The 114,791-nt window shown below is 59.4% G+C and carries 103 protein-coding genes, 12 tRNA genes and 1 pseudogene (2 of these 116 cut by a window edge); 55 read left to right on the top strand and 61 right to left on the bottom strand.

The features are described 5' to 3' along the window. The 3 genes from mazG to rlmD all read right to left on the bottom strand — a co-directional run. Positions 1-651 carry the 5' portion of a nucleoside triphosphate pyrophosphohydrolase gene (gene mazG, locus I6L47_RS10080; protein ID WP_216949254.1) on the bottom strand. It extends 147 nt beyond the left edge of the window, so only the first 651 of its 798 coding nucleotides appear in the window; the start codon lies at positions 649-651; its stop codon lies off the left edge, out of view. A gap of 73 nt (positions 652-724) precedes the next feature. Continuing rightward, entirely contained in the window at positions 725-2,938 is a 2,214-nt protein-coding gene (relA, locus tag I6L47_RS10085; RefSeq protein WP_005335588.1) for a GTP diphosphokinase, read from the bottom strand. A gap of 311 nt (positions 2,939-3,249) precedes the next feature. Then, entirely contained in the window at positions 3,250-4,572 is a 1,323-nt protein-coding gene (rlmD, locus tag I6L47_RS10090) for a 23S rRNA (uracil(1939)-C(5))-methyltransferase RlmD (RefSeq protein ID WP_216949255.1), read from the bottom strand. A gap of 153 nt (positions 4,573-4,725) precedes the next feature. Here rlmD and barA point away from each other — a divergent pair, with 153 nt between their 5' ends. The 7 genes from barA to galE all read left to right on the top strand — a co-directional run bounded on the left by barA (position 4,726) and on the right by galE (position 13,715). After that, positions 4,726-7,443: a two-component sensor histidine kinase BarA gene (barA, locus tag I6L47_RS10095; RefSeq protein WP_042052370.1), complete on the top strand. Its 2,718-nt coding sequence runs from the start codon at positions 4,726-4,728 to the stop codon at positions 7,441-7,443. Positions 7,444-7,532: 89 nt separating this feature from the next. Continuing rightward, the gene (locus tag I6L47_RS10100; protein ID WP_005335594.1) at positions 7,533-8,012 is read left to right on the top strand and encodes a DUF1456 family protein; all 480 of its coding nucleotides are present in this window, start codon (positions 7,533-7,535) and stop codon (positions 8,010-8,012) included. Positions 8,013-8,046: 34 nt separating this feature from the next. Continuing rightward, complete coding sequence (locus I6L47_RS10105) at positions 8,047-8,934, top strand: N-acetylmuramoyl-L-alanine amidase (RefSeq protein WP_216949256.1); 888 nt, start codon at positions 8,047-8,049, stop codon at positions 8,932-8,934. Positions 8,935-9,089: 155 nt separating this feature from the next. Beyond that, positions 9,090-9,557, top strand: coding sequence for a Dps family protein (locus tag I6L47_RS10110; RefSeq protein WP_021229540.1), 468 nt, complete (start codon positions 9,090-9,092; stop codon positions 9,555-9,557). Positions 9,558-9,846: 289 nt separating this feature from the next. Further along, a complete protein-coding gene (gene hcp, locus I6L47_RS10115; protein WP_216949340.1) occupies positions 9,847-11,496 on the top strand; it encodes a hydroxylamine reductase in 1,650 nt (549 codons plus the stop codon). Between the two features lie 121 nt (positions 11,497-11,617). Beyond that, entirely contained in the window at positions 11,618-12,607 is a 990-nt protein-coding gene (locus I6L47_RS10120; protein WP_216949257.1) for a hybrid-cluster NAD(P)-dependent oxidoreductase, read from the top strand. Between the two features lie 94 nt (positions 12,608-12,701). Beyond that, positions 12,702-13,715: a UDP-glucose 4-epimerase GalE gene (gene galE / locus I6L47_RS10125; protein ID WP_100652867.1), complete on the top strand. Its 1,014-nt coding sequence runs from the start codon at positions 12,702-12,704 to the stop codon at positions 13,713-13,715. A 69-nt stretch (positions 13,716-13,784) separates the two neighbouring features. Here the strand turns inward: galE and I6L47_RS10130 are convergent, their stop codons facing one another. Beyond that, entirely contained in the window at positions 13,785-14,486 is a 702-nt protein-coding gene (locus tag I6L47_RS10130) for a phosphatase PAP2 family protein (protein WP_216949258.1), read from the bottom strand. Positions 14,487-14,744: 258 nt separating this feature from the next. On the opposite strand from I6L47_RS10130, the gene mpl reads away from it, so the two are divergent. Both mpl and I6L47_RS10140 read left to right on the top strand, forming a co-directional pair. Continuing rightward, positions 14,745-16,115, top strand: a complete 1,371-nt coding sequence (mpl, locus tag I6L47_RS10135; protein ID WP_216949259.1) for a UDP-N-acetylmuramate:L-alanyl-gamma-D-glutamyl-meso-diaminopimelate ligase — start codon at positions 14,745-14,747, stop codon at positions 16,113-16,115. Continuing rightward, complete coding sequence (locus I6L47_RS10140; protein WP_216949260.1) at positions 16,112-16,723, top strand: flavin prenyltransferase UbiX; 612 nt, start codon at positions 16,112-16,114, stop codon at positions 16,721-16,723. Before mpl ends, I6L47_RS10140 begins: the two co-directional genes overlap by 4 nt. A 72-nt stretch (positions 16,724-16,795) precedes the next feature. Here I6L47_RS10140 and I6L47_RS10145 read toward each other — a convergent pair whose 3' ends face one another. Beyond that, positions 16,796-17,410 carry a TetR/AcrR family transcriptional regulator gene (locus tag I6L47_RS10145; RefSeq protein WP_042079938.1) on the bottom strand — a complete coding sequence of 205 codons (615 nt, stop codon included), beginning with the start codon at positions 17,408-17,410 and terminating at the stop codon, positions 16,796-16,798. Between the two features lie 201 nt (positions 17,411-17,611). On the opposite strand from I6L47_RS10145, the gene hpt reads away from it, so the two are divergent. The 3 genes from hpt to I6L47_RS10160 all read left to right on the top strand — a co-directional run bounded on the left by hpt (position 17,612) and on the right by I6L47_RS10160 (position 19,941). After that, complete coding sequence (hpt, locus tag I6L47_RS10150) at positions 17,612-18,142, top strand: hypoxanthine phosphoribosyltransferase (protein ID WP_005335618.1); 531 nt, start codon at positions 17,612-17,614, stop codon at positions 18,140-18,142. A 111-nt stretch (positions 18,143-18,253) separates the two neighbouring features. Then, entirely contained in the window at positions 18,254-19,171 is a 918-nt protein-coding gene (locus I6L47_RS10155; RefSeq protein WP_005354634.1) for an ABC transporter ATP-binding protein, read from the top strand. Continuing rightward, on the top strand, positions 19,168-19,941 hold the full coding sequence (locus I6L47_RS10160) for an ABC transporter permease (RefSeq protein ID WP_019445351.1): 774 nt from the start codon (positions 19,168-19,170) through the stop codon (positions 19,939-19,941). The genes I6L47_RS10155 and I6L47_RS10160 overlap by 4 nt, the downstream gene beginning before the upstream one ends. Positions 19,942-20,000: 59 nt before the next feature. On the opposite strand, the gene I6L47_RS10165 is transcribed toward I6L47_RS10160, so the two are convergent. Beyond that, positions 20,001-22,103 carry a hypothetical protein gene (locus I6L47_RS10165; protein ID WP_216949261.1) on the bottom strand — a complete coding sequence of 701 codons (2,103 nt, stop codon included), beginning with the start codon at positions 22,101-22,103 and terminating at the stop codon, positions 20,001-20,003. 245 nt (positions 22,104-22,348) lie between these two features. Here I6L47_RS10165 and I6L47_RS10170 point away from each other — a divergent pair, with 245 nt between their 5' ends. The 3 genes from I6L47_RS10170 to I6L47_RS10180 all read left to right on the top strand — a co-directional run bounded on the left by I6L47_RS10170 (position 22,349) and on the right by I6L47_RS10180 (position 23,827). After that, the gene (locus I6L47_RS10170; protein WP_088868509.1) at positions 22,349-22,756 is read left to right on the top strand and encodes a hypothetical protein; all 408 of its coding nucleotides are present in this window, start codon (positions 22,349-22,351) and stop codon (positions 22,754-22,756) included. Between the two features lie 119 nt (positions 22,757-22,875). After that, entirely contained in the window at positions 22,876-23,295 is a 420-nt protein-coding gene (locus I6L47_RS10175; protein ID WP_216949262.1) for a MauE/DoxX family redox-associated membrane protein, read from the top strand. Between the two features lie 4 nt (positions 23,296-23,299). Next, on the top strand, positions 23,300-23,827 hold the full coding sequence (locus I6L47_RS10180; RefSeq protein WP_101315599.1) for a rhodanese-like domain-containing protein: 528 nt from the start codon (positions 23,300-23,302) through the stop codon (positions 23,825-23,827). 83 nt (positions 23,828-23,910) lie between these two features. On the opposite strand, the gene I6L47_RS10185 is transcribed toward I6L47_RS10180, so the two are convergent. The 10 genes from I6L47_RS10185 to thpR form a co-directional block, all read right to left on the bottom strand. Beyond that, on the bottom strand, positions 23,911-25,275 hold the full coding sequence (locus I6L47_RS10185) for a cation:dicarboxylase symporter family transporter (protein WP_367949205.1): 1,365 nt from the start codon (positions 25,273-25,275) through the stop codon (positions 23,911-23,913). Between the two features lie 151 nt (positions 25,276-25,426). Further along, positions 25,427-25,777, bottom strand: a complete 351-nt coding sequence (locus I6L47_RS10190; RefSeq protein WP_005354654.1) for a putative quinol monooxygenase — start codon at positions 25,775-25,777, stop codon at positions 25,427-25,429. Positions 25,778-25,801: 24 nt separating this feature from the next. Then, on the bottom strand, positions 25,802-26,659 hold the full coding sequence (gene panC, locus I6L47_RS10195; RefSeq protein WP_005335639.1) for a pantoate--beta-alanine ligase: 858 nt from the start codon (positions 26,657-26,659) through the stop codon (positions 25,802-25,804). 201 nt (positions 26,660-26,860) lie between these two features. Then, a complete protein-coding gene (gene panB, locus I6L47_RS10200; RefSeq protein ID WP_005335640.1) occupies positions 26,861-27,655 on the bottom strand; it encodes a 3-methyl-2-oxobutanoate hydroxymethyltransferase in 795 nt (264 codons plus the stop codon). Continuing rightward, entirely contained in the window at positions 27,652-28,161 is a 510-nt protein-coding gene (gene folK / locus I6L47_RS10205; RefSeq protein ID WP_005354659.1) for a 2-amino-4-hydroxy-6-hydroxymethyldihydropteridine diphosphokinase, read from the bottom strand. The genes panB and folK overlap by 4 nt, the downstream gene beginning before the upstream one ends. A gap of 11 nt (positions 28,162-28,172) precedes the next feature. Next, positions 28,173-29,639, bottom strand: coding sequence for a polynucleotide adenylyltransferase PcnB (gene pcnB, locus I6L47_RS10210; RefSeq protein ID WP_005335642.1), 1,467 nt, complete (start codon positions 29,637-29,639; stop codon positions 28,173-28,175). 168 nt (positions 29,640-29,807) lie between these two features. Further along, positions 29,808-30,716, bottom strand: a complete 909-nt coding sequence (gene gluQRS / locus I6L47_RS10215) for a tRNA glutamyl-Q(34) synthetase GluQRS (RefSeq protein WP_216949264.1) — start codon at positions 30,714-30,716, stop codon at positions 29,808-29,810. 111 nt (positions 30,717-30,827) lie between these two features. Continuing rightward, the gene (gene dksA, locus I6L47_RS10220) at positions 30,828-31,277 is read right to left on the bottom strand and encodes an RNA polymerase-binding protein DksA (protein ID WP_005335644.1); all 450 of its coding nucleotides are present in this window, start codon (positions 31,275-31,277) and stop codon (positions 30,828-30,830) included. 119 nt (positions 31,278-31,396) lie between these two features. Further along, positions 31,397-32,140: a DNA/RNA nuclease SfsA gene (gene sfsA / locus I6L47_RS10225; RefSeq protein ID WP_216949265.1), complete on the bottom strand. Its 744-nt coding sequence runs from the start codon at positions 32,138-32,140 to the stop codon at positions 31,397-31,399. Continuing rightward, the gene (thpR, locus tag I6L47_RS10230) at positions 32,137-32,679 is read right to left on the bottom strand and encodes an RNA 2',3'-cyclic phosphodiesterase (protein ID WP_139436865.1); all 543 of its coding nucleotides are present in this window, start codon (positions 32,677-32,679) and stop codon (positions 32,137-32,139) included. The genes sfsA and thpR overlap by 4 nt, the downstream gene beginning before the upstream one ends. Positions 32,680-32,856: 177 nt before the next feature. On the opposite strand from thpR, the gene hrpB reads away from it, so the two are divergent. The 3 genes from hrpB to I6L47_RS10245 all read left to right on the top strand — a co-directional run bounded on the left by hrpB (position 32,857) and on the right by I6L47_RS10245 (position 38,156). Continuing rightward, positions 32,857-35,304, top strand: coding sequence for an ATP-dependent helicase HrpB (gene hrpB / locus I6L47_RS10235; RefSeq protein ID WP_216949266.1), 2,448 nt, complete (start codon positions 32,857-32,859; stop codon positions 35,302-35,304). A gap of 73 nt (positions 35,305-35,377) precedes the next feature. Beyond that, the gene (mrcB, locus tag I6L47_RS10240; protein ID WP_042052390.1) at positions 35,378-37,696 is read left to right on the top strand and encodes a penicillin-binding protein 1B; all 2,319 of its coding nucleotides are present in this window, start codon (positions 35,378-35,380) and stop codon (positions 37,694-37,696) included. A 58-nt stretch (positions 37,697-37,754) separates the two neighbouring features. Then, positions 37,755-38,156, top strand: a complete 402-nt coding sequence (locus I6L47_RS10245; protein ID WP_139410338.1) for a VOC family protein — start codon at positions 37,755-37,757, stop codon at positions 38,154-38,156. Positions 38,157-38,234: 78 nt separating this feature from the next. Here the strand turns inward: I6L47_RS10245 and I6L47_RS10250 are convergent. Beyond that, a pseudogene (locus tag I6L47_RS10250) lies at positions 38,235-38,554 on the bottom strand (SMR family transporter). Then, on the bottom strand, positions 38,551-38,937 hold the full coding sequence (locus I6L47_RS10255) for a multidrug efflux SMR transporter (protein WP_005335660.1): 387 nt from the start codon (positions 38,935-38,937) through the stop codon (positions 38,551-38,553). Before I6L47_RS10255 ends, I6L47_RS10250 begins: the two are co-directional and overlap by 4 nt. A gap of 158 nt (positions 38,938-39,095) precedes the next feature. Here I6L47_RS10255 and I6L47_RS10260 point away from each other — a divergent pair, with 158 nt between their 5' ends. From I6L47_RS10260 to ppa, 3 genes are all read left to right on the top strand, one after another. Then, on the top strand, positions 39,096-39,977 hold the full coding sequence (locus I6L47_RS10260; protein ID WP_216949267.1) for a LysR family transcriptional regulator: 882 nt from the start codon (positions 39,096-39,098) through the stop codon (positions 39,975-39,977). A 109-nt stretch (positions 39,978-40,086) separates the two neighbouring features. Next, positions 40,087-41,667, top strand: coding sequence for a DUF3369 domain-containing protein (locus I6L47_RS10265; protein WP_201939161.1), 1,581 nt, complete (start codon positions 40,087-40,089; stop codon positions 41,665-41,667). A gap of 216 nt (positions 41,668-41,883) precedes the next feature. Next, the gene (gene ppa, locus I6L47_RS10270) at positions 41,884-42,414 is read left to right on the top strand and encodes an inorganic diphosphatase (RefSeq protein WP_005335667.1); all 531 of its coding nucleotides are present in this window, start codon (positions 41,884-41,886) and stop codon (positions 42,412-42,414) included. A 29-nt stretch (positions 42,415-42,443) separates the two neighbouring features. Here ppa and I6L47_RS10275 read toward each other — a convergent pair whose 3' ends face one another. Then, complete coding sequence (locus tag I6L47_RS10275) at positions 42,444-42,791, bottom strand: hypothetical protein (protein ID WP_110303535.1); 348 nt, start codon at positions 42,789-42,791, stop codon at positions 42,444-42,446. Between the two features lie 139 nt (positions 42,792-42,930). On the opposite strand from I6L47_RS10275, the gene I6L47_RS10280 reads away from it, so the two are divergent. The 10 genes from I6L47_RS10280 (at position 42,931) to I6L47_RS10325 (ending at position 53,189) form a co-directional block, all read left to right on the top strand. After that, positions 42,931-43,821, top strand: coding sequence for a hypothetical protein (locus tag I6L47_RS10280; protein WP_216949268.1), 891 nt, complete (start codon positions 42,931-42,933; stop codon positions 43,819-43,821). Between the two features lie 220 nt (positions 43,822-44,041). Beyond that, positions 44,042-44,584 (top strand): YtfJ family protein, encoded by a 543-nt coding sequence (locus I6L47_RS10285; protein WP_005343253.1) that lies wholly within the window; start codon positions 44,042-44,044, stop codon positions 44,582-44,584. A gap of 44 nt (positions 44,585-44,628) precedes the next feature. After that, a complete protein-coding gene (locus I6L47_RS10290) occupies positions 44,629-44,928 on the top strand; it encodes a DUF2607 family protein (RefSeq protein WP_199427620.1) in 300 nt (99 codons plus the stop codon). Positions 44,929-44,960: 32 nt separating this feature from the next. Further along, complete coding sequence (locus I6L47_RS10295) at positions 44,961-45,575, top strand: DUF2796 domain-containing protein (RefSeq protein WP_216949269.1); 615 nt, start codon at positions 44,961-44,963, stop codon at positions 45,573-45,575. Positions 45,576-45,579: 4 nt separating this feature from the next. Further along, a complete protein-coding gene (locus I6L47_RS10300) occupies positions 45,580-46,269 on the top strand; it encodes an ABC transporter ATP-binding protein (RefSeq protein WP_139436908.1) in 690 nt (229 codons plus the stop codon). Between the two features lie 76 nt (positions 46,270-46,345). Beyond that, positions 46,346-47,593 carry an ABC transporter permease gene (locus I6L47_RS10305; protein ID WP_216949270.1) on the top strand — a complete coding sequence of 416 codons (1,248 nt, stop codon included), beginning with the start codon at positions 46,346-46,348 and terminating at the stop codon, positions 47,591-47,593. Positions 47,594-47,625: 32 nt separating this feature from the next. Next, positions 47,626-48,099: a DUF3299 domain-containing protein gene (locus tag I6L47_RS10310; protein ID WP_026034852.1), complete on the top strand. Its 474-nt coding sequence runs from the start codon at positions 47,626-47,628 to the stop codon at positions 48,097-48,099. 104 nt (positions 48,100-48,203) lie between these two features. After that, positions 48,204-49,064 (top strand): TIGR03899 family protein, encoded by an 861-nt coding sequence (locus I6L47_RS10315; RefSeq protein ID WP_139410343.1) that lies wholly within the window; start codon positions 48,204-48,206, stop codon positions 49,062-49,064. 276 nt (positions 49,065-49,340) lie between these two features. Continuing rightward, positions 49,341-50,978, top strand: a complete 1,638-nt coding sequence (locus I6L47_RS10320) for a PAS domain-containing methyl-accepting chemotaxis protein (protein ID WP_216949271.1) — start codon at positions 49,341-49,343, stop codon at positions 50,976-50,978. 486 nt (positions 50,979-51,464) lie between these two features. After that, the gene (locus tag I6L47_RS10325; RefSeq protein ID WP_216949272.1) at positions 51,465-53,189 is read left to right on the top strand and encodes a hypothetical protein; all 1,725 of its coding nucleotides are present in this window, start codon (positions 51,465-51,467) and stop codon (positions 53,187-53,189) included. Positions 53,190-53,370: 181 nt separating this feature from the next. Here I6L47_RS10325 and cysC read toward each other — a convergent pair whose 3' ends face one another. The 5 genes from cysC to cysG form a co-directional block, all read right to left on the bottom strand. After that, positions 53,371-53,961 carry an adenylyl-sulfate kinase gene (gene cysC, locus I6L47_RS10330; protein ID WP_216949273.1) on the bottom strand — a complete coding sequence of 197 codons (591 nt, stop codon included), beginning with the start codon at positions 53,959-53,961 and terminating at the stop codon, positions 53,371-53,373. A 120-nt stretch (positions 53,962-54,081) separates the two neighbouring features. Next, positions 54,082-55,806: an SLC13 family permease gene (locus I6L47_RS10335; RefSeq protein WP_005362933.1), complete on the bottom strand. Its 1,725-nt coding sequence runs from the start codon at positions 55,804-55,806 to the stop codon at positions 54,082-54,084. A gap of 4 nt (positions 55,807-55,810) precedes the next feature. Next, positions 55,811-57,238, bottom strand: coding sequence for a sulfate adenylyltransferase subunit CysN (gene cysN / locus I6L47_RS10340; RefSeq protein ID WP_216949274.1), 1,428 nt, complete (start codon positions 57,236-57,238; stop codon positions 55,811-55,813). 12 nt (positions 57,239-57,250) lie between these two features. Continuing rightward, positions 57,251-58,219, bottom strand: a complete 969-nt coding sequence (cysD, locus tag I6L47_RS10345; protein ID WP_216949275.1) for a sulfate adenylyltransferase subunit CysD — start codon at positions 58,217-58,219, stop codon at positions 57,251-57,253. A 96-nt stretch (positions 58,220-58,315) separates the two neighbouring features. Continuing rightward, positions 58,316-59,752 carry a siroheme synthase CysG gene (gene cysG / locus I6L47_RS10350; protein WP_216949276.1) on the bottom strand — a complete coding sequence of 479 codons (1,437 nt, stop codon included), beginning with the start codon at positions 59,750-59,752 and terminating at the stop codon, positions 58,316-58,318. Between the two features lie 197 nt (positions 59,753-59,949). Here cysG and I6L47_RS10355 point away from each other — a divergent pair, with 197 nt between their 5' ends. Together I6L47_RS10355 and I6L47_RS10360 are read left to right on the top strand one after the other, a co-directional pair. Further along, entirely contained in the window at positions 59,950-60,873 is a 924-nt protein-coding gene (locus I6L47_RS10355) for an SPFH domain-containing protein (protein ID WP_005335703.1), read from the top strand. Then, entirely contained in the window at positions 60,870-61,325 is a 456-nt protein-coding gene (locus I6L47_RS10360) for an NfeD family protein (RefSeq protein WP_005335704.1), read from the top strand. The genes I6L47_RS10355 and I6L47_RS10360 overlap by 4 nt, the downstream gene beginning before the upstream one ends. A 69-nt stretch (positions 61,326-61,394) precedes the next feature. On the opposite strand, the gene I6L47_RS10365 is transcribed toward I6L47_RS10360, so the two are convergent. After that, the gene (locus tag I6L47_RS10365) at positions 61,395-63,500 is read right to left on the bottom strand and encodes a methyl-accepting chemotaxis protein (RefSeq protein WP_216949277.1); all 2,106 of its coding nucleotides are present in this window, start codon (positions 63,498-63,500) and stop codon (positions 61,395-61,397) included. 140 nt (positions 63,501-63,640) lie between these two features. Here I6L47_RS10365 and nadA point away from each other — a divergent pair, with 140 nt between their 5' ends. Further along, the gene (gene nadA, locus I6L47_RS10370; protein WP_216949278.1) at positions 63,641-64,714 is read left to right on the top strand and encodes a quinolinate synthase NadA; all 1,074 of its coding nucleotides are present in this window, start codon (positions 63,641-63,643) and stop codon (positions 64,712-64,714) included. Between the two features lie 70 nt (positions 64,715-64,784). On the opposite strand, the gene I6L47_RS10375 is transcribed toward nadA, so the two are convergent. Together I6L47_RS10375 and gap are read right to left on the bottom strand one after the other, a co-directional pair. Continuing rightward, the gene (locus I6L47_RS10375) at positions 64,785-65,651 is read right to left on the bottom strand and encodes a D-hexose-6-phosphate mutarotase (protein ID WP_216949279.1); all 867 of its coding nucleotides are present in this window, start codon (positions 65,649-65,651) and stop codon (positions 64,785-64,787) included. A gap of 86 nt (positions 65,652-65,737) precedes the next feature. Further along, entirely contained in the window at positions 65,738-66,733 is a 996-nt protein-coding gene (gap, locus tag I6L47_RS10380; RefSeq protein ID WP_005335708.1) for a type I glyceraldehyde-3-phosphate dehydrogenase, read from the bottom strand. Between the two features lie 347 nt (positions 66,734-67,080). Between gap and malQ the strand changes: the two genes are divergently transcribed. From malQ to msrB, 4 genes are all read left to right on the top strand, one after another. Next, a complete protein-coding gene (malQ, locus tag I6L47_RS10385) occupies positions 67,081-69,270 on the top strand; it encodes a 4-alpha-glucanotransferase (protein ID WP_139495622.1) in 2,190 nt (729 codons plus the stop codon). A gap of 82 nt (positions 69,271-69,352) precedes the next feature. After that, positions 69,353-71,530 (top strand): 1,4-alpha-glucan branching protein GlgB, encoded by a 2,178-nt coding sequence (gene glgB / locus I6L47_RS10390; protein WP_216949280.1) that lies wholly within the window; start codon positions 69,353-69,355, stop codon positions 71,528-71,530. Continuing rightward, positions 71,530-73,686: a glycogen debranching protein GlgX gene (glgX, locus tag I6L47_RS10395; RefSeq protein ID WP_042052416.1), complete on the top strand. Its 2,157-nt coding sequence runs from the start codon at positions 71,530-71,532 to the stop codon at positions 73,684-73,686. The genes glgB and glgX overlap by 1 nt, the downstream gene beginning before the upstream one ends. Positions 73,687-73,754: 68 nt before the next feature. Then, entirely contained in the window at positions 73,755-74,141 is a 387-nt protein-coding gene (msrB, locus tag I6L47_RS10400; RefSeq protein ID WP_216949281.1) for a peptide-methionine (R)-S-oxide reductase MsrB, read from the top strand. A gap of 74 nt (positions 74,142-74,215) precedes the next feature. Here msrB and chrA read toward each other — a convergent pair whose 3' ends face one another. Further along, complete coding sequence (chrA, locus tag I6L47_RS10405; protein ID WP_216949341.1) at positions 74,216-75,367, bottom strand: chromate efflux transporter; 1,152 nt, start codon at positions 75,365-75,367, stop codon at positions 74,216-74,218. A gap of 82 nt (positions 75,368-75,449) precedes the next feature. Further along, a complete protein-coding gene (locus I6L47_RS10410; RefSeq protein WP_216949282.1) occupies positions 75,450-75,896 on the bottom strand; it encodes an NUDIX hydrolase in 447 nt (148 codons plus the stop codon). A 205-nt stretch (positions 75,897-76,101) separates the two neighbouring features. Between I6L47_RS10410 and I6L47_RS10415 the strand changes: the two genes are divergently transcribed. Both I6L47_RS10415 and I6L47_RS10420 read left to right on the top strand, forming a co-directional pair. Further along, positions 76,102-76,329 (top strand): hypothetical protein, encoded by a 228-nt coding sequence (locus I6L47_RS10415; RefSeq protein WP_005335715.1) that lies wholly within the window; start codon positions 76,102-76,104, stop codon positions 76,327-76,329. A gap of 145 nt (positions 76,330-76,474) precedes the next feature. After that, entirely contained in the window at positions 76,475-76,792 is a 318-nt protein-coding gene (locus I6L47_RS10420) for a hypothetical protein (RefSeq protein ID WP_206877554.1), read from the top strand. A 131-nt stretch (positions 76,793-76,923) separates the two neighbouring features. On the opposite strand, the gene I6L47_RS10425 is transcribed toward I6L47_RS10420, so the two are convergent. Together I6L47_RS10425 and I6L47_RS10430 are read right to left on the bottom strand one after the other, a co-directional pair. Then, positions 76,924-77,400, bottom strand: a complete 477-nt coding sequence (locus tag I6L47_RS10425; protein WP_005304871.1) for an Lrp/AsnC family transcriptional regulator — start codon at positions 77,398-77,400, stop codon at positions 76,924-76,926. A 311-nt stretch (positions 77,401-77,711) separates the two neighbouring features. Then, positions 77,712-78,335 (bottom strand): metalloregulator ArsR/SmtB family transcription factor, encoded by a 624-nt coding sequence (locus tag I6L47_RS10430; RefSeq protein WP_216949283.1) that lies wholly within the window; start codon positions 78,333-78,335, stop codon positions 77,712-77,714. 106 nt (positions 78,336-78,441) lie between these two features. On the opposite strand from I6L47_RS10430, the gene I6L47_RS10435 reads away from it, so the two are divergent. Both I6L47_RS10435 and I6L47_RS10440 read left to right on the top strand, forming a co-directional pair. Next, positions 78,442-79,671: an MFS transporter gene (locus I6L47_RS10435; RefSeq protein ID WP_149152194.1), complete on the top strand. Its 1,230-nt coding sequence runs from the start codon at positions 78,442-78,444 to the stop codon at positions 79,669-79,671. 110 nt (positions 79,672-79,781) lie between these two features. Further along, positions 79,782-80,600, top strand: coding sequence for a Cof-type HAD-IIB family hydrolase (locus I6L47_RS10440; RefSeq protein WP_005362969.1), 819 nt, complete (start codon positions 79,782-79,784; stop codon positions 80,598-80,600). 51 nt (positions 80,601-80,651) lie between these two features. Here I6L47_RS10440 and I6L47_RS10445 read toward each other — a convergent pair whose 3' ends face one another. Further along, positions 80,652-81,215 (bottom strand): DUF2799 domain-containing protein, encoded by a 564-nt coding sequence (locus I6L47_RS10445; RefSeq protein WP_005362971.1) that lies wholly within the window; start codon positions 81,213-81,215, stop codon positions 80,652-80,654. A 207-nt stretch (positions 81,216-81,422) separates the two neighbouring features. On the opposite strand from I6L47_RS10445, the gene I6L47_RS10450 reads away from it, so the two are divergent. Both I6L47_RS10450 and I6L47_RS10455 read left to right on the top strand, forming a co-directional pair. Beyond that, a complete protein-coding gene (locus I6L47_RS10450) occupies positions 81,423-82,262 on the top strand; it encodes an isopenicillin N synthase family oxygenase (protein WP_040068235.1) in 840 nt (279 codons plus the stop codon). Positions 82,263-82,473: 211 nt separating this feature from the next. Then, on the top strand, positions 82,474-83,787 hold the full coding sequence (locus I6L47_RS10455) for a sodium-dependent transporter (RefSeq protein WP_216949284.1): 1,314 nt from the start codon (positions 82,474-82,476) through the stop codon (positions 83,785-83,787). A gap of 3 nt (positions 83,788-83,790) precedes the next feature. Here the strand turns inward: I6L47_RS10455 and I6L47_RS10460 are convergent, their stop codons facing one another. Beyond that, the gene (locus I6L47_RS10460; protein WP_216949285.1) at positions 83,791-84,510 is read right to left on the bottom strand and encodes an ABC transporter substrate-binding protein; all 720 of its coding nucleotides are present in this window, start codon (positions 84,508-84,510) and stop codon (positions 83,791-83,793) included. A gap of 431 nt (positions 84,511-84,941) precedes the next feature. Here I6L47_RS10460 and I6L47_RS10465 point away from each other — a divergent pair, with 431 nt between their 5' ends. Next, positions 84,942-86,255: a sodium-dependent transporter gene (locus I6L47_RS10465; RefSeq protein WP_216949286.1), complete on the top strand. Its 1,314-nt coding sequence runs from the start codon at positions 84,942-84,944 to the stop codon at positions 86,253-86,255. 305 nt (positions 86,256-86,560) lie between these two features. Here the strand turns inward: I6L47_RS10465 and I6L47_RS10470 are convergent. The 25 genes from I6L47_RS10470 to ruvA form a co-directional block, all read right to left on the bottom strand. Further along, a tRNA-Val gene (locus I6L47_RS10470) sits at positions 86,561-86,636 on the bottom strand. Positions 86,637-86,652: 16 nt separating this feature from the next. Continuing rightward, positions 86,653-86,728, bottom strand: a tRNA-Lys gene (locus I6L47_RS10475). 35 nt (positions 86,729-86,763) lie between these two features. After that, positions 86,764-86,839: transfer RNA gene (locus I6L47_RS10480), tRNA-Val, on the bottom strand. Positions 86,840-86,855: 16 nt separating this feature from the next. Beyond that, positions 86,856-86,931, bottom strand: a tRNA-Lys gene (locus I6L47_RS10485). 35 nt (positions 86,932-86,966) lie between these two features. Continuing rightward, positions 86,967-87,042 (bottom strand) — tRNA-Val (locus I6L47_RS10490). Between the two features lie 16 nt (positions 87,043-87,058). After that, positions 87,059-87,134 (bottom strand) — tRNA-Lys (locus I6L47_RS10495). A gap of 36 nt (positions 87,135-87,170) precedes the next feature. After that, positions 87,171-87,246: transfer RNA gene (locus tag I6L47_RS10500), tRNA-Val, on the bottom strand. 17 nt (positions 87,247-87,263) lie between these two features. After that, a tRNA-Lys gene (locus I6L47_RS10505) sits at positions 87,264-87,339 on the bottom strand. A 24-nt stretch (positions 87,340-87,363) separates the two neighbouring features. Further along, a tRNA-Val gene (locus I6L47_RS10510) sits at positions 87,364-87,439 on the bottom strand. A 17-nt stretch (positions 87,440-87,456) separates the two neighbouring features. Next, positions 87,457-87,532 (bottom strand) — tRNA-Lys (locus tag I6L47_RS10515). A 24-nt stretch (positions 87,533-87,556) separates the two neighbouring features. Further along, a tRNA-Val gene (locus I6L47_RS10520) sits at positions 87,557-87,632 on the bottom strand. A 31-nt stretch (positions 87,633-87,663) separates the two neighbouring features. Further along, a tRNA-Lys gene (locus I6L47_RS10525) sits at positions 87,664-87,739 on the bottom strand. Between the two features lie 174 nt (positions 87,740-87,913). Further along, positions 87,914-88,714 (bottom strand): tol-pal system protein YbgF, encoded by an 801-nt coding sequence (ybgF, locus tag I6L47_RS10530; protein WP_201990065.1) that lies wholly within the window; start codon positions 88,712-88,714, stop codon positions 87,914-87,916. Positions 88,715-88,872: 158 nt separating this feature from the next. Further along, the gene (gene pal, locus I6L47_RS10535; protein WP_005304908.1) at positions 88,873-89,397 is read right to left on the bottom strand and encodes a peptidoglycan-associated lipoprotein Pal; all 525 of its coding nucleotides are present in this window, start codon (positions 89,395-89,397) and stop codon (positions 88,873-88,875) included. A 49-nt stretch (positions 89,398-89,446) separates the two neighbouring features. Beyond that, the gene (gene tolB, locus I6L47_RS10540; RefSeq protein WP_005335728.1) at positions 89,447-90,772 is read right to left on the bottom strand and encodes a Tol-Pal system beta propeller repeat protein TolB; all 1,326 of its coding nucleotides are present in this window, start codon (positions 90,770-90,772) and stop codon (positions 89,447-89,449) included. Positions 90,773-90,867: 95 nt separating this feature from the next. Continuing rightward, positions 90,868-92,001: a cell envelope integrity protein TolA gene (gene tolA, locus I6L47_RS10545; protein WP_013723471.1), complete on the bottom strand. Its 1,134-nt coding sequence runs from the start codon at positions 91,999-92,001 to the stop codon at positions 90,868-90,870. A 5-nt stretch (positions 92,002-92,006) separates the two neighbouring features. Beyond that, complete coding sequence (tolR, locus tag I6L47_RS10550) at positions 92,007-92,453, bottom strand: protein TolR (protein ID WP_005354757.1); 447 nt, start codon at positions 92,451-92,453, stop codon at positions 92,007-92,009. Continuing rightward, a complete protein-coding gene (gene tolQ / locus I6L47_RS10555; protein ID WP_005335735.1) occupies positions 92,453-93,142 on the bottom strand; it encodes a protein TolQ in 690 nt (229 codons plus the stop codon). The genes tolR and tolQ overlap by 1 nt, the downstream gene beginning before the upstream one ends. Further along, on the bottom strand, positions 93,132-93,539 hold the full coding sequence (ybgC, locus tag I6L47_RS10560; RefSeq protein ID WP_005335737.1) for a tol-pal system-associated acyl-CoA thioesterase: 408 nt from the start codon (positions 93,537-93,539) through the stop codon (positions 93,132-93,134). The genes tolQ and ybgC overlap by 11 nt, the downstream gene beginning before the upstream one ends. Positions 93,540-93,644: 105 nt before the next feature. Continuing rightward, positions 93,645-93,956, bottom strand: a complete 312-nt coding sequence (locus I6L47_RS10565) for a cyd operon YbgE family protein (RefSeq protein ID WP_041202810.1) — start codon at positions 93,954-93,956, stop codon at positions 93,645-93,647. Next, positions 93,943-94,059, bottom strand: a complete 117-nt coding sequence (gene cydX, locus I6L47_RS10570; protein WP_005304933.1) for a cytochrome bd-I oxidase subunit CydX — start codon at positions 94,057-94,059, stop codon at positions 93,943-93,945. Before cydX ends, I6L47_RS10565 begins: the two co-directional genes overlap by 14 nt. A gap of 14 nt (positions 94,060-94,073) precedes the next feature. Then, complete coding sequence (gene cydB / locus I6L47_RS10575) at positions 94,074-95,210, bottom strand: cytochrome d ubiquinol oxidase subunit II (RefSeq protein ID WP_005362985.1); 1,137 nt, start codon at positions 95,208-95,210, stop codon at positions 94,074-94,076. 11 nt (positions 95,211-95,221) lie between these two features. Beyond that, positions 95,222-96,778 (bottom strand): cytochrome ubiquinol oxidase subunit I, encoded by a 1,557-nt coding sequence (locus I6L47_RS10580; protein WP_005335743.1) that lies wholly within the window; start codon positions 96,776-96,778, stop codon positions 95,222-95,224. Between the two features lie 934 nt (positions 96,779-97,712). Next, positions 97,713-98,723, bottom strand: a complete 1,011-nt coding sequence (gene ruvB / locus I6L47_RS10585) for a Holliday junction branch migration DNA helicase RuvB (RefSeq protein WP_005335744.1) — start codon at positions 98,721-98,723, stop codon at positions 97,713-97,715. 8 nt (positions 98,724-98,731) lie between these two features. Beyond that, the gene (gene ruvA, locus I6L47_RS10590) at positions 98,732-99,346 is read right to left on the bottom strand and encodes a Holliday junction branch migration protein RuvA (protein WP_005335746.1); all 615 of its coding nucleotides are present in this window, start codon (positions 99,344-99,346) and stop codon (positions 98,732-98,734) included. Positions 99,347-99,606: 260 nt separating this feature from the next. On the opposite strand from ruvA, the gene I6L47_RS10595 reads away from it, so the two are divergent. After that, on the top strand, positions 99,607-101,616 hold the full coding sequence (locus I6L47_RS10595) for a methyl-accepting chemotaxis protein (protein WP_216947381.1): 2,010 nt from the start codon (positions 99,607-99,609) through the stop codon (positions 101,614-101,616). A gap of 81 nt (positions 101,617-101,697) precedes the next feature. Here the strand turns inward: I6L47_RS10595 and lysE are convergent, their stop codons facing one another. Both lysE and I6L47_RS10605 read right to left on the bottom strand, forming a co-directional pair. Beyond that, on the bottom strand, positions 101,698-102,306 hold the full coding sequence (gene lysE, locus I6L47_RS10600) for an L-lysine exporter (RefSeq protein ID WP_041235221.1): 609 nt from the start codon (positions 102,304-102,306) through the stop codon (positions 101,698-101,700). 207 nt (positions 102,307-102,513) lie between these two features. Next, positions 102,514-103,296 carry a LuxR family transcriptional regulator gene (locus tag I6L47_RS10605; protein ID WP_005335753.1) on the bottom strand — a complete coding sequence of 261 codons (783 nt, stop codon included), beginning with the start codon at positions 103,294-103,296 and terminating at the stop codon, positions 102,514-102,516. A gap of 62 nt (positions 103,297-103,358) precedes the next feature. Here I6L47_RS10605 and I6L47_RS10610 point away from each other — a divergent pair, with 62 nt between their 5' ends. The 6 genes from I6L47_RS10610 to I6L47_RS10635 all read left to right on the top strand — a co-directional run bounded on the left by I6L47_RS10610 (position 103,359) and on the right by I6L47_RS10635 (position 110,905). After that, positions 103,359-104,009: an acyl-homoserine-lactone synthase gene (locus I6L47_RS10610; protein WP_103250903.1), complete on the top strand. Its 651-nt coding sequence runs from the start codon at positions 103,359-103,361 to the stop codon at positions 104,007-104,009. Between the two features lie 201 nt (positions 104,010-104,210). Then, a complete protein-coding gene (locus tag I6L47_RS10615; RefSeq protein ID WP_216947382.1) occupies positions 104,211-105,110 on the top strand; it encodes a LysR family transcriptional regulator ArgP in 900 nt (299 codons plus the stop codon). Between the two features lie 99 nt (positions 105,111-105,209). Further along, positions 105,210-107,246: an exoribonuclease II gene (locus tag I6L47_RS10620; RefSeq protein ID WP_139735567.1), complete on the top strand. Its 2,037-nt coding sequence runs from the start codon at positions 105,210-105,212 to the stop codon at positions 107,244-107,246. 253 nt (positions 107,247-107,499) lie between these two features. Beyond that, on the top strand, positions 107,500-109,140 hold the full coding sequence (locus tag I6L47_RS10625) for a sensor domain-containing diguanylate cyclase (RefSeq protein WP_120415410.1): 1,641 nt from the start codon (positions 107,500-107,502) through the stop codon (positions 109,138-109,140). Between the two features lie 4 nt (positions 109,141-109,144). Further along, positions 109,145-110,248, top strand: coding sequence for an EAL and HDOD domain-containing protein (locus I6L47_RS10630; RefSeq protein ID WP_216947383.1), 1,104 nt, complete (start codon positions 109,145-109,147; stop codon positions 110,246-110,248). Positions 110,249-110,314: 66 nt separating this feature from the next. Further along, complete coding sequence (locus I6L47_RS10635; protein WP_216947384.1) at positions 110,315-110,905, top strand: HAD family phosphatase; 591 nt, start codon at positions 110,315-110,317, stop codon at positions 110,903-110,905. Between the two features lie 132 nt (positions 110,906-111,037). Here I6L47_RS10635 and hfq read toward each other — a convergent pair whose 3' ends face one another. Further along, positions 111,038-111,397 carry an RNA chaperone Hfq gene (gene hfq / locus I6L47_RS10640; protein WP_005335772.1) on the bottom strand — a complete coding sequence of 120 codons (360 nt, stop codon included), beginning with the start codon at positions 111,395-111,397 and terminating at the stop codon, positions 111,038-111,040. 176 nt (positions 111,398-111,573) lie between these two features. On the opposite strand from hfq, the gene I6L47_RS10645 reads away from it, so the two are divergent. The 3 genes in view from I6L47_RS10645 to I6L47_RS10655 are tightly spaced (each overlapping or abutting the next) and all read left to right on the top strand, a layout consistent with a single transcriptional unit that may run on beyond the window. Further along, positions 111,574-112,845 (top strand): paraquat-inducible protein A, encoded by a 1,272-nt coding sequence (locus tag I6L47_RS10645; RefSeq protein ID WP_013723466.1) that lies wholly within the window; start codon positions 111,574-111,576, stop codon positions 112,843-112,845. Further along, on the top strand, positions 112,838-114,487 hold the full coding sequence (gene pqiB, locus I6L47_RS10650) for an intermembrane transport protein PqiB (protein WP_005335774.1): 1,650 nt from the start codon (positions 112,838-112,840) through the stop codon (positions 114,485-114,487). The genes I6L47_RS10645 and pqiB overlap by 8 nt, the downstream gene beginning before the upstream one ends. Continuing rightward, a protein-coding gene (locus I6L47_RS10655) for a membrane integrity-associated transporter subunit PqiC (RefSeq protein WP_216947385.1) crosses the window boundary here: on the top strand, positions 114,484-114,791 show its 5' portion. 259 nt of this gene lie beyond the right edge of the window; 308 of the gene's 567 nt are visible here — the first part of the coding sequence; it begins with the start codon at positions 114,484-114,486; its stop codon lies beyond the right edge, outside the window. The genes pqiB and I6L47_RS10655 overlap by 4 nt, the downstream gene beginning before the upstream one ends.

Consider the following 114,791-nt stretch of genomic DNA (forward strand, 5'->3'; position numbering starts at 1 on the left):
CTGCTCCGGATCCTTGCCCAGATGACGCACCAGATTGACGGTGGCAAACAGCAGATCGCCTAGCTCGTCGCTCACCCGCGCCTCGTCCACATCGGCCATCAATGCCTCTTCCATCACCTCGTCGATCTCTTCGTGGATCTTGTCCACCACAGGCCCCAACGTCTTCCAGTCAAAACCGACAGTGGCGCAGCGTTTCTGAATTTTGGCGGCGCGGGTCAGGGCAGGCAGCGCCTGCGGGATATCGTCCAGCACGCTCTCTTTGTCGAGGGCAACGCGCTCTTTGGCTTTTTCCGCCTCCCAGTTCGCTTTTACCGCCTGCTCGTTGGAGAGATCTGCATCGGAAAAAACGTGGGGATGACGGCGAATGAGCTTTTCACTCACCGTATCCACGATATCGGCGAAGTCGAACAAGCCCCGCTCTTTACCCAGCTGGGCGTAAAACACCACCTGAAACAGCAGGTCACCCAACTCCCCTTTCAGCCCCTGCCAATCTTCGGTCTCGATGGCATCGGCCACTTCGTAGGCCTCCTCCAGGGTGTGCGGCACTATGGTCTGGAAGTCCTGTTTCAGATCCCAGGGACAGCCGTTTTGCGGATCGCGCAGACGAGCCATGATGTCGAGCAGTTGGGGCAGATCGTAACGTTGGGACATGGGATATTCGCTTTCGATTCGTTCAAAAAGGGTCATAAATACAGACCGGCCACTGGGGCCGGTCGGTTCGATATCAAAGCCGCTTGGCGCTGATCACGTCGTTAAGCTGACTGAGCTTGGCCAACGCCCGGTTGAAGGCGTTGATGTTGTAAATCTCCAGCTCCATGTCGATCTCGGCGGTCTGCTCGCGCACGTTGGAGCGCGAGCGCACCCCCATCACATTGATCTTCTCGTTGGCCAGCACGGTAGTGATATCGCGCAGCAGGCCGGAGCGATCGTTGGAGATGATCCGGATGGTGAGGCCATAGCCGCCGGAGTAGTTCTCCCCCCACACCGCATCGATCAGCCGCTCCGGGTTGCGCCGTGACAGCTCCTTGAGCTGCTCGCAATCTTCCCGGTGGATGGATACGCCGCGCCCCATGGTGATGAAGCCCTGAATGGAGTCCCCCGGAATGGGCTGGCAGCAGCGGGCAATATGGGTCATCAGATTGCCGACCCCTTCCACCACGATGTGGTCTTTGGGCTTGTGGCGCATCGGCGCATTGGCCTTCTGCTCCAGCTTCTCCAGCAAGCGGCGATCTTCCTCTTCCGCCGTCGGCTTGTTGTAGCAGGTGTCGAGATAGTTGAGCACCTGGTTGATGCGGATGTCGCCGCTGCCGATACCGGCCAGCAGATCGTCGGTGCTCTCCAGATTGAAGCGGCGCAGCATGTTGCCCTTGTCGATCTTGGACATGCTGAGGTTGTGGCGATCCAGCTCCTTCTCGAACAGCTCGCGACCGGCCACGATATTCTTGTCCCGATCCAGTTTTCTGAACCAGGTCGCCACCTTGGCCCGCGCCCGGCTGGAGCGCAGAAAGCCGGCGTTGGGGTTCATCCAGTCGCGGCTCGGGTTCGGCTCTTTCTGGGTGATCACCTCCACCTGATCGCCGGTCTGCAGCGCATAGGTAAACGGCACGATGCGGCCATCAATCTTGGCGCCGATGCAGCGGTGGCCGATCATGCTGTGGACGTGATAGGCAAAATCGAGCGGGGTGGCGCCAGCCGGCAGGTCGATGACATCCCCTTTCGGGGTGAAGACGTAGACTCTGTCCTCGAACACCTGACTGCGCAGATCTTCGAGCAGGGACCCGCTCTCGGAGAGATCTTCCTGCCAGGCGAGCAGCTTGCGCAACCACTCGATCTTGTCTTCGAAGGTGTTGGCCTTGCCGCCAGCCTGTGCCCCTTCCTTGTAGCGCCAGTGCGCCGCGACGCCGAGCTCGGCATCCTGATGCATCTGGTCGGTACGGATCTGGATCTCGACCGTCTTCCCCTCAGGCCCCACCACTACGGTGTGAATTGACTGGTAGCCGTTGGGTTTGGGGTTGGCGACATAGTCGTCAAACTCGCGAGGAATGTGGTGGAACTGGGTATGGACGATACCGAGCGCCGCATAGCAATCCTGCAGCCGCTTGGTCACTACCCGCACCGCGCGCACGTCGAACAGCTCGTTGAACTCGAGGTGCTTCTTCTGCATCTTGCGCCAGATGCTGTAGATATGTTTCGGCCGACCGTACACCTCGGCGTCAACTCCCGCCTCTTTCAACCCATTACGCAGGGATTGCACAAACTCGCGGATATAGCGCTCGCGGTCGAGCCGCTTCTCGTCGAGCTGCTTGGCGATCTGTTTGTAGGTATCCGGGTGCAGGTAACGGAAGGCGAGATCTTCCAGCTCCCACTTGAGCTGGCCGATGCCCAGACGGTTGGCGAGCGGCGCATAGATGTTGGTGATCTCCTGGGCCATCAGCACCCGGGTCTCTTCATCTGCCGTCTTCGCTTCCCGCAGGCAGGCGATCCGCTCCGCCAGCTTGATCACCACGGCGCGCACATCCTCGACCATGGCGAGCAACATGCGACGCACGTTGTCGACCTGCTCCGGCGAGGTTTCGCTGCGATGGAGGGTTTGCAGGGAGCGGATGGCCTCCATCTCCAGCACCCCTTCCACCAGCTTGGCGATCTTGGAGCCAAAGTCCTCGTCCATCCGCTCCTGGCTGATGAGACCGGCTTCGACGAAGGGGTAGATGATGGCGGCTTTGAGGGTACCGATATCCATGCTGAGCATCTGCAGGATGCCCACCATTTCGATGCCGCGTACCAGCAGCTTGCTGGTCAGCGCCTCGTCACCGAGCGTCAGACAATACTGGTAGACGGTTCGCAGCTGATCCTTTTCACTGTCACTCAAGGAGAGCGAGCTGACCCACTCTTCCAGGGTGAAGTTGTCTTTCAAATGAATATCGCGAACCGCAACCATGGTATCAATCCTTTAAATTATCGGGCCGAAAGCTGTCACTTTCTCCCCTCATGAGATTGCCTCAAATGGGGATATCCAGCGCACTTTTCAAGGCATATTGTCCAGAAAGACAATAGAGCGCACCAACAGGCCCTGCCGAACGACGAGGGTCTAGATTACCCCAATCACACCAGCTCAAACAGCCGCAGACATGCCAGATTACACATCCGCATCGCCGTACCGATGAGCAGGATTACTTCATATACACACCTGCTCAAAGAGTAACGAACATGCCGGATGACCTATCCGGCATCGCCGAACTGATGAGTCATTTACTCCCGTTCAAACAGCGCCATGGACTCCAGATGACCGGTGTGAGGGAACATGTCGAGCATGCCGAGGCGCACCAGACGGTAACCCCCTTTCACCAGTACCTGACTGTCCCGCGCCAGGGTGACCGGGTTACAGGAGACGTAGACCACCCGCTTGGGTGAAAGTTTCACGACGTGTCCCATCACTTCCAGCGCGCCGGGGCGAGCCGGATCCAGCAGCACCAGATCAAACCCTTCCCGCGCCCAGGACATGCCGACTATGTCATCGCTCAAGTCGGCCTTGTAGAAACGGGCATTGGTGATGCCGTTGCGACGGGCATTCTCTTCGGCCCGCTGCACCATGGCCAGTTCACCTTCCACACCCACCACTTCGCGAGCCTGACGGGCCAGCGGCAGGGTGAAGTTGCCGATGCCACAGAAGAGATCGAGCACCTTGTCATCCTTGCTCGCCCCGAGCCATGTCAGCGCCTGCTCAACCATGCTCTGGTTGATGGGGCCGTTGACCTGAATGAAATCACCGGGAGCAAATGCAAGAGACAGGCCATCCAGCGAGTAGGATGGGGAAAATTGTTGCTGCAGCGCTTCGATGCGATCATCCGCCGCCTGCAGATAGAGGTCGATCCCCTGCGCTTTTGCAAACTCAACCAGCAGGGCGCGGTCCGCCTCATTGGGACGGCCGGTGTGACGCAGCAGCATCATGATCCCCTGCTCGGCCTGGATAAGCTCGGCATGACCCAGCTCGCGCTGGCTCTTGAGGCGATTGAGGCACTCACGCAGCGGGGCAATCAGCGCAGAGAGCGGCTCGGCCAGTACCGGGCACCCTTCGATTTCCACCAGATCGTTGCTGTTGCGACGGCGGAAACCGACCCGGGTGCAGCGACCGTTCTTGTCAAATTTGATGGCCAAACGACAGACCCGGCGGTAGGCACGATCTTCACCGGTCAGTACCGGCTCCAGCACCGGCGCCTTGATGTTGCCCAACCGCTCGAACAGGCTGACCAGTCCGGCCGCCTTGGCGGCTTGCTGATCGGTAACCGACATGTGCTGGGCACTGCAACCGCCGCACTCGCGATAGTGGCTGCAGAAGGGGGCGATACGATTGGCCGCCGGGGTCACCACCTGTTGCAAGGCGGCGTGACCGTACTGCTTTTTCTCTTCGGTGATGCGTGCCTTGACGGTCTCGCCGGGCAGTGCCCCTTCGACGAAGATCGCCTTGCCCTGATGGCGACCGATACCGACGCAGTGGTGATCGAGGGTGTCTATCGTAAATTCAATGCGTTGGAGCTGGGTGGACTTCTTTTGGGGCTTGAAAAACTGGGCCATAAAACTTGGTGCCTATAGGTGGCTATGTCATGATTGTGGAATCTGCTGCCGGGTATTGTCCCACAAGAATAATAGTATGACCAAATACGGCCACAGAGCCCGTGTATTGCCATCAACCCTATCGCCAACCCTGTTCACTGGTGGCCTGTTCGTATGACCAAATATGGCCTGAGAGCACGCGTTCTCGCCTTCACCATCCTGCCGACCCTGATCATCGGTGGCCTGATGGCCGGTTACTTCACCTTCCACCGCTACCAGCAGCTGGAAAACAACCTCATTGATCAGGGGATCAACATTATCGAACCGCTGGCGATCGCCAGTGAATACGGGATGACCCAGCACAGCCGAGAATCCCTCAAGCGGCTGATTGGCCTGACCCATCGCAAGAACTCCCCCTTCATCAAGTCCATCGCGGTTTTCACCCAGGACAACCAGCTGTTCGTCACCTCGAACTACCACCGGGATTTCACCCGGCTCAGGCTGCCCGATGGCGAACCCATTCCGGATCTGACCAGCGTGACGTTTCAGGGGGACGACATTATTTTGCGCACCCCGATCCAGGCTGAAACCAGTCTGGATGGCTTCCCGCTGCCCAGCGATGTGGAGCCGCCGATGATCGGCTACATCTCGATGCAGATGGCGACCGATCGGGCCATGCTGCTACAGTACCGCGACACATTCTTTGCGGTGATCATGGTGCTCATCGGGGTGGCCTTCAGCACCCTGTTTGGCTTCCGGCTGGTCAAGAGCGTGACCCAGCCCATCACCAACATGGTGCAGGCAGTGCACAAGATCAGGGAGGGGCGGCTCGATACCCGGGTCAGCGGCCAGCTCACCGGCGAGCTGGATATGCTGAAAAACGGCATCAACGCCATGGCCAAGGCGCTCTCCGAATATCACGAAGAGATGCAGCAGAATATCGATCAGGCTACCTCTGACCTGCGCGAAACCCTGGAGCAGATCGAGATCCAGAACGTCGAGCTCGACATGGCCAAGAAACGGGCGCAGGAGGCGGCGCGGGTCAAGTCGGAGTTTCTGGCCAACATGTCCCACGAATTGCGTACCCCGCTCAACGGGGTCATCGGTTTTACCCGCCAGCTACTGAAAACCAGCCTGACTCCGAGCCAGACCGACTATATGCAGACCATCGAGAAGTCGGCGCGCAACCTGCTTGGCATCATCAACGACATCCTCGACTTCTCGAAGCTGGAAGCGGGCAAGCTGCAGCTGGAGCATATCCCCTTCAGCCTGCGCGATACCCTCAATGAGACCATGCACCTGCTCGGCCCCAGCGCCCACGACAAGCAGCTGGAGCTCTCCCTGCGGGTGGATGCCGATGTGCCGGACTACCTCACCGGCGACCCCATGCGTCTGCAACAGGTGCTGACCAACCTCACCGGCAACGCCATCAAGTTCACCGAACAGGGCAACGTGGATGTCCATATCGAGCAGACCGGCAGTGGCAACCACAAGGTGAGGCTCAACGTCCAGATCCGCGATACCGGCATCGGTATCTCCCAGGAGCAGCAACATCAGCTGTTCCAGGCCTTCAATCAGGCCGACTCCTCCATCTCCCGCCGCTATGGCGGCACGGGCCTGGGCCTCGTCATCACCCAGAAGCTGGTGCAGCAGATGGGCGGCCAGATCCGCTTCGAATCGGAGCTCGGCAAGGGCTCCATCTTCTCCTTCAGTCTGGATGTGGAGGTCTCCCCCCTGCCCCAGACCGATCAACTACCGCTGGATCGGATCCGTGGCAAACGGCTCTGGCTGCTGGAACCGGATCCCTTCGCGCAAGCCTCTCTGCTCGCCCTGCTGGCGGAGTGGCACCTCGACGTGCACCCACTGACCAGCGATGATCCCTGGCCCGAGATGAGCGAGCAGGAGATGGTGATCATCGGCAGCAGCACCCTGCATACGCCGCAGCAAGTGCTCGGCCGCCTCGACAGACTGAACGGCCAGCAGCAGAACACCATAGTGCTGCTCAGCAGCCACGAGCCGGCGCTCTATGAAGCTATGCTGGCCCATGGCGCCCAGCACTGTCTCTCCAAACCGGTCAACCACCGCAAGCTGCTGCACGCTCTGCTCTCGCCGGAATCGAGCCGCCAGAAGCTGCCAGCCCAGCCTGCGCCGCGCCAGTTGCAGCCAATCAAGGTGCTGGCAGTGGACGACAACGCCGCCAACCTCAAACTGATCGCCGCCATGCTCAAGGAGATGGTGAGTCAGGTGGTGGTGTGCAAAAACGGTAAGGAGGCGGTCAAACAGGCACAGAGCCAACCGTTCGATATCATCTTCATGGATATCCAGATGCCGATCATGGATGGCATCAGTGCCACCCAGGCGATCCGCAACCAGTCCCTCAACACCACCACCCCGATCGTGGCGGTGACCGCCCACGCCATCCCCGGAGAACGGGAGCGGCTGATCCGGCAGGGGATGGACGACTATCTGGCCAAACCCATCGACGAAAGCATGCTGGCCCAGCTCATCACCGACTTTGCCCATCGCCGCCACCAGAATAATGGTGCCCAACAGATCGACTGGGCACTGGCGGTGCGGCAAGCGGCGGGGAAAGAGCATCTCGCCAGAGAGATGCTGACCATGCTGCTGGCCAGTTTCGACGAAGTGGAACCAGTGCTGGATAGCGCGCTGGCTGGCGAAATTGAAGATAGCGAGGTGCTGGCCCAGCTCCATCGCCTCAACGGTGGCTGTGCCTATTCCGGGGTGCCTGGGCTGCAACGGCTGCTCTCCCAGCTGGAGCAACAGCTGCGTGACGGCGTGCCGGTGAGCGAGCTGGAACCCGAGCTGCTGGAGCTGCAAGATGCGCTGGAACTGGTGCGCCAGGAGGCGCCCCGCTATCTCGGCAAGGCTTGATGAGCTTGACCTGAACTGTATCGGCCCCCGCTTTTTCTGACGCGAGGGCCGCCAGATGGTAAAGTTGCGCCGTTTACACAGGAGTCAGCATGACCAACAACGATATTCTGCGCCGTCTGCGCTACGCCCTCACCATCAGCAACGACCAGATGGTCGAGATGTTTGCCAAGGGCAACCTGACGGTCACTCACGCCCAGCTGCACAGCTGGTTGATGAAAGAGGCAGCGGAAGGTGAAGAGCAAGAAGCAGGCTATGTCGCCTGTCCCGACTCGGCCCTGAGCCAGTTCCTCGACGGTTTCATCATCGCCCGCCGCGGCGTGCGGGAAGATGCACCGGCCCAGGTGATCCCGAACCGGATCAACAACAACATGATCCTGCGCAAGCTGCGCATCGGTCTCAACTTCAAGGAAGAGGACATGCTCGGTACCCTCAAGCTCGCCGACTTCAACCTCTCCAAGTCCGAGCTCAGTGCCCTGTTCCGCTCCAAGGATCACAAGCACTATCAGGATTGCGGGGATCAGATCCTGCGCAACTTCCTGATCGGTCTCACGGCCAAATACCGCGGCTAACCAGCCGCGCGACTGACCAGACAGGGCCTTCGACATGTGCCAGCGACTCACTCCTCCCACGCTCAGCAGCCTGGCTGTGGCAGGGGGATGGCGCTGGCGCTGTCTTCTTCCCCTCTTCTTTCTGCCACTGGTTCTGCTGCTGGGTGGTTGTACTCCGTCCGAGTACCAGCTCTCGACCCGCTATCAGAGCGCCAACCAGAACGAGCGGATCGCCTTTCTGATCCTCCACTACACCGATGAAGATGATGCCAATTCCCTGCGCCTCTTGACCGAGCCGGAGCACAAGGTGAGCGCCCACTACCTGATCCCCCGCGACAGCCACGAAACACCGCTCACCGTCTATCAGCTGGTGCCGGACAACGCGCGCGCCTGGCATGCAGGGCGCAGCCGCTGGCACCAATATGCCGGGCTCAATGCCAGCTCCCTTGGCATCGAGATCGTCAACCTCGGCTATCCAGCAGAAGATGAGCCGCTGGCCCCCGATGCCCGCCGCTGGCAACCCTATACCCCGCAGCAGATTGCCGCCGTCGGCGCCCTCAGCCGGGAGCTGGCCGCCCGCTACCAGATTCCACCGACCCAGGTGCTGGGCCACAGCGATGTCGCTCCCGAGCGCAAGCAGGATCCCGGCCCTCACTTCCCCTGGCGCCAGCTCTATCTGACGTACGGAGTCGGCGCCTGGCCAGATGAAGGTCGGGTGGCCGAGTTACTGGCCAGCCCCTTGCCCGATTGGGATGCGGCCATGTGGCAACAGCAACTGGCCCGCTATGGCTATGGCCTGCCCCAGACTGGCCAGTGGGATGAGCAGAGCCGCGCCGTCATGGGCGCCTTTCAGCTCCACTTTCGCGCCAGCAGGGTCGATAGCAAACCGGACCGCGAGTGTCAGGCCATCCTGATGGCGCTGCTCGAAAAATACTTCCCCTAATACTCATCCATTGCCCCTGTTGCTGCGTACTGTTTGATAGCCTTTAGCTATCAAACAGTTAGGCACAAGCAATTGTCCCTGCATTTTGCAAGGCGTTACTCTGACTGCGTTCCGAAAGAGAATTTCAAACCGATTTCCAAATCTGGAGGTGAATGATGAAAAGCCCGATTGGTCTTGATACTGCTCAATCACAAGCCCTGGCAGCCGAGTTGAACAAATTGCTGGCCAGCTACCAGATCCTCTACATGAACGTGCGCGGCTTCCACTGGAATATCCGTGGCAACCAGTTCTTCGAACTGCACCTGAAATTTGAAGAGATTTACAACGACCTGCTGTTGAAAGTCGATGCACTGGCCGAGCGGATCCTGACTCTGGATGGCGTGCCAATGCACAGCTTCAGCGACTATCTGAAAGTCTCTGCCATCCCGGAGCAAAAAGGGCTGCACGATGGCCGCGCCTGTGTCGAATCCCTGCTGGAGAGCTTCCGCGAACTGCTGGTCGCCCAGCGCCGTATTCTGGGCCAGGCCGCCGAAGCCGGTGATGAGGGCACTGCCTCCATCCTCTCCGACTATGTGCAGCAGCAGGAAAAACTGGTCTGGATGCTGCGCGCTTATCTGGCCTGATAGTGAACCAAGCCGACTACAGCGTACGTATGCTGGGTTGAGTAAGTTCCGGGCCGAAAGCTCCTGACCAGACCACGGCCCAATCCGTCTGATTGTTATGTTCTGTTGCAAACCTGAGTTGTCTCTCCTTTTATCCACCCGCTTGCCGCCCTGTTTGGGCGGCTTTTTTTGTTTTTGATCTGCATCAAGGGAATCTTAATTGGCAAATTGAATGCCTATTAAGTTTTCCGCGAGAGGAATAGAATCGCCACAAAACAGACAACTGAAATGTCCAATTAGGAGAGGCATGATGTTTTGTGTGCAATGTGAACAGACAATTCGTACCCCGGCTGGCAACGGCTGTGCCTACGCACAAGGTATGTGCGGCAAGACGGCTGAAACCTCGGATCTGCAGGATGTGCTGATCTACACCCTGCAGGGGCTCAGCGCCTGGGCGCTGGCCGCCCGCGAGCAGGGCATCATGGATCGCGAGATCGATGCCTTCGTGCCCAAGGCCTTCTTCGCCACCCTCACCAACGTCAACTTCGACTCGAATCGCATCGTGGCCTACGTCAATCAGGCCCTCGCCTATCGCCAGCAGTTGGCCGATCGTCTGACCGCTATGGCGGTGCAGGTGAACGATTTGCCACAGTCCGCTTACTTCGAACCCGGTGCCGAACTGCTGGAACAACTTGCCCATGCCGCACCAGCCGCACCCAATCGGGGCAAGAGCGAAGTGAACGAAGACATCATGGGGCTGCGTCTGCTCTGTCTTTACGGCCTCAAGGGCGCCGCCGCCTATATGGAGCACGCCCGGGTGCTGGATCAGCAGAGTGACGAGGTGGCCGCCGAATTCCACCGCATCATGAGCTGGCTCAGCACAGATCCGAGCGAAATGGGTCGGCTGTTCAGCTGTGCCATGGAGATCGGTCAGCTCAACTTCAAAATCATGGAGATGCTGGATCTCGGTGAAACCAGTGCTTTCGGCCACCCGGAACCGACCCGGGTCAGGGTCACGCCGATCCCCGGCAAGTGCATTCTGGTCTCCGGCCACGACATGATGGATCTCAAGCTCATTCTGGAGCAGACCAAGGGGACCGGTATCCATGTCTACACCCATGGTGAGATGCTGCCTGCGCTAGCCTACCCCTTCTTCAAGCAGTACCCCCATCTGGTGGGCAACTACGGATCCGCCTGGCAGAACCAGCAGAAGGAGTTTGCCAACTTCCCGGGCGCGGTGGTGATGACCTCCAACTGCATCATCGACCCGAACGTGGGCAACTACTCGGACCGCATCTTCACCCGCTCCATCGTCGGCTGGCCGGGCGTCACCCATCTTGAGGGGGATGATTTCTCCGCCGTGATCGCCAAGGCCCAAGCGCTGGAAGGCTTCAAACACACCGAACTCGAACACTTCATCACCATCGGCTTTGCCCGCAACGCTCTGATGCAGGCAGCACCCGCGGTGATCGAGAAGGTCAAGGCCGGGGAGATCAGCCACTTCTTCCTGGTGGGTGGCTGTGACGGCGACAAGGCCGAGCGCGCCTACTTCACCGAGTTTGCCAAGGCGGCACCGCGCGACAGCCTGCTGCTCACCCTGGGCTGCGGCAAATACAAGTTCAACAAGCTCGACTTTGGCGACATCGGCGGCATTCCGCGTCTGCTGGACGTGGGTCAGTGCAACGATGCCTACTCCGCCATCCAGTTGGCGCTGGCACTCTCCGAGGCGTTCGAGTGCGGGGTCAACGATCTGCCGCTGACGCTGGTGCTCTCCTGGTTCGAGCAAAAAGCCATCGTCATTCTGCTCACCCTGCTCTCCCTCGGGGTGAAAGACATTCGTACCGGCCCGACCGCCCCCGCCTTCCTCACCCCGGCCCTGCTCAAGGTGCTGGAAGAGCAGTTCGGTCTGAAAGGGACCACCACGGCCGAGGCTGACCTGGCCGAGATCCTGGCGGCCTGATCGGCACTTCATGTTGTAAGCGTTTGGCGAGCCGCCCGGCTCGCCTTTTTTCTGGACCCGGCTTTTTCACCAGACGTTTTTCAAACCGTTTCAAACCTTATCAAACCCAAGGAGCCTTGTGATGACCTCTCTCACGCTCACCTGCATTGGCCGCCAACAGAACACCCACGACGTCGTGAGCTGGCAGCTGGCGCCGCTTTCTGGCAGCCTCCCTCCCGTGCTGGCTGGCCAGTGCATCACCCTGCATACCGAGATCAACGGCCAGCCGGAGTGCCGCGCCTATACCCTCTCCTCCAGCCCGCAGGATGCATGCTGGCAGGTCACCATCAAGGATGTGGGACGGGTCTCCCGCCATCTGCACCAGACCCTGCAAGTGGGCGACGAGATCCGGGTGGATGGGCCGTTCGGCGATTTCAACCTGACCAACCTCCCTTGCAAACGGCCACTGCTCTTGAGCGCTGGTTCCGGCATTACCCCCATGTGGGCCATGTTGCGGGACGAGCTCGCCAAACGGCCGGATGCCGATATCCGCTTTATCCATAGCGCCCGCTCGCCAGCAGATGTGATCTTCGCAAATGACTTGGCTGCACTGGCTGAGGCCCATGCCGGTGTACGCCATGCCCTGATTCTGGAGGATGCCCCTGCAGATCACCCCTGGATTGGCCGACTCACCCCCGCCATGCTGGCCGAACTGGCCCCGGATCTGCGCGAACGCCACGTCTATCTCTGTGGCCCGGCACCCTATATGACGGCGGTCAGGACCATGCTGACGGAGCTGGGATTGCCGCCGGAGCAGCTACATCAGGAGTCCTTCGGTCTTCCCCCCGCAGAGCCCACCAAGACCACCAGCGACCACTTCTGGCTGACCCTGAAAAAGAGCGGCAATAAGGTGAAAATCCTGCCGGGTCAGACCCTGTTGGCGGCACTGGAAGCGGCGGGCGAAACCATAATGGCTGCTTGCCGCGCCGGGGTATGTGGCAGCTGTCGTTGCACCACCACAGGTGACATCGAGCGCCAGAGCGTGATGACCTTGAGTGCGCAGGATCTGGAGAGCGGCGTTGCTCTGGCCTGCTCCTGCACCGCAAAAGGGGATATAAGTCTCGATTATTGAGATACGTAAAGGGCTTCATTGGTATCTCAACCTTTTCCCGAGCGGGCAGGACGGGTAGACTCTGCCCCAGTTTCACCAGAACACGGGATAAAAAATGACAATACTGGTCACAGGGGGCGCCGGCTATATCGGCTCCCACACCCTGGTTGAGCTGCTCGGCGCGGGGCAGCAGGTCGTGGTACTCGACAACCTCTCCAACTCCTCACCGGAGTCACTCAAGCGGGTCGAGCAGATCACCGGCAAGCCGGTCACCTTCATCGAAGGGGATGTGCTGGACAGAGCCTGCCTGCAGCAGCTGTTCGCCAACCACCAGATCGAATCGGTCATCCACTTCGCCGGTCTCAAGGCGGTCGGGGAGTCGAGCCAGATCCCGCTCACCTACTACCAGAACAACATCAGCGGCACTCTGGTGCTGTGCGAAGAGATGGCCAGGGCCGGGGTTTTCCGCCTGGTATTCAGCTCCTCGGCCACCGTCTATGGCGATCCCGCCTCGGTGCCGCTGCGGGAAGATTTCCCCACCAGCGCAACCAACCCCTATGGTCGCTCCAAGCTGATGGTGGAGGAGATCCTCCGTGATCTCGCCAAATCCGATCCCCGCTGGGCCATCGTACTGCTGCGTTACTTCAACCCGGTCGGCGCCCACGAGAGCGGCCTGATTGGTGAAGATCCCAACGGTATCCCCAACAACCTGCTGCCCTATATCAGTCAGGTCGGCGTGGGCAAGCTCAAGGAGCTGGGGGTATTTGGCAACGACTACCCGACCCCGGATGGAACCGGCGTACGTGACTACATCCATGTGGTGGATCTCGCCATCGGCCACCTGAAAGCACTGGCGCGCATCAAGAGCGACACCGGCGTCTTCACCTACAACCTGGGCACAGGTCAGGGCTACTCGGTACTGGAGATGGTCAAGGCGTTTGAAGCGGCCAGCGGCCGACCCATTCCCTACCAGATCAAACCCCGTCGCCCGGGCGACATCGCCGAGTGCTGGGCAGAGCCGACGCTGGCCCGTGCCGAGCTGGGCTGGCAGGCAGAGCGCGGTCTGGAGCAGATGATGGTCGATACCTGGCGCTGGCAAAGCAACAACCCAAACGGCTATCAAGGCTGATCTCTCGCGGGTGGATAACAAAACGCCCCGACATTTTCATGTCGGGGCGTTTTATTTTGCGACGTTCAATCAGTGGGTCTGACTGCGCAGCAGTGGCAATCTGGCCAATCGGGGGGCAATGCGGTCTATCAGCCGATCCGCCAGCGGAGTCAGCAGCAACCAGGGCAGACAGAGGGTCGCCAGCCCCAGCGCGCCGACATAGACATCGGTAAACCAGTGGGCGCCAGCCAGAATGCGCGGTGCGGAAAAGATCGGCACCATCAGCAATGCGGTGACTCCCGCCCAGCGCGGCAGATAACGCAAGGCGTAGCCGGCGAAGATCATCAGAAACAGGGCGTGATCGCCGGGGAAACTATCGCCAGAAGAGTCCTTGGTCGGAATGCCGCTGATCTGGGTGACCCGCAGCGCATCGGCCACCATCAGGGTCGGGCTGGGTCGCTCTACCGGCAATCTGTGACCAAGCTGGTTGATCACCAGTGCACTCAGCAGCATCACTATACCCATCGCCACCAGTTGGCGACGACCCGCCAGATCCCGTGCAAAGAAACAGCTGGCCAGGATCTGCCCCATGCAGGCCAGCACCGCCAGATCGAACAGCCGGTTATTGGTGATGGCCACCAGATCGGCCCACAACGGCGACTGCCCGAGCCAGCCGTTGACGGTATGAAAAATCGTGAGGTCCCACTGATCCCAGGGACCATGAGCGGGCAACGCAGCCCAACTGATGGCCACCAGACCACCGACCAGATAGCAAAGCAGGAACTTGCCCATGGGGAGTCTCCTTTGGAAAAGGGCAATATCGTAAAACTGTAGCGTGCGTCACAAAACCGAAGAATTGTAAGAAAGTGCGACACAATATCAAGCCTCAAATAAAACCCACCAGCCCATTCCAATCTCGCATATCCCAACAGCGCCAAGATTTCTGCCTCCGGTGCTGCATCTGTGGGCCTCTCACCATGAGTGCGGCTTGTGCCACCACCGCAACACCCCCTAGAATGCGCACTTCCCTTTACTGCGAAAGGAAGCGGTATGCATATTCACATTCTCGGGATCTGCGGCACCTTTATGGGTGGTCTGGCGGTGTTGGCAAAACAGCTTGGTTACCGGGTAACCGGTTCGGATGCCAATGTCTATCCCCCCATGAGTACCCAGCTCGAGCAACAGGGCATCGAACTGACCGAAGGCTATGACCCCTCCCAACTCGCTCCGGCGCCGGATCTGGTGGTGATTGGCAACGCCATGAGCCGCGGCAACCCCTGTGTTGAATATGTGCTGGACCGCAATCTACCCTACATCTCCGGCCCCCAGTGGCTGCTGGAGCACGTGCTGCAGGATCGCTGGGTACTGGCCGTCGCCGGCACCCATGGCAAGACCACCACCGCCAGCATGCTGGCCTGGGTGCTGGAGTACGCCAAGCTGGAGCCCGGATTCCTGATCGGCGGCGTGCCGGGCAACTTCCCGGTTTCCGCCCGTCTCGGCTCTGCTCCCTTCTTTGTCATCGAAGCGGACGAGTATGACTGCGCCTTCTTCGACAAACGCTCCAAGTTCGTCCACTACCACCCGCGCACCCTGGTGATGAACAACCTGGAGTTCGACCACGCGGACATCTTCCCGGATCTCGCCGCCATCCAGCGCCAGTTCCACCACCTGATGCGCACCGTGCCGAGCAACGGCCGGGTGCTATTCCCGCAAGCCGATGACAACCTCACCGCCGTGCGCAAGATGGGCTGCTGGAGCGAAGTGGAGCAGGTGGGTCAGAACGACGCCAAGTGGAAGGCGGTCAAGCTGGCCGATGACGGCTCCGCCTTCGAGGTGTGGCTGGATGGCGAGAAACAGGGCGAAGTGCACTGGGAGTGCATCGGCGAACACAACGTCAACAACGGCCTGATGGCCATTGCCGCCGCCCGTCATGCCGGTGTCATGGTGGAGCATGGCATCGCGGCGCTCTGCCAGTTCAAGTCCCCCAAGCGGCGGATGGAGCTCAAGGGCGAGGTGGCGGGCATCAGCGTCTATGACGACTTCGCCCACCACCCCACCGCCATCGAGACCACCCTCGGCGGCCTGCGCGCCAAGGTGGGTAAGGCCCGTATTCTGGCGGTACTGGAGCCACGCTCCAACACCATGAAGCTGGGGGTGCACAAGGAGGAGCTGGCAGGTTGCTTCGATGGCGCCGACGAGGTGTTCTTCTTCCAACCCCCCAACATCGGCTGGGATCTCGGCGAGGTGACGGCCCATATGACCCGACCCGCCAAGGTATTCAACGATCTGGAGACCCTGATCAACCGGCTGGTGGCCGAGAGCCGCGATGGCGACCATATTCTGATCATGAGCAACGGCGGCTTCGGTGGCATTCATGACAAGCTGATCGCCCGCCTCAAGGATTACCACGGCGAACTATGAACAAAGCGATCACCCTGGCGCTGACCGGCGCCTCCGGCGCACCCTACGCCCTGCGCCTGCTCCAGTGTCTGGTGCAGGCGGACTATCGGGTCTACCTGCTCGCCTCCTCGGCGGCTCGTGTGGTACTCAAGACAGAGCAGCAGCAGGATTGGCCCGGCTCCCCGAAAGAGCTCTCAGCCTATCTTTGTCGCCAATATGGCGCCAAAGAGGGTCAGATAGTCGCCTGTGGCAAGGAAGAGTGGTTCTCGCCGGTGGCCTCCGGCTCGGCAGCGCCCAAGCAGATGGTAGTCTGCCCCTGCTCCATGGGCACCGTCTCGGCCATTGCCAACGGCACCTCTGACAACCTGCTGGAACGGGCGGCGGATGTGGTGATCAAGGAGCGCGGCCAGCTGATCCTGGTGCCCCGCGAAACCCCCTTCTCGGCGATCCATCTGGAGAACATGCTGAAACTGACACGGCTCGGGGTGACCATCATGCCCGCTGCCCCCGGTTTCTATCATGAGCCGAAAAGCATCGAGGATCTGGTGGACTTTATGGTCGCCCGCATCCTCGATCATCTGGGTGTCGAGCATGAGTTGACCCACCGCTGGGGCTATGGCCACCACTGAGCTGACCACCACATTCGGCCATAAAAAAACGGCGCCACTCAATGAGTGACGCCGTTTTTTCGTTAAGCCGTGTTAGCGAGCCTGAATTGGCGCCGTCACGTACTTGAACAGGAAATCAGTCACCTCTTGGCGCGCCGGGCGCTGAGGTTGATTGATCATCTGCATCATCACATAGCCAAAACCGGTCAAAGAGCGGGCCAGATCCTGTGCTGACAGCACGCTGGTGATCTCCCCTGCATCCATGGCGGTTTGCAGCTCGCTGGCGATCAGCTCAAGGCAGTGATCGAGCAGCCGGGTATAGCGGGGCCATACCTCTTCCCGAACCGATGAGCTCCACTCCAGCCAGATACCGGCATAATCCGGTTGATCGTAGGCGGCATCGACAGAGAGGCGTACATGACGCTGGATCTTGTCGAAAATGGAGCCCTGGTCACCGTATGCCTGCGACAGCATTTGGTTCACAAAGCGTTCGATCTCGGCCAGCACCTCATCTACCAACTCCTCGCGGGTGTTGAAATAGTTGAAGACGGTAGCCACAGAGACCTTGGCCTGTTCGGCTATCTCGGCGTGACCTGCACGGCCAATGCCGCGACGGGAGAACACCTCGATGGCACATTCCATCAATTGGGAGCGACGAGCTTCCGGCGACAGCCGGGTACGACGTCTTATTTCTGCGCGTGGTTCCATAGTTTTTATCATCTAATAGTTATTGATTATGGTGTTTATAGTATTTTAACTAATCATGCCTGAGTGCCTGCTAACTCTATCAATTAAAATAAGCCGATAAAAGCACCACGTATCTCTAGCACCCTTCAACATGAGTGGTAGAATCATCGGTTTTGATATTCATGAACGGCCAAATCCCCTTTGGCCTTATGGGAGTAAGTGATGAAACACACCGTCGAGGTGATGATCTCCGAGGCTGAAGTAGCCGCCCGGATCGCCAAATTGGGTGAAGAGATCACCGCCCGCTATCAGGGTTCTGACGAAGTCGTGATGATTGCGCTGCTGCGCGGTTCCTGCATCTTCCTGGCCGACCTCTGCCGCCAGTGCCAGCTGCCCATCACCCTGGACTTCATGACCGCCTCCAGCTACGGCTCCGGCATGCACAGCACCCGTGACGTCCGCATCCTCAAAGACCTGGACGATGACATCAAGGGCAAGGATGTGGTGATCGTGGAAGACATTATCGACACCGGTTACACCCTCAACAAGGTGCGCGAGATCCTCTCCCTGCGCGAGCCAAAATCCCTGGCCATCTGCACCCTGCTGGACAAACCCTCCCGCCGCGAAGTGCAGGTGCCGGTCGACTGGATTGGCTTCGCCATTCCGGACGAATTCGTGGTCGGCTGTGGCATCGACTACGCCCAGAAGTACCGCAACCTGCCGTTTATCGGCAAAGTGGTACCCCAGGAGTAAGCCAGGTTCATGAATATCACGGGTGAAGCGGCCTTGCGCCCTTTACTCTGTGCAGGCGGCCTTGGCCGCCTTTTCTGTATCGAGCCGGATTCAACCATCACAGAGGTTGCAATGAACGCACTGGAAATCAGCGGCCTGAAAAAGACCTATCAGGGGGGCGTTGAAGCCCTTAAAGGCATCGATCTTACCGTCAGGCAGGGGGATTTCTTCGCCCTGCTCGGCCCGAACGGCGCGGGCAAATCCACCACCATCGGCGTCATCAGCTCGCTGGTAAACAAGAGCGCCGGCAAGGTGAAGGTGTTTGGCTACGACATCGACAGCGATCTGGAACAGGCCAAGGCCCAGCTCGGACTGGTGCCGCAGGAGTTCAACTTCAGCCAGTTCGAGAAGGTGATCCAGATTGTCACCCATCAGGCCGGTTTCTACGGCGTACCCAAGGCGGAAGCCAAGATCCGCGCCGAGAAGTACCTTCGTCAGCTCGATCTGTGGGAGAAGCGTGACATGCCTGCCCGCACCCTCTCCGGCGGTATGAAGCGCCGCCTGATGATCGCCCGCGCCCTGATGCACGAGCCCAAGCTGCTGATCCTCGATGAACCGACCGCCGGGGTCGATATCGAGATCCGACGCTCCATGTGGACCTTCCTCAAGGATCTCAACGAGCAGGGCGTCACCATCATCCTCACCACCCACTATCTGGAAGAGGCCGAGATGCTCTGCCGCAACATCGGCATCATCGACAAGGGTCGGCTGATCGAGAACACCAGCATGAAGAATCTGCTGGGCAAGCTGGGTCGCGAGACCTTCCTGCTCGACCTTGCGCCAGGTTCTGCCGTACCCGAGGTGCCAGAGTTCAACGGCCGTATGCCGGATGAGCGCACTCTTGAGGTGGATCTCGACAAGAGCCAGTCACTCAACAGCCTGTTCGAGCAGTTGTCGAACCAGCAGGTGCAGGTCGTGAGCATGCGCAACAAAGCCAACCGGCTGGAAGAGCTGTTCGTCAATCTGGTCGAAGAGGGGAGAAAAGCATGAATCTGGCCATCTATTACATCGCCTTCAAGAGCATTCTGGCCAAGGAGGTGAGCCGCTTTACCCGGATCTGGATCCAGACCCTGGTGCCACCGGCCATCACCATGAGCCTCTACTTCGTCATCTTCGGCAACCTGATCGGTTCGCGCATCGGTGACATGGGTGGCTTCACCTACATGGAGTTCATCGTGCCCGGCCTCATCATGATGTCGGTGATCACCAACTCCTACTCCAACGTCGCCTCCTCCTTCTTCAGCGCCAAGTTCCAGCGCAATATCGAGGAGATGCTGGTCGCGCCGGTGCCCAACTACGTCATCATCGCCGGTTACGTGGGCGGAGGCGTGGCACGCGGCCTCTGTGTCGGCCTCATCGTCACCCTGGTGTCGCTCTTCTTCGTGCCGCTGCAGATCCACCATCTGTTCAGCGTCTGCTTCACCGTGCTGCTCACCGCGATCCTCTTCTCGCTGGGTGGCCTTATCAACGCGGTGTTTGCCAAGACCTTCGACGACATCAGCATCATCCCCACCTTCGTGCTGACGCCGCTCACCTATCTGGGCGGGGTGTTCTACTCCATCAGCCTGCTGCCCCCCTTCTGGCAGGGTGTCTCCCAGGTGAACCCCATCATCTACATGGTGAATGCGTTCCGTTACGGCTTCCTCGGCATCTCCGACGTGCCACTCGGCACCGCCTACCTCATCATCATCGGCTTCATCGTGGCCCTCTACGGTATCGCCTGGTGGCTTATCTCTCGGGGCACCGGTCTGCGCCACTGATGACCAAAACGGGCACCTCGCGGTGCCCGTTTTCATTGTCCTGCCAGCCTCGGGATGACTTAGACCCGGATAGCGTGATCCTTTAGCAGCCGGGCGGTGAGCTCAAGCTTTTCGTTGCGCTCGGCAGCCCGCTCGGGAACCGTGACGCCCCCCAGCTCATCGACCCGCTCCTGACCGAAGGCATCGTCGATAGCCTGCGCCATGGCGGTTCGACCAGCAGCGAGCTCGGGATCGATCAGGCTCTCCTGCATCCGGATCCGGTTCTCACTGGCCGCCAGCTGCAGTTCCTCCAACTGGGTGGCGAGAGTGACAATCCGGTTATCGACCCGCTGGGCCAGTTCGAAGAGACGGTTTTCATTCCCTGCCGCCATCGCCAGTCCATCTAGCTGCTCCCCTTTGCGCTGATCAAAGTTGCTTACCGCACGAGCGGCCAGCTCCAGTGCATACGCCTTGGTTGCCATGGCGTTGACTCCGCCCTCCCAACCGACATCTGACCCCACCCCCAGTGTCACGCCAAGGGTAGTATGAAACTTGGCTCCCTGTGGCCCGAAAGCCGCAGTGGCACCGGCCGATGCACCTACACCCAGATTGGCGGAGGCGCGTACTTTGGCCGAAAGGCTATAGGCATCCGCATACTGACTCTTGAGCAGATTGAGCTGGGCACTCCCCTCTGCTTTCATACCAGCAAAGGCCGAGGCGTTGGCCGTCACGCTGACCACTGGCCCATTGGGCGTCATGATAGCCGCTGCACCGGCCTCCAGCTTGGCATTGGCTACCACCTCGGCCGAGCCTGCCAACTTGGCGTTAAGCAGGTTGCCGATAGTCCAGCTCCCCTCAACCGACAGCCCCAGCCTGCTCACCAGCTCGGCACTGGCCCCGATGCGCAGCAGACTAAGGTCATGGGGCCCCGGGGTGTAGCGCGATCCGTCGGTATCATTGACGATCTTGTTCACCGGATTGAACACCAATGAGCCCTCCGCCTTGCCAATCACCAGCTCGGCCTTGGCACTCGCCTTGTTCTCCTGGGTCAGAGCCACCTTGCCGGCAAACTCTCCTACCGGCGTATCGCGACGCCCCTCCCACTTGCCAATCTCGATCTTGGCGAAAGCCTCCACCAGCGCACTGGCACTGACCAGCCCGAGCCCGCCAAAGGCCTTCTGGCTCACGGGCTCACCCGGTTTCAGCTCCTTGCTGGCAGCAGAGAGAGGGCTCTTGAGCTCGGCCCGTACACCTCTCTGATAGTGCTTGCCTGATGCGCCCTCTCCCTGCCAGAGCGCCTTCTCCTGCGCCTCGCGCTCAAGCCACGGCTCATTCAGTCCATCCACCAGCGCGGTCAGCAGCTCGGTCCTGAGCAGGCCAATCTCCCCCTGCTTGCTCACCTGCTGCTGAATGCTGAGATCCAGAACCTCCTTGAGGTGGCCCAGCTCCAGCAACTGACTGTGGGTCAGCAGGATATCGCGACCATTCTCCTCGGCAGTGGCTTGCGGCTTGAGCTCACCCAGTGCAGGCAGAGCCTGACGCAAGGTCCCGCAAAACAGCTGCCACTCGTGGCTTGCTGCGACCTCTTCACGGGTCGGCGCCCGCTCCAGCCGCCGCGCCATCATCCCCTCACTCACCCCGAACATCAGATCGAGCCCCCCTTGCAGCTCCTGCTTGAACAGGTCGTTGGCCCCCTCCTGTTGCAGGCGAGCCAACTCGCTGCACCACTGGCGGATCTGCTGGTTACTCTCGATAGGCTGATTGACCCTCCCCTGTTCGTTGCAGACCCACGCCAGCTGGAATGAGGGAGGCTTGCCACCCTGTGCCAACGCCTGACGGCGGACAGCGATGTCATCGACCAGTTTTTGCAACACGGGATCCTGCTGACGGGAGCGGTTCTTGCCCGAGTCGATCCAGAACTGCAGCGCCTGTTCGATCTTCGCCAGCCCGGCCAGAGAAGGCGTTGGCTGGGCCTGGTAGTGCCGCACCGCCTGCTTGACTGCCTTGAGTTCCGGGCTCTGCCGATGGCCAATACCACGGCGGATCCCCCTATCGAACTCCCGGTTACCGGCATCCAGCAGCCGTAGTCTGGCGTTGCCAAGGCGAACAGTAGCAGGTGGAGTGGCATCAGAGCTTGTCTGCTGATGACGGCTTACATCAATATCCGGGGAGGCAATTTTCATGGCAAGAAACCTGCGTTGATGAGAGAGAAGATCCTCAGCGTACGCCGACCCCCCTTGTCACCCTGTCAGCGATGGTCCCGCTTTTTTAGGATTCGGACTGACCCGTAAAAGATGTCTGTCAGCTCACAATTTCGGCATGACCACTCGCCCCGCCGACCAAAAACGCTAAAAAAATGACGACAAGTGATAAGCAGCCACCGATCAGCCGCATAGGGTGTCACTCTCCCCCTGCCCGAGGTTTGGCCATGTATCACGCTCTCATCACCGCCCTGTACACACAACTTGGACTTCCGCTTCCGGTGGCCGGACAGACAGCCACCACCCTCGCCATCAACGACGAACTGGTGCTGACGCTGGCAGAGGATGAGGGCCATCTGGTGATCTATCTGCTGCTACCGGGCCACGCTATGCCAAACACGCCCCTGCTCAACCACCTTGGCGACGAGCCGGTGTTTCTGCTGGATCAAACCGAGCAGGGAGAGACCCTGATCTGGGCCCGCGAGTGGCTCGATCATCTGACAGTCGACAGCCTGCTGCTACTGCTCGAGCGGGCCATCGAGCTGGCTGCCGAACTGCTGACCCACCAGCACGACAGGGAGCAATCGACACAGCCACAGCATTCCGCCTCCACAACCGCCACCATCAGGGTCTAGCGCACTTATTCTGGTCACTACCCCGCAAAATCGAGATTTATCTTGTCCGGCATGGGTTTAGTCATTGCGGCTCAATCGGGAATTGTTAGAATTCACACCTCTCTATAAAGAGGTAGAACATGCCTGCGTTGTTGCGCATGCTGGCCAATCTGGCTCTGGGGGGATTCTTCCTCGCCTCTGCCGGGTTCAAGCTGGTCTCCCCCGCCCTGTTTGTCGAACAGATCGCGGCTTTCGGGCTGATCTGGCCGTCACTGCTCCCACCGGTGGCCTGGGGGCTGATCGCGCTGGAGCTCTGCGCCGGGCTTGCAGTCATCGCCAACCGGCGCTGGGGACTCTGGCTGGTGATCGGACTGCTCGCCCTGTTTATTCCGGTGTTGGGCTATGGCGTTGCCATCGGGCTCGACATCTCTTGCGGCTGTCTAGGCAGGGCTGACCTCAGCTCGTTGCCGGAGGCCATTGTGCGGGATCTGCTGCTACTGACGCTTGCGGGCGCCCTGCTGCGAACTTCCCGCCCCGTTTTTCCCGTTCTAAAGGAGTAGTGACATGATGACATTGCGATCCCGCACCCTGCTGGCCTCGCTGATCGCCGCCAGCTTTGCCCTCGGTGGCTGTGGCGACAACCAGTTCGAGCAGGAGGTGAAGCTGGAGCAGTCGGCGGTGCAGCTGGCGCAAGAGACACAGCAAGGGGGCTATCAGCTGCTGACCGTGGCCGAGCTGAAGACCCGGATGGACAAGGGCGAGGAGCTGGTGATCATCGACACCATGCCCTATGAGGACTCCTACAAGAAAGAGCACATCCCGGGCGCCAAGAACTTTGTCTTCGTGAAGGAGGCCAAGGCCGGTGACAACTGGAGCGAGATTGTCGAGGGGAGCGGCACGGCGGAGCAGTTCCAGGCGCTGTTGGGTGAAGACAAGTCCCGTCCTGTGGTGATCTACTGTGGCTTCGTCAAGTGCGGCCGCAGCCACAATGCCGCCGCCTGGGCGGTGACTCAGGGCTATCAGCAGGTCTATCGGGTGCCGGGCGGCATCTTCGCCTGGAAAGGCGCCGGTTACCCCGTCTCTGCCGAGTAACTGCGTCTGCCCACAAGGCAACACAGTCGATATGAAAGAAGCCCGCAACTGCGGGCTTCTTTCATATTGGGCAACACTCAGAGTTAACTGGCGGCCTGCGTCTGCACCGTCTCCACGTTGGCCAGCTGCTGCTTGCCCAGCAACCGTTTGGAGATCATCGCCGCCATGATGGAGCCGTTGACGTTGAGCGCGGTACGGCCCATATCCACCAGCGGCTCGATGGCGATCATCACCCCCACAAGCGCGATGGGGAAGTTGAGGGTGGAGAGCACGATCAGCGAGGCGAACGTCCCACCACCGCCGACGCCGGCCACCCCGATGGAGCCCAGAGCAATCACCGGCAGCAGAGTCAGCAGAAACAGGGGATCAAACGGGTTGATGCCAAGCATGGGGGCAATCATCGCTACCATCATGGCCGGATAGATGCCGGCGCAGCCGTTCTGGCCGAGGTTGGCACCGAACGAGGCGGCAAAGTTGGCGATGCTGGCGGGCACCCCAAGACGCTGCTGGGTCTCGATGCTGAGCGGGATGGAGGCGGCGCTGCTGCGGGAGATAAAAGCGAAGGTGAGCACGCCCCACACTTCCCGCAAATAGTGCAGCGGGTTCTGACCGATCAGCAGCAGGATCACCATGTGTACCGCAAACATCGCCAGAATGGCGACATAGCAGACCAGAATAAAACCAAGCAGGCTGAGGATCTCGCTAAGGGGATAGTGGGCAACCACCCGGGCGATCAGCGCCATCACCCCATAGGGGGTGAGTGCAATCACCACCCGCACCATCTTCATCACCCACAGTTGCAGGGTGTCGATGGCGACGGCGGCGCGAGCACCAGCCTGTGGATGCTCCGCCTTCAACTGCAGCAGGGCAACCCCCGCCAGCACGGTAAAGATCACCACGCCGATCACCGAGAGGCCGCGGCTACCCGCCATATCGGCGGCAAAGTTGGTGGGCACCAGCGAGAGCAGCAGGGCAGGCAGGGTCTGGGCACTGTCGATGGTGCTCATGCTCTGTTGCAGGGTGGCGCTGTCGCTACCGTGACTCAACAACCCGGCTGCCGTGAGACCGCTTAGGTGGGTGATGGTCATCCCCACCACACCGGCGATCATCACCAGGGTCAGCATGGAACCGATCAGCACGGCGCTGATCTTGCCGAGAGACTGGGCCTGCTCCAGCTTGTTGATGGCGGAGAGGATGGAGGTGAACACCAGCGGCATCATCACCACCTTGAGCAGGCTGACATAGCCACCGCCAACGATATTGACCCACTCCAGGGTCTGCTGAACGTCGGCATCATCGGCGCCCCACCCCAATTGCAGCGCCAGCCCGAACAGGGCGCCAAGCAGCAGACCCGCAAGCACCTTGCGCGAGAGCGGCAAACCGGTAGGCAACCGGGTGAGAGCAAAACAGAGCAGACAGAAAACAAGCGATGCAATCAGGACAAACATCATGAGTACCTGTAGCGGCCATCAGGCCAAAAGTGGATAGAAACGAAGGGAGATGCGGGCTGGGCCGCAGAACAAAACGCCGGGATGCAGGAGAGTGCAGGCGTGAAAAGCAGCGGACGCCCGAGGGGGCGTCCGCTGGCAATCGGGGGAATTACTTCTTTACGGGGGCGTCGTACTGTTCGGGTTCGTCGCTATAGACGCAGACATTCCACTTCGCGGCCAAACCATCTTCCGCCAGACAGTAACGCTCAAAGAACGCCTTGATTTCGGCGCGCTGGCAGTGCGCCTCGAAAGCCGCCATATCTTGCCAAATCTCGTTGAACACGATGGGAAAGCTTTCCCCCTCGGCAAACGGGCTCGCGATGTGGCGGGTTACCCGATATTGCAGGCAACCATCCTCACGCAGGGTGTTGGGCTCGAGCGCCTGCAGCACCTGAAACAGGGCTTGCTCCTGACCGGGTTTGGGCAGGAATTGGGCAATGCAGTAAACCTTCTTGGACATGGGGTCCTCCTGGTTGTGGCGGGCTCAGGCTTGCTGCAGCGTGACCACTTGATTGTCGATAAGGCGGGCCTTGCCAAGATAAGCAGCCATCAGGATCACCAGCTGCGCGCTCTCGTCTGTGGCTGATTCGAGGGTGGCGGCATCGACGATGTCGATGGCATCGGTACGAAAACCGGCGTTGTCGAGACGCTGGCTTGCCTGCGCCACCAGCGACGGCAGGTGATGGTCACCCGCTTCAATCTGCTCGGCGATCCAGTTCATGGTGCGCGCCAGCTCGGGGGCAATGGCACGCTCGGCGGCAGTCAGGTAGCCGTTGCGGGAAGAGAGTGCCAGCCCGTCTTCGGCCCGCACGGTGGGCACGCCGACGATCTCGATGGGCATCGCCATGTCGGCCACCATCTTGCGAATAAGCGCCAGCTGCTGGTAATCCTTCTGGCCAAAGCAGGCCACATCCGGCTGTACCAGATTGAACAGCTTGGTGACGACTGTGCTGACACCGCGGAAGTGACCCGGGCGCAGCGCCCCCTCCAGCAGATTGGAGAGACCCGGCACCTCGACGAAGGTCTGGCTGGCCAGCCCCTGCGGATACATGATCTCCGGGGTCGGGGTGAACACCATATCGACACCGGCCGCTTCCAGCGCAGCGCAATCCTGCTCCAGAGTGCGCGGATAGTTGGCGAGATCCTCGGCCTTGTCGAACTGCATCGGGTTGACGAAGATGCTGACCACCACCTTCTCGGCGTGGCTGTGCGCCTCTTTCACCAGCGTCAGGTGGCCCTGATGCAGATTGCCCATGGTGGGCACGAATGCGATGGCACGCCCTTCACGGCGCCATTGGCTGATCTGCTCACGCAGAACGACGGGATTATTTACGACCAACATCAGCAGTTCACCTTCCGATAAATCAAAAAGAGAGACGGGTTGCATCTACCGGTAGCGCTCGGGCGGGATGGGGCACGAACATGGCTATCAGCAGTTCACCTTTAGATGAATCAATAAGATACGGATTAGCTATACGGATTAGCTGTGCGAGGCTGAGAAGCAGAGACGGGGGCCGCAGCCCCCATCATGCAACCGCCAGGATCAGTTGAAGCAGTGCTCCGGGCCGGGGAAGCTCCCCTCGCTCACCTGCTGCACATAGAGGCGGATGGCGGCACGCACATCGCCGGTCTCGGCCAGGAAGTTCTTGGTGAACTTGGGCACATAGCCGGAGGTGACGCCAAAGGCATCGTGCATCACCAAAATCTGACCATCGGTCGCGGGGCCGGCACCAATGCCGATCACCGGGATGCGAAGCGCCTTGGTGATGCGCTCGGCCAGCGCAGTGGGCACACACTCGAGCACCAGCAGCTGAATACCGGCCGCTTGCAGTTCGAGGGCCTGACGGTAGATCTCCTGCGCCTGAAACTCGTCGCGCCCCTGCACCTTGAAGCCGCCAAAGACGTGAACGGATTGCGGAGTGAGGCCGAGGTGACCGCACACCGGCACCCCGTTGCGGGTGAGGTGGCGGATGGAGTCACACAGCCAGTCGCCCCCTTCCATCTTCACCATGCGGGCACCGGCCGCCATCAGGCGGGCAGCGTTCTGGTAAGTCTGCTCGGGGGTGGCGTAGCTCATGAACGGCATGTCGGCGACCACCAGTGCCTTGCTGGCACCGCGCGCCACACAGCGGGTGTGATAGACCATCTCATCCATGTTGACCGCCAGGGTATCCTGACCCCCTTGCAGCACCATGCCCAGTGAATCGCCAATAAGCAGCACGTGGGCGCCCTCATCGTCGAACAGCTTGGCAAAGGTGGCATCATAGGCGGTGATGGCGGTGAACTTTTGACCTTCCTGCTTCATCTTCAGCAGGCTGGCGGTGGTGATCTTGCTCATAGAGGCTCCTGTACGTCTGCACGCGGGGCAATGATGGCCAAATCATTGTGCGGGCAGCGGGCAACCAGTCGGGCGAGCGGGGTGCCGCAGGGCAGCACCAGAGCAGGCGCAATTTCGGCAAGGGGCAGCAGCACGAACTCCCGCTCCTTCATGCCGTAGTGGGGTACGATCAGGCGCTCATGGTTGATCACCTGATCCCCATAGAGCAGCAGGTCGAGATCCAGAGTTCTCGGCCCCCACCGCTCATCTTTGCGCACACGTCCCTGTTCCAGCTCGATTTTTTGTAGTTGATCCAGCAGCGCAAGGGGCGCGAGCCGGGTATTGAGCCGGGCCACGGCATTGACGTAGTCCGGTTGGTCAGCAGGCCCCATGGGGCGGCTGCTGTAAAACGACGAGGCCTCCACCAGCACAGATTCCGGCAACCTTGCCAACGCGGCAACGGCGCGACGAGCCTGACCCAGCGGATCAGACAGGTTGGAACCAATGGCGATGAAGACCTCGGTCATCACGTCTGTTGTCACTCGGCCACTTTCGGTTTGCGGCGACGGGGGCGACGGCGGTTACGGCTGTTGCTGCTGCGCTTCTCGCCATCGTGGCTGCGAGCCTCGCCGCGCTCACCGCTTGCCGGGCGACGGGTCGCTTCACGCTGCAGTTGCGGGCGTACATCCGGATTGGAGGCAACATAGCGCTCCCACCAGCTGGCCAACTCGCCGAGACCGCGCTCGACCCGGTTGCGCAGCAACAGGAAGTCGAACGCCGCGCGGAACTTGGGATGCTCCATGGCGCGCTCGGGGTGCTTGCCCTGACGACGGGTCAGCCGCTGTTGCAGTGCCCAGATGTCGCGGACATCTGTGGTGAAACGGCGGGGAACGGCGATGATCCGCACCTGATTGTCCAGCACCTCGTTGATCGCCAGCATGAAGGCGTCATACCAGGGCAGGCCGCTCTCGTTCTCCAGCACCCGACCACGGGCCTCGACGCAGCCCCACAGCAGGGTGGCATAGAGGAAGGCGGGGGTGACGCGCTTGTCTTCACGAACGCGGGTGTCTGTATCGATCAGCGCCTGCTCGATAAACTGCTCGTAGGGCGAGTTGCCGTGCGGGGTAAACAGCGCAGCCACTTGCGGGAAGAGCTGCTGGAACAGACCATACTCGCGCAGCAATTTGTAGGTCGCCAGACCGTCGCCAGCCAGGAACAGCTTGAGGGTCTCCTCAAACAGGCGGGCAGCCGGGATGTCTTGCAGCAGTGGCGCCAGCTCCTTGATAGGGGCGGCGGTACGCGGACTGATGGTCATATCCAGCTTGGCGGCAAAGCGCACGGCGCGCAGCATCCGCACCGGATCTTCACGATAACGGGTCTCGGGATCACCGATCAGCTCAAGCTTGCGCTCGGCCAGATCTTCCAGACCCCCTTCGAAATCGTGCAGAGTGAAATCCTTGGCGCTGTAGTAGAGGGCGTTGACGGTAAAGTCGCGGCGCTCGGCATCCTCTTCGATGGTGCCGTAGACGTTGTCGCGCAGCAGCATGCCTTCATCAGACTGGGCCGACACATGTTTGCTGGTATTGACCTGATGGTGGTGACCGCGGAAGGTGGCCACTTCGATCACGTCACGACCAAAGACAATGTGGGCCAGGCGGAAACGACGGCCAATCAGGCGGCAGTTGCTGAACAGCGCCTTGATCTGCTCCGGCGTCGCATCGGTTGCGATGTCGAAATCCTTGGGCGTCTTCCCGAGCAGCAGATCCCGGACTCCGCCGCCGACCAGGTAGGCTTCGTAGCCGCCCTTGTTCAGGCGATAGAGCACCTTGAGTGCATTCTCGCTGATCTCTTTGCGCGAAATAGGGTGCTGATCACGGCTTAAGGTACGACGTTGACCGGCGACACGGGCTGGAATGGGGGATTCCACCGACTGCTCGCCGTCTTCCTTGCCGAGCACCTTGCGGCAAAAGTTTGCGATCTGGGAAAAAATGGTACACCTCTTCATGACTTCTAAATTGACGGGAGGCCAAAAAATAGCGGCCTATGATAGCTCACGCCTAACCAAATGAAAAACCGTGCTGACAATTGATCCCGTTTGAAACGGATCATCCCGATAAAATCACAATCAACAGCGGCAATTTACGCTCAATCAAACAAAAATCACCTGGTCGACTCAGCAATCCGCGAGCGGGATCTTCTCGCTGGCTGGCACCCGTTCGAGCTGCCAGTTGGCGATGCCCCACCCGATGATCTCGTCGATCCGGCTCACCATCAGCTCGGGCGGCGGGCACTGGCCGAGGAAGTGCATCGCCTGCCACAGGGCAGGTCGCACCTCATCGAGCGCCAGGGCCGGCGCATGGTTCTGCTTGGAGAGCTTGTTGCCGTCGGCCAGCACCGCCAGCGGCAAATGCACCCAGTCAGGCACCGGCGCCCCCAGGGTCTGGTAGAGGGCAATCTGGCGCACCGTGGGCTCCAGCAGATCGGCGCCGCGCACTATCTCGGTGATGCCGCTGTCCATATCATCCACCACCACTGCCAGGTTGTAGGCATAGAGCCCGTCGCGGCGACGGATAATGAAATCCTCCTCGGCGAGCGCCGCCGGGACCGCGATATGGCCCTGCAAGCGATCATCGAAGTGGTAGACCGGATGGTGCTGGCGCAGCCGGGCCGCGCAACCTTCGGCCGCCAGCCCCAGCGTGCGGCAGTGGCCGCTGTAGAGACCGCCCGCGGCCATGATTTCGCGCCGGGTGCAGCGGCACCAGTAGAGGTCCCCCGCCCGATAGAGCTGGTCGATGATCTCGTCATAACGGCCGTGGCGCGCGCTCTGGAACATCACCTCCCCATCCCACTCGAGACCATATGCTTCAAGAGTCTTGAGGATCAGGGTCGCTGCCCCTGCCATCTCCCGCGGCGGATCGATATCTTCGATGCGCACCAGCCAACGTCCCTGCTGCGCTCTGGCCTGCAAAAAGCTGCCGAGGGCGGCGATCAGCGAACCGAAATGAAGCGGGCCTGAGGGTGAGGGGGCAAAACGGCCCACATAGGGGCGCACAAGGGGTGAGGACGGGGAATTCACTGGCATGACTGTTCGGGTAAGCGATTCATTGAGGCTGCATTCTGGGGCGCGACCGCCAAAAGCTCAATAAAAAAGGGAGCCCGCGAGCTCCCTTTTTCATATACCAGAGGGTCGGGATCAACCGGCCATCTGTTTTTCCTTGATCTCGGCCAGCGTCTTGCAATCGACACAGAGGTCGGCAGTCGGACGGGCTTCCAGACGACGGATACCGATCTCGATACCGCAGTGTTCGCAGTAACCGAAATCATCGTCTTCAAGCAGCTGCAAGGTCTTCTCGATCTTCTTGATCAGCTTGCGTTCACGGTCGCGGGTACGCAGTTCAAGAGCGAACTCTTCTTCTTGCGCGGCACGATCCACGGGATCCGGGAAGTTGGCTGCCTCGTCTTTCATATGGTCGACGGTACGATCAACTTCCTGCATCAGTTGGTTGCGCCAGGCACCCAGGATCTTGCGAAAATGCGCCTTTTGTTGGTCATTCATGTACTCCTCACCCGGCTTTTCCTGGTAAGGCGCGACACCCGCAATGGCCAGGGGGCCCAGAGATTTCCTGTTTTCGCCTGTTGGCATGCCCTGTCTCCTAATTCAGCACGCTACCCGTGCCATCCATAAATTGAGGGCGACATCTATAGCAGAAGGGTAACGGGTAAGCAAACGAGCCGTACCAATAATGTTACCCACTCCAATATTTATGCACTCCCCTCGGGTAACAGGTGACCAGATTCAAACGGGATAAACCCTTGAGCCACCATGCCTTGCACCCCAACATGGGGCCGATAGCATAAAATTTCAACCCCCGCCGCGATTGCCTGCTCAATTAGCAGACTATAGTGCGGATCTATATGGGTTGCAGGGCGCATCCGGCTTATTCCGGAGTGCAACACCATAAAGAGCAGCACGGCCCTGTGGCCCGCCGCTTTCATCGCCATCAACTCGCGCAAATGCTTGGCACCACGGGCGGTGACCGCATCGGGGAAGTAGCCCATGCCAGCCTCCTCCCGCTCGTCGAGCAGGGTGACCGATTTTACCTCGATGTAACAATTGCCCTTTTCGTCATCTTCCAGCAACAGATCGATGCGACTGTTCTCTTCGCCATACTTCACCTCGGTGCGCAACCGGCTGTAACCCGCCAGCGGAGCGATGGCCTCCTGCTCGATAAGCTCCCGGGCAATTTGGTTGGCGCGCGCCGTGTTGACGCAGATAAAGTGGCCCGCCGGGCTCTCGGCGATCTCCCAGCTGTTGGGCAGCTTGCGCTTGGGGTTATCGGAGGTGGAGTACCAGACCCGGGTGCCCGGATCGGCACAACCGGTCATGGCACCGGTATTGGCGCAATGGATGGTAATGACCTCGCCGTTATCGAGTTGCACATCGGCCAGAAAGCGCTTGTAGCGGGCCACCAGCTGGCCCGATTGCAGGGGGGGATCAAAAATCATGGGTTAGCCCTCCGCGCGTCTTCTTTTACCCGGGCGCGCAGCGGCCAGCAGGCAAGCGGCTCGTAGCGCACCCCGTCCGGGGTCGAGATGGATTGATAGAGGCAGAACTCATCGGCCTGCAGCAGAAAATTTGGGGCAGGCAGGATGGCAGGCGCCTCGACCGCCTTGCGCGACAGGGTGACATGGGGGCGATAACCCTGCTCGCCATTGCCAAGACGCAACTTCTCGCCGTGGCGGCGCAGCGCCTTTGCCAGCACGGTCAGCTCGTTGGGCCACTCCTTCGGGCCAATCCAGGCGGCCTTGGCCCGGCTGAACCAGCCGGTCTCATCCAGCCTGATGGAGAGCGGCGGACAGTGCTGGCGCTCTACGGCGGCGATCAGGCGGCGGGTGGTCAACTCGTCAGCCTCCCCCAGAAAGGCGAGGGTCAGGTGGAGGTTGGCTTGCGGCACCGGCTGACCGGGCCAGGGCAGCTGATCGCGCCAGGCGATGAGCTCGGGGGCGAGCTCCTTGACGGGCAGGGCAAAGAAGAGTTTGGCCATGTGGTGATAATGCCTTTTTCACGCTCATTGGATGGGCCCATTCTATGGCAGCCATCCGGCCATGTCTCGCGCCCTCCCGCCCGAGTAGCCATCTCCGCACATCCACTCACGGTGGTGCGGGTGGCTGTGGCAGAATAGGCGCCGTTTTACCGGTTGCCACAAAAGGTGCTCATCGCTTTGTCCCAGCTCCCCATCGTTTCGGTATTGCCCGAACTCTTTGCCGCCCTCGACAGCCACACCAGCGTGATCCTGCAGGCGCCCCCCGGCGCAGGCAAATCGACCCTGCTGCCGCTGGAGCTGGTGCGTCAGAACCGGCTGCACGGCCGCATCATCATGCTGGAACCAAGGCGCCTGGCTGCGCGCAATATCGCCACTTTTCTGGCCCGTCAGCTGGGGGAGAAGGTGGGCGAGCGCATCGGCCTGCGAGTGCGCGGCGAGAGCCGCACCAGCTCCGCGACCCGGCTCGAGATCGTCACCGAAGGGGTGCTGACCCGGATGTTGCAGCAAGACCCTGAGCTGAATGGCGTCTCGCTGGTGATCTTCGATGAGTTCCACGAACGCAGTCTGCACGCCGATACCGCATTGGCCTTCGCCATCGAGAGCCAGCAGGGATTGCGCGATGACCTCAAGCTCCTGGTGATGTCCGCAACCCTGGATGGCATGGCACTCGAGACCTTGTTGCCGGATGCCCCTGTGGTTCGCTCCGAGGGGCGTGGTTTCCCTATCGATTACCACTACCGCCCCGCCAATCGCCAGCAATGGCTGGAGCCGCAGGTCGGCGCCGTGGTACTCGAAGCGCTGGCCGCCCACCGCGGCAGCCTGCTGGTCTTTCTGCCCGGACAGGGTGAGATCGAGCGGTTGGCGCAGTGGTTGGCAGACAAACTGCCGGGCAACGTGACCCTCTCTCCCCTCTACGGCCGCCTCGATATGGCGGCGCAGCAGGCGGCCATCGAACCGGCACCTGCCGGCCGCCGTAAGCTGGTGCTCACCACCAATGTGGCGGAGACCTCCCTCACCATCGAAGGGATTTCGGTGGTGATCGACAGCGGGCTGGAACGACGGGCTTCCTTTGATCTGAAAAGCGGCGTCACCCGACTGGAGACCCGCCAGATAGCCAAATCCTCCGCCACCCAGCGGGCAGGCCGTGCTGGCCGTCTCGGCCCCGGTGTCTGCTACCGGCTCTGGAGCAGCGAGGTGCAGGAGCGACTCGCCGAGCAGAGCCCGCCAGATATCCTCACTCAGGAGCTGACCGGCCTGCTGCTGGACGCCGCCCAGTGGGGGGCAAAGGTGGAAGATCTGCCGCTGCTCGATATGCCTCCCGCGGCGGCCGTCGCTAGCGCCCAGCGGCTGCTGGTGGACCTTGGTGCCATGAAGCCGGAGGGTGAGCAACAACTCACTCCCGCTGGCCGTGCCATGGCCGCCTTCGGTACCCATCCCCGGCTCGCCCGCATGCTGCTGCGCGCCCGCGAGCTGGAAGCTGAAGGTCTGACAGGGATTGTCGCCGATGCCGCTTATCTGGTGGCGTTGCAGGAAGAAGATCTGCGAGGATCGGAGCGCCTCTCTGTGCTGTTCCACCGCCGTCAAAGTGCCCTGCGCCAGAGCGCGGCCCGCTGGTTTGAACGGCTTGGCGCCCGCCCTGCCAGTGCGCAGGGTCAGTGGCTGGGGCTGCTCTGCGCCCTCGCCTGGCCGGATCGCATCGGCAAACTGCGCAGCGGCAGTCGCTATCAACTCAGTGGTGGGGTGAGCTGCGATCTGGTAGAAGGTCATCCCTGTCAGGGACAAGGGGCCCTTATCGCCATCGAGATGGGGCAGAACGATCGCGGCAGCCGCATCTTTATCGCCGAACCGGTCGATCTGGACGAGCTGGTGCACCTGCTGCCGGAGCTGGTGAGCGAACGGCAGTGGTTCGACTGGGATGAGCGGGAAGAGCGAGTACGCGCCGAACGCCAGCAGGTGATCGGCGAGCTGGTGCTGAGCCAGCGACCGCTGACCGAACTCTCTGACGAGCAGAAAGGGCGCTGCCTGCTGCAAGGCATTCGCCGCAAGGGGCTGCATGTGTTGCCGTGGGACGAGAGCAGCGAAGGGCTGCTGGCCCGCCTGCGCTGCGCCCGCGACTGGCTGCCCGATGAGGGGTGGCCCGCGATGGATGACGAGAGCCTGCTGGCCACCCTCGAACAGTGGTTGCTGCCAGCGGTGAGCGGCATGACCCGGCTGGAGCAGTTGAAAAAGCTCAACCTCGGCGACATCCTGCGCCAATCCCTGCCCTGGCCGTTGCCCAAACGGCTGGACGAGGCGCTGCCGAGCCACTTTGCGGCACCGACCGGCAGCCGGGTACGGATCCGCTATCAGCCAGGGCAGGCACCGGTGATCCCAGTGCGCATTCAGGAGATGTTCGGGCAAGGCTCGACCCCCTGCGTGGCCGATGGCCGGGTGCCGCTGGTAGTGGAGCTGCTCTCCCCCGCCCAACGACCGCTGCAGATCACTGCCGATCTGGCCGCTTTCTGGGCTGGATCCTACGAGCAGGTGAAAAAAGAGATGAAGGGGCGCTATCCCCGCCACTACTGGCCGGATAATCCGCTGGAGGCGATGCCGACCAAAGTTACCAAAAAGAAGATGGGCATCTAGGTTCGACGGGTTAATCCCGCTCGGACGTTCGCGAATGCGACATAACAAGTAGAAAGGAAAGCAAAGAGGATTTATGGCAACCCAACGACGCAAGCGTGCCCCCAAGAAGGCAGCGCCCAAACGCACCATCTGGCGCAAGCTGTTCTGGCTTGGCTTCAAGCTCTCCCTGGTGGTGGCGGCCTTTATGGTGGTGTTTGGCATCTACCTCGATACCAAGGTGCGCGAGCGCTTCGATGGCGAGAAGTGGCAGCTGCCGGTGATGGTCTACAGCCGTCCGCTGGAGCTCTACCCCAGCCAGCGCCTGTCGCGGGACCAGATGCTGCGCGAGCTCAACATGCTGAGCTACAAGCAGGTGCGCCAACCTCACACGCCGGGTGAATACACCATCAACGGCAACCGCATCGAGCTGATTCGCCGTCCGTTCGAATTCTATGATGGCGCCGATGGAGCCCGCGGCCTGCGCCTCACCTTCAACGGCCCGCGCCTCGAGGGGATCCAGTCGCTGGAGAACCAGCGCCAGCTCGGTTACGCCCAGATGGACCCGGTGCTGCTCGATCGCCTCAATACCGAAGATCGGGAAGATCGCCTGCTGGTGCGTATCGCCGAAGTGCCCGACAGCCTGCTGGTGACCCTACTCACCACCGAAGATCGCGACTTCTACCAGCATGGCGGCGTCTCGCCGGTGGCCATCATGCGCGCCATGTTCGCCAACCTGATCGCGGGTCGCACCGTGCAGGGGGGCAGTACCCTGACCCAGCAGCTGGCCAAAAACTTCTTCCTGACCCGTGAGCGCAGCCTGTGGCGCAAACTGCAGGAAGCCTACATGGCTGTGCTGATCGACTATCGCTACAGCAAGGACGAGATCCTGGAGTCCTACCTCAACGAGGTCTATCTGGGGCAGAACTTCTCGCAAGGGGTCTACGGCTTCGGGCTTGCCTCCTACTTCTACTTCGGCATTCCGGTCAACGAGCTGGATATCGATCAGGTGGCCCTGCTGGTCGGTCTGGTGAAAGGCCCCTCCTATTACGACCCCTGGCGCTTCCCGGAGCGGGCCAAGACCCGCCGTGATCTGGTGCTGAAGCTGCTGATGGATCACGGCAGCTTGACCCAGGCCGAGTATGAACTGGCCAGCCGTCAGCCCCTCGGCATCATCGCTCGCGGCCAGATGAGTTATGGTCGCACCCCGGCTTTTATGGGACTGCTCAAGCGGGAGATCCAGAGCCGCTTCGGCGCCGATCTGCTCAAGCAGTCTGGCCTCAAGATCTTCACCAGCCTCGATCCCATCGCCCAGCATGCGGCCGAGCGAGCGGTCGAATCGGGCCTCGCCGATATCGAGAAGCTGCGCGGCAAGAAGAAGCTGGAGGCGGCCATGGTGGTCTCCGACTGGCACAAGGGTGAAGTCGTCGCGCTGGTCGGTGGCCGCGATCCCCGCTACGCCGGGTTCAACCGGGCGCTGGATGCCCGCCGCCAGATCGGCTCGCTGGTGAAACCGGCGGTCTACCTGACCGGTCTCTCAAACGGTCTGACCCTGGCGACTCCGCTCAAAGATCAGCCGATCCGCATTCGCGGTCAGGATGGTCAGGTCTGGACGCCGCAAAACTACGATCGCAAGTTCCGCCAGAGCGTGCCGCTGATGGATGCGTTGGCCAGCTCACTCAACGTGCCGACCGTCAATCTGGGTCTGCAGGTGGGGCTGGAGAAGGTAGTCGATACCCTGCACAAGCTGGGAGTCCAGCAGGAGATCCAGCCCTATCCGTCGCTGGTGCTGGGGGCGGTGGCCCTCTCCCCGCTGGAGGTGAACCAGATGTATCTGCCCATCGCCAATCAGGGACTGACCCAGCCGCTGTCGGCCATTCGCGCCGTGGTGAACGGAGATGGCAGCCTGCTCTATCAGCATGATCAGACCGCCAAGCGGGTCACCGACCAGCAAGCAAGCTGGCTGACCCTGTTCGCCATGACCAAGACGGTGAGTCAGGGCACAGCCCGCGCCCTCAGTGCCAAGTTCCCCGGCGCCACCATGGCGGCCAAGACAGGCACCACCAACGAGCTGCGCGACTCCTGGTTTGCCGGGATGGACAACAACGAACTGGTCAGTATCTGGGTCGGTCGCGACGACAACACCCCGGCGGGCTTGACCGGTGCCAGTGGTGCTCTGCAGCTCTTTAGCGGCTACATGAGCCAGCGCGGCGTCAACAGTCTGGGGCTGAAGATGCCGGAAGGGGTCACCTGGGCCAACTTCTCCCGCGCCAGCGGCACCCGCGTCACCAGCGACTGCCCGGGCAGCCTGCAGGTACCGGCCAAAGCCTCCACCATGGGCTCCCCGGCCGGTTGCGCAAGCAGTGCGACGCCACGCAGTGCGCTGGATGACTGGTTCGGCGGTTTCTTCAACTAGATCAACAACACGGGCAGCGCAGGCTGCCCGTTCACTATGCTGCTGACAAGGAAACACCATGACCTTTCCGCTGTTTGACGCCATCCACCATGTGGCCATCATCGCCAGCGATTACCCACGTTCGCGCCACTTCTACCACGAGGTGCTGGGGCTACCCATCATCGCCGAGACCCTGCGTGAGGCGCGCCAGTCGTGGAAACTGGATCTGGCCCTGCCGGACGGCAGCCAGCTGGAGCTGTTCAGCTTCCCCGCGCCTCCCGAACGTCCCTCCCGCCCCGAGGCGTGCGGCCTGCGCCATCTCGCCTTTCGGGTCAGCGATCTTGACCGGGTCATCGCCCACCTGCTGGCCCATCGGGTCGAGGTAGAGCCGGTACGGGTGGACGAGCTGACCGGCAAACGCTTTACCTTCTTCGCCGACCCCGACGGCCTGCCGCTGGAGCTCTACGAAGCGCCGCGCTGAGCCTGCATCGACCAAGCAATCAGCCAAACAAAAGCCGCCCGGTTGCTACCGGGCGGCTTTTTTTATTGCTTCAGGTTATCAGGCGGTAGTCAGCATAACGACAGCCAGCGCCATCACCATCATGCCAGCCCAGCCGATGGGCTTGAGCCGCTCACCGAAGAAGAGCAAACCACCCAGTGCCGTACCGACGATGCCGATAGCCCCCCAGGTGGCGTAGGCAACAGCCAGGTCAATCTGACCGCCACTTACCGCTTCCGAGAGCAGGGTAAAGGCGCCGAGTACCAGCATGATCCCCAGGAATCCCCCCCCTTGTAACGAAAACCCTTGGAGCGGTTGATGGCCATGTTGGCGCCGATATCGATCAGTGCGGCACCCAATACAATCACAAACGGACTCATGCTGTGGCCTCCGCTTCTACTGACTTGTCTGCGGGCTCATCATGGGTCTCCCCCATGGTCACCATAACAATCCCCACTATCGCGAGAGCCAGGCCAATCAGCTCCTGAACGGTCACATCGTAACCAAGGAACATGACCGACACTATGGTGATCAGGGTGATCCCGAGCCCCTCCCAGAGCGCAAACGCAATACCAATGGAGATTGTTTTGGCGGCTTTCGCCAGCAACCAGTACGAGAAGCCGATCAACAGCCACATCGGGATGTAATTCATCCAGCCAGCTCCCTGCTCGGGGATCATGGCCATGCTGGAGGTACCGGCGACCTCGGTCACGATGGCGCCGGTCAAAAACAGCCGGGCCAGAAACATACGACTTAATAACATATAAGATGCCTTTGTTGCTTCGACGGGAGAGATGGTAAACGGGGAGAAGCAACTCGCGACAATCGCTCAGCGTCGATTATTCCGACGCCACAGGTTTGCCTTGCATTGGTTCGGCACGCTAAGGTGATGGTGAAAAACTCCGCAACAGCCTGTAAAACATGAAGCTATATCAGATAGAACTCTTTGTAGAGTCAGCCAATAGCGGCTCTATTGCCAACACCGCCCGTCGCCTCGGCAAAAGCCGCAGCGCCGTCAGCACTGCCATCGCGGCGCTGGAAGTTGAGCTTGGCGTCGAACTTTTTGAACGAGGTGCCAATCAGAGTCGTCTGACCGAGATCGGCGAGCTGGTGCTTGATGATTGCACTCGCCTGCTGCAGGCAGCCAATAGCCTGCAGCAGAAGTGCAAACATTACGCCTCGGGGGCCGAAGTGGCGCTGCGGGTTGCCCGCGATGACGCCATTCCCGAGCCAGTATGGCGCGAGATGCTGGCCAGCCTGCACAATCAGTTTCCCGGTACCAGTATCTCGCTAGTGCTCGCCTCCCCACCCGAACTACCGGCGCTGGTGGAAGAGGGATTCGTCGATGCCGCTGTTGGCCTTATTACCGAAGATCAGGAGCGCAGCGGCCTCAATATCGACGTGCTCAACCCGATCCGCACCCTGATGGTGGTGGCACCCAGCCATCCGCTGGCCGGACTTAAGCGGGTCAAACAGCAGGATCTGACCGATCACACCCAGGTTACCCTCTCGTATGTAGATGAATTTTCGGTAAAAAGCCTGCTGCCAGTGGGTGGCAAGCATATTGGTCTCTCCAGCTTCGAGTTGATGCGCAATGCGGTGCTGGACGGCCTTGGCTGGGCGGTGCTCCCCTCGCCTCTGATCCAGAGCCAGCTGCGACAAGGCACCCTGCTGACCCTGAAACACAAGTTCAGCCTGCAGTGGCGCGATTACGGGGTCTATCTGGCGGAAAACGCCTATCACGGCAAGGTGTTGGCCTGGTTGAAGAAGTCGATCCAGGGGTATCTGGAACCTTTCGAGTAGCGATAAAGAGGCGGAGCCAGCTCACGATATCTACTTATCCTGATGATCCGAGCGGATGTGATCGTGCATACTGTTCACATACTCATTGAGCGCCGGAGGCGTAACCGATATGAGCAGTGCCCAAGACAAGGACGATATCTTGCTGGACGACGACATCATCGAACTCGATGATGAGGAGGTCGTGGTCCCCAAGGCACTCAACCCATGGCAAGTGCTGATCGTGGATGATGAGCCGGATATCCATCATGCCACCCGCCTGGCCCTCTCCAACATTCACTACAAATCCCGTCCGCTGGAGCTGCTCAATGCCTACAGCGGCGCCGAAGCTGGCCGCATGCTGGAGGCCAATCCCAGGATTGCGCTGATCCTGCTCGATGTGGTGATGGAGACCGAAGACGCAGGTCTGCGGCTGGTGCACCGGATCCGTAACGAAATGCACAACTCGCTGGTGCGGATCGTGCTGCGTACCGGCCAACCCGGCCAAGCCCCAGAGCAGCGGGTGATCCTCGATTACGACATCAATGACTACAAGACCAAGACCGAACTGACGGTACAAAAGCTCTACACCACCGTCATCGCATCCCTGCGCTCATACGAAACCCTCAGTGCCATCGACAAGAGCCGTCAGGGGCTCGGCAAAATTCTGGAAGGGGCGGGCGATCTCTACCATCTTCATTCACTCAAGGAGTTTGCCTCCGGCGTGCTGAAACAGATCAGCGCCATTCTCGATGTGGGCACCGAAGGGGCCATCTGCGCCGAGCGCCGTCCCGGCGAACAGGGGCTGGAGATCCTCGCCGCCACCGGCGACTACGAGACTCTGCTGGATGATGGCAAGATCACCGACTTCCCCACCCTCAATGACTCGGTTCTGAAGGCACTGGCGGCGCGCAGCAACCGCTTTGAACACCCGCAGGACTCCCTCTATATCGCCGCTCAGAATGGTCGCGAGTTCGTGTTGAGTTTTACCCCGACCCAGCCTCTCGATCCCCTCGAATGCGATCTGCTGGATGTCTTCTGCCAGCGCATCTCGGCGGCCTACGACAACCTCTATCTCTACAACCAGTTGCTGCGCGCCCAAGAGGCCACCGTGGTGGCACTGGCGGCGCTGGCGGAGTTTCGCGACTCCGATACCGGCGAGCATGTCTTGCGGGTACAGAAGCTCTCGGATGCCATCGTGGCCGAATTGAAGAAGATGGCGGCCTATCCTGAGCAGCTGACCCCGGAGTTTGTCGAGATGATCGGCATGGCCTCCATCCTGCACGATGTGGGCAAGGTGGGCACCCCGGACCATATCCTGCACAAGCCGGGGCGTTTCGACCCGGAAGAGCGGGCCATCATGGAGCAGCACGCCGGTATCGGCGCCAATATCCTGCACAAGGCGGGTGAAATGGTGGAGGGAACCAGCTACCTCTCTCTCGGCGCCGAAATCGCTCGGGGCCACCATGAACACTTCGATGGCAAGGGCTACCCGCAGCAGCTGGCTGGTCAGCAGATCCCGCTGTCGGCGCGGATTGTGGCGGTAGTCGATGTATTCGATGCCCTGCTCAGCAAGCGCCCCTACAAGGAGCCTTGGACGCTGGCGCAGACCATGGAGTATATCCAGTCCCGCTCCGGCACCCAGTTTGACCCTCATGTAGTGACAGCCCTGTCGCGACTGGTCAACGAGTCGAGACTCCCCTACTCGCTCTGACCCCCTTTGCTCGCAACTCCACATGCCCTGCCGGTGACCAAGGTCAGCGGCAGGGCATCAAAACAGCCATTTTGTTGCATCCCGCACACATCAAAGTGCCGCAAAGCGGAAACATCCCCCTTCTTTGTTAGCGATATCCGCTGAAATATGGTCATTTAACATCACATCGCTATAATATCGGCCTGCAAACCTGATACTAACAACGAAGGAATTATCATGAGCCTGAACCTGGTACCGGCCGGCAAGAGCCTGCCCGACGATATCTATGTCATCATCGAAATCCCGCAGAATGCCGACCCGATCAAATACGAAGTCGACAAGGACAGCGGTGCTATTTTCGTCGATCGCTTCATGTCTACCCCGATGTTCTATCCGTGTAACTACGGCTACGTGAACGCGACCCTCTCTCTGGATGGTGACCCCGTCGACGTACTGGTTCCGACCCCCTACCCGCTGCTGGCCGGTTCCGTCATTCGCTGCCGCCCGGTTGGCGTGCTGAAGATGACCGACGAATCTGGCGAAGATGCCAAGATCGTTGCTGTACCGCACTCCAAGCTGACCAAGCAGTACGACCACATCCAGGATGTGAACGATCTGCCGGAACTGCTGAAAGCCCAGATCCAGCACTTCTTCGAGCGCTACAAAGAGCTGGAAGCGGGCAAATGGGTCAAGGTGGAAGGTTGGGGCGACAAGGCCGCTGCCGAAGCCGAGATCAAGACCTCTGCCGAGCGTTACGCTGCCAAGTAAGCGTCACTCGGTTTGTAAAAAAAGGCGCCTTATGGCGCCTTTTTTGTCGGTGTTTGCGGCAGCTGACCGGTCGCATCTCCAGCAGGATTACCCTGAATGTATATTTCACGACCATCTTTTTGGTAGGGACGATAGTAATCACCGCCACAGCGATAGCCGCCGCCCGGCTGGCTCATCAGCTCGCAGTTGACCGGCAATACCTCCAACCACTTGATGGCCTGCTGGTAGCGCAGCCACTCCTGCCATTCGTGTTCGCGCGCCAACTGATCGCGCAGGGCAAAGGTATCCGCAACGGACATCCCCTTGTTAACGATCACCTGACCCGCCATGGCTGGCAGGCTGAGCAACCCAGACAGCACTATGATCCAAGGCTTCATAACCCCTCCAGAGTGACTTAATTTCACAATTAAATTAAAAGTCACATCAATCTGTTATCCAGATCACAAAACGAAACATCACCAAAGTGGTGCCGGCTCACCTAGTTGTTAATTATCGTCCACGGCAGGAAGCACCACCATGAAGCTGACCCCCGCGCTGTTGCTCAGCCTCACTCTCTACACCACCCTTGGCGCCACAAGCAACGCCAGCGAGATCAACATGAGCTGGCAGTGGCAATCCACCGATGGCCAGCGCAAGCACTTCCAGCTGACCACCGACGATCAGGTGATGGCCGCCAGTCGCCACGAGATGAGCCTGCTGAAGGCCTCTCTCACCAATCCGCTGGAGACCCTTTACGCCTACATCAGCCCGCGGCTCTACAACAGCATCAACCTGATCAATCAGAGCAGCCCCGAGACAGCTACCAAATTTCGCAATCTGGAGCAGGCCTTCACCCTGCGGGACGACAGCATGGAGTCGATGCTGTTTTGGCAAGCCTACCAGCAGTATCAGGAGGATGCCTTCTACCAGATGAGGGTGATCCCCTGCGTCCATCCTGCCAATCGCAAACTGCCTTGCGTACGCCCCGATTACTCCCAGCTCTTCTACCACTTCAAGGGGCATCTCAAGCCGCTGGCGCAGCAGTTTGCCGCCAAGGATCTCGCCACCAGCGTCAGCCTGATGCAGGAGTGGCTAAACGCCATCCCCACCCAGCCGGAGCAGCTGGATCACTTCGCGCCGCCGCTGCAGGCACTGCAAGATAACAAGGCCGACAGCGATGAGAAGGCTCTGCTGATGGCAAGCCTGCTGGCAGAGCTGGCCCCGCAATATGTGCTCAGCATCATCTATCCGGATATCAGCATCGGCAGCGTCTCCCCAGCCTGGTTGGCCATTACGGCAGACAGTGGCGTGCCCGGTGATGTGGTGGTGATCAACAATCAGCGCCATGTGTTGCTGACCGGCTCGTCCCTGCTGGCCCAGCAGATGACCATGGCCAAGATCCCCCTCATCAGCGAGTCGCTCTACTGACGCAGACAGCTCAGACCAGCAGCCAATTCATTGATTTTTATCGATGTCATGCCATCCTAGCCGCCCTTGCCAGCCAACAACCTGACTGGCGGGGCGCCGACGCTTCTGAATTGCGATCTTATTTAACACTTTTTAAACAGATCCGATCAGTTTAGGATGAAGCTCGCCCATTCCCTCAATCCGAAACTCGTTATAACATAACAAATGGAGTGTCATCAGGATGAAACATCTCGTACTTACTTTGGCGCTGCTGCCATCTCTGGTCTTTGCTCACAACTTCAAGGATGGCAACCCGGTGCCGCTGGTCAATGTCAGCGACAAGGGTGAGCTGGTACTGAACGGCAAGGATATCGGCTACCAGCCGTGGCAGAGCACCTCGCTCACCGGCAAGGTGTTTCTGATCCAGCATATTGCCGGTCGCTCCAGTGCCAAGGAGCTGAACGCCCCGATGATCGAGGCGATCAAGGCCGCCAAGTTGCCGCAAGACAAGTACCAGACCGTTACCGTCATCAACAGCAATGACGCCATCTGGGGCACCTCCGGCTTCGTGAAGAGCAGTGCCGAGGACAGCAAGAAAGAGTTCCCCTGGTCCGCCATGGTGCTGGATGCCAAGGGCATGGCGCGCAACGCCTGGGATCTGACGCCGGAAAGCTCGGCGATCATCCTGCTGGATAAAGAGGGCAAGGTGCTGTTTGCCAAAGATGGCCAGCTCGATGCCAACAACATTGCTACCGTGATGGGGCTCATCAAGTCCCATCTCTAAGTCAGAGAGAAAGGGCGCTGATGGCGCCCTTTCCATAAGGGTCTATGGGTCGTATCAAGCTGAAAATCTGGATCTTGCTGCTGGGCTGGTTATGGCTGCAGCCTGCCCTTGCCCGGCACCAGTTTGAATCTGCCCTGCCCGGCCACGACGACCATCACTGCCTGGTCTGCGCCCTCCATCTGGATGGCAAACAGGTCATCACCGCTACCCCCTATTGTTTCCCCGGTTCGACCTCTGTTCTGCCCGCAGTTGCAACCATGCAACGCTCGGCAGATACCGCCACGCTTCACAGCTATGCCATCCGTGCGCCGCCCGCCTCTGTTTTTATCTATCCCTTTGTTTAAGTTCACTATTTGTTTTGAAAAAAGGATTAAAGATGAAAGCAGTTACTCTGTTGCTGGCCGCAGCGGCCTTTGGCGCACACGCAAATCACGACGAACACGAGAGCCACAGCCACGGCGCCCACGAGCATGGCCACGGCCACCTCAATCTGGTGGTCGATGGCGACCAGTTGATGATCGAACTGCAGGCACCCGCAGCCGATCTGGTGGGCTTCGAGCACGCCGCCAAGAGCGATGAAGAGAAGGCGCAGTATGCCAAGGCGGTCGCCCGCCTCCAGCAGCCTGACGCCCTGTTCCGCTTCGACCCGACCGCTGGCTGCAAACTGACCCAGCAGGAGCTGCAAGCCGCCAAAGAAGAGCATGATCACGATCACGACCATGACCATGACCATGACCATGACCATGACCATGACCATGACAAGGCTGCCAGCGACAAACATGAAGACCAGCATAATCATGACGAAGCGGGTCACGCCGATATGGGCGCCATGTACACCTACACCTGCGCCACGCCAGCCAAACTGACCGGCCTTGAGGCGACCCTGTTCAGCGTCTATCCGAGCCTTGAGAAGCTGAGCGTGCAGGGGATCCTGCCCACCGGCCAGACCGCTGGCGAGCTGACCCCGTCCGCCAACAAGCTGAGCTGGTAACGCCATGAAAAAAGCCGTGGTTGAGATCCGCGATCTGGCCTTTGCCTGGCCAGGTGGCGACGCTGTACTCGATCTGCCCGCCCTCACCATCCGCGAGGGTGAGCGGGTCTTTATCAAGGGCCCGTCGGGCTCTGGCAAGTCGACCCTGCTCGGGTTGCTGGCCGGGATCCAGACCGCCAACCACGGCACCCTGGAGGTGCTGGGCCAACCATTGGCCCGGCTCTCTGGCCGTGCCCGTGACCACTTCCGGGCGGCCAATCTGGGTTATATCTTCCAGCAGTTCAATCTGCTGCCCTTTCTCTCGGTGCAAGACAACGTGACCGCTGCCCTCACCTTTTCGCCCGCCAAACGGGCCCGCCTGCAAGGGAGCCCGGAGCAGGAGGCGCGCCGTCTGCTGGCGGAGCTGCAACTGCCGGACGAGGCGCTGCACCGCCCCGTTCATGCCCTCAGCATCGGCCAGCAGCAACGGGTTGCCGCCGCACGGGCGCTGATCGGCTCGCCACCGCTGGTGATCGCCGACGAGCCCACCTCTGCACTCGACACCGACAACCGGGCCGCCTTTATCAAGCTGTTGTTCGAGGAGTGTGACAAGCAGAGCTCGACCCTGATCTTCGTCAGCCACGACCCTTATCTCGAACCCCTGTTCCCGCGGGTCGAAAACCTGCAACAGCTCAACCGGAGGGCATCATGCTGAGCACCGTTCAACACTGCGTCTCCCTGATGAATGCCATGCGTACCCACGCGGTACGACAACAAAACCGGAGGGTCACGTGCTAAAACTCGCCCTGCAAAGTCTCTGGGCCCGCCGCCTCACCGCCGGGCTCACCCTGCTGGCCGTCGCCATCAGCGTCACCCTGCTGCTCGGGGTGGAACGGGTGCGCACCCAGGCCCGCGAAAGTTTCTCCAACACCGTCTCGGGGACCGATCTCATCGTCGGCGCCCGCTCCGGTCAGGTTAACCTGCTGCTCTACTCGGTGTTTCGCATCGGCAACCCCACCAACAACGTGGGGTGGGACTCCTATCAGGTCATCAAGCAGAAACCGGGCGTCGCCTGGACCATCCCGCTCTCCCTTGGTGACTCCCACAAGGGATTTCGGGTGCTCGGCACCAATGGCGACTACTTCACCCACCTGAAGTACGGTCAGCAACAGTCGCTGCAACTGCGGGAAGGGCGACCGTTCGAGACGCCGTTTGAAGCGGTGCTGGGCGCCCAGGTGGCCGAGAAGCTCGGCTATCACCTTGATCAATCCATCGTCATCGCCCACGGCGCTGGCAACACCTCGTTCAGCCAGCACGACAATCTGCCATTCAAGGTGGTGGGCATTCTGGCGCCGACCGGTACGCCCATCGATCGCACCATCCATGTGCCGCTGGCGGGGATCGAGGCGATCCATCTCGGTTGGGATACCGGTCGCCACAGCAAGAACGTGACGCCGGAGCAAGCGCTGGCGCAGGATCTTACCCCGAAAACCATCACCGCCTTTATGGTGGGCTTGAGCAACCGCATTCTGGCGTTCCAGCTGCAGCGCAGCGTCAACACCTATCCCAAGGAGCCGCTGATGGCGATCCTGCCGGGGGCCGCCCTGCAGGAGCTGTGGAGTCTGATGAGCGTGGCGGAAACCGCCCTCTCGGTGATCGCTGGTTTCGTGGTGGTTGCGGGCCTTATCGGCATGCTGACCACATTGCTGGCGGGGCTTAACGAGCGGCGCCGGGAGCTCGCCATATTGCGATCCCTCGGTGCGGGCCCTGCCCACCTGTTCCTGCTGCTGGCGCTGGAAGCCATGGCGCTGACCACGGTCGGCATCGCTCTCGGGGTCGCCGTGCTCTATCTGGGGCAGGGGCTTGCCTCGCCCTGGCTGCTCAGCCACTATGGCCTGCAACTGAGTCTGGGGCTGCCGAGCGCCTACGAGTGGCAGTTGCTGGGGGTCGTGTGGCTGGCAGGCATGGTGATCGGCCTACTCCCTGCTGCACGCGCTTACCGCTACAGCCTGAGCGATGGCATGAGCATTCGCGTCTAGCGAGACGCCCAAAAATAGAAACAGAAGGACAGATGATGAAGTGGAAAATTGTGGCGCTGCTCGCCAGCCTGCTGGTGCTGCCCGCCCTGGCCGCCGACTACAAGACCATCGACTGGGATGTGCTGATCCCGGAAGGGGAGAAACTGCTGCCACCGCCCCAGGTCAATCACGAAGATCCCATGTCGGTGCCGCAACCGGTGGGCGGGGTGAACAAGAAGCTGGACAACCAGGATGTGCGCATTCCGGGCTTCGTGGTGCCGCTGGAAGGGGACGCCAAGAAGATCACCGCCTTCCTGCTGGTACCCTACTTCGGCGCCTGCATCCATGTGCCGCCGCCCCCCACCAATCAGGTGATCTATGTGAGCTACCCCAAGGGTGCGCCGGTGGATGATCTGTGGGACGCCATCTGGGTGAAGGGCAAGATGCGCACGGTCAGCTCCAGCCACGAGATGGCCACCGCCTCCTATTCGATGGAAGCGGTCGAGGTGAGCGTCTACGAGGAGTAATCCTCCCGTTGCAAAAAAAGCGGCCTCCACGGAGGCCGCTTTGTTATCTTGGCATCCCGGTTGGAGTAACATTCAGCTCCAGAACCTGTGCGAATGGAGTCAGCATGGCAGACCTCCCCCCCCCGAAGAAAGAGAGTTCGATCCTGAGCAGCCAGGAGCAGACCCTGCGTCTGGCGCGCAGTCGCGGCATAGACGGCATGCTCACCCGCAATACCGACAGCACCTTCGAACAGCGCGCCACCTTTCGCCATCTGGCGGATCAGGCCGCCCGCCAGCGCAATCTGGAAGCCATCATGGTGATGGCCTCCCGCCACTGCGAAGAGACGGCCGCCGGCGGCGAGATGGACAGCGACTGGCTGACCCGCTTCCTGCAACTGGCGGAAGATATCAGCATGGTGCCGATGCAGCAGCTGTGGGGGCGGATCTTCGCGCTGGAAGTAGCTACACCGGGCCGCTTCTCCATCCGGGCGCTCGCCACCCTCAAAGAGATGACCCAGCGCGAGGCCCAGCTGTTCCAGCGCATCTGTTCACTGACCTGCCACTACACCGGCAGCGACGAGCAGCGACTGCTGCTGGGGCTGCACAAGGGGGCCAGTTTGCTGAGCCGCGCCAAGGCGACGCGCCTTGGCCTTGGCAAATACCGACTGCCCTACAACGCCCTGCTGCAACTGTTTGAGCTCGGGCTGCTGCACCGCGCTGAGCTGGAGTCCGGCCCACTGCCCGCCGATGGGGTCGAGCTGGAGTTCGGCAACCAGCGCTGGCGGCTGCAGTGCAAGCAGAACAACATCACCCTGCTCTACTACCGCCTCACCCCGGTGGGCAACGAGCTTGCCCAGCTGCTGCAAGAGTCGCCGCTGGAGGAGTACCTGCAGGATCTGAAAACTGTGCTGGTGCAGGGTATCCAGATTGAAGTGATGCAGCTCGTCAGCACACCCTCCTCACCCGCTCCCGACCCTCTCCCCTGATCTCTGGCGGGGCAGCGGATGCCCCGTCTGTTTGTGGTTCCTTCGCATCAAGCTGCTGGCTTCCAGCTTATGGGCTTGTCCAGAATAGGTTGCAAATTGCAGATGCCGCAGAGGCACACCCCGTCAGATCCGTTGCATATTGCAAACAGCAACGTTTTTTTCCTGCCAAAACGGCACTAATAACACATCAGTCATTAGCTTTTGCCAGCTGGCCCACCCCTTGCAGATGTCTTGATGAAGATCAAAATTTAACCATCACAGCTCGGGAGTAAGGCCATGAGAATCAATCAACCGGTTACCCAAAGAGAACGTCTCTATCCAGACCACCAGAGCCTGATTTCCACCACGGATCTGGAGAGCCGCATCACCTACGCCAACGATGAGTTCTGCGAGATTGCAGGCTTCCAGCTCGACGAGCTGGTGGGGGAACACCACAATCTGGTGCGCCATCCTGACATGCCGAAACAGGCCTTTGCCGATCTGTGGAACCATATCCGCGAAGGCAAGAGCTGGATGGGACCGGTGAAAAACCGCTGCAAGAGTGGCGATCACTACTGGGTCAGCGCCTTTGTCACCCCCATCAAGGATGCCAGCGGCCGGGTGGTGGAGTATCAGTCGGTGCGCACCGCCCCAAGCGAAGAGATCAAACAGCGGGCCGAGAAGGTCTATGCCGACCTTCGCAACAACAAGCTGCCGCTGGCGCTCAAGTTGCCCACCTTCTCCCATACCCTGGCCATCAACCTCTGCCTGCTGCTGAGCCTGCTCGCCATGTTTGCGCTGGGCTACAACCACGACATGAACTGGCAACTGGCGCTGGCCGCCCTGCCGCTGGCGATAGCGGCCATCACCCTGAATGTCCTCTCCCGCCGCCTCGGCAAGCTCAACAAGATGGCCCGCAGCCGCTTTGACAACCCGCTGATGCAGCTGCTCTACACCAACAAGGTGGACAACATCGCCGCCATCGAACTCTCGATGCTGATGAATCAGGCCGAGTTCAACGCCGTGCTGGCCCGCACCCAGCAGACTTGCAGCAAGATCCTGCAGGCCGCCGAAGGGGATCTGCGCAACGCCGAATCCATCACCGACAACCTGCAACAGCAGCAGGCCGAAACCAATCAGGTAGCCACTGCCGTGACCGAGATGTCGGAATCCATTCGCGAGGTTTCACAGAGCTCCAGCGAATCCTCCAGCCTGCTGGACGAGACCGCCGACCTGTTCAAGAGCGGCAACCACAGCGTGGCCGAAACCGTGGCTGCCGTGGCGGGTATGAACAGCGAGCTGACCACCTCCAAGAGCGTGATCAGTGCGCTGGTCGGCCACTGCCGCGATATCGATGGCATCCTCGATGTGATCAACAACATCGCCAACCAGACCAACCTGCTGGCCCTCAATGCCGCCATCGAAGCAGCACGTGCTGGCGAAGCGGGCCGCGGCTTCTCGGTGGTGGCCGACGAGATCCGCACGCTCGCCATCAAGACCCAATCCTCGACCAGCGAAATCCAGAAGATGATCACCGAGCTGCAAACCAGCGCCGGGGATGCAGAGCAGGCGATGGAGAAGGGCTGCCAACTCTCCGAGAGCTGCCAGCAAAAAGCCTCGGCAACCGGCACCATTCTCCAGCAGATCAACGATATGCTGCAGCAGGTCGCCTCCGGCAGCGGCCAGATTGCCCAGGCGGTGCAGGAGCAGTTCCACGTCACCGCCGAGATAAACCGCAACGTGCTCAGCATCAAGACCCTGGCCGATGACTCCAGCGTCGGCAGCCAGCACGCCGTGCACGGCATCACCCAGCTGGTAAACCAGTTAAGCGATCTCGACCGGCTGGTACGCCAGTTCCAGAAGGGGGCTCCGACAAGCCAAAGCCGCTACGAAGTGGCCACCACCCGCGCCGTGCCGGTACGCCAAGCCAGATAACCACTACCCAAATAATCACCGCAGACAAACCCTATGGGCCTTTGGGCTCATAGGGTTTTTTAATGCCCGCCAGCAAAAGGCGACACTGCCGTTTCACTGTCCGATTTCCCTCTGCGCTAATGGGCCCAAGCGGTTGAGTGACCACATTTAAACCCATTAATGATTAATTTATTGATCTTGCTCAGGAAACGGCCCGCTTGCGCTTTTCACCTGAGCCCCGTTCGGTAACATAGCCGCTTGGCAACCTCTTGCAGGAGTCAGCTATGAACCAAACCAGTGCCAAAACGCAGGTAACAAGCAGCAGACTGGAGGCTGAAATTCAGGGGCGGTAGCGTGGATTTTGTAGGTTAGGGTAAAACGTAGCAACGCCAAATATATGAGATCTTTACCTCGTTGCTTCTTGAAGCACTAACATCATAAATTCAGTTTATGTCAACAGAACTTCGTTTATGTATGCAATAAAAATGTAATTGTGAGTATTTAACAATGTCAATAAACTGTGACTGGATACTTTTTGATATTTGCCTTATAAAAGCAAGCAGCAGCACTGATACGATATTTGGTTTTTCCGAGTTCATTTCTGGCCTTGCACTTCTTGTCATTGTTTATACAATAACTGACTTCCGTTATAAATTTAGAGTTTCAACATCATCAGTAGACTTACATAAAATAACTTTTGCTGCGATTCCAATCATTGGAGTAGGAACATTAACAACTGAACTTTGGGTCGCTCAATCTTGGCCTACCTTTACATGGAATATTTCTCAAGCACTATGGCAATCTATCCTAGCACTTACATTCCTCATCCTAATTTCAGTTTGGATCTGGTTTGCATTCATTAAACCACCAATATTCAACCATAGAAACTATAAAAAATACTCAAATGTACTATATCAAGCCTTATTAAGAGGAAATAAGTCAGAATTAGATATTATTAGTTATGAAGTCGGTCGTTCAATAGAAAGCATTATAGATATAGCTAATTCACCAGATGCAAAAGGCGATGGACTACCTATAGAACACGAAATATACTTTGCTAATGATGTTATCTTGCTTCTCGCCAACAAAAGATTTTGCGACAGTATTGCTGTCAATTCACCTTCTACTGCCATAAGGTACTTCGAAAAGTTAGCTTCTTTAAAATCAATTTACAATAATAGCTTCTCATTACTTGCCTATAATTTATCAAATTCATTTTTAAACAACAAAAACTCTCAACTATATTATGAGGGAGGCAAGTTTTCCTCTGATTTACTAGGTCATATAAAGCCATTAAGTAACAGTCTATATGGAGACTACCGTTTAATTGAAAAGCTATCTAATGGTCTCTCCCCACTGGATGTTGACTATTCTTATTTCCAACAATGGGATAACTCACAGCTAGAAAAATACTGCAACTCAGTTGTTTTATGCTTTAAATCATTTTTAAAAAATAAATATATCGGCTCTCATACAAGCATATTTTTCCGAGCAATTGATTTAATTAAGGGTACTTCAATGTGTATCGTACACGTCGATACAAAGTCAACAAATATATATCAAAGTAAAGAACTGGAAAGATTCAAAATTGCTATTGATTTTGCAATAAACATGACTGAGGCGCTCAACAGCTATGACCATATTAATGAAGAAGTAAAACTGAGGATTAGGAATTATAGTGAACAATCTGTTTGCGATTACATAGCAGCTCTATATTTTGAAATAATACATGCCTCAGCATATATTAAAGAGCCTGTTGAAACGTGCTGGTATATTCAGCACAATGTCACTTGGTATAAGTTAATGGAGGGTTTTGCGGCTAGAACCTCTGCACAAAAAATAATCTCGCATAAGCTGAGAAGAAAAATTTACGATGCAATCTGTGAATTCAACAAATACCCTAATTATATGGCGGCTAGATATTTGGGGTTTTGCATTAATGTTTTGTGGATTAAATCTCATTTAAACCCAAGAGATGATAACGGCTTTGCTTTACGCAAAGCTATGATTAAGTGGCTAAGAGTCAATTATTTAAAACTGCGAAAAGAAGAGGCGATTTTAGCAGATGCTTGTTTAATGGATGGTATCGGCTTTGATGAAGATAAACAGGCTATTTACAAAACATATCGTTCAAGACCTGGGCGGCCCGTACCCAAAGAGTATTTTTATCTTATAGAAAAAAACCAGCCCGTAGGTTCGAATAGCGAAGCGTATTCGGACAATCGCGAATAATCCCGCAATGGCATAAGCAAAAATCGGGAGTTCCCCTTGCGGGGTTGCTATCGCCCGCCTTGGGGTGGCTCAAGACTTGCGGGTGCCACTATAAGCTGGATTTATGGGCTTTCCGATAATGACCAAATTTTTGCTTATAGTGGCTGCCGCCAGGCGCTTGTTACAGGTTCTTCCGATCCAGCTACAGGTAGTTCCCCTGCCGCAGGGCGGTCAGCAGCTCATCCACCAGCGCAGCGACCGGCTTGCCGGTGTTAAGCAAATGGATTTCCGGCTGTTCCGGTGCCTCATAGGCGGAGTCGATACCGGTAAAATTGCGAATTTCCCCCGCCCGCGCTTTTTTATAGAGCCCTTTCGGGTCGCGCTCTTCGCAGATGGCGAGCGGCGCATCGACAAAGACTTCGACAAACTCCCCTTCCCCCAAGAGATTGCGTACCAGCTCCCGCTCGACACGGAACGGCGAGATAAAGGCGGTGAGCACGATAAGGCCCGCATCCACCATCAGTTTTGCCACCTCGCCGACCCGGCGGATATTCTCCTGCCGCGCAGCATCGTCGAAGCCGAGATCCCCGCACAGGCCGTGGCGCACATTGTCCCCATCCAGCAGATAGGTGTGCTTGCCTTGTGCCGCCAGCGCCTGCTCCAGCGCCCCCGCCAGGGTCGATTTGCCCGCCCCCGACAGCCCGGTAAACCAGATCACCAGCGGTTTTTGCCCTTTAAGCTCGGCCCGGCTCTGTTTGTCCACGGCATGCTTGTGCCACACGATATTGCTCATCCAACACTCCTTGATTGGCGCTCACGCCTCAAAACTTAAACTGTCCGGCACTACGGGGAGCAGCCTCGGACTATCAGCCGACAACCTGCTGATGCCATGGCATTGCTCACCCAACACGCCTTAAAACGGAAAAAGCAGGGGCACCATCACAATCACCCCGAGGCTATAGGCCAGCGAGACCGGCAGGGCCAGCTTGAGGTAGTCCGGCATCTTGTAGTTGCCCGCTGCATAGACCATCAGGTTGGTCTGGTAGCCGTAAGGCAGGATAAAGCTGGAACTCGCCCCAAACAGCACCGCCAGAATAAACGGCATGGTCGAAACATCCATGCTGAGCGCCAGCTGGTAACCCATGGGAAAAGCCAGAGCGGCCGCTGCGTTGTTGCTCATCAGCTCGGTCAGCACCAGCGTAAACACATAAATACCGATAAAGGCGATGATGGGGCTGGCACCGTTGAACTCCCCCATCAGCCAGTCGGCGATAAGCTTGGCCAGCCCGCTCTTTTCCAGCTGATCGGCGATGGCGAGCGCCCCGCCCACCACCAGCCAAATATCCAGCGGAAAGCGGCGGCGGATCTCGTCCAGGGTCAGAATGCGGGTGAGCAGCAGCGCCACCAGCATCAACAGCAGCCCCTTGAACAGCGGCACCAGATCAAACACCGAGAGTGCCAGCACCCCGAGAAAACCCAGCACCACGGCGGCGCTGCGCTTGCCATCGAGACGGGTGGAGGCTTCCAGCCCGCTCACCACCACAAACTCCCGCCCCAGCGATTTGTTGCGGGCAAACTGGGGGCCGGGGGCCAGCAGCAGGGTATCACCGGCGTGCAGTTCAATCTGGCCGAGACCGCCGGTGAGCTGGGTTTCGCCGCGGCGCACCGCTAGCACCACCGCATCAAAGTGAGTGCGAAATTCGGCATCCTTGATGGTCTGACCCACCAGCCGCGAGCTGTGGCTGACGATCACCTCCACCAGATGCTGGCCGTTGAGGCGGTGCTGGCCGTAGAGATCCAGCCCCTTCATCTCCTGCAATACGCCGACGCTCTCCACGTCGCCGCAAAAGAGCAGCACGTCCCCTTCGTGCAGTTCGTGTTCAGGCTGCACCGGGCAGATCACCTGATCGCCGCGAATAATTTCCGCCAGATAGAGGCTTTTCAGGCTGCGAAGGCCGTTCTCCTTGACGCTGCGCCCCGCCAGCGGTGAACCTGCGCCCACCTTGGCTTCGAGAAAATAGCCGGATTCGCGGCTCATCTCGGTATCCTGCTCCGGCAGGTGACGGGCAAACAGCAGCACGGCCACCAGACCGGTCAGCAGGGTACCCGCTCCCACCATAAAGAAGTCGAACATGCCGAGCGGCGGCGCCCCCATCTTGATGAGGAAGCTGTTGACGATCAGGTTGGTGGAGGTGCCGATCAGGGTCAGCACCCCGCCAAAGGTGGCCGCGAAGCACATGGGCAGCAGCAGTCGCGACGGCGCATGGTTGGGGTTGCGTTTGACCGCTCCCAGCATGGAGGCCACCACGGCGGTGTTGTTGACGAACGCCGACAGGAAGGCTGTGGAGAACCACACCTTCACCAGCACCTTGTTGAATGACCCCGTGCCCACCAGATTGGCGAACCAGCTCATGATGCGGGTCTTCTCCACCGCCAGCGACACCAGCAGCAACAGCACCAGCGTCAGCAGGGCACTGTTGGTGTAGCCCGCCACCACGGCATTGATATCCGCCAGCCCGCTCAGGTAGGTGATGAGCACGGCGCCCGAGAAGAGCAGCGCCGGGCGGAGTTTGCCCTGGATCAGCAGGGCCACGAGAGCAGCCAGCAGACCCAGCACCAGGAATTGTTGCCAGGTCATGGGCTTACTCCTTGCTTGTGTCGTTACCGATGGCAAGGGCTTGCCAGTGCGGGAAGTGCTTGCGCACCAAGGCGTTGAGCTCGATTTCGAACTCGCTGTAGTGCCCTTTTACCGCTTTGGCGGCCAAGCCTTCCACTATCATGCCGGCGCCGACGGTGACGTTGGTCAGCCGGTCGATCAGGATAAAGCTGCCGGTATCGCGGATCTCCTGATACGGGTCGAACGCCACCGGGTCGGTGAGGATCAGCTCGCACAGGCCGATCTCGTTGAGCTTGAGCTCGCTGGCGGGCAGCTCGTCCAGCTTGTTGATCTCGATGCGGTGGCGAATGGCCTCCACCTGACCGCGACTCTTCTTGGTGGCCAGCTTGACGTCGTAGACCCGACCCGGTTGCAGGGACGCCTCCCCCATCCAGACGATATGGGCCAGCACATTCTGGGTCACTTGCGGCCGCTTGGCGGCATCCACCAGCAAGTCGCCGCGGCTGATATCGATCTCGTCGGCGAAGGTGACCGTGATGGCCTGACCCGGCAGGGCGTACTCCAGATCCCCGTCGAAGGTGACGATGCGGGTCACGGTACTCTCCTTGCCCGACGGCAGCACCGCCAGCTTGTCGCCCACCCGCAGAATGCCGGAGGCGAGTGTGCCCGCGAAGCCGCGAAAATCGAGGTTGGGGCGGTTCACATACTGCACCGGCAGACGCACCGGATGACGCTCCAGCTCGCGCTCTACCTCGGCAGACTCCAGCAGAGCCAGCAGGGTTTCGCCTTCGTACCAAGCCAGCTTGTCGCTCTGGTTGACCACGTTGTCACCGTCCAGCGCCGAGACCGGCACGATATGGATGGTGTCGACGCTGAGCTTCTTGGCGAACTCGCGGTAATCGGCACTGATGCGCTCGAACACCTCCTGACTGAACTCCACCAAATCCATCTTGTTCACCGCCACCACGAACTGCTTGATGCCCAAGAGGCTCGCAATAAAGCTGTGGCGGCGGGTCTGATCCAGCACGCCTTTGCGGGCGTCGATCAGGATGATGGCCAGATCGCAGGTGGAGGCGCCGGTCGCCATGTTGCGGGTGTACTGCTCATGGCCCGGGGTATCCGAGATGATGAATTTGCGCTTGGCGGTGGAGAAATAGCGATAAGCCACGTCGATGGTGATGCCCTGCTCGCGCTCCGCCTGCAGGCCGTCTACCAGCAGTGCCAAGTCGAGCTTCTCGCCGGTGGTGCCGAGCTTCTGGCTGTCGGACTCCAGCGCTTTGAGCTGATCTTCATAAATCTGCTGGGAGTCGTGCAGCAGGCGACCGATAAGGGTGCTCTTGCCGTCATCCACGCTGCCGCAGGTGAGAAAACGCAGCAGACTCTTGTGCTGCTGGGCGTGCAGATAGGCTTCGATGCCCTGTTCGGTGATGGCGGTCTGAATATGGCTGTTCATGCTGACGACTCCTTAGAAATATCCCTGACGCTTCTTCTGCTCCATGGAGCCGGCCTGATCGTGGTCAATCAGCCGCCCTTGCCGCTCGCTCGAGGTGGTGAGCAGCATCTCTTCAATAATTTCCGGCAAGGTGGTGGCATCGGATTCGATGGCCCCGGTGAGCGGATAGCAGCCGAGGGTGCGGAAACGCACCTGCTCCTGCTTCACTTCGTCTTCCGGGCCAATGGGCATACGATCGTCATCCACCATGATCTTGATGCCGTTGCGCTCCACTACCGGACGGTAAGCGGCGAAGTAGAGCGGCACAATGTCGATCTTTTCCAGATAGATGTATTGCCAGATATCCAGCTCGGTCCAGTTGGAGAGCGGGAACACCCGGATACTCTCCCCCTTGTTGACCTGGCTGTTGTAGACCCGCCACAGCTCCGGGCGCTGGTTCTTCGGATCCCAGCGGTGGGACTTGTCACGGAAGGAGTAGACCCGCTCCTTGGCGCGGGACTTCTCTTCGTCGCGGCGCGCGCCACCGAAGGCGGCGTCGAAGCCGTATTTGTTGAGCGCCTGCTTGAGCCCCTCGGTCTTCATGATGTCGGTGTGCTTGCCGCTGCCGTGCACGAAGGGGTTGATGCCCATGGCAAGCCCTTCCGGGTTCTTGTGAACGATGAGATCCAGCCCGTACTTTTTGGCAGTCTCGTCGCGGAACTTGATCATCTCCTTGAACTTCCAGTCGGTGTCGACGTGGAGCAAGGGGAACGGGATCTTGCCCGGATAGAAGGCCTTGCGGGCAAGGTGCAGCATGACGGAGGAGTCCTTGCCGATGGAGTACATCATCACCGGGTTTTCAAATTCGGCAGCCACCTCGCGGATGATATGGATGCTCTCGGCTTCCAGCTGCTGCAGATGTGTCAATCTTTCACGAGAGACACCTGCATGACTGCTCTCCGCGTTCGGCTGCTGCAAGTGGGTCAATCTTTCACGGTCCATGTTGGTCCTCGGGTCATTGCTTATGCGCCTGCTCGGGGCGCTGGGTGGTTCAGTGCGCGGCCGCACCGGCAGCCGCATCAAATATCTCTTTCTCGGTCAGGCCAGCTGCACCAGCTTGAGGTCGCAGCCATCGAGATCCGGGTTAGCTTGCTGCTGCTCACCGCCCTTTTCCCCAAACCAGGCCAGCCGCTCGTGCAGGGCAACCACTTCGCCGATGACGATAAGCGACGGGCTCACCGCCTGTTTGGCCAGCTCGGCCAAGTCGGCCAGCGTGCCGGTCAGCACCCGCTGGCGGGATGTGGTGCCGCGCTCGATGATGGCGATGGGGGTAGATGTGCTGCGGCCATGCTCCACCAGCTGCTGCTGGATATGCTCGGAGCGCATCAGCCCCATGTAGATGACCAGGGTCTGACTGGTGGCGGCGAGCTGCTGCCAGTCGGGCTCCTTGCCCTCTTTTTGGCAATGGCCAGTGATAAAGACGGCGCTCTGGGCGTAATCACGGTGAGTGAGCGGAATGCCGGCATAGGCGGTGGCACCGGCAGCGGCCGTGATGCCGGGCACCACAGAGAAGGGGATACCTTCGTCGGCCAGCACTTCCAGCTCCTCGCCACCCCGGCCAAACATAAAGGGATCGCCCCCTTTCAGCCGCACTACCCGGTTGCCCGCCTTGGCGTATTCCACCAGCAGGCGATTGGTCTCCTCCTGCGGCACGCTGTGGGCACCCGCCTTCTTGCCGACCGACACCAGAGTGGCATCGCGGCGCACCAGATCGAGGATCTCAGGCGAGACCAGCTGGTCGTAGAGCACCACTTCAGCCTGTTGAATCTGTTGCAGCGCCTTGAGGGTCAAGAGGCCCGGATCGCCGGGGCCTGCGCCGACCAAGACCACCTCGCCCACTTCGCTTTTCGCCTGGTCAAGGCCATCGCTCAGCCACTGCTCAGCCCCTTGCCAATCCTCTTTTTCAATCAGGCTGGCCAGGGTGTTGGAGGCAAAGGCGCGCTCCCAGAAGCGGCGGCGATCGGAAATCGAGGAGAGCACCCGCTTGGCCTTGTCACGGACCCGGCCGGAGAGCTCGGTCAGCCCGCCAAGATGGCGCGGCAGCAGACTCTCCAGCCGCTCGCGCAGCAGGCGCACCAGCACCGGCGCCTTGCCGCCGCTGGAGACCGCCACCATCAGCGGCGAGCGATCGATGATCGAGGGGAAGATAAAGCTGGAGCGTTTGGGGTCATCCACCACGTTGACGAACAGACCCAGCTGGTTGGCACTTTGATAAACGAGGGCGTTGACTTCGAGGTTGTCGGTCGCTGCCACCACCAAAATCTGACCTGCCAGATGGGCCGGGGTGAAGCGCTCCGCCAGATGGGTGAAACGACCGGTGAATTCCGCAAATTCCGGTTCAAGCTCCGGGGAGACCAGGGTCAGCCGGGCACCGGCTGCCAGCAGCAGGCGCGCCTTGCGCAGGGCAACCTCGCCCCCGCCCACCAGCAGTACCGGGCGGCCTTCCAACTTGGCAAACATAGGTAAATAATCCATTTCGGCCCATCCCTCGGAACACGACTAATATGGGGCGACTATAGGCAGGGCAGCTTATCCCTCAAAATAATAAAAAATGCTTTTTAATGCGTTTTGGTAATTAGCAAAGCCGATTCATGACAAAGGCGTACAAAGTCACTTGTGGTACCTGACGCCAGACCATAGGCTAGGGACTGTGTTTCATAAGGAGCTAAATGATGAATGAATCATTGATTGTGCTAGGGATTTTTGTGTTCCTGGTGCTCGCAACCCTGAGCGCGGGCATCAAGATCGTGCCCCAGGGCTACAACTGGACAGTGGAGCGCTTCGGCCGCTACACCCGCACCCTGACCCCGGGTCTCAACCTGCTGATCCCCTACGTGGATAGGGTCGGCCACAAGATCATCATGATGGAGCAGGTGCTGGATATCCCGGCACAAGAGGTGATCTCCCGCGACAACGCCAACGTCACCATCGACGCCATCAGCTTTGTGCAGGTGGTGGATGCCCGCAAAGCGGGTTACGAGGTCAACGATCTCACCAGCGCCATCCGCAATCTCACCATGACCAATATGCGGACCGTGCTGGGTGCCATGGAGCTGGACGAGATGCTCTCCCAGCGCGACACCATCAACGAGAAGCTGCTGCGCACCATGGATGCCGCTACCGCCCCCTGGGGCATCAAGGTGACCCGCATCGAGATTAAAGATGTGCGCCCGCCGCTGGCACTGGTCGAAGCCATGAACGCCCAGATGAAGGCCGAACGCCAGAAACGGGCCGAGGTGCTGGAAGCCGAAGGGGTGCGCCAGTCCAAGATCCTCAAAGCCGAGGGGGAGAAGCAGTCCCAGATCCTCAAGGCGGAAGGTGAGCGTCAGGCCGCCTTCCTCGCCGCCGAAGCGCGGGAGCGGGCAGCCGAGGCGGAAGCCAAGGCGACTCACATGGTTTCCCAGGCGATTGCGGAAGGAGACCTGCAGGCCATCAACTACTTCGTGGCTCAGAAATATACCGAGGCACTGGCCCGCATCGGCGAAGGCCCCAACAGCAAGATCATCATGATGCCGCTGGAGGCGGGCAGCCTGATTGGCTCTGTGGCTGGCATGGCCGAGCTGTTCAACAAAGATGGCAAGGGCAGCAAGTCATGACAGCCCTGTTAGAGGGGCTGACCCACTGGCACTGGTTGGGGCTCGGCTTCATTCTGCTGGCCATCGAGGTGCTCGGCTCGGTGGGCTTTTTGCTCTGGACCGGCATCGCCGCGCTGGAAGTGGGCCTGCTGCTGCTGATCTGGCCCTTTGGCTGGCAGGCGCAGTTGCTGCTGTTTGCGGTGCAATCCCTGCTCACCACCTGGGCCTGGTGGCGCTGGCAGCACCAGCGCGATAACTCGGGTCAGGATGCCGCCAGCACCATCAACGAACGGATGCAGAGCTATATGGGCCGCGAGCTGACCCTGCTGGATGATGTCACCCAAGGCACCAGCCGGGTACATCTGGACGATACGGTCTGGACGGTGCGCTGCGACGAGTCGCTGCCTGCGGGCAGCAAGGTCAGGGTGGTGGGGGCTGACTCCCATATCCTGCTGGTTGAACCCCGCAACTGACGCAACTCTGCCATCGAATCATAAAAAAGCCCGCGATCGCTCGCGGGCTTTTGTCTCTCTGGCAACGACTCAGGTACGCAGCCGATCGAGCTGACTGGCGAGCGCCGTGGCCGCTTGCTCCAGCGCCTCGCTCAGTTGATGGCTGGAGCTGGCCTCCTGCCCAATCACGTTGGCGGTATCACCAATCCGCATCAAATTCTTGTTGATATCGTCACTGACGGCGCTCTGCTGCTCGGCGGCGGTAGCCACCTGACTGATGTGGTCGTGGATCTGCTGGATCTGGGCCACCACCCGATTGAGCGCCTCGAACGCCTGCTCGGTGCCCTGCACCGTGGTGGTGGAACGCTCGATGCCGGTATTCATCAGACGTTGACTGCTGCTCACCTCTGTTTGCAGGCTACCAATCAGCTGGCCGATCTCGTCGGTCGATTCACGGGTCTTGTTGGCCAGCGCCCGTACCTCATCCGCCACCACCGCAAAGCCACGGCCCATATCACCCGCACGTGCCGCTTCGATGGCGGCGTTGAGGGCCAGCAGATTGGTTTGCTCGGCAATGGCGCGGATCACATCGAGGATCCGGCTGATATTGGTGCTGCGCTGGGCCACCAGCGCCACCGCCTTGTCCGCCTCATGCATATCGCCGACCAGAGTATGGATCTCGTTGCGGGCATTGCTGAGGGTCTGTTGTGCGGTATTGATGTGGTGGGTCGCCGCTTCCGACTCCTGCGCCGCCTGCTCGGCATAACCCGCCACGCTGACTGCCGTGGTGCTCATCTGATGCATGGCGCTCACCACGCTCTCCAGCTCCAGATTCTGCTCGTCCAGACTACTGCGCATGGTGTCGGCGGTATGTTTCATCTCCCGCGCCTGCTGGTAGACCTGCTGACCAATCCCCTTGCTCATTTGCACCATGCCCCGCAGCTTGCCGAGGAAGGCATTGAGCTGGGACCCCAGATCGATCAGCTCCTGATGGGTGTCGATCTCCATCTGCTGGGTCAGGTCCCCCTCGTTGCTGGAGAGATGACCCACATGACGGCTGATAAGAGAAAGTGGCGCTGTGATGGTCTGGATAAACCAGACCAGCAGCCCCAGCACCAGCAGGGTAATCCCGCCCATGGCGATGATCTGCTGCCGCTGGGCATCCACCAGCAGGGTGCCCAGTTCATTGCTGATGGCGTGCGCCTTGCTCAGCGCCAGCGCCTTGGGCACCTTGATCATCAACCACCACTGGGTATTGGCTGCCTCAACCCGGATGGGCTGATGAAGAATGAAGTCACTGTCGCTGCTGACCGGCTGACCGTCAGGCAGGGTCAGGCCCACCTCCTTGAGTGGACGGCCCAGCTTGTCGGCATAGCGGTTGCTGCCCACAATCAGCCCCATCTTGCTGACCAAAGTCACATCCGCCTTGTTGTCATAGAGGCTCTTGCCAAGGTTTTCAGCCAGTTGCTGGAAGATGGGCAGGTTCATATCCACCCCGGCCAGCCCGACAAACTTGCCGTCACGCAGCACGGGCACCGTCAGACTGGTCATCAGCATCTTGTTGCCCGGACTGATTTCGTAGAGGTAGGGCTCCATCAGGCAGGGCTGGCGGGTATCGCGACCACAGAGATACCACTCGCTGTTGCGAATGCCGAACTCGTTGAGGGAGGTATCAAACTTGGCCTCGCTGGCAGCGGCATCCACCGCTTGCTGAGCGACGGCCCCTCCCTGATCCTTGGTGAAATAGACCTCCAGACTCCCCTTGCCTGCCACCGAGTGGCTGGCTCCGCCCAGCCAGTTGCCATCCTCGCCATCATAGCCGTCCGGTTCAAACTGGGCGTAGATGGAGCTGATCCCGCTCGCCTGCTGCAGGCTGCTGCCGAGCAGAAACTCCACTTGGGGCCGCGACAAGCGCAGTTCCTGTTTGGCCATCCCGGCTTCAATCTGGGCGGTCACGGTCAGGGGGATCTGATAGGAGTTCTGCATCAGAGAGGCAATCTGGATGGCATAGCGCTCCGCCTGATACTGCAGGCTGCGGGAGACCTCCTCTTCCAGTGCATCGCTGGTCTGGGTCATCACCATGTTGCGAAGGGAGCTGAAAGAGGCCGATTGCAACAGGGTCATGGCCAGCCCGGTCAGCAGAAACAGCCCCATGGTAAGGCACAACAGCTTGAACTTGAGGGAACGTTGCTTCATGCGACAACTCCTTATGGCAGAATAACAACGAATTACTTGAGTATATTCGCCCACTTGCGCTTCACCCGATTTGTTGATGGGTTTGTGGCAGGCTTCTGGTTATAATTTTTGCCTTCCCGAGCGTTGATGGAACAGTCGCAATGAGCAATGCACTGAGCAGTGTCCCGCCGGTAGTCGCAATGGACTACCCCTTTCCGGCCAAACCTCTTCCCCTGAGTGCCGAGCAGAGAATGACCTTGACCACAGAAATCAAGGCGCTGCTCAAGGAGCGCAAGGCGGTACTGGTTGCCCACTACTACACGGATCCCGAGATCCAGGCGCTGGCCGAAGCCACGGGCGGTTTCGTCGGTGACTCGCTGGAGATGGCCCGCTTTGGCCGCGATCACGAGGCGCAGACCCTGATCGTCGCCGGGGTGCGCTTTATGGGGGAAACCTCCAAGATCCTGAGCCCCCACAAGCGGGTGCTGATGCCGACTCTGGAGGCCGAATGCTCCCTCGATCTGGGCTGTCCCATCGAACAGTTCTCCGCCTTCTGCGATGCCAATCCCGACCATACCGTGGTGGTCTATGCCAATACCTCGGCCGCCGTTAAAGCACGGGCTGACTGGGTGGTGACCTCCAGCATCGCACTCGAGATCGTCGAACACCTCGACAGTCTGGGTCACAAGATCATCTGGGGCCCGGATCGCCATCTGGGCGCCTATATCGAGAAGAAGACCGGGGCGCAGATGCTGCGCTGGCAAGGCCACTGCATCGTCCACGACGAGTTCAAGGCCCGCGCCCTGCGCGAGCTGAAAGAGCAGAATCCGGACGCCGCCGTGCTGGTTCATCCGGAATCCCCCGCCTCGGTGATCGAGCTGGCCGATGCGGTGGGATCCACCAGTCAGCTGATCAAGGCGGCCAAAGAGCTGCCCCAACAAAAACTGATTGTGGCGACCGATCGGGGCATCTTCTACAAGATGCAGCAGGCCTGTCCGGAGAAAGAGATGGTGGAAGCCCCGACCGGTGGCGATGGCGCCACCTGCCGCAGCTGCGCCCATTGCCCCTGGATGGCGATGAACGGTCTGGTGGCGATCAAGGGGGCCCTCACCGACGGTGCCGAGCGCCACGAGATCCATGTCGACGAAGCGCTGCGGGTCAAAGCCTTGATCCCCCTCGACCGGATGCTCAATTTCGCCGCCGAACTCAAGCTCAAGACCCAGGGCAACGCCTGATTGCCGCCGTCACGAGATGCAAAGAGGGCTCCCGTGGGAGCCCTCTTTATTTATCTGAGCCTCATCCAACTCAGATGATTACGGTGGAGAGACTGTGCTCTTCATCCGGCGCAACGGTCACCCCCGCCTCACCGGCGATAGCCGCTTCGACGCAGAGCATGGTGCGATAGCCATCGTTGCTCATGTCGGCCATGGCGGTAGCCCCTTCCAGCCAGGGGGTCCAGACCACCACGCTGTCGTGGTTACCGCTCACTACCCGGGTCTCGCGCTCACCATCCTGCACGCTCACCAGCGCCTCTGGCTGCCAGTAGACCCGATCCAGCGGCCCGTTCAGGGTCAATGCACCCTGCTGCTTGGCATCCTGCCCGGTCAGCTTGTCGGCATAGGGCTCACCCAGACCGCTCACGCTCACCGCTTCCGGTGCGCTGATATGCAAATAGGTGTGCAGCGCACCGCTGTAAGTCAGCGGCTGGCTACCGGTGTTGCGAGTGGTCAGCACCAGCGAAAGCTCTTTGCCAACCAGCACGTCCAGTTCCAGCTCGAAGGGGTGATCCCACAGGGCGCGGGTCGCATCGCTGTCGCGCAGGGAGAGATGCACCAGGGTGCCATCAGCGTGATCTGAGACCCCGTCCAGTATCCAGAGGGTGGTGCGGGCAAAACCGTGGGAGGGCTTGCCGCTACCAACGCGGGCGGGCGCCGGGCCAAACCAGGGCCAGCAGATCGGGATACCACCGCGAACAGGCTTGCTGCCATCCAGCACCGCCTTGTCACTCAGCCAGATGGAGGCCGGCTCGCCATGACGCTGATAGCTCAGCACATGGGCGCCAAACAGGCTGATTTCTGCCTTGGCATAGTCGTTGTTGATGGTGAGAACCGGCAGACCGGCCGCATTGTTGGCAAGCTTGCAATTGGCTGTCAGGGGACGAATGGATTGCATGTGGACTCCTGTCATCAGGGGAAACCGAAAAACAAAAAGGCGGCCAATGGCCGCCTTTTTCAAGCTACGCGATTGCGCATCCCAAATTACTTGGAGATGTGAGCGATCAGGTCCAGAACTTTGCTGGAGTAGCCCATTTCGTTGTCGTACCAGGATACAACTTTAACGAATTTGTCGTTCAGCTGGATACCAGCCTTGGCGTCGAATACGGAGGTCTGACGCTCACCCAGGAAGTCGGTAGATACAACTTCGTCTTCGGTGTAGCCCAGAACGCCTTTCATAGCGCCTTCGGAAGCAGCTTTCATCGCTTCGCAGATTTCTGCGTAGGTGGCAGCTTTCTTCAGGTTAACGGTCAGGTCAACAACAGACACGTCCGGAGTCGGAACACGGAAAGCCATACCGGTCAGCAGGCCTTTCAGTTCCGGGATAACTACGCCAACAGCTTTGGCAGCACCGGTAGAGGACGGGATGATGTTCTGAGCCGCACCGCGGCCACCGCGCCAGTCTTTGGCAGACGGACCATCAACGGTCTTCTGGGTAGCAGTGGTAGCGTGAACGGTGGTCATCAGGCCAGACTCGATACCGAAGGTATCGTTCAGAACCTTGGCGATCGGGGCCAGGCAGTTGGTGGTGCAGGAAGCGTTGGAAACGATGTCCTGGCCAGCGTAGGTAGAGTCGTTAACACCCATTACGAACATCGGGGTAGCGTCTTTGGACGGGCCAGTCAGAACAACTTTCTTGGCACCAGCAGCGATGTGCTTACGAGCAGTCTCGTCGGTCAGGAACAGACCGGTAGCTTCAGCAACAACGTCAACACCGATTTCGCCCCACTTCAGGTTGGCCGGGTCACGCTCAGCGGTAACACGTACGGTTTTGCCGTTTACAACCAGGTTGCCGTCTTTAACTTCAACGGTACCGTTGAAACGACCGTGAGTTGAATCGTACTTCAGCATGTAAGCCATGTAGTCAACATCGATCAGGTCGTTGATACCAACAACTTCGATGTCTGCACGCTCGCAAGCCAGACGGAATACGAAACGACCGATACGGCCAAAACCGTTAATACCTACTTTGATAGTCATATTTAGTTACCTAACTGTTCAGTAGTCAAAGAAAATTCCGCTTGTAAATTTACTAGAACTCTCCGGTGAGTCAACCAACATTCTGTCTGAAATTGCGCTATATCATGAAAAACTGTGAAATTAATTTTCTGTTTATGTAACTGATTACCACGTTTTGACGAAAAAAGTGCCAGATCGTGGCATCGCGCAGATATCAACAATAGTGCCTACTCGGTCACACAACCATTCACAGAGATATGTAAAAATGTGCGCGGTTTAGCATGGCCAAAGAGCCACTGTTCAAGTACCACCCCATAAAAATCAAACAAAATAGTATAGATAGAATCCACAGCGGGAATTCTCAAACTATGACCACCCTGATTGAACAGCTGGCTGCCGCAAAAGGTATCGCCAGCGAGTATGTCGATGCCTGGGGCCACCCGGCCCAGGTATCCGAAGAGAGCAAGGCCGCCATGCTGGGCGCCATGGGCTACCGCGTCGATGACGAGGCCGCACTGGTGCAGCAGCTGGAAGAGGAGCATCGCCAGCACTGGCTGCGGGCGCTGGATCCTGTGATGGTGGTTCGCACCGGCGACGCCGTTACCCTTGAGGTTCGCCTCCCCATCGAATTCGTCAACGACGCCCTCACCTGGCAGCTCCAGCAGGAGCAGGGTGCAGTGCTGTCCGGTCAATTCACCCCCATCGAGGGTGAGCTGGTCGGCGTGGCCGAATTTGAAGAGATGGAGTGCCAGGCCTATCGCGTCACTCTGGAAATGGCCCCGGAGCTGGGTTATCACCAGCTGGTGCTGCTGGAAGAGGGCAATGACGAGCCGCTGGCCACCATGCGCCTCATCGTTGCCCCCAAGGCCTGCTACAAGCAGGCGCCAATTGCCGATGGCCGCAAGGTATGGGGCCCGAGCGTGCAGCTCTACTGCCTGCGCAGCCGCCACAACTGGGGTATCGGTGATTTCAGCGATCTGGGCCAGCTGGTCGAGAAAGCGGCCGCCTGGGGTGCCCACTTCGTCGGTCTCAACCCTATCCACGCCCTCTATCCGGCCAATCCGGAGAGCGCCAGTCCCTACAGCCCCTCTTCCCGTCGCTGGCTCAACGTGGCCTATATCAATGTGGAAGCGGTGCCCGAATTCCAGCAGAGCGATCGCCTGAAAGCGGAAGTGGCAAGTCCTGCCTTCCAGCAACATCTGGCCGATCTGCGCGCCAAAGAGAACGTCGATTACACCGGCGTGATCCAGACCAAACTCGGCATGCTGCGTCAGGTGTTCGACGAAGCCAGCCTTGGCGCCGAGCGTCAGGCCGCCTTTGATGCCTTCGTGGCCGCCGGTGGCGACAGCCTGCAACAGCAGGCAGCATTTGATGCCCTGCAGGCCCACTTCTATGCCAAAGGCGAAAATGCCTGGGGCTGGCCGGTATGGCCGCAGGAGCTGCGCGATTACCACAACCCTGCCGTTGCCGCCTGGATGGCCGAGCACCCGCAAGATGTCAATTTCTACCTCTATCTGCAGTTCCTGGCCGACGAGCAGCTGGCGCAAGCCGATGCCCGTGCCAAGGCTGCCGGCATGGTGATGGGGATCTACCGGGATCTGGCAGTGGGCGTCTCCGAAGGCTCCACCGAGATCTGGGCCAACCAGGATCTCTACTGCCCGAAAGCCTCGGTCGGTGCGCCGCCCGATATCCTTGGCCCGCTCGGTCAGAACTGGGGCCTGCCCCCGATGAACCCGAACAAGCTGTTTGAAGCGGCCTACCAGCCGATGGTGGACTTGTTCCGTGCCAACATGCGCTCCTGCGGCGCACTGCGCATCGACCACGTGATGGCCTTGCTGCGCCTGTGGTGGGTACCGCCCGGAGCGTCCGCCGCCAAGGGCGCCTACATCTACTATCCGGTCAACGATCTGCTGGGCATTCTGGCCCTCGAATCCCACCGCAATCAGTGCCTGCTGATCGGCGAGGATCTGGGCACCGTGCCGGAGGGGATCGACGTGACCCTGAAAGAGAACGGCGTCCACTCCTACAAGGTGTTCTTCTTCGAGCGCTCCAAGGAAGATGGCGGCTTTATCTCCCCGGCGCACTACACAGAGCAGGCGATGTCGGCCCTGACCACCCACGACATGCCGACCCTCAAGGGCTTCTGGCATTGCGACGATTTGGCGCTCGGCCGTCAACTGGGTCTGTATCCGGATGAAGATGTATTGAAGACTCTGTATGCTGATCGTCACCAGGCCAAACAGCGGATCCTCGACAGCTTGCATGCCCATAAGGTCATCTCTGACAACATCAGTCATGACGTGAACTGGGTCGGCATGAACACCGAACTCAACCACGGTCTGCAGATCCACATGTCCCGCGGCAGCTGCGCCCTGTTCAGTACCCAGCTGGAAGACTGGCTGGAGATGGACAAGCCGGTCAACGTACCGGGCACCAGTTACGAATACCCCAACTGGCGCCGCAAGCTTTCCGCTGATCTGGAAGATATTTTTGCCAATGAGGCACTCAAGGCACTGGCTGGCAAGATGAGCCAAGCCCGTGATGAGGCCAGTCGTTGAGACGCTGTCTCCCACAGCGCTCTCACCTAAATCCACTCCGGCTTCGGCCGGAGTGGATGCTCTGTCATGAAAGGAAATCTCGATGCTCGTTGAACGTTTGGTTGCTGCCCGCTGTTCCGATCCCTTCTCTCACTTAGGCCTGCAGGCCAATCCGGATGGGCCCGGCCTCAAACTGACCGCCTGGTTGCCTGATGCCCTCGAAGTTCGCGTCAAGGATCTCAAGTCGGGCAAAGTCGTTGCCACCCTGGCGCCCACCGATGAATCGGGTCTTTTTGAAACTGTTTTCACCCGCCGCAAAAACTCCTTCCCCTATCAGCTGATCGCCAGCTACCAAGATGCCACCACCGAGGTCATCGACCCCTATCAGTTTCAGGATGCCGCCTGGGCAGGCCTGGCCGAACTGACCGCCCAGCCGGAAAACCTCTATCACACCCTTGGCGCCCAGCTGCGCACCGTGGAGCATCTTGGCCAGCAGGTGGAGGGGGTGCGTTTTGCGGTCTATGCGCCGAGCGCCACCGCCGTGAGCCTCATCGGCGATTTCAACTTCTGGGATGGCCGCCGCCACCCGATGCAGCGCAGCCTCTGCGGTCACTGGGTGCTGTTTGTGCCGGGCCTCAAGGCCGGTGATCGCTACAAGTTCGAGCTCAAGGACCCCATGGGCAACCGGCTGCCCCACAAGAGCGACCCGGTCGGTTTCTACTGCGAGCAGTATCCGTCGTTCGCCTCCGTGGTCTATGACCACGCTCGGTACCAGTGGCAGGATGCCGAGTGGATTGCCAGCCAGCACAACGACAAACGCGAGCAGCCGCTCTCCATCTATGAGCTGCATGTCGGCTCCTGGAAGCGCCACCCCAATGGCGACAGCCTGAGCTGGCGCGAGCTGGCAGTGGAGCTGGTCGCCTACGTCAAGGAGATGGAGTACACCCACATCGAGCTGCTGCCGGTCTCCGAGCACCCCTTCAGCGGCTCCTGGGGCTACCAGCCGGTGGGCATGTTCTCCCCCACCAGCCGCTACGGCACCGCCGATGATTTCAAATACTTCGTCGACCAGTGCCACCAGGCCGGGATCGGCATCATTCTGGACTGGGTGCCCGCCCACTTCCCGTCCGATGCCCACGGCCTGGCCCGTTTCGATGGCACCCCGCTCTACGAATATGAAGATCCGCGCCGTGGCTGGCACCCGGACTGGAACTCCTACATCTACGACTTCGGCCGCGACACAGTGCGCCAGTTCCTGGTAGCGAGCGCCCTGTTCTGGCTCGACAAGTTCCACATCGACGGACTGCGAGTGGATGCGGTCGCCTCCATGCTCTATCTGGACTACTCCCGCAACGCCGGTGAGTGGGTACCGAACGTCGATGGCGGCAACCACAACTACGAGGCGATCAGCCTGCTCAAGTGGACCAACGAGGAGGTCTACGGCAAGTACCCCCACGCCATGACCATAGCCGAAGAGTCCACCGCCTTTGCCGGTGTCTCCCGCCCCACCTTCCTCGGCGGCCTCGGCTTTGGCTTCAAGTGGAATATGGGCTGGATGCACGACACCCTCACCTATATGCAGAAAGAGCCGATCCACCGTCGCTACCACCACAACGACATGACCTTCTCCATGGTTTACCACTATGACGAGAACTTCATCCTGTCGCTCTCCCACGACGAGGTGGTGCACGGCAAGCACTCCATGCTCTACAAGATGCCGGGCGACGAGTGGCAGCAAGCCGCCAACCTGCGCGCCTACATGGGCTTCATGTACGCCCACCCGGGCAAGAAGCTCAACTTCATGGGCACCGAAATCGCCCAGAGCAACGAGTGGAACCACGATGCCCAGCTGCCATGGCATCTGCTGCAATATCCCAAGCATGCCGGTCAGCAGCGGCTGATCCACGATCTCAACCACCTCTACCGTCATGAGCCTGCCTTGTATCAGGCAGATTATGAGCAGACCGGCTTCCGCTGGCTGGATCACAACGATGCCGACAACAGCATCTTTGCCTGGCTGCGGGCGGACAAAGAGGGCAAGCAGGCTATTGTGGTGGCTTGCAACTTCACCCCGGTGCCCCGTCTCGAATATCGGATCGGCGTCCCTGCGGCGGGCCACTATCGGGTGGTGCTCAACACCGACAGCGAGTATTACTGGGGCAGTAACTATGATGTAGGTCTGGTGTTCGCTGCCGAGCCTACCCCCTGGCAGGGGATGGCACACAGCATAGTGCTGGATCTGCCGCCGCTGGCGACCTTGTTTATCAAACAGGAGTCTTGATGCTTGTAATGGAAAAAGGGGTGGGCCACCCGCTGGGGGCCCGCCTTGACGAGAACGGTTGCCACTTCTGCGTCTGGGCCCCCCAGTCGGACAAGGTGGAGATCTGCCTGTACGACGAGCAGGAGCAGGAGCTGATGCGGCTGGAGTTGCCGGGCCGCCGTGGCCAGTATCGCTTTGGCTACGTGCGCGGCGTAAAGGCCGGTCAGCGCTACGGCTATCGGGTCTATGGTACCCCGCAGGAGGGGATGCTGTTCGATCCGCAAAAACTGCTGATTGACCCCTACGCCAAGGCGCTCAGTCGTCCCACCTACTGGGATGAAGCCCTCTATCAGGGGGACAGTGCCGGGATGATTGCCAAGTCGGTGGTAGTGGATGACAGTTTTGACTGGCAAGGGGTTGGCAAACCCGGGATCAGCCCGGCCCGCACCATTATCTACGAGACCCACGTCAAGGGCTTTACCAAGCAGCACCCGGGGATCCCCAAAGCGCTGCAGGGCACCTACCTTGGCATCTGTCACCCGCTGGTTATCGAGCATATGAAGAGCCTCGGCATCACCTCGGTGCAGCTGATGCCGGTGGCCGCCTTCATGTCGGAACCGCGACTTGAGCAGCTGGGGCTGACCAACTACTGGGGCTACAACCCCATCGCCTTCTTCGCCCCGGAGCCGCGTTACAGCACCCGAGCAGACGAGGCGGTGACCGAGTTCAAGACCATGGTGCGCGAGCTGCACCGGGCCGGGCTCGAGGTGATCCTGGATGTGGTCTACAACCACACTGCCGCCTCTGGCTTCGACGGTCCCACCCTCTCGTTCAAGGGCTTTGACAACGCCGGTTACTACGCCTTCGAAGCGGGCCCCCACGGCCCGGACTACACCCGTCACGCTAACGTGACCGGCTGTGGCAACAGCGTCAATCTGGATCACCCCAACACCCTGCGACTGGTGCTCGATGCCCTGCGCTACTGGGTCACCGAGATGCAGGTGGATGGCTTCCGTTTCGATCTGGCGGTGACGCTGGCGCGGGAAGCGGGGGAGTTCGAGCCAATGGGCGCCTTCTTCAAAGCCGTGATGGCCGACCCTGTGCTGTCACAGGTCAAGCTCATCGCCGAACCCTGGGATATCGGTCCCTTCGGCTACCGGCTGGGTCAATTCCCGAGCCAGTGGCAGGAGATCAATGACCGCTACCGCGACACGGTGCGCGCCTTCTGGCGCGGTGATGCGGGCAAGATGGGGGACTTTGCCACCCGTTTGGTAGGCTCGCGGGATATCTTCCCGAAGAACTGGCGCTCGCCTCACACCAGCGTCAACTACCTCTGCTATCACGACGGTTTCACCCTGGAGGATCTGGTCTCCTACAACCAGCGCCACAATCAGGCCAACGGTGAAGACAATCGGGACGGCCACGGCAACAACCTCTCCTATAACCACGGGGTTGAGGGGCCGACCCTGGATCCGCGAGTCAACAGCCTGCGCCAGCAGCAGAAACGCAATCTGATTGCCACCCTGCTGCTCTCCCAAGGCACTCCCCACTTCCTCGCCGGCGACGAGATGGGCCGCAGTCAGCTTGGCAACAACAACGCCTACTGTCAGGACAACCAGATCAGCTGGGTCAACTGGCAGTGGCGACCGGAGGATGAGCGGCTGTTCGCCTTCACCCAGCAGATGATGGCGCTGCGGGCGGAGTCCTGCGTCTTCTCCAACCTGCAACTGAGCGACGACAGCTGGAATGGCACCCCGTCCAGCTGCCATCAGGTCAACTGGTATCACCCGGACGGCCACCAGCTCACCGATCAGGATTGGCACGCCCCCATGGGGCAGGCATTCGCCATGGATATCGGCATGATCAACTGTGTTGGCGAGCGCTGGTACGTGCTGTTCAACGCCAGCGACTACGATATCCAGTTCCGCCTGCCGCCTCCGGGGGAAGGGCTGGAGTGGATCCAGACCATCGACACCGCCACCAACGATGGGCTGCCCTTCCTGCCCGATGACATCAAACGGCAGGTGGCAGTCGGCCGGGCCCACTCCCTCAAACTGCTGGAGCGGGTGGCGCTGGCCAGCACGGCGGAGGATGCCCAACCACCGCAGCAGGAAATTCTCCCTGCATCCGGTGAGGAGATGGTTGCCACCTCGATCACAGATACAGGCAAACCATAACAGGCATGCTGGAGTCAGCTTTACGGAGCCGCTATGCTGGGCTCCGGTATGGATGGCAAGGAGTCGGTATGAGCAGTAACAATCCGGAACAGTGGCGCAGCAAACTGACCGCCGAGCAGTTTCACGTCTGCTGGGAGAAGGGCACCGAGCGCCCCTACAGCGGCGCCCTGCTCCACAATCGCAAGAGCGGCGACTACATCTGTGTCTGCTGCAAGAGCGTGCTGTTTCACTCAGGAGCCAAGTTTGATTCCGGCTGCGGCTGGCCCTCGTTCGACAAGGCCATCGAGGGGACGGTGGAGTACACCGAAGACAACAGCCACGGCATGAAGCGAGTGGAGATCACCTGCCGCCAGTGCGGCTCTCACCTCGGTCACGTCTTCCCCGACGGACCGACCGAGACCGGCCAGCGCTACTGCGTCAACAGCCTGAGTCTGGATTTCGATCCCGACGCTTAAGCGGCTGACCCATTGCAATAAAAACGGCGCCTCCGTTATGGAGGCGCCGTTTTTTTATCGGGATTTCACCGCATTCACGCCAGCAGGATGGCGGCCATCACCAGCAGGGCCGCAATGGCCGGTATCGGCAGCTTCACCACCCGCAGCAGATAAAAGCCGATGGCCGCCAGCGCCAGATCGGTCGGCGCCAGCACCGCGCTCTGCCACACCGGCTGATAGAGGGCCGCCAACAACAAGCCCACCACGGCGGCGTTGATTCCGGTGACGGCCCCCGCCAGACGGGGCTGGGCCAGCCACTGTTGCCAGCAGGGGCCCACCGCCCAAAGCAGCAGAAAGCCGGGTGCAAAGAGCGCCAGGGTCGCCAACAGGGCCCCGATCATCGGCATCTCGGGCTGCAGCTGGGCGCCAAGATAGGTGGCAAGGGTAAACATGGGGCCCGGCACCAACTGGGCCAGGCTGTAACCGGTCAGAAACTGCTGCTCGTTGAGAGTGTGTCCCACGCTCTCTTGCAGCAGCGGCAGCACCACATGGCCACCGCCAAACACCAGACTACCGGCGCGATAGAAGTCGGCAACCAGCTGGCCAAGCGGGCTAGCGAGCAGCGGCAGGCCGATAAAAAAGATGCCAAACAGCAGCAGGGTCGGCCAATGAGGCTGACTGGCAGCGGCAGCAGGCAGCTCGGCGGTGGCAGGGCGACTACCCGCCCCGCGCTGGCTGCGGGCGCAGATCAGCGCCGCTCCCGCCAGCATCAACAGTTGAGTCAGCAGACTGGGCTGCCACCAGAGTGCAGCAGCGGTCACCACCATAATCCCTTGGGTCATTCCCGTGGCACAGAACTGACGACTCATGGTGAGCACCGCATCGGCCACCACGATAAGCGCCAGCAGTTTAAGGCCATGCAGCGCCGCATCGAGCCACAAATTGCTGCCCAGCTGACCGATACCGATCGCGGCCGCCAGTAGCAGCAGAAATGAGGGCAGCGTGAAGCCAACAAAAGCAGAGAGCGCCCCGCCCAGACCGGCGCGATGACGACCGATGGCGAAACCAAGCTGGCTGGAGGCGGGTCCCGGCAGCAGCTGGCACAGCGCCAGCAAGCGGGCAAATTCGGCCTGTGTCAGCCAGCCGAGCCGCTGGACGAAGGTGCGCTGGAAATAACCGATATGAGCGGCCGGACCACCAAAACTGATGCATCCCAGCCATAAAAACTGAATAAATACCTGCCCCACGATCTTCCCCCTCATCCCTCTTCTCCCGATGGAGAGGAGATATTATGACAGCGCGATGATCGTTTTATGACAATCAGACTGATTAGGCCGACACCATGGGCACATCACCCGGCAGATAGCAGCGTCCCGCCAACCAGCAAGCGATGGACTGACGGCTGGCGTCGAAATGGGGCTCGGGCAACTCGCGCGGATCGCACCAGACCCAGCCTTCGCACTTCTCCGGCTCCAGCAGTTGCGGTTCGCCATCGGCCCGGGCATGCAGCGTCACCGAGATATAGTGCAGCCCGCTCTCGCGCCATGTCTCCAGATTGTTGGTCACAGCCACCACCTCGGGCCCCTGGATCTCCAGTCCCGTCTCCTCGGCCACCTCGCGGATCGCCGCCGACTCGAAGCTCTCCCCCAACTCCAGATGACCACCCGGGATCGACCAGTAGGGGGCATGGCTCCCTTTGCGTTTGCCAAGCAGCACCTGGCCTTGGGCGTTGGTCAGGATGACGCCGACCCCGACGCGGGGATAGAGAGTGGACATGAAAACGCTCCTTCAATCAGGCAGTAAAACGGCCCCACCTTAGGCCCAAGGAGGGCACAGGGCAAGCCCCGGCTGCACGGCACCTGCACCTGTCGGTGGCCCCCCCCTTGCCCCTTAACCGGTTATCACTGATGCTGGGGAGTGAAGCCCGGATGGAGAGGTCATCCCAATCCTCTCAGTCCCCCATTACCCCGAGGAGTCCGCCATGAAAAAATTGCTCCCCCTGTGCGCCCTGCTGCTCACGGCTTGCCAAACCACGCCGCCCCCCAACTCGCTCGCCATCGATGATGCTGACGCCTGGCAGGCCATTTGCAAAGATGGCACCCGGGTTCGCGCCGTGGTAGCAGAGGGGATCTGTGGGGATCATCGCGGGGTAGCCATGTGGACGAATAAGCCAAGAGCTGAACGGATGGCAGAAGAAGCCGCCAAATAGTGTGATCCAGGCACCATAAAATGACACTGCCGGCCAATTGGCCGGATTTTTTCGCGATCTCGCCAGCACTTTGCCACCTTGTTCATGGTGCGCTCAGTTTTCTGTTCCCATACTGGCCCTACAGTTCCAAAAGAGGAGAGACAAGATGCAAACATCCATCGTCGGGCTCTCCATTCTGTGGGGGCTAGCCAGTTTTGGTGTTCAGGGGGATTTCATCGAGAGCCGTGATTCCGTTGCGCCATCCTGGCAAGCCGAGTCCAGAGTGGAGATGGAAGGTTATCTGATTGAATCGCTTGGCGAAGATCGCTGGCTGTTCGACAACGGCAGCGAGAGTCTGCTGGTCTCCCTGCCCGAGGGGCAGTGGGTGCCGACCGGCGAGCGGCTGCGGGTCAGCGGCGAACCGCAGCAGGAGCAGAACGGCTGGCTGCTGCAGGTGGAAGACATCAGCCAGGTCAGCGTCTGACAGCGGCAGTAGCCCCGTCACCGCGACAGCTAATCCAGACCCGATAACCACTACCGAATAACCAAGAGCGAATAGCAAAAGAGGAGGCCACTGGCCTCCTCTTTCTGTTTCTATAAGCGGTTTGCGCGGGCTCAACCCAGATGGTTGAGCGGCAGCGCCGTCTTGTGCTTGATGCGGCGCAGCACGAAGCTGGAGCGCACCCCGGTCACCCCCGGAATATGGGTCAGCTTGTCCAGCAGGAAGTGCTGGTAGTGCTCCATGTCGCGCACCACCACCTTGAGTTGGTAGTCGGCATCATTGCCGGTGATGAGGTCACACTCCAGCACTTCGGGCAGTTCGCTGATGGCGCGATCGAAGTTTTCGAACCGCTCGGGCGTGTGTCTGTCCATGGAAATGTGAATGTAGGCGGTGAGGGTGAGGCCAAGCTGGCGGGCGTTGAGCAGAGTAACGTGGGTATCGATGAGGCCGGCATCCTCCAGCGCCTTGACCCGGCGGGAGCAGGGGGACGGCGAGAGCCCGACCAGCTCGGCCAGTTCCAGATTGCTGATGCGGCCATTCTCCTGCATCAGCTCGAGAATATGTCTGTCTATGCGATCAAGTTTCAGCATTTACCCTTCCTCGTTGCAATGACTAATCCACTTTTCCTAGATTAAGGGTGAACTATTGCAAAAACAACCGAAATAAGTGGTTACTTTGCAACCACTCACCGGCACGGGAGGGATACTATGGTTACATCTTCCGGTGGCAAAGCAGATACCTGACCGGGTCTCTGCGGTGAAGGACCTTACCGGGTCAAGAGCCCCATCAGCCGTCTTACCTTATCGGGAAACGACGGGCTGGAACGAGAGAACCCCCTCCCCGAAGGCAACAAAGCAGGCATCCCGGCGCCTGCTTTGTTGTTTTTGGGCGTTTGACGAAATCAGAGCGCGGGCGGCGTGATGCGATAGAGGCAGCGATGCGCCCCCTCCAGCAGATATTGCTCCCGCTCCACCGTCGCTGGCGCCAGCAGCTGGCGAAACAGCGCCAGTTCGCTGCGACAGAAACCGCGGCAGGTGCGCGCCGCCGCACAGATGGGACAGTGGCTCTCCCACAGCAGCCAGCTGCCATCCTCTTCGCGGCGGATCTCCGCCATGTAGCCCTCGCGAGTACGCAGCTCCCTGAGCGCCGCCAGCCGGCCAGAGAGACCATGGGACCCCAGCGCCTCCTGATAGCGAGCAAGCATCTGCTGCTCCCGCTGCTGGATCAGCCGCTCCATCCCCTCCTCGCCAAACAGCTCGCGCACGTTGTCGATCAGCTGCACGGTCAGGTCGCTATGGCTATCGGGGAAGCGCTGCCAGGCCTGCTCGGTGAGCTGCCACAGCCGCACAGGACGACCGCGCCCGCGCGCCTCGTCGCTGAATGTGACCCACCCCTCCTGCTCGAGCGTGAGCAGGTGCTGGCGGGCGCCCATGGAGGTCATCTGCAACTGCTCCCCCAGCACGGCGGCGCTCTGCGGGCCATGGCTCTTGAGCAGAAACAGGATCTTGTCGGTGCTTGCGTTCATGATCTCATTATGGGGAGCGCCCTTTATTAAATCAATAATTCACTTTACTTAATCCCGTCTATGAATCAGCATAAATAAACAAATAACTTTATTTAATGGGTGCGACATGGAGAAACACGGGCACAAAAATCCCCTCTGGGTGCTGGTCATGACGGTCACGCTGGCAGTTGCAGGCTTCAGTCTCCCCTCCCCGGTGTTGGCACCCTTGCTGCTGGATCCAGCGCAGGGGATGCTGACGCCGGAAGCCTCCGACTGGAGCCGCAAGGTGTGGCTGGGGGTCATCATGGGGCTCTATCCCCTGTTCCAGCTGGTGGGCAGCCCCTGGCTCGGTCGCCTCTCCGACCGCTATGGCCGCAAGCCACTGCTGTTACTCTCGCTGGCGGGGGTGCTGGCAGGCTATGCCCTGATGGCACTCGGTATCGCCTGGCGCTCCCTCCCCCTGTTGCTACTCAGCCGGATTGTGGAGGGGCTGTGCAACGGCAACATCGCCATCGTGCAAGCGATGGCGGCGGATCTCGCTGGCAAGGAGCACAAGGCCCGCAGCTTCGCCTGGATCAACATCGGCATGAATCTGGGCTGGGTCGTGGGGCCGGTAATCGGGGGCTACGCCGCGGTGATCTCGGGGGATTACAGTCTGGCCGCCTGGCTGGCGGTAGGAATGACCCTGCTCAACCTGCTGCTGGTCTACTGGCTGATCCCCTATCGTCCGCCGGTGGCGGCCGCCCGGGAGGCTGCGACCCTCTCCAGCCGCCAGTTGCTGCTGCAACCGGCCCTGCTGCCCTACTTCGTACTTACCCTGATCAGCTATGGCGCCGTGCAGCTCTATTTCACCTACTTCAATATCTGGCTGGTGGAGCGGCTGGCCTGGGATCCGGCCCAGCTGGCGCAGGCGGCGGTGCTGGTGAGCCTGCCCATGATGGCGGGCTCCTGGCTCGGCTCTCGCATCGCCCGCCACTGGCGCGGCAGCTCCCTCGGGATTGTCGGCCATCTGGTGATGGCGAGCGGCATGCTGCTCTTTATCCTGCCCGTGCACTGGTGGGGGCTGGCGCTTACCTTCGTTCCCGCTGGCATCGGCATGAGTCTGGGGGAGCTGGCCACTTCGGTGGCGATCTCCAACCGCAGTCACCCGGAGCAACAGGGGCAGGCGATGGGGCTCTACCGCGCCCTCGCCGTAGGCAGCGAGATCCTGGCGGTGCTGCTCGGCAGTCTGGTGCTGCTGGCCGGTACCGAGTGGCCCTTCTATCTCGCCACCCTCTGCTCCCTTGCCAGTGCCGCCGGTTTCTATCTGCTGCGTCGCCGTGCCGACCGTCGTCAACAGCTGGCCAGCTGCACCTGAGCCACGAAGGGATCACAGTTCGGCGCTTCGGCCGCGGGCAAGACTTGCATCGGGGCGCCGGGTCTGGGACGGTAAAGCTCTTTGCGGATTTGTTCGATGCTGGAGGAGCTATGAGTGAGTACAAGGCCATCGCGCTCGATATGGATGGCACCCTGCTGACCCGGGATCACAAGATCTCGTCGGCCACCCGGGCAGCCCTGGCGCAAGCCCGCGCCCACGGTATCAAGGTGCTGCTGGTCACGGGACGCCACTACATGACGGCGCGTCCCTTCCACCACGAGCTGGCCCTCGATACCCCCCTCATCTGCAGCAATGGCGCCTATCTCTATGATCCGGTGCAAAACCGGATCCTCAGCGGCGACCCGCTGGCGGTCGCCCCGCTTACCGAGCTGCTGGCCGCGGTCGAGGCACAGCAGATGGGCGCCCTGTTCCACCTGAGCGAGGGGATCGGCTACATCGGCTGCGAAGAGCATGTCACCCGCATCCGCCATTGGTCGGCCAATCAGCCAGACCACCTCAAGATCGCCCTCCACCCGGTCGAGGAGCTGGCAGGCTGGCTCGACAACCCGGTCTGGAAACTGGAGCTGTTCAATCAGGATCCGGCACGCCTGCACACCTTTATGGGCGAGGTGGTCGAGCAGATGCCCTTTACCCGCGACTGGGCGGCCCCCTATGCGGTGGAGCTGGTACAGCCCGGTTGCAGCAAGGGCAACCGGCTTGCCCAGTGGGCAGCCAGCGAAGGGATTGCGATGGAGCAGGTGGTGGCGTTTGGGGATAACAACAACGACATCAGCATGTTCGAGCAAGTTGGGCTGGCGGTGGCCATGGGCAATGCGGCCCCGCAGATCCAGAGCCATGCCCATCGGGTCACGGCCGACCACAACGAAGATGGTATCGCACTGGCACTGCAGCGCTGGGTACTGCCCTGATCTGACAAGATGCAACATGGCCAGCACGCGGGCTGGCCATGAAGAGAGGGATTAACCGCCGAAGGAGAACTGGATCACCCGATCCGGATAACGCAGACGGTTGTACTCCCGGCGCAGGGATTCGTAGTGGCGAATGGCTCGATCGCGCTTGGCACGGTAGTAGTCGCGCTGTTCCGTGTTGGTTTCGTTGCGGATGCTGCGTTCAAGCGTATCGATATCCCGCTCGGTACGCTCCAGCTCGTCGCTGATCTCCCGCAGGCGGGCAGCCAGTTTGTACTCTTCGTAGCCACGCTGATACTGTTTGAGGAAGCTGGCGTCATTGGGGCATACCCCCAGATAAGCCTGCCCCTCCTTGCCCTTGCTGTAAGCCAGCTCGGGAATGCAGTAGAGCTCCAGCCCCTTGTCGTAGCCCCGTTTCCACTCGGCTTCATCCACTTTGAGGCCATACTCGCTGCAAGACGAAACGTAATCGCGGGTCGCCTGACGGGTTTTGCCTTCCGATCCATCCTGATAACCCAGGTTGTACCAACTCATGGTACGGCACTCATCTTCTGACAGGGCACTGCATCCCGCCAGCAATACCGGCAGGGTCAGCAACAGGATTTTGGGGGACATGAACAGACTCCGGAAAAGATAGTGAGCGGCATTCTAGAGAGGATAAAAGGCCTTAACAAGGGATGCGCCCCCGTGCAGTCTGGTGCGGTTTATTTGATGTTTTTGTCACTATTCAACGCCGTGCCGGACGGGGTGGCCAACCCGCTTTCCTTGTTATCAGGCGCAAGGTAAACTGCGCCATCTTTTAACTGGCGCGCAACAAAAACAATGAAAGTCCTGACCGTCGATTACCGCTCACCCGATGCGGCCCAACGCTTCACCGAATCCCTGCGAACCACTGGCTTTGGCGTGCTGACCAACCACCCCATTCCGAAAGAGCTGGTGCAGTCCATCTACGACAACTGGTATCGCTTCTTCATGAGCGAGCAGAAGCAGGATTTCCTGTTCAACCGCGAGACCCAGGATGGCTACTTCCCGCCGTCGGTCTCCGAGGTGGCCAAGGGCCATAGCCAGAAAGACATCAAGGAGTACTTCCACATCTACCCCTGGGGCCAGATGCCGGAAGAACTGAAGGAGCAGGCGATGGAGTACTACCGCCTCGCCAACGGTCTGGCCGCCGAGCTGCTGGGCTGGGTCGAGCAGTACACCCCGGCCGATATCGCCGCTCACTACAGCTGCCCCCTCTCCTCGATGATCGAAGAGAGCCAGAAGACCCTGCTGCGGGTGCTGCACTATCCGCCGTTCGATGGCACCGAGGAACCGGGCGCCATCCGCGCCGCCGCCCACGAGGATATCAACCTGCTCACCATTCTGCCCGCCGCCAACGAGCCGGGGCTGCAGGTGAAGGGTTCCGACGGCGAGTGGATGGACGTGCCGTGCGACTTTGGCACCCTCATCATCAATATCGGCGACATGCTGCAGGAGGCCTCTCGCGGCTACTATCCCTCCACTACTCACAGGGTCATCAACCCGACCGGTGGCAGCGCCGCCAAGTCGCGTATCTCCCTGCCCCTGTTCCTCCACCCGCGCCCGGATGTGGTGCTCTCCGAGCGTCATACCGCCCACAGCTACCTGATGGAGCGGCTGCGGGAGCTCGGGGTGCTCTAGTCCACCGACGAGCAGTTGTCAGAGACCAAACCGGAGCAATCTTGCTCCGGTTTTTTATTTGGTGGCAGGATTGGGCTAAAAACAGAATTAAATTAGCCAATCATGCCAATAAATCGTATTTACACCTGATAACCGTCGTAGTGATTGCGCCGTGACCTCCGTAACATGAGCGCCATTCTGCCCTGCCAAGGGGCGCTCGATTGGAGTTCTTATGAAGCAGTCCCAATGGTCATCCCGACTCGGCTACATCCTCGCCGCAGCGGGTTCCGCGGTCGGTATCGGCGCAATCTGGAAATTCCCCTATGTCACCGCCGTCAACGGCGGCGGCGCCTTCCTGCTGGTCTTTCTGCTGTTCAGCTTCACCCTGGGGGTGGCGGTACTGATGGGGGAAACCCTGCTCGGCAGCATGAGTCGCCGCGGGGTAGTCGGAGCCTTCTCCGATCTGCTCGGCAAACAGTGGCGCTGGGTTGGGGTAATGGGAGTGATCTCTACCCTGCTCATCTACTGCTTCTACAGCGTGGTGGGCGGCTGGACCCTGGGTTATACCGGCATGGCCATCTCAAGTCAGCTCAACCATGGCGATGCGGCGGCCCTCACCGCCCGCTTCAATGATTATGTCAGCGGCGACGTCTGGCCCATACTCACCCATCTGCTGTTTGCCGCCCTCACCTGGATGGTGGTGCAAGGCGGCATTCAGAAAGGGGTGGAGCGCACCCTGCGCTGGATGATGCCAGCCCTGTTCCTGATGATCCTGATGCTGGTCGCCTTTGGCCTCACCCTGCCCAATGCGATGGCGGGGGTGCGTCACTTCCTGATGCCCGACTTCAGTAAGCTGGGGATGTCCGGCGTGCTCGATGCCATGGGGCTGGCCTTCTTCTCCCTCTCCATCGGTCTTGGCATTCACACCACCTACGGCGCCTATCTGCCGACCAGCGAAGGGGTTGGTCGCTCCAGCCTCTGGGTGGTACTGCTGGCCAGCATGGTGGCGGTACTGGCGGGGCTGATGATTTTCCCGGTGCTGGCTTCGACCGGTATCGACCCGGCCTCCGGCCCCGGTCTCACCTTTATGACCATGCCGGCGGTATTTCAGCTGCTGCCCTTCGGTCAGGTGCTTGAGGTGATCTTCTTCGCCCTGCTGGTCTTTGCGGCGCTCTCCTCGGCCATCTCCCTGCTGGAGCATTTGCAGTGCTTCCTGTGCGAGACCTGGGGCTGGTCACGCCGCACGGCCTGCAGCGCCATCACTGGATTCGTCATGGTTAGCGGTATTCCGGTCAGCCTGTCGTTTGGCCCGCTGCAACACGCCACCCTGTTTGGCAAAACCATTTTCGAGTTGCTGGACTTTGTCACCTCCAACCTGATGATGCCGCTGTTCGGCCTGATGCTGACGCTGCTGCTGGGCTGGAAGCTGGGACGCAAGGCGCTGCCGCAGGGGATTGCCAGCCACTGGCATCACCTGCTGATGAACTGCTGGCGCTGGATTGCCCCCTTGCTGATCGGCGGGATCTTGATTCGCGGTCTGGTGTGACGGTTACTCTTCGCGGGTGGGCTCATCGGCCCGCCCCTGGGCGGCTCTGACGGCATCCAGGGCATGCTGCCAGCGGGTGATCTCGGCATCATCCGTTCCCTTGGAGAAGACGATATAGAGACCGGCCTGATGGAGCAGCACGCCACTGCTGACGATGCTGCGCCGGGATAACCCCATCTTGTCGAGGGTGGCCTCCATCACCAGCTCCGCCATCGGCAAGGCATCGATCTTGCCCAGCATCAGCCGCTCTATCGCCTCCCCGACCGTCTTGTAGCGCACCAGATTGGTGTAGCCCTCATGGGTCAGTCGCACGTCATCGGCATTGCCCAGCACTACCCCCACTCTGGGCAGCTCCCGCAGCTGCGCCAGCGAGGTCAGCGGGTGGCGACTATCCGGAGCCTGATAGATAAAGACTCGATTGATAAAGAGCGGGCCAACCCATTTGAAATGGGACTCCCGCTCCGGGAGCCGCTGTACCACGAACAATCCATAGCCGGGCTCGACCCGTGCCAGCGCCAGCGCCCGCTTGAGCGGGTAAATCCGCACCGGATAGCGGGTGCCAAGCTCCTCCTGCACCTCATCAATCAAACGAATGGCGAAACCATCGAGCTTGCCATCGCGGTATTCGGTAAAGGGGGGTAAGTCGTGACTCAGCAGGGTTAATCCGGACTGCGCCGACACACTCAGGCTGATCAGTAACCAGGGCAGCACCATCCATCTCATACGACATCCTGTCTCATCGTTGTTCCCGTCAGCGCCATGTAGCAGTCACTAGTTCCAGAAGAAGCTACGTCGATTATCGCCCAGTAAATAGCCGCAAGGTAGAAAAGATACGGCCCTGCGAGGTTCTCCCCCATTGAGCTGTACGTATAGCCAGAGTGGTGACAGCGGCACACATAAAAAATTTTGATTTTATGTGTCAATTATTCTTTCCATGGTTTAGGCTGTTTCCTCATTCATTAGTCAGGTTGTCACCTCATGTCTGCCATCCTCGTGCTGTTTGGTCGATTTTTTAGCTCGCAAGAGAGGTGACCTTGCACGCACAGTTTTTCTGAATGTTCATTGCAAAGGTCGCCTCAGGCGGCCTTTTTTATGGTCTGTCGTTTATTGCTACTCAGGAGTATTGCTTCGATGTCGTGTTACCCGGAGGTTGTATGAGCCAGGTTCAGTGGTCTTCCCGTCTCGGTCATGTACTGGCCGCAGCAGGCACAGCGATTGGCCTTGGTGCCATCTGGAAGTTTCCCTATGTGACCGCCACCAATGGCGGTGGCGCCTTTCTGCTGGTGTTTCTGCTGTTCAGCTTCACCCTGGGGGTAGCAGTACAGGTCGGCGAAACCCTGCTCGGCAGCCATAGCCAGCGCGGGGTGCTCGGCGCCTTTCGCAAACTGGTGGGGCCGAACTGGCGCTGGATGGGGTATATGGGGATCGCCTGCGGCTTCTTTATCTACAGCTTCTACAGCGTGGTCGGTGGCTGGACCGTGGGTTACGCCGCGCTGGCGATGGCTGGCAAGCTCAACCTGAGCGAGGGGAGCGCCCTCACCTCCCTGTTCAACGGCTATGTCAGCAACCCCTGGTGGCCGGTGCTGACCCATCTGATCTTCGCGGGCCTGACCTGGTGGTTCGTGCAGGGGGGGATTCAGAAAGGGGTGGAGCGGGCACTGCGCTGGATGATGCCCGCGCTCTTCATCATGATGCTGTTGCTGGTGGGGGTCGGTCTCTCCATGCCAGGCTCCATGGCGGGTGTGCGCCAGCTGCTACTGCCGGACTTCTCCATGCTGACCGGCCAGAGCGTGCTGGACGCGCTGGGGCTGGCCTTCTTCTCCCTCTCTATCGGGCTCGGGGTACATACTACCTATGGCGCCTACCTGCCCAATAGCGAAGGGGTGCTGCGCTCCGGGGTCTGGGTGGTCACACTGGCAAGCCTTATCTCGGTGCTGGCGGGCTTGATGATCTTCCCAGCGCTGGCCTCCACCGGCATCGATCCCACCGCAGGGCCAGGGCTCACCTTTATGACCATGCCCGCCGTTTTCAGCCATCTACCGTTCGGTCAGGGGCTGGGGGTGGTCTTCTTTCTGTTGCTGCTGGTGGCCGCGCTCTCCTCCTCTATCTCCATGCTGGAGCATTTGGTGCGCTTCACCACTGAGGAGCGGGGCTGGTCGCGTCGTGGCGCCTGCCGGGTACTGACCTTGCTTATCATGGCCTCCGGCATTCCGGTGAGCCTGTCGTTCGGCCCATGGAGCGATCTGACCCTGTTTGGCAAGACCATCTTCGAGCTGCTCGACTACCTCACCTCCAACCTGATGATGCCGCTGTTTGGTCTGGTACTGACCCTGCTGCTTGGCTGGCGCCTGGGTGATGCCATATTGCCTGCGGGCCTGTCACCCGCCCTGCGTCTGGCGCTGCTCTGGTGCTGGCGCGTGGTGGCGCCGCTGCTGATCAGCGGGATCCTGATCCGCGGGATCATGTAACACCTTGCGCATCCGTGCGGGCAGGCCTTGGCCTGCCCTTTTTATTGTTGGCATTTGCTTTAACAGGCGTTCATATAAGCAGCATCACGATGGACAGGAGTGAAGTCAGTGGCCGTCGAACAATCTCGGAAGAGCAGGATGAAGAAGGATCGGAGTGGCAGAGCGGCACAATAAGAGGTGGCGTTCGGCTCGCCACACCGGCAACAGAAGAAGTTGAAGTACTGAATTGCGGGCAAAAAAAATCCCCATCTGAGTGGGGACTTTCTCTGCAACTGAAGCTGATATCTCAGCTTCGCTTGCGAATATGGTGGTCGTTACTGGGATCGAACCAGTGACCCCCTCCTTGTAAGGGAGGTGCTCTCCCAGCTGAGCTAAACGACCTGGGATTCTGAAATGATGGTGGGTCGTGCTGGATTCGAACCAGCGACCAATTGATTAAAAGTCAACTGCTCTACCGACTGAGCTAACGACCCATCTAAATCATTTTTTAAACTTTTTACTGCAAATATGGTGGTCGTTACTGGGTTCGAACCAGTGACCCCCTCCTTGTAAGGGAGGTGCTCTCCCAGCTGAGCTAAACGACCTGGGATTCTGAAATGATGGTGGGTCGTGCTGGATTCGAACCAGCGACCAATTGATTAAAAGTCAACTGCTCTACCGACTGAGCTAACGACCCATCTAAATCATTTTTTAAACTTTTTACTGCAAATATGGTGGTCGTTACTGGGATCGAACCAGTGACCCCCTCCTTGTAAGGGAGGTGCTCTCCCAGCTGAGCTAAACGACCTGGGATTCTGAAATGATGGTGGGTCGTGCTGGATTCGAACCAGCGACCAATTGATTAAAAGTCAACTGCTCTACCGACTGAGCTAACGACCCATCTAAATCATTTTTTTAAACTTTTTACTGCAAATATGGTGGTCGTTACTGGGATCGAACCAGTGACCCCCTCCTTGTAAGGGAGGTGCTCTCCCAGCTGAGCTAAACGACCTGGGATTCTTGAAATGATGGTGGGTCGTGCTGGATTCGAACCAGCGACCAATTGATTAAAAGTCAACTGCTCTACCGACTGAGCTAACGACCCATCTAAATCATTTTTTCTACAAACTGGTGGTCGTTACTGGGATCGAACCAGTGACCCCCTCCTTGTAAGGGAGGTGCTCTCCCAGCTGAGCTAAACGACCTGGGATTCTTGAAATGATGGTGGGTCGTGCTGGATTCGAACCAGCGACCAATTGATTAAAAGTCAACTGCTCTACCGACTGAGCTAACGACCCATCTAAATCATTTTTTCTACAAACTGGTGGTCGTTACTGGGATCGAACCAGTGACCCCCTCCTTGTAAGGGAGGTGCTCTCCCAGCTGAGCTAAACGACCTGGGAATTCTGTCTCCACCGAGTGGAGAAAATGGTGGGTCGTGCTGGATTCGAACCAGCGACCAATTGATTAAAAGTCAACTGCTCTACCGACTGAGCTAACGACCCTCACCACGACCAGTTCCGACTGCATTACTGCTTCGGCTCTGACGGCGGCCTATATTACGGATTTAAATTTCCGGTGCAACAGAAAATTCGTAATTTAAATCCGTTTGCTCACTGTGCGTACAAATGCAGGCTGTTTTTACAGTAGCGTTACGAAAACAGTGACATACAGCAATGTTACAGCTTGGCCTGGCTCTGCTCGGCAAGCTTGGCTGACGTTGTGCCAGGATAGCCCTTGATCACCTGCTCATAGAAGGATTTGGCTTCCGCCTTCTTGCCATCCAGCTGCGCCAGCATACCCAGCTTCAGCAGCGCATCGGCTCGCTTGGGGGATTTGCTGTATTTGTTGGCCACGGTCGAGAACTGGGCCGAGGCACCGGCTCTGTCACCCTTGTTGAACAGCAACTGGCCGAGCCAGTAGTGTGCATTGGGAACATAGCCCGAATTGGGGTACTGCTTGATGAAGCCCTGGAAAGCCGGAATGGCTTTGTCATAGTTCTTCTCTTTGAGCACCATGTTGACAGCTGCGTCGTAAGCCTGATTCTCATCCTGATTGGTTGAGTAATTGGCGGCAGCAGCCGGTGTGGCAGCAGCAGGGGCCGGGGCGGCTGGAGCAGCTTGCTGGCTGCTGGCAACCTTGTCGAGCTCCTGGTAGAGCTGACGCTGGCGCTCTTGCGACTGTTCCATCTGGTAGGTCTGCTGCTCCAGCTGACCACGCAGCTCGGAGACCTCCCCTTGCAGGGAGTCGACCTGTTGCTGCAATTCAGCTTGCAGTCGCAGACGGGCATTGAGGGTGCGCTCCAGCAGGGCAACCCGATCTTCCAGGCTACCGGTGGGCACGATGGCGCCGTTGTTGCCACTAAGGACAACGCCACCACCCGAGTCTCCACCCAGATCGCTGACCGGTGCCGCAGCTTGCGCATTCAGAGCAACCATTACGGCCAGCGCAACGACAGCTTGCTTGTACACAGATTTCATTCGGATCAAACCTTAGCGTTTAGTACAGATAAAACGGCCAGCGCCATCGTCGCTCGCATATACAGATTTCATTCGGATCAAACCTTGGCGTTTAGTGCAAATAAAACGGCCATCGAAATGGCCGCTTGCATATAAACGAACTTCGTTCGGTTCAAACCTTAGTAAACCAAAACCGCGCGGCGGTTTTTGGCAAAGGCATCCTCGGTGTGGGACATGTCCAGCGGCTTCTCTTCGCCATAGCTGACGATGGAGAGCTGCTCGGCCTGCACACCCAGGGTTTGCAGATACTTGGCAACAGCCTTGGCACGACGCTCGCCCAGGGCGATGTTGTACTCCGGAGTACCGCGCTCATCGGCATGACCTTCGATCAGGACTTTAACGCTCGGGCGCTCGCGCAGGTAGCTGGCGTGGGCATCCAGCAGATCAGCGTACTGACCCTGGATATCGTAACCGTCGAACGGGAAGTAGATCACGTTGTCACGCTGCAGTGCTTCGAACTTCTGACGCATCTGCTCTTCCGGGGACAACATGCCGTTGGCGCCGCCGGTTTGTACACCGCCCATGCCGTCGGTCATACCTGATTCGGCGCCAGCGGCGTCGGAATCAGAAGAAGAACTACAAGCGGCCAGGGTGAACAGTGGCAGTGCGATGGCCAAACCCTTGAGCAGTTTATTGAGTTGCATGCTATTTCCTTAAACCTTTATAACAAAACAAAAAACAATTGGATTTTTATCAATTCAAGAAGGGCGACCAAGCTGGTGCACGAATTTCACCGCTACTGGTCGGAAGCACAGCCTTGAAGCGACCATCAGTCGACACCAACGCGAGACTCTTACGACCCTGATAGATGGTGGCATAAATGATCATGCTGCCATTGGGAGCCACACTTGGCGACTCATCCAGAGCGCTCTGGGTAAGGACCAACAGGGCATTGTTTTCCATGTCCTGACGGGCAATACGATACTGTCCCTGAACACGGGTCACCATCACCATGATTTTGCCATCAGGAGTGATGGATGCACCCTGGTTGGATTCACCTTCCCAAGTCATCCGGCGAGTCATACCAGTCGCCAAATTTACGCTATAAATCTGGGGTTTGCCACCACGTTCAGAGGTGAACAACAAATTTTGCCCATCCGGCATCCAGGAGGGTTCGGTGTCGATCACACGGCTGGTTGTGACGCGGGTCAGCTGCTTGCTAGCGACATCAACCACATAGAGGTTTGGTGAACCATCTTTGGAGAGAACGATAGCCAGACGACGACCATCCGGAGACCACTCCGGCGCCCCGTTGATACCGCGGAAACTGGTGATCAGGCTGCGCTGCTGGGTGTAGATATCCTGCACGTAGATTTCGGACTTCTGGTTCTCGAAGCTCACGTAAGCCAGCTTGCTGCCATCCGGCGACCAGGCCGGAGACATCAACGGCTCGCGGGAGCGCAGCAGGGTCTTCTCGTTGTAACCGTCGTAGTCAGAAATACGCAGCTGGTACGGGAACTGGGTACCCTGCTGGACGGAGACGTAAGCCAGACGGGTCAGGAAGGCACCGCGCTCGCCAGTCAGACGCTCATAGACGATGTCGGAGATACGGTGGGCAAACTGGCGCATCTGGGCACCCGGGATGGTCGCCATGCGGCTATCCAGGATGTAACCGTTGCTCTCGCCACCTTGTGCCTTGGCCAGCTGGCCTTTCAGCACATCGACCAGCTCGAAGTTGACCTTGTAGGTGCCGTCACCGACTGCCGAAATGGAACCCACCACCACGGCTTCAACCCCTTGGGAGGCCCAGGGAGCGAAGTTGATCTCGCTGCTGCTGCTCGGGGTTTGCGGCATCTGGCCACGGGCCAGCGGCTTGAACTTGCCGCTGCGCATCAGGTCGTTGGAGACCACTTCCGCGATGTCCTGCGGCAACTGCCCGTTACCTTCCCACTTGAAGGGGGCGACAGCGATGGGGCGTGCGCTATCAATACCGCCGGTGATGACGATGTCCAGGGCCGCCTGGGCACTCTGGCCCAGCAACAAACAGCCAACCAAAGCAAAAAATACTTTTCTGATCATGGCTTAAATACTCGGTTCCAATATAGATGAGAGGTTAAATTCCTTTCTCGGCGAGAGGTTGCCAACCGGAGGCAAGCAACCTCGTTTTATCACGCTTAGATACTCGGTTCTAACTTCAGGTTAAATTCCTTCAACATCTCGAATGCCGCAGGATCCTTGGGCACAGGCAGTTGATTGGCTTTCAGAACAGCCGCCTTACCGGAACGACAGACCGCCGGGTCACCCTGGCCGTTATCTACCGATATGACAAAGCCACTGCTCGCAAGACGTACGCCGATAGTACATGTTTTGCCCCGCATGGTGGGATCCAAAATCATATACCGCTCAACAGTGGCCTTGATGAGCGCCGCATATTTGTCGACTTCGCCCTGGGCTGCTGCCGATGCCGCCTGACTGCGAGCATTGGCCTCAGCCGACAGCTGCTGCTGCATCATCTCTTCCATCTCTTTTTGCAGCTTGGCCTGCTCGGCCGCTTTACGCTTGCGCTCAGCCGCGATCTTGGCCTGCTTTTCGGCCTCTGCCTTGGCTTTCTTCTCTGCGTCAGCTTTTGCCTTTTTCTCAGCCTCTTCCTTGGCCTTCTTCTCGGCCTCGGCTTTGGCTTTTTTCTCTGCTTCTGCCTTGGCTTTCTTCTCGGCTTCGGCTTTGGCCTTCTTGTCAGCTTCCGCTTTCTTGGCCTTGGCTTCTGCCGCCTTTGCCTTCTCTTCGGCCTCTTTCTTCTCTTGTTCCTTTTTCTTCTTCAGCGCCAACGCCTTGCTTTCGGCTTCCGCCGCTTTACGCTCGGCTTCGGCTTTCTTGGCCTTCTGTTCTTCCAGCTTGCGGGCTTCCTCGGCTTTTTGGGCCTTCTCTTCCGCCTGCTTCTGCTCGGCAACCTTCTTCTGCTTTTCGGCCTCGGCCTTGCGAGTCGCCTCTTCGGCCTGCTTGCGCTTGGTCTCGGCGATGCGAAGCTGCTCCTGTTTCTGAGCCAGCTCACGCTTGGCGAGATCCGTGTCTTCCTTATCCTTCTCTTTCTCTACCTTTTGAGGCTTGGGCTGAGATTTCTGCTGCTGGATCTGCTTGGCCTGTTCGTTGAGGAAGTTCTCATCGAGCATGACGGCATTGACGATCTGCCCCTTCGATTCGGGTCGTTTCGGTTTGCTGAAATCGAGCCCGACAAACAGGATGATGCCGATGATCAGGTGCAGCAGAAACGACGCGATGAGATAACCGGAAATACCACGCTTCACATCCATCTCCGTTAGTTCACCGGATCTGTCATCAGGCCAACCTGAGGCACACCCGCTTTCTTGAGGGCCACCATCAACAGGATCACCTCTTCGTAGCGCACGGCCTTGTCACCCGCGACCACCACGGGGGCATTCTGGTTGATCGCCAGATAGCCCATGGCTTTTTCGGTGATGTATTGCTGCATCGCCTCTGGCGTGCCACTTGGCACCGGCTCGTCATCGGCTTCGCCAGCCTTGATGACATACTCGCCTTCGGTATTGACGCTGACGATGAAGGGCGGCTTGGCATCTTCCGGCAACTGCTCGGACTCAGCCTGTGGCAGATCCACCTTGACCCCTTGCGTGATCACCGGCGTGACCGCCATAAAGATGATAAGCAGCACCAGCATGACGTCGATATAGGGAACCACGTTGATCTCGGCCACCTTCTTGCGCCGGATCCGCTGATAGGTTTGCATTACTGATCACCCTGCTGCTGTGCAATTTGACGGTTCAGAATGGTGGTGAACTCGTCCATGAAGTTGGCGTAGGCGTTCTCCAGCCGCTCGACCTTGTTGGAGAAGCGGTTGTAGAAGATAACCGCCGGGATAGCGGCAAACAGACCCATGGCGGTGGCGATCAGCGCTTCCGCGATACCCGGCGCCACCATCTGCAGGGTGGCCTGCTGCACCTGACCCAGGGCGATAAAGGCGTTCATGATCCCCCATACGGTACCAAACAGACCGATATAGGGGCTGATGGAACCGATGGTCGCCAGCACCGGCAGGTTGGATTCCAGGTCATCCACCGCGCGGGAGAGGGAGACGCGCATGGCGCGGTAGGTACCATCCATCACCGCATCCTGACCACGGGCACCGGCCTTGAGCAAGCGGGCATACTCCTTGAAGCCGGAGTAGAAGATATCTTCCATGCCTTCGATATCATCGCGGCGGGAAGAGGACTCCTGATAGAGGCGATTGAGATCGACCCCTGACCAGAAGCGATCTTCAAACTGTTCCGATGCGAGATTGGCCGCCTTGATCGCCTTTGAACGCTGGATAATCAGCGCCCACGAGACAATAGACATGCTCATCAGGGTCATCATGACCAGTTTTACCAACAGGCTGGCTTGCCAAAACAGGCCAATAAACGAAATTTCAGCGTGCACTTAACAGCACTCCCTTGATTTTTTCAGGTATAGCTACAGGTTTCATTTGCGGATGACTGACACAGGCTATCTGTACCATGGCCTGGGTGATCAGTCGTCCATCAGCCGCCAGGATCTGCTGCGAAAAACGCAGGGATGCGCGTTTCACTTCAATCACTTGCGTTAATACATTCAATAGTTCATTAAAACGGGCCGCCGAGCGGAAATCGATCTCAGTTCGGCTCACCACGAAGGCATATCCCTCCTGCAGCCAGACGTCCTGTTCGACCCCTTTGGCACGAAGAAACTCGGTGCGAGCACGTTCCATAAACTTGAGATAATTGGCGTTGTAGACGATGCCCCCGGCGTCGGTGTCTTCGTAGTAGACACGCACCGGAAACTCAAAGACTTCCCCCATAACAATCTGTGATCCATTCGACAGTCAGATGGGGGGCTATCATAGCGCAGGGCTGAATAGGAAAGAAGCAGGGGGAGACAGGGAAATCCTGCCTCCCCCCGTTTTTTATGAAAGGAAATATGAATGTGTCAGCCAGAGGCCATACAACAAACTGGGCCAGGCGAGCCAGGGGTTGAACAGCACACGTCCGGGCAGGCTTTTCAGATGAAAGCCAAGCCCGTTAAGTACGCCACAACAGACGGCCCACATCAGCCAGGGAGCAAGCCAGAGACCATGCTCGCTGGTGTTGGCCGCGATCAGATTGGGGGCCTGTAAAATAGCGACGGCCAACAAGGCCGCCGCGAGTAACATCAACCCCTGCCACGGCTGCCGCTCCAGTGGAGCGGCCAGCCTGGCGAGTCGATCACTTGTTTTCATCGATCTGACGATCCATGTTCTCGGTGTGTTCCAGCCACAGCGCATTGATGATGCCAAATGCACAGGCCAGCAACAGTCCCAGGATCCAGGTGAAATACCACATTGTCAGCGCACCTCTTAATAGAGAGATTGTTGGTTATCTTCGATGTGCTTGTTGGTTACCCGGCCAAACATCTTGATGTAAGTCCAGATGGTGTAACCCAGCACAATCGGTACGAAGATCGCTGCGGCCACAGTCATCACCTGCAAGGTGTTGAAAGAGGCGGTAGCATCCCACATGGTCAGGCTCAGTGACGGCTCAAGGCTTGAGGGCATCACGAACGGGAACATGGAGAAACCGGCAGTGAGGATGACCCCGGCAATCGCCAGCGAGGAGCTGGTAAACGCCAGCCAGCCGATGTTCATGCGGGCAAACAGCGCAGTCAGCAGGCTCATGGCCAGGCCCAGTACAGGGGCAGCCACCATCCACGGATAGAGGGTGTAGTTGTTCATCCAGGCACCAGCCTGCAGGACAACTTCCTTGTTCATCGGGTTGGATACCGCGTCAGTCGCGGCAGCCTTGACGATGACATACCCTTCCATACCGCTTACCCACCAACCCGCGGCAGCAAACAGCACCAGGGTCACCAGTGAGCAGATCATGGCGGCAGTGCGGGAACGCGCCAGCACTTCACCGTCGGTCTTCATCATCAACCAGGTTGCGCCCTGGGTGAGCAGCATGAACAGGCTCACCAGACCAGCCAGAATGCCGAACGGGTTAAGCAGGCCGAAGAAGTTGCCGTGATAGGTCAACATCATGAACTGGTTAAACTCGAACGGAACGCCTTGCAGCAGGTTGCCAAAGGCCACACCAAAGACGATGGGCGGTACGGCGCTACCTGCGAACAAGGCCCAATCCCAGTTGCTGCGCCATTTGGCATCAGCACGCAGGGAGCGGTACTTGAAACCGACCGGACGCAGGAACAGCGCCATCAAGGTCAGGATCATGGCGATGTAGAAGCCGGAGAAGGTCGCGGCATACACCATCGGCCAGGCGGCGAACAAGGCACCACCGGCAGTGACCAGCCAAACCTGGTTACCTTCCCAGTGCGGCCCCATGGTGTTGAGCATCACGCGGCGCTCGACATCTTTCTTGCCAACGAACGGGAGCAGTGCGCCTACCCCCATGTCGAAGCCGTCAGTGATGGCAAAACCGATCAGCAGCACGCCGACCAGAGCCCACCAGATGACACGCAGAGTTTCGTAATCAAACATGGTCGCTCTCCTTATGCCTTGATCTGTTCAAAGTGATACTTGCCAGTCTTCAGGCTGCTGGGGCCAAGACGGGCATACTTGAACATCAGGTACATCTCGATAACCAGAAGTACGGTATAGAACAGGCAGATACCGATCAGAGAGAACCAGATCTCGGCTGCAGGCAGGTTGGATGCAGAGAGGGAAGTCGGCAACACCTCTGCAATGGTCCACGGTTGGCGACCATATTCAGCAACAAACCAGCCAGCTTCGATGGCGATCCACGGCAGCGGGATACCCCACAGCAGACCCTTGAGCAGCCACTTGCGCTTGCCGATCTGGTGACGGGCACTGTCATAGAAGGCCATACCAATCAGCACCAGCATCAGCATGCCGACGGCAACCATGATGCGGAAGGCAAAGAACAGCGGCAGTACCTGCGGGATGGAGTCATCCACGGCGGCCTTAATCTGCTCGTCGGTAGCATCGGTCACGTTGCTGGTGTAGCGCTTGAGCAGCAGACCGTAGCCCAGATCCTGCTTCACTTCGTCGAAGCGAGCGCGGGTCTCGTCAGACTTGTCACCGGATTGCAGCTTGGTCAGCAGGTCGTAAGCGGTCATACCGTTACGAACGCGCAGTTCGTGCTCGCTCTTCAGATCCTTCAGACCGGTTACCTGACCGTCCAGAGAACGGGTCGCGATAATGCCCAGCGCATAGGGGATCTTGATGGCGTAGTCGGTACGCATCTCTTCCTGATTCGGAATACCGAACAGGGTAAAGGCGGCCGGAGCAGGTTCAGTCTCCCACTCAGCTTCGATAGCGGCCAGTTTCACCTTCTGCACTTCACCGGTCTCGTAACCGGATTCGTCACCGAGGATCAGCACGGACACGATGGAAGCCATACCGAACGCAGCGGCAATGGCGAAGGAGCGACGGGCAAACGCCACATCACGATTCTTCAGCAGGTAGTAGGAGGAGATACCCAGCACAAACATGGCGCCACAGGTATAACCAGCCGCCACCGTGTGGACGAACTTGACCTGAGCAACCGGGTTGAGCACCACGTCAGCGAAGCTCATCATCTCCATCCGCATGGATTCGAAGTTGAACTCGGCACCGACCGGGTTCTGCATCCAGCCGTTGGCGACCAGGATCCAGAGGGCGGAGAGGTTGGTACCCAGCGCCATCAACCAGGTGGCAGCCAGATGCTGATGCTTGCTCAGACGATCCCAACCAAAGAAGAACATACCGACGAAGGTGGACTCCAGGAAGAAGGCCATCAGCCCTTCGATAGCCAGCGGGGCCCCGAAGATATCGCCGACATAATGGGAGTAGTAAGCCCAGTTCGTCCCGAACTGGAACTCCATGGCCAGACCTGTGGTGACCCCCAAGGCAAAGTTGATACCAAACAACTTACCCCAGAATTTGGTCATGTCCCGGTAGATGGTGTTGTTGGTCATCACATAGACGGATTCCATGATCGCCAGGAGAAAGGCCATTCCCAGCGTCAGGGGTACAAACAAAAAGTGATAAAGGGCCGTCGCAGCGAACTGGAACCGCGATAGGTCTACCACATGCTCAGCAATCATGATGTTTCCTCACCGATTATTGGCACGGCTATTTTAAGTTTTAAGCACAAAGCTTCCGTTGGAGGTTATCGAATGAGCCTTATTGGGACGTGTCACAACAAAACGCGTTCAGTAACCACTGGCATTAACAACAAGGCAATACGAGAACACAAATAAAGCTAATGTTTAACAATTCCAAAACAATCAGCCTAAATTTATTCTCGCCCATGATGACCGGGTTTTTATATCACCTTTATTTGATTGAAATCAATGTAAAAGGACCCGCCATACATGGCTTTGAAAGGCATTTTTAATCTATTTCACGATTATTGACGCGAGCCAGATCACAAAACACGATAAAGCGTAAAACATTGATTTAAATCAATTTAAGAATTTAACATCCCGCCACTCGGTTTAATTTGAAAAACGTGAATGACGCGCCTTTTTCCATGTTATCCGAGTCAGGCAATCTGATTCGAAAACTCAATTTAAAATTGCAAAGAATGCATACTCATGCGAACCAATTTCATCAATAAAGACATTAGATAAACTAATTTGAAGAGTGCAATTTTTCTTGTTTGCCGGGGTCGATTCGAACTCCTACAATGCGCCTCGCAGTGAGGGCATACCCTTGGATACAGGCCGGTTAATCCGGGTTCACGGTACGTATTCGACGATCAATTTGAACCTGTCTATTGGAATCGAAGATGAAAAAGTTTGTTGCTAAAACCATCCGTTACTACAAGCTTTCCTTTGTTCAGCTCTATCAACTGAACCGACTCTGAGAGCTCGCGACGGCTCACCTGTTTATTTTCCGGTCTGTGTCCAGACGCACTCACTGTCTGTGAACATCCATCCTGAATTGTCTTTGCCCACCGCATCCGCCGTGGGCTTTTTTTTGCCCGGATAATAAAAAACCGCCTTTGACGGCGGTTTCATGTTCAAACGGCTGTTTTTACTTCTCATCTGGTCGCTGAAGACCGAAATGAGCGTAGGCTCGTGTGGTCGCAATCCGTCCTCTGGGTGTACGTTGCAGATACCCTTGCTGGATCAGATAAGGCTCCAGCACATCTTCGATAGTATCTTTCTCTTCCCCGATCGCGGCGGCCAGATTATCGAGACCCACCGGGCCCCCCATAAACTTGTCTATCACAGCCAACAATAACTTGCGGTCCATGAAGTCAAAACCTTCGTTATCGACATCCAGCATGTCCATGGCGCGGGCAGCAATGGGGCCGTCGATCCGGCCATCGGATTTCACCTGGGCAAAATCGCGCACCCGCCTTAACAAACGGTTAGCAATCCGCGGCGTGCCGCGAGAGCGACGGGCGACCTCAATAGCACCATCTTCCGTCATGTCTAGCCCCAGACAACGGGCACTGCGGGAGACGATATCGGTCAGGTCCTTGACGTTGTAGAACTCCAGCCGCTGGACGATACCGAAGCGATCCCGCAGCGGGCTGGTCAGTGAACCTGCCCGGGTGGTGGCGCCAATCAGGGTGAAGGGAGGCAGATCCAGCTTGATGGAGCGAGCCGCGGGTCCCTCCCCGATCATGATGTCGAGCTGGTAATCCTCCATCGCCGGATAGAGCACCTCCTCCACCACCGGGCTGAGGCGATGGATCTCGTCGATGAACAGCACATCGTTCGGTTCGAGGTTGGTGAGCAGCGCCGCCAGATCCCCCGCTTTCTCCAGCACAGGGCCGGAGGTGGTCTTGATATTGACCCCCATCTCGTTGGCGACGATGTTGGCGAGGGTAGTCTTGCCCAGACCCGGCGGGCCGAAGATCAGCAGGTGATCGAGCGCTTCTCCCCGCTGACGGGCCGCTTCGATAAAGATCTCCATCTGTTCGCAGACGGTATCCTGACCGGTGTAGTCAGCCAGCTTCTTGGGGCGGATAGCCCGGTCAATAATGTCATCCTCACGGGCGGCACTGGCCGAAATGAGGCGGTCTGCTTCAATCATCAACTACCTCATACCAGGCTACGCAGGGATTCACGGATGATATCTTCCACCGACATCCCCTCTTTGGCGATCTTGCTGACAATCTGACTCGCCTGCTGCGGCTTGTAACCTAGGGCCACCAGCGCACTGGCGGCTTCTTCGGTCACGTCCGGTGCCCGCAATTCGGGCTCACTGGCTGGCAAGGTGACCATGGCCGGGGAGAAGAGGTCGTGACTGACCCAGCCCTTGAGGCGATCCTTCATCTCCACCACCAGCCGCTCGGCGGTCTTCTTGCCGACTCCCGGCAGTTTGACCAAAGAGCTTATCTCTTCACGTTCGACACTCAGCACAAACTGGGTAGCTGTCATGCCGGAGAGAATAGCCAGCGCCAGCTTGGGGCCGACTCCGTTGGTCTTGATCAGCTCGCGGAACAGCGCCCGCTCCTGTTTGTGGTTGAAACCATAGAGCAGCTGGGCATCTTCCCGCACCACGAAGTGAGTATGGATGGTCGCCTCCTTGCCGATCTCCGGCAAATCATAGAAGCAGCTCATCGGCATCTGTACCTCATAGCCAACCCCGCCCACTTCCAGCAGGACCTCGGGGGGCTGCTTTTCAATGACAATGCCTCTCAAGCGACCAATCACGGCTCTCTCCTCACCAATACAACTATTCGTAAATTGGCTCATAGCATAAAGAATAACTGGATAAGTATCCAGCATAGGGCAGCAACACCCTTGTGGTCAGAGAGGCTTTTTATCCAATTTTCCACCATGCTTGATCGGGTGCAGCCAGTGCACGGGATGTTTCAGCGCCGCACCGGCCCCCGAGCGGGGGATAAACCACTACACTAAACCCGTTCGGAACCGAAACTGGTGCCAATGTCGATACCAAGGAAGGCCATCACATGAAAATTGTTACCACCTCCAATCTGGGTCTTGCCATATTGCTCGGCTGTACGCTGGGCATGGGGGTCGTTGGCTGGTATGGCAGCCAGCGGCTAGCCAATCTGCTCTCCTACGTACTGGGCGCCGCCTGGCAGACCGCCGACGGAGCCATGGAGGGCTCCATAGAGCTGGGCAACCAACAGCTACAGATTCAGAAGATGCAAAACGGAACCCCGCTCAATCGCGCCGAACTCGATGCTGCCAAGGCGGCGACCGATGACGCGCTGGCCCGGGTCAGCCAGGGGCAGCTCATTGATGGTGCGGCCCTTGCCACCATGGAACAGCACAAGCAGGACTATCAACAGCAACAAGAGAAGCTGCTGGCGCTCTATCACGCCTATACAGAGGTGGACCAGGCACTGCATCACAACGCCGATCTGATGGCCCGCCTCTCGACCCAGCTGGAGGTGATCGGCGATGGCGCGGTCGAGGCGCTGACCCAATCCCCCGACCAGACCATCAGTTGGAACAGCGGCCTCTCCACCCGTTGGGAAGCGGCCGACGGGGGGATGGAGTCAAACATCGGCTTTTTACGCCAACTCTATGCGCTTGAGAAGATGCGCAGACAAGGAGTCACAGAGGTGATCAAGGGCGAGTTGAAAGAGGCGACCGATTTCTACCACGAAGCGATCGACAGCATGCTCGGCACCGGGCTGTTCGATATCGAGGGAACCGGGGAATTTGCCGGCAAAACACTGTCGGCAGAGTATCGCTCCCTGTTAACCCGGCATCAACAACTGATGGGACAGTGGGTCGATGCGCTCGGCAGCTATCAGGCCCAACAGGCCATCTATGAAGCCAGTGCCGATGAGCTGCGACAACAGCTGGTTGCCATCGAGGAGAGCGGCGATGCCACCGTCGAGGATCAGGTGGCCCAGCTCAACGGCATCATCAGCCAGACCCGAACCCTGCTGCTGGGTGGCCTGTTGCTGAGCCTGATCATGGTCACCCTCTGCGGCTTCTGGCTGACCCGCAAGCTGGTGACCCCGCTGCTGCAAGTGGACAAACGAATGCAGGATATCGCCGCCGGCGAGGGAGATCTCAACGCCCGCATCAACCTGCAACGGGATGACGAGATAGGCTCGCTGGCAAACAGCGTGGATCGTTTCATCGAGAAACTGCAGAAGATGATCAGCTCCACCATGGACAACAACCAGCACATCAGCGAACACGTTCACACCTCGGTCAACCGGGTGGAGGCAATCAGCCAAAGCAGCCGCCAGACCGCCGAACATGCGCTGGCCCTGCACCACGACAGTGAGCAGATGGTGCAAGTCGCCACCGGTATCTCGGACAACTGCAGCATGGCGGCCCACAATGCCAACGAGGTGCGCCAGCTGACCACCGAGAGCAGCCAGTATGTCGCCTCCGCCAGCGCGGGCATGCAACGGGTGGTACAGGAGGTGAGCGAGTGTGCCATCGCCATCAACTCCCTCAAGGAGCAGGCGGGTCAGATTGGCAAGATCATCTCCACCATCAGCGGCATCTCGGAGCAGACCAACCTGCTTGCCCTCAATGCGGCCATCGAAGCGGCCCGCGCGGGGGAGATGGGGCGTGGCTTTGCGGTGGTTGCGGACGAGGTGCGCACCCTGGCCAATCGCACCGCAACATCAAGCGCCGAAATTAGCCAGGTGATCAGCAGTATCCAGCAGCAGACCGAGACCGCCTATCTGATGATGCAACGCAACCTCAAGACGGTGGAGTCCGGCATGCAGGACTCCGAGAACACCAAGCAGATCCTGTTCAAGGTGGAAGGCGCCATCGACCAGCTGGCCGACATGGTGCAGCAGGTAGCCGTGGCTACCGGGCAACTGTCACACACCCTGAGCCACTCCTCTGACAAGGTCTCCGGTATCAGTCTGCAAGCCAGAACCGGCGAACAGGAGGCACAGGAGTGCCTGCAGCTCGCCTCCTCGCTCCATCAAGCCAGCCTGCTGCAACAGCGCCTACTCTCCCAGTTCAGGGTCTGACCCCTTTCAATAGCAAAGATGCCACTCATGTGAGTGGCATCTTTTTGTTACCGGTCGCTCATTCCTGCCGCCTTAACTTCCTCAACGTCCTATGGCCAGTTGAACAGCCAGGCTCAGCATGATGATGCCAACCAGCAGATCGATCCCCTGCTGCACCCGGCCGCGGGCCAACCAGGGCGCCAGTGCCGCAGCCCCCAGCGCCAGCGAGTAGAACCACACCAGCGAGGCCAGCATGGCCCCCGCAGCAAAGGCCGGACGCAGGGACTCGCTCACCTGACTGCCAAGGGAGCCGAGCAGCATCAGGGTATCGAGATAGACGTGGGGGTTGAGCAGCGTAACTCCCAGCGTCATCGCCAGCACGCTTTTGGCCCCCATCTGCTGAGCAGAATCGGCAAGTCCCTCCCCCTTACCGCGCCAGGCACTGAGCAGGGAACGGCCACCAAACCAGCCGAGAAACAGCACGCCACCCCAGGTGAGTAGCGCCATGCCGAGGGGGCTGGCGGCCAGCACATTGGCTCCGCCAAATACGCCGATAGCAATCAGGGTGAGATCGCAGAAACTGCAGAGCGTGGCCGTCAGCAGATGGTGATTGCGATGGATGCCCCGGCTCAGCACAAAGGCATTCTGGGCGCCGATGGGGATGATCATGGCCAGACCGATGGTGAAGCCTTGCAGTGTCGTTGCGAGCATCATGGAGAGCACCGTTCGAAATGATGAATGAGCGGCACTATAGCGATTGAGGTTCCTTCTTAGAAATTCATTGATTTACTGATTGATTCATTTTGCTAATAAAAACCAGCATACCCAGCCGCTGTTCCAGCCCTTGTCAATTACCGGATCTGACAATTGTGACCCTCAGAGTGCGGCAGGAGAATCTGTTGCGCCTGTGGGCTCAGCCTACTGCAGCAATCTGGGGAAGTTGGTAACCACAACTTGCTCCAGATTGGGTAGCAACAGCCCCGTACTAACCCCTTTGGCAATGGCCTGATAGCGGTTCATTGAGCCGGTTTTGCGGGTGACCTGATTGAGATGGTAATTGACCGTGCGCTCCGTGATCCCGAGGATGCAGGCGATCTCGCTAGAGGTCTTCCCTTCGCTGGCCCAGAACAGGCACTCGGTCTCGCGCTCGGTCAAGGGGTCTTTACCCGCACTGTCCATCATGCTGAAACGCACCACCCGAATGGCCGCCTCGAAGATGTAATTGGACATCCAGGAGAGGATCGGCGAGGACTCCAGCAGCAGGTCGCTCGAGGCCCGCTCGGAGGTGATGAAGGAGAGAATACCGTTCTCCCCGGCAGCACCGTGCAGAGGGAAGGAGATGCCGTTACGCAACCCGAACTCGGCTGCCAACCCCATCACGTCCATGGTTCCCTCCTGCAGAAAACTGGCCCGCTCATCGAGGCGGTTCCAGTAAATGGGCAGCGTCTGCTTGCGTGCCAGCCGGATCACCGGATCGCACGCCAGCATGTTGTTTTCGGTATAGGCCTGCACCCAGGAATCGGGGCACTGGTTGAACAGCACCACCTTGGGCCTTTGCATCGACATCGGCAGGATCAGGGCGAAGCGATAGTAGTCATAGCCCATCCCGAGCGTAAAGCGACCGATCAGTTCGGCCAGACGATTGCCGTCCGTCACCGAAGTGAAATGTTCGAGGTACTCAAGCAGTTGGTCTCTGTTCATATGAAAGCCCCCTTGGCCAGACATGTGATTATAACGGCGAATAGCAAGATAGAGGGTCCATAATGTTGGTTTTTAAAGGAAAATTGAGAGAACATCCACGAAACGAGGTGGAGAATGAACTCTATCGCTTTCGAAATCGCGTCTTTTCCGACCGGCTAGGCTGGGATGTCGAGTCTCATCGGGGCCTGGAGCGTGACAGCTTCGACACGCCAGACACCCATTGGGTTCTGATCGAGGATGAAAAAGGGCTGTGTGGCTGCATTCGTCTGCTCAACTGTGCCGATGCCTATATGCTACCCACCATCTTCCCCACCGCCCTTGCCGGTGAAAGCGCGCCACGCACCCCCGATGTCTGGGAACTCACCCGTCTGGCTATCGATGCCCAGCGCGCACCGCGCATGAGCAATGGCGTCAGCGAACTCACTTGTGTCATCTTCCGCGAGGTCTATGCCTTCGCCCATGCCCACGGGATCCGGGAGCTGGTCGCCGTCGTCAGCCTGCCGGTGGAGCGCATCTTCCGCCGCCTCGGCCTGCCCATCGAGCGGCTCGGTCATCGTCAGGCGGTCGATCTGGGGGCGGTAAGGGGCGTAGGCATCCGCTTCCATCTGGATGAGCGCTTCGCGCAGGCGGTCTCCCAACCTCTGCTGGGCCATTATCAAACCAGCCATTATCCACCACAGCAACCGTCACCGGTGCTGGCAGTTCACTCATAAAAAATCCCGGGAAAACAGACCCGGGATAAAGATGTCGCTACGATCTGCGCAGGGCTACCCCATGCGGCACCAAAGAGTATCCTCCCTCAATGGCCTGACCACTACTGTCAAAAATCACAGCACAACGCCCCTTCCACCGCCCATTGTTGTCCCCTGCCGAGTGACGTAGAGTCAGCCCTTGGGCAACGGAAGGGGGAGAAGATGAAAGAGCTGGACTACAAACTGCTGCGGGCGCTGGATGCGGTACTGCAGGAGCAGAACTTCGATCGGGCGGCCAAGTCGCTCCATATCACCCAGTCGGCCATCTCCCAACGGATCAAGCAGCTGGAGCAACAGTTTGCCGAACCGCTGCTCATTCGCAGCCAGCCGCTGCAGGCCACGCCACTCGGCCAGAAACTGCTGGCCCACTATCGGCAGGTACACCAGCTCGAGCTCGAACTGGCGGGGGAGCTGGCTCCCGATGAGCCGCAAGGGCCAATCCGGATCAGCATCGCCGTCAACGCCGACAGCCTGGCCACCTGGTTTTTGCCCGCCATTGCCCCCTTGTTGAAACAGCACCCCATCGAACTCAACCTGCTGGTCGATGACGAGAGCCGCACCCTCGACAAGGTCCGCGAGGGTCAGGCCTTTGGTGCGGTAAGCCTGCATCCCCAACCGCTGGCGGGTTGCTGCGTCGATGAGCTCGGTGAGATGAACTATCTGCTTACCGCCAGCCCCGCCTTCGTAGCCTGCCACTTCCCTCATGGCCTGACCCGCGATGCACTGGCCAAGGCACCGGCGGTGGCGTTCGATCAGCGCGATGACATGCATGTGAGCTTTATGAGAGAACACTTCGGGCTGGAGCCGGGCGGTTATCCCTGCCATACGGTCCACTCGTCAGAGGCCTTCGTCGCCATGGCAGAACAGGGGCTGGCCTATTGTCTCATCCCCGAATTGCAGATAAGAGGCCAGCTGGCTGGCGGGTCACTGCTCAACCTCAGTCCCGACCACATCCTGACGGAACGCCTCTACTGGCACCGCTGGGTACTGGAAAAAGGGGTTCACAAGCAGCTCTCCCAACGCCTTATCGACCATGCCAGATCGCAGTTGAAACCACGCTGAGCAGGCCATTCACCTTGGCTTTGCAGGGCTAAAAACGTATAGTGCTGGGCGATCCTTCATCAGGTCTCCACCCAGGTTTTCACTTCAGGTTCCTCACTTATGTTCCAAGACAATCCGCTGCTGGCCCAGCTCAAGCAACAAATCCGCGAAAACATCCCGAAGAAAGAGGGTGTGATCCGCGCCTCGGACCGGGGCTTCGGCTTTCTGGAAGTCGATGAGAAGACCAGCTATTTCGTGCCGCCTCCCTACATGAAGAAGGTGATGCACGGTGACCGGGTGACCGCCCTGATCCGTACCGAAAAAGAGAAGGAAGTGGCAGAGCCGGATACCCTGCTGGAGCAGTCCGTCACCCGCTTCGTGGCCCGGGTCAAGATGTTCCGTGACCGCCTTAACGTGGTGGCCGACCATCCGCTGATCAAGGATGCCATCAAGGCCCGCGTCAAGAAGGGTCTGGATGAGAAAGAGTTCAAGGAAGGTGACTGGGTGGTGGCGACCCTCAAGCGCCATGCGCTGGTCGACGGCAACTTCTCTGCCGAGATCATCCAGAAGATCGCCGCCCAGGAAGATCACAATGTGCCCTGGTGGGTGGTGCTTGCGCGCCACAATCTGGCCCAGGTCGAGCCGGCTGACTTGCCGGAGTGGAAGGTGATCGAAGAGGAAGAGCTGCCCCGTCGTGACCTGACCAAGGTGCCCTTCTTCACCATCGACGGTGCCAAGACCAAGGATATGGACGATGCGCTGGCCATCACCAAGCTGGACAACGGCTGGGAGCTGCTAGTCGCCATCGCTGACCCGACCGCCTATGTGGCCGAAGGGAGCGAGCTGGACAAGGAAGCCGCCCAGCGCGCCTTCACCGTCTACATGCCGGGCCGCAACGTGCCTATGATCCCGCGCACCCTCTCCGACGAGCTCTGCTCCCTGAAAGAGGGCGAGGAGCGCAACACCCTGTGCGCCCGTCTGCTGATCGCCGAAGATGGTCTGCTACTGGAGGAGACCGAGTTCTTCGCCGCCCGCATCTGCTCCCACGCCCGCCTCAACTATGACGACGTCTCCGACTGGGCCGAGCATGGCAAAGAGCTGTCCATCGACGCAGGCGTACTGGCCCAGCTGCCGCTGATGAAGGCGATGACCGAAGCACGCATCGCGTGGCGAACCGAGCATGCCCTGGTGTTCCCGGATCGTCCCGACTACGACTTCGAGCTGGGCGAGAATGGCGAAGTGCTGGCCATCCACGTCGAGCCGCGCCGCATCGCCAACCGCATGGTGGAAGAGTCGATGATCGCCGCCAACATCTGCGCCGGTCGCGTGCTGGGCAAGAGCGTCGGTTACGGCATCTTCAACGTTCACACCGGCTTTGACGAAGAGTCCCTCGACGGCGCCATCGACCTGCTGAAGAGTGCCGAAGCCCCGTTCGAGCGCGACGAGATCGCCAGCCTCTCCGGCTTCTGCGCCCTGCGCCGCTGGATCGACAACCTCGACACCCGCTGGCTGGATGGCAAGATCCGCCGCTTCCAGAGCTATGCGCTGATGTCCTCCGAACCGGGCGCCCATTACGGCTTGGGTCTGGATGCCTACGCCACCTGGACCTCCCCGATCCGTAAATACGGCGATATGGTCAACCATCGTCTGCTCAAAGCGGTTATCGCCGGCAAGACCCCGGGTGAGCGCCCGAGCACCGAGCTCACCGAGCATCTGACCGCCTGCCGCCGTCTGCACCGCATGGTGGAGCGTGACATCGGTGACTGGCTCTATGTTCGCTACCTGAAAGCAGCGGCTGGCACCGATCAGGTATTCAACGCCGAGATCATCGACGTGATGCGTGCCGGTCTCAAGCTGCGTCTGCAGGAGAACGGCGCCGTAGTCTTCCTGCCTGCCCGCCATATTCTCGACAACAAGGATCGACTGGAGTGCAACTGGGACAACGGTCGCGTCTATCTGGACAAGACCGAAGTGGTCTACGAGCTCGGCCAGATCATCGAGGTGAAGCTGACCGAAGCGGTGGAAGAGACCCGCTCTCTCATCGCCAAACCGGCGGTAGATCTGGTACCGGGTCCGGCACCGGAAGCCCCGGCGACCGAGAGTGCGCCAGCCGATAGCAGTGAAACGCCCGCTGAGGCTGCCCCCAAGGCAGAATAAGCCGCGCAGAATCATCTAATCTGCCCGAGAGCCCGCCATCGTGCGGGCTCTTTTTGCCCAGCATCCCGCCCTACAAGCTGCCATATATACCGTTATGGCACACAGTTCTATCCGCGATTGGCAGAGAACGCAGTGAATGTCTCCACCAGCAGGGCTGAAAGCAACCGTTATGTGCGCTGCCTCTCCTTTCTGACATATTAATCAAGGAGAAATATGTCTATACTCGCTTGGGTACAATCCAAGGGATATTGGTATGCAGGAATGGGACCCGGAACACTTCACCAACTTCGCTCAGTTATGCGAAGTGAGCCTCGCCACCATCCGTGAAAAGACCGATGCCGAACGCCTCTACCTCTGGCTGAAAGCCCCCGAACCGCAGCTCTACAGCTTTCAGCTCGATCAGGGGCTGACCACGCTTGATCTCGCCCATCTCGGCCAACTGACCCTGCCCCACCACCTGATCGACAAGGCGATGGAGAAGGGACAACTGGTGATCGAGCAGCTCCCACCACCGCCTGATCCCGGAGAAAATGTGGAGCCTGCCCAGCCGCAGTTACGCGCCTGTTTCCCTCTCAAGCGTCACATGAAACTGGAAGGGGTCATCTATCTGGAGACCCGCCGCCGCATCGATCGCCTCTCCTCCCACCAGCGTCAGGGCATCCAGCTCCTTATCCACTATCTGACTGCCGAGCTCAGCAATCACCTGCTCTCCAGCCAGGTCAATCAGGAGCGGGACCAGCGGCTCCATACCCAGACCGATCTGGTACAGAGTCAGGCACTGCAGGGCTCCTTCCTCACCATGTTGCAGGCGCTGCACATGGTCAGCGTCACCCTCTCCCGCAGTCGCAGCGAGAACGACCTGCTGCGGGATGCCGTGCTGCTGGCCCGCAAGGAGCTGCAGTTCGATCGGGTTGCCATCTTCCTGATCGAACCCGATGGCAAGACCATGCGCGGCACCTGGGGCACCAGCGAAGAGGGCGAGCTGATGGATGAACACAACTTCATCAGCCCCATTCCGGATCACCCCACGGTGCAAGAGGCGCTCAGGCGCAAGGACTACGTGCTGGTGATGGAAGATACCCCCCTCTACTACGAGAAGCAGCAGGTGGGCCGTGGCTGGAACGCCATGGTATCGCTATGGGATGGCACCACTCCCATCGGCTGGATCGCCGCCGACAACCTGCTCTGGCACCGTCCGCTCAAGGCCTATCAGAGCGAGATCTTCAAACAGTACGCCGCCATCCTGTCGCAACTGCTGATCCGCCAGCGCACTCAGGAGCAGCTGGAAACCCTCAACCGCCAGCTGGAGGCCCGGGTCGCCGAGCGCACCATGCAGCTGGCCGAGACCAACCGGGCGCTGGAGGAGGCAAATCACCGCCTCTCCCTGCTGTCGCTGGAAGATCCCCTCACCGGCATCGCCAACCGGCGCCAGTGGGACATCACCATGCAGCGGGAGTGGGAGTGGGCACGGCGCACCCAGAACCTGCTGGCGGTATTGATGATCGACGTCGACGAGTTCAAGGCCTACAACGACCACTTCGGCCATGCCAAAGGGGATCTCTGTCTGCAACAGGTGGCCCATGTGCTGCGGGATGCAGAGCGGCGTTGCACCAATCTGGTCGCCCGTTACGGCGGGGAGGAGTTCGTCATTCTGCTCTGCGCCCCCCAACCCGGTGAGGCCGAACAGCTGGCCGGGCGGATCCACGATGGTCTTGCCCGCTTGAAAATGCCCCATCCCGCCTCGCGGGTTGCTGATTTCATTACGGTTAGCATAGGCTTTAGCTATCTGGTTCCCTCCCAGGACGGAGCATGGCAGACCCTGACCGAACAGGCTGACCAGGCGCTCTACCACGCCAAGTCACAAGGGAGGGCCCGCACTCTGGCCTATCGGTGATCCCATGCTGTTGCGTCGCTACCCTATCTTCAATCGTCGCCTGGCTCTGGTGGCCTACGGCATCGACTATCAGCTAAGCTCACCGGCCGAATGGCCTTCACTGGCGCAACATTGCCGCCTGCTGGCGCAGGGGCGTCAATATCTGGTGCCCTTCACCCACGAACAGCTCGATGAACAGCGTCCCCTGCTGCTGGATCAGGACGCGATCCCGCTGGTTGAAGCCTCCAGTGAACGCCAGCCCAACTCGTTCCCGGTGCTTGAGCAGTGGCGCGACAGCCGGCGCAGACTGGCGGTGCATGGCGCCAACCGCGATCCACGCTGGCTCGGTGCCAGCCGCCTGCTGGTGTACTGGATGGGGGAAGAGGGGATCTGTCAGCCCACCGAACACAAGCGGATGGCGCTGAACATCGAAACCTGGGCAGATTTTCTCCCACTGCGGGAGGCGGGGGTCGACTTCTTTGCCGGCGGCTTTCTCGCCCGTCCCGAGCTGGTCAATCAGCGGGCCAACCAGCCCGATATGGCGCTGGTGCAGCAGATCCTCCAGCTCATCTGCCACGAAGAGTTCTCCTTCGCCCAGGTAGCCCGCCTGCTGGAGCAGGATGTCTGGCTGCCCGGCCTGCTGCTCACCTACGTCAACGCCCCCGGCTTCGATCATGCCGCCCCCATCACCTCGGTACCCCGCGCCCTCTCCTATCTGGGGGAGCAGGAGATCCGCAAGTTCGTGCTGATCAACGGTCTGGCCCGGGTGAGCCAGCACATGCCGGAGGCCTGTACCCGCATGGCCATCGCCCGCGGCCGCTTCTGCGAGTTGATTGCCCTCACCGCCCTCGGTAAAGCAGAGGCAAGCTGGGCCTTTCTGGTGGGACTGGTGCTCGATGGTTCCCTGCTGTCGGAGCCGCTGATGGCCCACCTGCCCAAGAGCGTGCAGCGCGCCATCGAACTGCATGAAGGGCCACTCTTTCATCTGTTTCAGCTGGTCAGCACCTATGAACAGGGCAACTGGGCCCTGCTGGAACAGCTTGCCCCCAAATATCAACTCGATCCGGCCCAGCTCACCCCCGTCTATTTTCAGTCACAAATGTGGGGGCAAGCGTTTCTCACCAGCTAGGTGATGGCGAGGCGGGGAGCCACTGGCTAGAATGGGCTCCCCTTTTTCAGAGACAGACCCCGCACCATGACCCTTTCCGGATTCCAAGGCCTGGTCTTTGACCTTGATGGCACCCTGGTCGACTCCATGCCGCTGCACCTGGCCGCCTGGGAACACACTGCCCGCGAGTTTGGCTTTCACTTCGATGCCGACTGGTTCTATGAGCTGGGGGGCATGCCGAGCCGCAAGATAGCCCTGCTGGTCGCACAGGAGCAGCAGATCCCCCTCGATCCGCTCGAAGTCACCCGCTGCAAGACCGCCCACTATGTGGCCAACCTGCACAAGGCGACCGTCTTTCCGGCCATGCAGGCGCTGGTCGAGCGCTATCATGGCGTCATCCCGATGGGGATCGGCACCGGCTCGCCCCGCGTCAACGCCGAGGCGGTGCTGCGCAACACCGGGCTGGATCGCTACTTCTCTGTGGTGGTCACCGCAGACGATGTGGAGCTGCACAAACCCAATCCGGACACCTTCCTGCTGGTCGCCAGCAAGCTGGGGGTCGATCCATCAGGCTGTCTGGTGTTTGAAGATACCGGTATCGGGGTACAGGCAGGAGAAGCGGCGGGTATGCAGACCTGCATGGTCAAAGAGGGTCAACCAGTCGGCATAACGGCGTAGTGCGGAAAAAAATATCGCCCTGCAAGGGGCGATAACCGGAACTGACTCTCATACGGGACATGAATGAAAATGAGAGCAGGTTCCGTCAGCCGCTGACGCAGGGCGCGTCAACGAGGAGTGTGAGGCAGACGATTACTCGTTGTTGCCGCCACCCTGATTGTCGTCATAACGACCCGGCGCACCGTGGGGGCGCGGCGCCATGGAGACACGCGGCTTGCGAGCACGCTGGATGTTCACCTGCGGACGGCCGGTGTGCATGGCGATGGTGGAGATCTTGGCCTTGTAGACCAGCTGCTGGTTACCATGAGCATCGGTCAGCAGCACGCTGTACTGGTCGAACCCGCTGATGGTGCCTTCCAGCTTGATGCCGCTCACCAGAAAAATAGCGACCTGACTGCGGTTCTTGCGCAACCAGTTGAGGGCAGAATCTTGCCCGTTCCCGAGGGAGAAGGCTTGCTCAATCGTGGAGTAGCTGGGGGATTCAGTTGTCATAAATTATTGTCCCGCGGAAAAAAAGTGGCGTTTGATTGTGCTAAATGGGCACTGGCTTGTCAAAGTCATTCTCACTCCCGCCAGCAATAGCGCCCTCCGGGGGCTGGTCGCTGACCAGCACAACTGCGATAATCGCCAGCTCTGGCTCTACCACGGGCCTTATCTGGGGTTTTATCTTGCATCCGGTTTCACACCAACACCACACCACCTATGTCCATGATGCCACTGCCTGCGAAGAGTGTGACCTGCTGATACCGGCCACACCGCTCGAGGTGGGACAGGCCAGCTGCTGCCCCCGTTGCGGACACACCCTGAGTCGCCACCTGCCACAGCAGGAGTTGCGGCCGATCTCCTACGGGTTCGCGGCACTCATCATGTTCGTGCTCGCCAATGCCTTTACCTTTATGTCCTTCTCGGCCAAAGGGGTGGGCCAGGAGATGACCTTTTTGCAGAGCATCACCACCCTGGTGGATGAGGGCTATCTGTTTCTCGGCGCGGTATTGAGCCTGACCCTGATCGGCCTGCCGCTGGTCTATATGGGATCCATCATGCTGGTGCTGTGGCGGGTCGATAAAGATCTGCACAGCAATGCCCTGCGCTCCCTCGGCCGTCTGCTCTGCCGGATCAAACCCTGGCTGATGGTGGATGTCTTTCTGGTGGGGGTGCTCATCTCGCTGGTCAAGCTGATGGGGATGGCCGACATCAAGATGGGGCTGTCGTTCTGGGCTTTCGTCGGTTACACAGTGCTGCTCATCAAGATGATCTCCTCACTGGATCAGATGTGGCTGTGGCAGCGGCTGTTCGGCCCAACCGAGTCACGGGATATCGACCCGGAAGCGGGCGCGCTGGAATCCGGCCTGGTGGGCTGCCATATCTGTGGCGCTCTGAGCGAGGTGGGCAGCCACAGCTGCTCCCGCTGCGGCGGCAAGCTGCATGCCCGCAAGCCGGGCGGCCTGAACCGTACCTGGGCGCTGCTGTTTACCTCCGCCATTCTCTACATTCCGGCCAACGTCTATCCCATCATGGATACAGTGTTCCTCGGTGATGACAGCCCCTCCACCATTCTCGGCGGTGTGGTGCTGCTCTGGGCCATGGGCTCATACCCCATAGCTGCGGTGATCTTTTTCGCCAGCGTGGTGGTGCCGCTGGTGAAAATACTGGCGCTATTCTGGCTTTGCTATATGGTGCAGCGCGGCAATGTCACCTCCCCCCTCGGCAAGCTCAAACTCTATCGCATGACCGAATTTGTCGGACGCTGGTCGATGATCGACGTCTTCGTGGTGGCCATTCTGGCGGGCCTGATCCGGCTCGACAATCTGATGACCATCTACCCCGGCCCTGCGGCCGTCGCATTTGCAGGTGTGGTGCTGATCACCATGGTCGCCGCCATGAGTTTCGACTCCCGCCTGATCTGGGATTTACAACAAGGAGAACGCGAACGTGAGTGAGCGTAAAAAAAGGTGGAAACCGGGCTCTGACTTTCTGAGCTCTGCCGCCGCAATCTGGATGGTGCCCCTGCTGGCGCTGTTCATCGGTCTCTGGATGCTGTTCCAGCACTGGTACTCCCAGGGCCCGAGTTTCACCCTGACAGTCGCCACTGCCGAGGGCATAGTCGCTGGCAAGACGGTGATCCGCTCCCGCGAAGTGGACGTCGGCCGCATCGAGGCCGTCGAACTGAGCGATGACTACAGCCATGCCGTGCTGAAAGGACGGCTGACCAATGCCGCCTCCGGCATGCTGCGCGGTGACAGCCAGTTCTGGGTGGTCAAGCCCAGAGTGGGTCGTGAAGGGGTATCGGGTCTGAGCACCCTGCTCTCCGGCGCCTATATCGAGCTCGCCCCCGGCAAGAAAGGTCGGGCGCGGGACGAATACGCCATGCTCGACAAACCGCCGCTCGCCTCCCTCGATGCCAAGGGGCTGCGTCTCACCCTCAGCAGTCGCGACACTCGCGCGCTCGGGGAAGGCTCCCCCATCAACTATCAGGGCTTCACCATAGGTCAGGTGGAAGAGGCGAAGTTCCTGCCGGAAAAGAGCGAGATGCAGTATCAAATCTTCATCCACGCCCCCTATGACATTCTGGTGAGCAGCAACTCCCGCTTCTGGATGACCCCGGGCTTCGAGGTCTCCATGAGCAGCGAGGGGATGAAGGTGAAGATGGATTCGCTGGAGAGCCTGATCGATGGCGGCATCACCATGGGTCTGCCACCCGGCTGGGCGCCTGGCGAGCCGGTCAAACAGATGGAAGGGTTCACCCTGTTCCAGGATGAGGCGAGCGTGCTGGCCGGTAGTCTGGATCAGTTCATCGACTACGTCTTCCTGTTCGATGACAACGTGGGTGGCCTGCACCCGGGTGCGGCGGTGCAGTATCGCGGTATCCGGGTCGGTACCGTCATCTCCGCCCCCTACCTCATCGAGGACAAGGGCGTGCAGATCTTCAAGAGCCGCCAGATCCCGGTGCTGGCCCGCATCGAGGTGCAGCGCCTCTCCCACCGCTATGCCAAGGCGGAGAAGGATCAATGGCGAGCCCTGTTCGGCAAGCAGTTCAAGGAAGGGTTGCGTGCCAGTCTCAAGACCTCAAGCCTGCTGACTGGCGGCAAGATCATCGATCTCAACTTCTATCCGGACGCACCACGTTTCGAGCAGGCCAAGCTGGCCGGTTATCAGGTCTTCCCCACCGTGCAGGGCGGGCTGGATCAGATCGAGCGCAAGGTGAACCTCATCCTCGACAAGTTTGTCGACATGGACATGGCAACCACCCTGACCAAGGTCAACGGGTCACTCACCACCCTGGATGGCACCCTGAAGAACATCAGTGCAGTCAGCGCCAACCTGAACAAGCTCACCGCCAAGGATTCCACCCAGCAGCTGCCCGCCTCGCTCAACGAGAGCCTCAAGCAGTTGCAGGAGACCCTGCAGGCCTATGATGCCCAGTCGCAGACCAATCAGGACCTGCGCCAGTCGGTGCAGACCCTCAATCAGTTGATGCGCGAACTGCAGCCGCTGGTGCACTCCCTCAACGAGCAGCCCAGCTCGCTGATCTTCGATCGCGCGCATCCATCGGACCCTGAGCCCAAGCGAGGCAAACAATGAAAAAAGAGATCCTGACGCTGGCCCTGCTGGGCCTGCTGGCGGGTTGCAGCAGCCAGCCAAGCCTGCACTACTACTCGCTCTATGCCGACAACCAGCAACCCGTAACGGCCCCGGCCCAACCGCAGCACCAGCTGGTGCTGCGCCCGGTGGCGCTGGCCAGCCAGCTCGACCGGATCAGCCTGGTCTATCAGCTGGAAGGGCAAGAGCTGCACTTCACCGAGTACCATCGCTGGGCCGGTGCGCTGGACGATCAGCTCAACCAGCTCACCCTCAATGGCCTCTCCACCCGCCTGCCGGGCTGGGT

This window comes from Aeromonas sp. FDAARGOS 1417, from assembly GCF_019046985.1.
Lineage (GTDB): Bacteria > Pseudomonadota > Gammaproteobacteria > Enterobacterales > Aeromonadaceae > Aeromonas > Aeromonas veronii.

Coding starts and splice junctions, on each gene's coding strand:
- relA (WP_005335588.1), bottom strand. CDS start 2,938: ATGGTTGCGGTTCGCGATATTCATTTGAAAGACAACTTCACCCTGGAA.
- rlmD (WP_216949255.1), bottom strand. CDS start 4,572: ATGGCCCAGTTTTTCAAGCCCCAAAAGAAGTCCACCCAGCTCCAACGC.
- barA (WP_042052370.1), top strand. CDS start 4,726: ATGACCAAATATGGCCTGAGAGCACGCGTTCTCGCCTTCACCATCCTG.
- I6L47_RS10100 (WP_005335594.1), top strand. CDS start 7,533: ATGACCAACAACGATATTCTGCGCCGTCTGCGCTACGCCCTCACCATC.
- I6L47_RS10105 (WP_216949256.1), top strand. CDS start 8,047: ATGTGCCAGCGACTCACTCCTCCCACGCTCAGCAGCCTGGCTGTGGCA.
- I6L47_RS10110 (WP_021229540.1), top strand. CDS start 9,090: ATGAAAAGCCCGATTGGTCTTGATACTGCTCAATCACAAGCCCTGGCA.
- hcp (WP_216949340.1), top strand. CDS start 9,847: ATGTTTTGTGTGCAATGTGAACAGACAATTCGTACCCCGGCTGGCAAC.
- I6L47_RS10120 (WP_216949257.1), top strand. CDS start 11,618: ATGACCTCTCTCACGCTCACCTGCATTGGCCGCCAACAGAACACCCAC.
- galE (WP_100652867.1), top strand. CDS start 12,702: ATGACAATACTGGTCACAGGGGGCGCCGGCTATATCGGCTCCCACACC.
- I6L47_RS10130 (WP_216949258.1), bottom strand. CDS start 14,486: ATGGGCAAGTTCCTGCTTTGCTATCTGGTCGGTGGTCTGGTGGCCATC.
- mpl (WP_216949259.1), top strand. CDS start 14,745: ATGCATATTCACATTCTCGGGATCTGCGGCACCTTTATGGGTGGTCTG.
- I6L47_RS10140 (WP_216949260.1), top strand. CDS start 16,112: ATGAACAAAGCGATCACCCTGGCGCTGACCGGCGCCTCCGGCGCACCC.
- I6L47_RS10145 (WP_042079938.1), bottom strand. CDS start 17,410: ATGGAACCACGCGCAGAAATAAGACGTCGTACCCGGCTGTCGCCGGAA.
- hpt (WP_005335618.1), top strand. CDS start 17,612: ATGAAACACACCGTCGAGGTGATGATCTCCGAGGCTGAAGTAGCCGCC.
- I6L47_RS10155 (WP_005354634.1), top strand. CDS start 18,254: ATGAACGCACTGGAAATCAGCGGCCTGAAAAAGACCTATCAGGGGGGC.
- I6L47_RS10160 (WP_019445351.1), top strand. CDS start 19,168: ATGAATCTGGCCATCTATTACATCGCCTTCAAGAGCATTCTGGCCAAG.
- I6L47_RS10165 (WP_216949261.1), bottom strand. CDS start 22,103: ATGAAAATTGCCTCCCCGGATATTGATGTAAGCCGTCATCAGCAGACA.
- I6L47_RS10170 (WP_088868509.1), top strand. CDS start 22,349: ATGTATCACGCTCTCATCACCGCCCTGTACACACAACTTGGACTTCCG.
- I6L47_RS10175 (WP_216949262.1), top strand. CDS start 22,876: ATGCCTGCGTTGTTGCGCATGCTGGCCAATCTGGCTCTGGGGGGATTC.
- I6L47_RS10180 (WP_101315599.1), top strand. CDS start 23,300: ATGATGACATTGCGATCCCGCACCCTGCTGGCCTCGCTGATCGCCGCC.
- I6L47_RS10185 (WP_367949205.1), bottom strand. CDS start 25,275: ATGTTTGTCCTGATTGCATCGCTTGTTTTCTGTCTGCTCTGTTTTGCT.
- I6L47_RS10190 (WP_005354654.1), bottom strand. CDS start 25,777: ATGTCCAAGAAGGTTTACTGCATTGCCCAATTCCTGCCCAAACCCGGT.
- panC (WP_005335639.1), bottom strand. CDS start 26,659: ATGTTGGTCGTAAATAATCCCGTCGTTCTGCGTGAGCAGATCAGCCAA.
- panB (WP_005335640.1), bottom strand. CDS start 27,655: ATGAGCAAGATCACCACCGCCAGCCTGCTGAAGATGAAGCAGGAAGGT.
- folK (WP_005354659.1), bottom strand. CDS start 28,161: ATGACCGAGGTCTTCATCGCCATTGGTTCCAACCTGTCTGATCCGCTG.
- pcnB (WP_005335642.1), bottom strand. CDS start 29,639: ATGAAGAGGTGTACCATTTTTTCCCAGATCGCAAACTTTTGCCGCAAG.
- gluQRS (WP_216949264.1), bottom strand. CDS start 30,716: ATGCCAGTGAATTCCCCGTCCTCACCCCTTGTGCGCCCCTATGTGGGC.
- dksA (WP_005335644.1), bottom strand. CDS start 31,277: ATGCCAACAGGCGAAAACAGGAAATCTCTGGGCCCCCTGGCCATTGCG.
- sfsA (WP_216949265.1), bottom strand. CDS start 32,140: ATGATTTTTGATCCCCCCCTGCAATCGGGCCAGCTGGTGGCCCGCTAC.
- thpR (WP_139436865.1), bottom strand. CDS start 32,679: ATGGCCAAACTCTTCTTTGCCCTGCCCGTCAAGGAGCTCGCCCCCGAG.
- mrcB (WP_042052390.1), top strand. CDS start 35,378: ATGGCAACCCAACGACGCAAGCGTGCCCCCAAGAAGGCAGCGCCCAAA.
- I6L47_RS10245 (WP_139410338.1), top strand. CDS start 37,755: ATGACCTTTCCGCTGTTTGACGCCATCCACCATGTGGCCATCATCGCC.
- I6L47_RS10255 (WP_005335660.1), bottom strand. CDS start 38,937: ATGTTATTAAGTCGTATGTTTCTGGCCCGGCTGTTTTTGACCGGCGCC.
- I6L47_RS10260 (WP_216949267.1), top strand. CDS start 39,096: ATGAAGCTATATCAGATAGAACTCTTTGTAGAGTCAGCCAATAGCGGC.
- I6L47_RS10265 (WP_201939161.1), top strand. CDS start 40,087: ATGAGCAGTGCCCAAGACAAGGACGATATCTTGCTGGACGACGACATC.
- ppa (WP_005335667.1), top strand. CDS start 41,884: ATGAGCCTGAACCTGGTACCGGCCGGCAAGAGCCTGCCCGACGATATC.
- I6L47_RS10275 (WP_110303535.1), bottom strand. CDS start 42,791: ATGAAGCCTTGGATCATAGTGCTGTCTGGGTTGCTCAGCCTGCCAGCC.
- I6L47_RS10280 (WP_216949268.1), top strand. CDS start 42,931: ATGAAGCTGACCCCCGCGCTGTTGCTCAGCCTCACTCTCTACACCACC.
- I6L47_RS10285 (WP_005343253.1), top strand. CDS start 44,042: ATGAAACATCTCGTACTTACTTTGGCGCTGCTGCCATCTCTGGTCTTT.
- I6L47_RS10290 (WP_199427620.1), top strand. CDS start 44,629: ATGGGTCGTATCAAGCTGAAAATCTGGATCTTGCTGCTGGGCTGGTTA.
- I6L47_RS10295 (WP_216949269.1), top strand. CDS start 44,961: ATGAAAGCAGTTACTCTGTTGCTGGCCGCAGCGGCCTTTGGCGCACAC.
- I6L47_RS10300 (WP_139436908.1), top strand. CDS start 45,580: ATGAAAAAAGCCGTGGTTGAGATCCGCGATCTGGCCTTTGCCTGGCCA.
- I6L47_RS10310 (WP_026034852.1), top strand. CDS start 47,626: ATGATGAAGTGGAAAATTGTGGCGCTGCTCGCCAGCCTGCTGGTGCTG.
- I6L47_RS10315 (WP_139410343.1), top strand. CDS start 48,204: ATGGCAGACCTCCCCCCCCCGAAGAAAGAGAGTTCGATCCTGAGCAGC.
- I6L47_RS10320 (WP_216949271.1), top strand. CDS start 49,341: ATGAGAATCAATCAACCGGTTACCCAAAGAGAACGTCTCTATCCAGAC.
- I6L47_RS10325 (WP_216949272.1), top strand. CDS start 51,465: ATGTCAATAAACTGTGACTGGATACTTTTTGATATTTGCCTTATAAAA.
- cysC (WP_216949273.1), bottom strand. CDS start 53,961: ATGAGCAATATCGTGTGGCACAAGCATGCCGTGGACAAACAGAGCCGG.
- I6L47_RS10335 (WP_005362933.1), bottom strand. CDS start 55,806: ATGACCTGGCAACAATTCCTGGTGCTGGGTCTGCTGGCTGCTCTCGTG.
- cysN (WP_216949274.1), bottom strand. CDS start 57,238: ATGAACAGCCATATTCAGACCGCCATCACCGAACAGGGCATCGAAGCC.
- cysD (WP_216949275.1), bottom strand. CDS start 58,219: ATGGACCGTGAAAGATTGACCCACTTGCAGCAGCCGAACGCGGAGAGC.
- cysG (WP_216949276.1), bottom strand. CDS start 59,752: ATGGATTATTTACCTATGTTTGCCAAGTTGGAAGGCCGCCCGGTACTG.
- I6L47_RS10355 (WP_005335703.1), top strand. CDS start 59,950: ATGAATGAATCATTGATTGTGCTAGGGATTTTTGTGTTCCTGGTGCTC.
- I6L47_RS10360 (WP_005335704.1), top strand. CDS start 60,870: ATGACAGCCCTGTTAGAGGGGCTGACCCACTGGCACTGGTTGGGGCTC.
- I6L47_RS10365 (WP_216949277.1), bottom strand. CDS start 63,500: ATGAAGCAACGTTCCCTCAAGTTCAAGCTGTTGTGCCTTACCATGGGG.
- nadA (WP_216949278.1), top strand. CDS start 63,641: ATGAGCAATGCACTGAGCAGTGTCCCGCCGGTAGTCGCAATGGACTAC.
- I6L47_RS10375 (WP_216949279.1), bottom strand. CDS start 65,651: ATGCAATCCATTCGTCCCCTGACAGCCAATTGCAAGCTTGCCAACAAT.
- gap (WP_005335708.1), bottom strand. CDS start 66,733: ATGACTATCAAAGTAGGTATTAACGGTTTTGGCCGTATCGGTCGTTTC.
- malQ (WP_139495622.1), top strand. CDS start 67,081: ATGACCACCCTGATTGAACAGCTGGCTGCCGCAAAAGGTATCGCCAGC.
- glgB (WP_216949280.1), top strand. CDS start 69,353: ATGCTCGTTGAACGTTTGGTTGCTGCCCGCTGTTCCGATCCCTTCTCT.
- glgX (WP_042052416.1), top strand. CDS start 71,530: ATGCTTGTAATGGAAAAAGGGGTGGGCCACCCGCTGGGGGCCCGCCTT.
- msrB (WP_216949281.1), top strand. CDS start 73,755: ATGAGCAGTAACAATCCGGAACAGTGGCGCAGCAAACTGACCGCCGAG.
- I6L47_RS10410 (WP_216949282.1), bottom strand. CDS start 75,896: ATGTCCACTCTCTATCCCCGCGTCGGGGTCGGCGTCATCCTGACCAAC.
- I6L47_RS10415 (WP_005335715.1), top strand. CDS start 76,102: ATGAAAAAATTGCTCCCCCTGTGCGCCCTGCTGCTCACGGCTTGCCAA.
- I6L47_RS10420 (WP_206877554.1), top strand. CDS start 76,475: ATGCAAACATCCATCGTCGGGCTCTCCATTCTGTGGGGGCTAGCCAGT.
- I6L47_RS10425 (WP_005304871.1), bottom strand. CDS start 77,400: ATGCTGAAACTTGATCGCATAGACAGACATATTCTCGAGCTGATGCAG.
- I6L47_RS10430 (WP_216949283.1), bottom strand. CDS start 78,335: ATGAACGCAAGCACCGACAAGATCCTGTTTCTGCTCAAGAGCCATGGC.
- I6L47_RS10435 (WP_149152194.1), top strand. CDS start 78,442: ATGGAGAAACACGGGCACAAAAATCCCCTCTGGGTGCTGGTCATGACG.
- I6L47_RS10440 (WP_005362969.1), top strand. CDS start 79,782: ATGAGTGAGTACAAGGCCATCGCGCTCGATATGGATGGCACCCTGCTG.
- I6L47_RS10445 (WP_005362971.1), bottom strand. CDS start 81,215: ATGTCCCCCAAAATCCTGTTGCTGACCCTGCCGGTATTGCTGGCGGGA.
- I6L47_RS10450 (WP_040068235.1), top strand. CDS start 81,423: ATGAAAGTCCTGACCGTCGATTACCGCTCACCCGATGCGGCCCAACGC.
- I6L47_RS10455 (WP_216949284.1), top strand. CDS start 82,474: ATGAAGCAGTCCCAATGGTCATCCCGACTCGGCTACATCCTCGCCGCA.
- I6L47_RS10460 (WP_216949285.1), bottom strand. CDS start 84,510: ATGAGATGGATGGTGCTGCCCTGGTTACTGATCAGCCTGAGTGTGTCG.
- I6L47_RS10465 (WP_216949286.1), top strand. CDS start 84,942: ATGAGCCAGGTTCAGTGGTCTTCCCGTCTCGGTCATGTACTGGCCGCA.
- ybgF (WP_201990065.1), bottom strand. CDS start 88,714: ATGAAATCTGTGTACAAGCAAGCTGTCGTTGCGCTGGCCGTAATGGTT.
- pal (WP_005304908.1), bottom strand. CDS start 89,397: ATGCAACTCAATAAACTGCTCAAGGGTTTGGCCATCGCACTGCCACTG.
- tolB (WP_005335728.1), bottom strand. CDS start 90,772: ATGATCAGAAAAGTATTTTTTGCTTTGGTTGGCTGTTTGTTGCTGGGC.
- tolA (WP_013723471.1), bottom strand. CDS start 92,001: ATGGATGTGAAGCGTGGTATTTCCGGTTATCTCATCGCGTCGTTTCTG.
- tolR (WP_005354757.1), bottom strand. CDS start 92,453: ATGCAAACCTATCAGCGGATCCGGCGCAAGAAGGTGGCCGAGATCAAC.
- ybgC (WP_005335737.1), bottom strand. CDS start 93,539: ATGGGGGAAGTCTTTGAGTTTCCGGTGCGTGTCTACTACGAAGACACC.
- I6L47_RS10565 (WP_041202810.1), bottom strand. CDS start 93,956: ATGAAAACAAGTGATCGACTCGCCAGGCTGGCCGCTCCACTGGAGCGG.
- cydX (WP_005304933.1), bottom strand. CDS start 94,059: ATGTGGTATTTCACCTGGATCCTGGGACTGTTGCTGGCCTGTGCATTT.
- cydB (WP_005362985.1), bottom strand. CDS start 95,210: ATGTTTGATTACGAAACTCTGCGTGTCATCTGGTGGGCTCTGGTCGGC.
- I6L47_RS10580 (WP_005335743.1), bottom strand. CDS start 96,778: ATGATTGCTGAGCATGTGGTAGACCTATCGCGGTTCCAGTTCGCTGCG.
- ruvB (WP_005335744.1), bottom strand. CDS start 98,723: ATGATTGAAGCAGACCGCCTCATTTCGGCCAGTGCCGCCCGTGAGGAT.
- I6L47_RS10595 (WP_216947381.1), top strand. CDS start 99,607: ATGAAAATTGTTACCACCTCCAATCTGGGTCTTGCCATATTGCTCGGC.
- lysE (WP_041235221.1), bottom strand. CDS start 102,306: ATGCTCGCAACGACACTGCAAGGCTTCACCATCGGTCTGGCCATGATC.
- I6L47_RS10605 (WP_005335753.1), bottom strand. CDS start 103,296: ATGAACAGAGACCAACTGCTTGAGTACCTCGAACATTTCACTTCGGTG.
- I6L47_RS10610 (WP_103250903.1), top strand. CDS start 103,359: ATGTTGGTTTTTAAAGGAAAATTGAGAGAACATCCACGAAACGAGGTG.
- I6L47_RS10615 (WP_216947382.1), top strand. CDS start 104,211: ATGAAAGAGCTGGACTACAAACTGCTGCGGGCGCTGGATGCGGTACTG.
- I6L47_RS10620 (WP_139735567.1), top strand. CDS start 105,210: ATGTTCCAAGACAATCCGCTGCTGGCCCAGCTCAAGCAACAAATCCGC.
- I6L47_RS10625 (WP_120415410.1), top strand. CDS start 107,500: ATGCAGGAATGGGACCCGGAACACTTCACCAACTTCGCTCAGTTATGC.
- I6L47_RS10630 (WP_216947383.1), top strand. CDS start 109,145: ATGCTGTTGCGTCGCTACCCTATCTTCAATCGTCGCCTGGCTCTGGTG.
- I6L47_RS10635 (WP_216947384.1), top strand. CDS start 110,315: ATGACCCTTTCCGGATTCCAAGGCCTGGTCTTTGACCTTGATGGCACC.
- hfq (WP_005335772.1), bottom strand. CDS start 111,397: ATGACAACTGAATCCCCCAGCTACTCCACGATTGAGCAAGCCTTCTCC.